This window comes from Halomonas terrestris (genome assembly GCF_049166755.1).
In the GTDB taxonomy this organism is placed as follows: Bacteria; Pseudomonadota; Gammaproteobacteria; order Pseudomonadales; family Halomonadaceae; genus Halomonas.
In genome coordinates this window covers 335,327-447,375 of the sequence record NZ_JBMHFZ010000001.1, presented here as the reverse complement: position 1 = coordinate 447,375, position 112,049 = coordinate 335,327, and the positions used below count along the sequence as shown (strand labels likewise).

Genomic DNA, 112,049 nt, shown 5'->3' with positions numbered 1-112,049 from the left:
GCCCAGCACTACCGGGCGGTGCAGCACTCCGTGGCGGGCATCGACCTGGAGCAGTGGGAGCCGTCGCTGCTGTCGCGCCTCGAGGCAGCCCAGCAGGCGGGAGGACGCTCATGAACGACACGACCAACGACTTCCAATACCGGCACGACACCGTGCTCGACAACATCACCGACAGGGACGAGGGCCAAGGCTCATGTGGAAAGGTTTGAAGTCCGGGCTGAGTCGCTGGATACCCGGCGCCTCACGCGCACAAGGCAACGCCAATCTGGCCAAGGCGCATGGCAACAGGGCCCAGGGGGTCGGCAGACAGGCGAGCAGGCTCTCGGCCCTGCTGTGGTGGCTGCTGCTGGCCGCCCTGGTCGTGGCGATCTGGTGGCTGGGGCCGATGTGGGAGGTTCGCGGCAGCCAGCCGCTGGGGCCCTGGCTCAACCGGCTGCTGGCGACCCTGGCGCTGGTCACCCTGGGGGTGCTGGTATGGGGCATTCGCCTGGCGCGACGGCTGCGCGAGGTGGACGCCGAGCGGCGCCATGCCGAGCGCCTGCAGCTCGACCCGGTCCAGGCCCAGGTCGAACGGCAGGAGGAGAACCTCGACGCCATCCTGAGGGAACTGGACGATAACCTCGGCAGCGGGCCGGGAGTGCGCTACCGGCTGCCCTGGTACCTGGTGATGGGGGTCGAGAACGCCGGCAAGACCAGCCTGATCAACCGCTCCGGCCAGAACTTCGCCCTCACCCATGTGATGAAGGCCTCCGGCCAGGGCCGCAAGGGCCAGTTCGGCTTCGACTGGTGGATCGGCGACAAGGCGGTGCTGATCGATCCGGACGGCGAGCTGCTGACCCAGGGGGCGCTGGAGGGCGGCGAGCCCCAGGAGTCGCAGAGCCGCCTGTGGGATCACTTCGTCGACTGGCTGGAGCGCAATCGCCCCCAGCGGCCGCTCGACGGCGTGGTGCTGGTGCTCGACCTGGCCCGCCTGAGCGATGCCCGGGTGGCGGTGCGCAAGGCCTACGCCTCGCTGCTGCGGGCTCGCCTGCGCGAGCTGATGGAGCGTCACGGCGCGCGGCTGCCGGTCTACGTGACCTTCAGCAAGATGGACCTGCTGCACGGCTTCGACGACTTCTTCCGGCACTACTCCCGGGCCGCGCGGCGTGCCCCCCTGGGCTTCACCTTCAGCCCCGCCAGCCTCGACAGGCCCGATCGGTGGGAGGAGGAGTTCGCCACCGCCTACGACGACATGCTCGAGCGGCTCAACCGCAGCCTGCCGTCGCTGCTCGCCGAGTGCCGCGACCGCGAGGAGCGCGAGTCGGTATTCCGCTTCGTGCGCCAGCTCGCCGGCCTGCGCGACGTGCTGCTCGGGTTCCTGTGCGAGGCGCTCTCCAGCGACCGCTTCTCCACCGCGGCCATGGTGCGCGGTACCTATTTCACCTCGGTCTACCAGCAGGGGGTGCCCGAGGACCCCTTCGTCGACGCCGCCGCGCGCCGCTACGGCATGGCCGACAGCGTGCAGCCGGCGCACCGGGCGGCCCGCAGCGCCCTCTACTTCACCGAGGAGCTGTTCGACAAGGTGATCTACCCCGAGGCGGGGCTCGCCGGCGACAACGCCCGCGCCGCTCGCCGTCGCCGGCGCCTGCGGCGGACCAGCGTGCTGGCCTGCCTGCTCGGGGGCCTGGTACTGGTCGGCGGCTGGAGCCACTTCTACCAGAAGAACGCCGCCGCACTCGCGTCCGTGGAGGAGAAGGCCCGGGACTTCCTGGCCGCCCAGCCGGGGGAGCTGCGCGGCGACGACCCCACCGGCCATGCCCTGCTCGAGCCGCTGGACCGGTTGCGCAGCGCGACCCTCGAGTTCGGCGACTACCGTGAGCAGCTGCCGTGGCTGGCCGACATGGGACTCTACCAGGGGCGCTCGGTGGGTCGCGAGGTGGAAGGCGCCTATCTGGCCATGCTCGAGTACCATTTCCTGCCCGCCTTGATGGTCGGGATCATGGACGACATGAACCGTACCGAAGCGGGCAGCAACGAGAAGCTGGCGCTGCTGCGCATCCTGCGCATGATGTCCGATGCCAGCGGCCGCCAGCCCGAGCGGGTGCACGATTTCATGGCCCGGCGCTGGCAGCGCGAGTTTCCCCAGCGCGGCAGCGTGCAGGAGCGCCTGCTCGACCACCTCGACTACGCCCTGGTCCATACCGACCTGGAGGGACACGCGGCCGCGGGCGACCGACACGCCGAACTGGCCATGACCCCGCTGCGCGGCAGCCTCCAGGCCGCTCAGGAGGAGCTGTCGCGCCAGCCCATGGACGAGCGGGTCTACGCCACGCTCAAGGCGAACAGCGACCGGCGCAGCGGCGCGGTGCTGGACCTTCGCCAGGGGGTGGGGCCGGCCTTCAGCGCGGTGTTCATGGCACGCAACGACGACCCGGACAAGCTGCGCCTGCCCAGCCTGGTGACCCGTGACGGCTTCGAGGGCTATTTCCTCAAGGAGATCGAACAGGCCACCGAGCTGGCCCTGATCGACCTCTGGGTGCTGGGCCGGCGGGACGACATCGCCTTCAGCGAGGCCGACCAGCGTCAGCTGCGCGACGCCCTGCGCGAGCGCTATATCGGCGACTATCACGTGACCTGGCGCCAGGTGCTGGACGACATCGACCTGGTACCGATTCCCGATATCGACCAGGCCGTGGTGGTGGCGGATACCCTGCTCGGCGCCAGCCGGCCACTGGACCGCCTGCTCGGCGAGATCGCCCACCATACCCGCCTGTATCCCGAACTGCCGGTCGACGACGAGGCGGCTCGGCAGGCGCTGGAGCGCTCGCCTCGCTACCGCCTGGCCGGCGAGATCGAGCGGAACTTCGGCGAGCTCAACGGCCTGATCGACGCCCGGGGGGACAACCCGTCCGCTATCGCCGAGATCAAGACGGCCATCGCCGAGCTGCGCGACTATCTGCGTCAGGTGCAGGGGGCCAGCGATCCGGGGCGTGCGGCCTTCGTCAGCGCCCGTGACCGCCTGGCGCTGCGCGGCGGCGACCCCATTCACGACCTGAGGCGCATCGCCGAGGACACCCCCGCCCCGGTGGACCGGATGCTCGAGAGCCTGGCCGACCAGAGCTGGCAACTGCTGATGGCCAGCGCCATTCGGCATCTCGAGCACCAGTGGCTCGACGAGGTGGTGGCGCCGTACCAGGATCGCCTGGCCGGACGCTATCCACTGGCCCGCGAGGCCTCGCGGGAGGTGGCCCTGAGCGACTTCGAGGCCTTCTTCTCCGCCGGTGGCATCCTCGACAGCTTCTACCAGGACAACCTGCGGCCCTTCATCGAGCAAGCGCCGGAGCAACTGCTCGATGCCGAGGGTAATTCGCTGCTGCGTGGCAGCGTGCTCACCGCCATCGAGCGTGCCGAGCACATCCGTCAGGCCTATTTCGGCCGCGACGGCGTGCTCGACGTGGAGTTCTCGCTGGAGCCCCTCAGCCTCAGCCCCGACAAGCGGCGCAGCGTGATCAACGTCGATGGCCAGTTGATCGAGTACGCCCACAGCGCCAGCAACCGGGTCTCGATGATCTGGCCCAATGCCCTGCGGAGCGGCAACGAGAGCCGTGTGACCCTGGTGCCGAGCCAGGTCAACCGCTCGCCGCGCAGCCTGACCCGCGACGGCGCCTGGGCCTGGTTCCGGCTGCTCGACGAGGCCGAGATCACCAGCGCCAGCGAGCGCGACCTGGAGCTGCGCTTCCACGTGGACGGCGGCTCGATGCGCTATCGGCTGCATGCCAATGGCTCGCGCAACCCCTTCACGCGCCCGCTGGTTGCCGGCTACCGGCTGCCCACCGCCCTGTACGCCGAGGGAGGCCTCGATGCTGGCGATAGTTAAGCGACTGCTCCCCGGCAAGCGCAAGGAGGAGGCGCCGAGCGCCCCGGCGACGGGCAGTACCGCGACCGCGGATGGCCTGGAGGCGGCCGGGGAGGAGGATATCGAGCGCTTCCTCGCGGCGGCGAAGCGCGCCGATGCCCGGGGACACTCCCCCTGGGTGCTGCGCGACGAGGCACATCTGGCGACGCTCCGGCGGGCCCTCGAGTTCACCGCCCATCGCGACCTGTGGCTGCAGCGTGATGGCAGCCACGTGGCCCACTGGCAGGGCCGGCTTCTGGTGCTCAAGCACGGCGAGGGGCCGCCGCTGGGCATGCTGCTGGCCTGCCGGCCGGACGACGAGGCGGCCTGGCAGCTGCGCTTCTTCTTCATCGAGCCGGAGTGGCAGGGCAGCGGCCACGGGGCGCGCCTGCTGGTGGCGGCGCGACGCTACCTGAGCGGCACGCCACTCAGGACGCGCTTGCCGCTGGCCTGCGAACCTGCGGTTCGCAGCCTCGAGAACGCCGGCTTCCAGCGCATGCATGTGAACGCCTCGAACGTGGCGAGTTTCGAGGCGCCGGCCGAGTGGGACTAAGGCCGGGCACCCAACAGAGGAGAACGTCAGATGGGACGCAAGCTCGTACTCGTGGGGGACATCGGTACCGACCACGATGGCTTCCCCCCCACGCCGGTGACAGCCGGCAGCCCCACGGTGACGATCGACGGCAAGCCGGTGGCGCGTCAGGGCGACCCCCTGGCGCCCCACGACAAGCCCAAGCACTCGTCACACCCGCGCGCCATTGCCGAGGGCTCGGGAACCATCCTGATCGACGGCAAGCCGGCGGCGCTTACCGGCCACGCGGTGAGCTGCGGCGGGGTGGTGATCGGCTCGGCCACCGGGGAGGGCAGCTGAGATGGCCAACGCAACCGGACTGCAGTTCACCCTGGCGCTCGCCGGGGCCATTGAGCCCGACCTGGCGGTGGTCGACTTCACGCTGACCGAGACCCTCTCGGCACCCTTCGCGCTGGTCGTCAATCTCGCCAGCCGCGACGGCGACCTCTCGCCCGAGACCTTCCTCGACCGCGAGCTGACCCTGACGATCTGGCAGGACGGCACGCCGTTGCGCCGCATCCACGGTATCGCCACCGAGTTCGGCCGCGGCGACCGCGGCCACCGCCGCACCCGCTACACGCTGACCCTCCAGCCGGCGCTGTGGCGCCTCGGCCTGCGCCACAACTCGCGGATCTTCCAGAAGGTCTCGCCGCTGACCATCATCAACACCCTGTGCGAGGAGCACGGCCTGACCAACGTGGCCTTCGCGGTGACCCGCGAACCCGCCGAGCGCGAGTACTGCGTGCAGTACCGCGAGACCGACCTGGCCTTCATCCAGCGCCTGGCCGCCGAGGAGGGGCTGTGCTACTTCCATGAGTTCGAGGACGCGCCGAACGGCGTCCACCGGCTGGTGTTCGCCGACGACCCCCAGGTGCTGGCCGGCCTCGGCGAGCGCCCCTACCACGGCCGTGCCGGCGGCACGCCGCCGTTGCGTCATGTGCGCAAGCTCCGCCAGGTATCGCGGGTCCGGCCCGCCTCGGCGATCCTCAAGGACACCTCCTTCAAGCAGCCCGCGTATTCCCAACGACACGAGCACGCTGCCGAGGGATTGGAGGAGCATGCGCAGAGAGACGACTACGAACACTATGACTACCCCGGCCGCTACAAGGCGGACGCCTCCGGCGAGGCCTTCACCCGCATTCGCCTGGAACGCCTGCGCCACGATGCGCTGACCGCCGAGGCCGAGAGCGACCTGCCCGAGCTCGCCCCCGGCACCCGCTTCACCCTCGCGGGCCACGATGCCGAGAGTCTCAACCGCGACTGGCAGGTGGTGACGGTCGAGCACCACGGCGAGCAGCCCCAGGCGCTGGAAGAGGATGGTGTCACCCAAGGCGATGCGGCCGGGATGACGAAATATGACAACGAGCTCGTCCTCACCCCCGCCGACACCGCCTGGCGCCCCGAGCCCGACCCCAGGCCCCGCGTCGACGGCCCCCAGGTCGCCTTCGTGGTCGGTCCCGAAGGTGAAGAGATCCACTGCGACGAGCACGGTCGGGTCAAGGTGCAGTTCCCCTGGGATCGCTACGCCGCGCCCGACGAAACGGCGAGTGCGTGGCTGAGAGTGAGCCAGGGCTGGGCCGGCGGCGGCTACGGCAGCATCGCGATTCCCAGGATCGGCCACGAGGTGGTCGTGTCATTTCTGGAAGGCGACCCCGATCAGCCGCTGATCACCGGGCGCACCTACCACGCGGTGAACACCCCGCCCTACGCCCTGCCCGAGCACAAGACCCGCACCGTGCTGCGCACCCAGAGCCACCAGGGCGACGGCTTCAACGAGCTGCGCTTCGAGGACCAGGCCGACCGGGAGCAGATCTGGCTGCACGCCCAGAAGGACCTGGAGCTTCTCACCAACCACGACCGCACGGAGGAGATCGGCCACGACAGCCACCTCAAGGTGCACCACGACCGTATCGCCGAAATTGACAGCGACGACCACCTCACCGTGCGCGGCAACCGCCATGAGCAGACCGACGGCAGCCAGCACCTGATCGTGCAGGGCAGCCTGCATGTCCACGCCGGCCAGGCCTGGCTCACCGAGAGCGGCCGCGAGCTGCACATCAAGGCCGGCCACAAGGTCGTGCTGGAGGCCGGCAGCGAGCTGACCCTGAACGCCGGCGGCAGCTTCCTCAAGCTCGACGGTAGCGGCGTGACCCTGGTCGGCCCCAGCGTGCGCATCAACGCCGGCGGCAGCCCCGGCAACGGCTCTGGCCAGGCGGTGGAAGCGCCGCTGCTGCCGGGACGGGCGGTGCCGGAGAGCCATGCGGCGATACCGCCCACCGCCCTGCCCAGGCTCATGGACTACCGGCTTTCCGAGGCGACGCTGATGCCGCTGTGCGGCAAGCTGAGCGATACCCAGTGCAGCCGGGGAGATTGCCCATGCCTGGCTGGCTGACCCGTATCGGCGAGCGCAGCCGGCGCGTCGATGCCGTGGCGGCTGGCTTCGAAGCCCAGCACCCCGTCTATGTGGTACTCGACCAGCGCCGTGACTCCGAGCGCTGCGCCGCGCTCGTGGGCCAACCCGGCTGGCACGACTTCCTGACCCTGTTCGCCGGCACGCCCCTGGCACCGCTCATCGAGGCGAGCCCCTGGTTGCTCGAACTCACGCTCGGCAGCGAAGCCTGGCAGGCCGCCGAGGCCCTGTGCCGCGAGCAGCGCATCGGCTGGGCCTTCCAGCCGACGCAGGGCGCCCGACTCGATGCCCTGGCCGACCATATGCGCCGCCTGTTCGTGCTCGACGATCCTCTCGGCGGTCAATCGCTGGTGAACGTGCAAGACCCAACCGCCTGTACGGCTCTGCTCGCCGCCGGCAGCGACACCGCCTACGCCCACTGCATCGGGCCGCTCGGGCGGGTCTCCACGCCAACGCCCCAGGGGCACTGGCAGGCCTGGCAGCCTGCCGCCCACCAGGGCGACGCCAAGGCGCCTCCGCTGACCCACGAACTGGAACGGGCCCTGAAAGAGATCCAGCGCGCCTGGTGGCTCAGCCAGGCGACCGACCTACCGCTGCAGGAACTGCCAGACGAATGGCTGGAGCGGCTGACACAGCTCGCCGAGGCTGACATCGCAGGCTGGCGGGACAGGAAGCGCCTGCTGCCCCTGGTTCGCCACGCCGATGCTGCAATGTGGCGCCAAGCCCAAGCCATCCTGTTCGATACGAGCCTCACCGTGCGGCAGAAAATCAGCGAACTGGAGCGCCATTCATGACCTCGAACACAGGGCCCGGCAGCCTGCACGCCCCGCTGTTGCTGCCCGAGTTCCAATCCCCCGCTTTCGATGGCGGCCTGGATGTTCCCACGCCGATGGCCTGCGAAGCGGCCCCCTGGGCCGACATCCTCTATCTCACCGGTACCGGCACCTTCTGGCTGCTCACTCAGGAGGTCGCCGACGCCCTGCACGAAGCCGCCGAGGAGCTCGCCGGCTGGGTGAAGGTGGAGGATCCCATCCAGCGCCTGGAGCACCTCTCCAAGGATGCCGGCGTGATGGAGTGCTTCCTGCCGGCGCGGCCGGAATACTTCCTGGATGAGGCCGAGCGCGAGCAGGCAGGCGAGAAGCTGAAGCGCCTGGGCGAACTGATGCAGGAGCGCGGCGACGAGGAGACCGATCCGGCTCAGCGCGTCAGCGCCCATACCCCGCTGAACGAGAACTTCTGGTTCTGGGTCTCTCCCCTTCTTGTCGGCACCCCGCGTCTCTGGGACCGGGCATGGAACGGCGAGGAGACCCGCCTGGTGGAGGAGCTGCATGAACTCTATCGCCGGGGCATGGAGCGTGCCAGGGAGGAAGGCTATGTGATCGAGGGCGGCGGCTACTACGGCCCTTGGGAAGCGGAAATCGAATCGGCGCTGGAATCCTATCGGCAGTGCCGGGCCGCCGTCATTCAGAAGCACGCCTCCGTCGACCAGCCGGGCGCCTTGCTCCCGGTACGCGAGGCGCTGGTGGAATACCAGGCCTTCCTCGCCGACTGCGAATCGATGTCGCCCAGGGACTCGTCGCGCTGCGCCGTCATCGGCGATTTCGTTAGTAGCGAGGCCGACCGACTCGATGCCGACCTGCGAGCCTACTGCGACAGCATTCTCGCGCTTGCCACCCTGGGGGTCGCCACGCCGGAGTGGGCCCTGGCCGCTGCGCCGCTGAGCGGATCCCCCGCCGGGCTGGAGCGCGGCATCGAGGCCTTCGATCACTACAACCGCGTGCTGCAGCAAGCCGCGGACCTGTTCGGCGAGGTGGAAGCGAAACTCGGGCAGTGGGCCACGGCCACCGCGCATCGCTCGGCACTGCCGATTCACCTCTTTCAGGAAGAGCGCGAGGCCTTCAACCGGCTGGTGGCGCAGCTGGATGTGCTCTATCAACTGGCCGAGACGCAGGTGGCCCGCATGCGCCCCCAGCGGGTGCTGTTCTGGCAAGCGGACATCAGCGACCAGCGCCATGCCCTGGGCTACCGCCGCCAGAGCATCGACGTGCTGGTCCGCAAGGACTTCCCGCTGCGCGAATTCAGCTCGCCCCGCGCCGAGCAGGCGTTGAGCCATGTCAGTCTGCGCCACCTGCTGCGCGACGTGCGTGACGGGGAACGCCCGGCGCTGCTGCGCGACCTGGAGCAGGATGGCGTGCTGCCCGCCACGCTCTGGGAGGCCAACGAAACCGCCCTCTCCAACTGGCTGGCACGACGCGGCTGCGAACGCATCGAACGACGCGCCGACTGGTTCGAGGAGCGCCTGGGCTTCTTCGTGCCCGACGCTTTCTTCGACTATCTCGACGCCCAAGGGTATGAGGTGCAGTCTCTCAAGCAAGAAAGCGCCAAGAGCGCCTGGGCGGAGACATTGCAGCGCATCCTGTTCACCGGCCCCAGCCGTGAGCGCCTGCGCCTGTTCGATGCCAGCGCCCAGGCGCAGATGCTGCGCCTGGTGGGCACGCCCCACGCCACGCTGAACGATGCGCTGGGTGTCCACCTTGACGAACCGGTGACCCTGATCGAGCGCGAGGCTTCGCTGCAGCTCTTCGAGTGGGAAGAAAGATCTAAGGCGGAAGGCTCGGCATCGGCGCAAGTGCGGCAGCGTCGCGAAGTCGCCGGAGAACTTAACATCGGCGGCCCTCGCCACGGCCCCTGGCGTGCCACCGAGGGGGCAAGGGGCACGCCGCACCCCAGCGCCGGGGCCAAGTACCAATTGGAGTTGAAAGGCACCTACAGCCTGGCGCGTGGCGAAATCAGCCTGGGCACGCTGCACCTTCCCCACGAACGCGATGCCACGCCATTCGCCGCGGTACTGACGCAACGCGAGAACGAGCTACGCGACCTTGGCTGCTACTCGCTGCAAGTCGCGGCGGTCGCCAAGGGGTTCGCCGGTGCCGCCCTGGCGCTGACGGCCGAAACCGGGCTGGGCTTCGATCACAACGGCGTCAAGCTCACCGGGCTCGAGTGGGCCCAGCGCGAGGCGCAGGGGGCCACGTTCAAGGCCTTCGCCGGTGCCACGGTTGGGGTCAACACGCGCTGCAGCATGCGCTGGCAGCCGCCTGACGATATCACCCGCCAGCTGCCCCAGTTGGCCGATCGCGACTGGCTGACCCTGAGCAACCAGCAGGCCGAACTCACCGCCTGGCGCCCCCTCGGCCATGCCGTGCTGGGGCTGGAAGCCGCCGGCGGGATAGGCGGCGAGCTCGGCCTGCGCCTGGGCATTCACCAGGGCAAGTTCGTGGCCTACTTCAAGGGCAAGGTCGTGGCGGGCAAGGGCGTAGGCGGCCAGATCGCCATGGAGCTCGACCTGCAGCAGCTCAACTTGTGGATGATGATGCTCAGCCAGGCGCTGCGCGACAACGACTACGCCTTCGTCGACTGGGTCGACCGCGACGCCTTCGAGGGCATGAGCCGCCTCGCCTACCTGGCGACCACCACCCTGCTCGACGTGGGCCTGCTCGCCGCCCGGGGCCTGGACGGCATCCAGCGCCTCTACGACCTGATGACGCAAAGCGACCGGGCAGGGGTAATTGCTTATGCGATTGTCGATGCCGTGAGTAACCCTCAACAGGCGCCACAGCTAGCTGCTTGGGTAAGGAACCTGTATCCGGAAGCACTGGGGCCGTTACTGAATACGCTGGCGACCCCACCCGGCTGGCGCGGTTATACCGTCGACGACGAGCACTTCGACCGGAACCAGGCCACCGACCTGCAGCAGATCGCCATCGCCAACTGCCTGGGGTGGCTGGAAGAAGGGTATATTGCCAGCGGCCACTACGACTTTGCCAAGGCCCAGCACCTGTTCGAGCGCGCGGTGGCTCGGATGTCACTGGATGGCACCTACGACGAGGCGCGCGGTTGGGGTGTGGCCTACTGCCATAACCGGTATCGGCTGGACCAATTTATGGAGCAGGTAAGAACTGAGAGCGATCCGGCAAATAGATCCCGTGATAGGTATCGCCTTATCGCTAACCGATTAGGCGCAGAAGTCGATGACCGATGCCAACTACGCACATCGCCCAGAGGGACCTATGCCGTTTATGCAGATATGGACAGTTAATCTTATGCGCAAGACAGTAAAAGCCAGCCTGCTGATGGCAGTGTTGAGCTTACCTATTGCCGCTTGGGCCCTGGAGCCCGAGGTGCAGGCCGCCAAGGACGAGGGGATGCGACTTTATAACATTGGCCACTCGACAGCGGCCCTCTCCTATCTGCAACAAGCAGCGGAAGCAGGCGATGTCGATGCCATGTATTACATGGGAGAGACGGAGCGGCGACAGCATATGATGGGTCTGACCCGAGAAGCCATGGCGTGGTATTTGCGGGCTGCTGAGCATGGCGACCCTTATGCCATGCTGCAATTGTTTAGAGGAGGTGCCTGTATTGCCGGCGATAGATGTCCCGAGGGCAGCGACGGATGGCGTGAGGCAGCGCTAGAGATCACGTTACCCAAAGCCGAGGCCGGCGACCCCGATGCCATGCTGGCGCTGTACCACATCTACGCCCATCTCGACGCCTCTCGATTAACGGGGGTTTACAACATGCTGGGCATTCCCACTCGAGCAGGCAAATGGTTGAAGCGTGCCGCCGGAGCGGGACTACCGGAAGCCCAAGCCCTCTGGGGCCAGCAAATCAGGGGGGGGCGCGGCTGGTACTTTACCAATGGCCGCCGCCTGGCTGCGGCAGAAGAATGGTTTCGTCGAGCGGCTGAGCAAGGGTATGTGCCCGGAATGAGCGGCCTTGCTCATGCACTCATTGCTCAAGAGCGCTATGACGAAGCCTGGGAATGGATGCAAATTGCATCTGAGCATGGTCATGTTGAGCAGCGGTTTGGGGTGGGATGGTGCTATCTAGATCCACAAAGAGATGGCAGGTGTCGAAATGAAGTAGATAAAGTGAAAGGCTGGGCAATTCTATATTCACTCGCAGTCGAGACGCATTATGACTTGTATAAGTGGGCAGTGCGAGATCATCGGGATGAGCTTACTGAGGAAGAAGTCGAAGAAGCTGAGGCATTAGCTGAGGCTGAGTGGATCGGTCGACAACCCCCACTCTCCAACTTCCCACCTCGCTTTGGCTACTGACCCGTCATCCTGACACTGGGGGCCCTTGAGCTGCTGGCCCTGCCCGCCCACGCCTGAGCCCTGGAGCCCTGGAGCCCTGGAGCCCTGGAGCCCTTGGAGCCCAAGACGCAAGCCGCCAGGGACGAGGGCATGCGGCTGCGGGGTATCCCAGAGCGGATCGAGATGCAGCCCCTAGTACCCGGCGTTGATCACCATGCAGTCCATGCCTTCCTGTACCAGGCTGCGGCAGGCGCGGTAGGCCTGGTTCTCGTCGAGGTTGACCAGGCGGGCGCGGAAGATCTTCTGCGGCCCGGCGGTCTCGTCCACGTCGATACGCGCCCCGGTCAGTTCGCTGGTCAGGCGGCTGGCGGCGCGGCTGGCCAGGCTGCGGGCGTTGTCGGCATTGCTGAAGGCCCCTACCTGCACGCCCCAGCCTCCGCTCGGCCCCATCGGCTCGAGGCGGTGCACCACCCGCTCGGGGCCGGTGGAGGTCGGCTGCTCGGAGCGGGCGATCAGCTCGCGAATGGGGTCTTCCGCGGAGCCCTGCTCGGTACCCGAGCGCACGGCCGGGGGCGCCGAGCTGGCCGCCTGGCTATCGATGGTGGAGGTCTCCAGGCTGGCCAGCAGGGTTGATGATGTCTGCCCGCTGGGTGTTGCGGGGGTCTCCGGTGCCTGCATGCCACCGCTGTTGGCCATGAAGTCGCCGGAGAAGTCAGACTGCGCGATCCAGTCGCCACGCCCCAGCAGCGACGCGCGCACGAAGCCGCGGTCAAGCAGGTCGGCCATGTGGGCATCACGGGACTGGGCGGTGAAGCCCCCCATCACCACCGAGAGAATCCGGCGTCCATCGCGTACCGCCGAGGTGGCGACATTGAAGCCGGAGGCGCGAATGAAGCCGGTCTTGAGGCCATCGGCACCGGCATAGTTGCGCACGAGCCGGTTGTGGCTGGTGTGGGTGGTGCCGCGATAGGTGAAGCTCTGGGTGGAGAAGTAGTGGTAGTACTGCGGAAAGTCCTGCATCAGGCGGATCGACAGGGCCGCCATGTCCCGCGCGGTCGTGGTCTGGGCGCTGTCCGGCAGGCCCGAGGCGTTGCGGAACTGGGTGACCGGCATGCCGAGCTCGCGGGCCTTGGCGGTCATCATCTGGCCGAACTGACGTTCGCTGCCCCCCAGCGCCTCGGCGACCACCACGGCCACATCGTTGGCCGAACGTACCACCAGGGCGAGGATGGCATCCTTCACCGCGATGCTGGAGCCGGCCTTGAGCCACAGCTTCGAGGCCGGCATGGCCGCCGCCTGGGCCGACACCGGCAGCTCCTGGTGCAGGCTCATGGAGCCGTTCTCGAGCGCCTCGAACAGCAGGTAGAGCGTCATCATCTTGGTGAGTGACGCCGGATAGCGGGTTTCGTCGGCATTGGCGGCGTGCAGTACCTCGCCGCTCTCGACGTCGACCACGATCGCCGCATAGCGCGGATTGGCCTGGGCCGTCGTGGCGATGGACAGGGCCAGGCACACCAGCAGCACGAATGCCACCATGCCATGGCGCCGTATTGTGGTTATGGTTGCGGTCACCATATGCGTTCCCTCTGAATTCCCCTGCGAGCCCGAAAGGCGGCTTCTCATAGAGCATTATGAACAGGATTTCCGCACTGTACAGGACGCTAACCCCGGAACAGGGACTGTTTTTGCCGGTTTCATTGCGCCATGCGTCGTTGCCGGACCGGGAAACGACCCGGCAGCGCCTTCCAGGCCACCCTTCCGGCAAGCCAGCGGCACCTGCGGAGCGTACCAGTCGAACCCCGGATCGGTCACCATGCAACGGGGCGCGGAACCTCCGGTGGCGACAGGGCCAGCGGGCCGGGAGACTCTCGGCCATTGCCGCCCTCGAACGCCCTCAGGAATCATCCTCGAGCGTCAGCAGCACCTCGTAGCGGTAGTCGCGTTCGAGGCAGCTGAACGCCGAGCGACACGCATGGGGATTGGTGACCAGCAGGTACCAGGTGCCGGCCGCCAGGCGTTTCTCGATCCGGAAGTTGCTGTCGGCGCCGCTGGTCCAGTCGCGTGCCACCAACTGCCCCTCGCTGTCGAGCAGTTGCCCCGCGGGAGACACGAACCCCACATCCGCGGGAAAGGTCAGGCTCTCCAGCACCACCCGGGCGGGCGCCTCCAGGGTGAAGGTGAAATAGCGCTGCCCCGCCATCATCACCTGGTGGGGTCGGCCGGGAACCAGCTCGGTGGCGCCATCCCTCGGATCATGCACGCTGGCACAGCCGGCCAGCAGCATCAGGGAGATGGCCAGCAGGAAAGACGCGAAGCGGCGCATGGCAGGACCCTCCTTCTGCAGGCACGATCCGCGCTGCCGCCTGCGTCCGCTGGCGGAAGCACGGTACCCGGGGAGTCATCTTGCGCCCAGCATGCCGCATCGGGAACCCCCGGCAACGCCCGGGTCGGAGGGAACACGCTCGGCATCACCCCGTCAGCCGCTGCACTCCCAGCCAGATCAGCCGCAGGGCGAGCAGGCTCAGCACCCACTTGAAGATGGCATCGAAGCGGTGATCGCTGAGCCGGTGCAGCAACCGCAGGCCGAGCCAGGTCCCCAGGAAGCCGGCAGCCACCATGGCCAGCATCAGCCCCACCCAGTCGCGAAACACGAAGCCGGCCACGCCGAAGACGAAGGCCTTGGTGAGATGCTGGCTGGTCATGCAGGCCGAAAACGTGGCCACCCGCGGCAGGCGCTGGGTAAGGCCCTGCTTGATGAAGGCCGCCACCAGGGGGCCGCTGGCCCCCACCAGGCTGGAGAGGAAGGTGGTGACGGCTCCCGCCACCAGGGTGCCGGCACGCCCCACGGCTCGCCTGGGCCAGCCCGGGCCCCAGCAGGCATAGAGCACGAAGCCCGCGATGCACAGCTCGAGCACACCCGCCGGCAACCGCACCAGCAGCCAGGCGGCTGCCAGTGCGCCCAGCACCACCCCGGGCAGGAAGGCGGCCAGGATGCCACGGTCGAGGTGGCGCCAGGTGAGCGCCGCCCGGCTGGCATTGGAGCCCAGCTGTACCATGCCGTGCACCGGGATCAGCGCCGCCGCGGGCATCACCTGGGCCATGGTCATGATCAGCAGGGTACCGCCACCGATGCCCGCGGCGGCCGAGATCCCCGAGGTCAGGGCGGAGAGCGCCACCAGCCCCAGGTTGACGGCGCTCGGCAACGGCGACAGTGCGTCAAGGAGCATGACGGCGTCCGGTCACTCGATGCGCCCCTCCTCGACCCCGTGACAGGCCACCTCGCTGCCGTCGTCACGGGCGATCAGCAGAGGCACCTCGCGCCTGCAGCGCTCATTGGCGTGCGGACAGCGCGGGTGGAAGGCGCAGCCGCTGGGCGGGTGCACGGGGTTGGGCACCTCGCCCTCGATCATGGTCCGCTCCTTGCCGGCCCCTTCCAGCGAGGGCACCGCGGCCAGCAGCATCCTGGAGTAGGGGTGGTGCGGCGAGGCGAAGAGCTGATCGGCCGGGGCGATCTCGGCGATGCGCCCCAGGTACATCACCGCGATGCGGTCGGCCATGTGCTTGACCACTGCCATGTCGTGGCTGATGAAGAGGTAGGTGAGGCCATACTCGTCCTGCAGGTCGCGCATCAGGTTGAGGATCTGGGCCTGCACCGAGACATCCAGCGCCGAGGTGGGCTCGTCGCAGATCATGAACTCCGGCTCGTTGGCCAGCGCCCGGGCGATGGAGATGCGCTGGCGCTGGCCGCCGGAGAATTCATGGGGGTAGCGGTTGGCATCCGGCGATGACATCCCCACCTGCTCGAGCAGTTCACCCACGCGGCGGCGGCGGTCCGCACTGCTCATCTCGGGACGGAAGAAGCGCAGCGGCTCGCCGATGATGGTGCCCACCCGCCACAGCGGGTTGAGGCTGGCGTAGGGGTCCTGGAAGATCATCTGGAAACGCTTGCGCAGGCTCGCCGACTGCCGGCCGGTGCGCCCGGCCAGGTCACTGATGTCCTCGCCGTCGAACACCAGCGTGCCGCGGGTGAGCCCGTATAGCCCCACCACCAGGCGTGCCACCGTGGACTTGCCACAGCCGGACTCGCCCACCAGGGCGACGGTCTCGCCGCGGCGGATGGCGAAGCTCACCCCGTCCACCGCCTTGAGCGTCAGCTTCTCGCTGCGCTCGAGCACCCGGTTGAGCCACGGCTTGGAGACATCGAAGTAGCGTGCCAGGTCCCGCACCTCCAGCAGCACGTCGTTGCCTGCCGTTTCCTGTCGCCGGGCAGCCATCTCAGCGCACATGGGCATTCTCCTTCTGGTCGAGCCTGGGCAACGGGTTCGCCGGGTCATGCAGCCAGCAGGCGGCCTGGCTGCCCCCGGCCGGCATCAGCTCGGGGCGCTCACTGCGGCAGCGCTGCTGGGCATGGGGACAGCGCGGGTTGAAGGCACAGCCCGAGGGAATCGCCGCCAGCCGCGGCATGGCCCCCTCGATCTGGTAGAGCCGATCGAGGCTCTTCTCGATTCCGGGGATAGAGGCCATCAACCCCTCGGTGTAGGGGTGCTGGGGGTGGCGAATCACCTCGTCCACCGGCCCGATCTCGATCAGCCGTCCGGCGTACATCACCGCCACCCGGTCGGCGGTCTCGGCGATCACCCCCATGTCGTGGGTGACCAGCATCACGGCGGTGCCGTGTTCGGCACAGAGCCGCTTGAGCAGGGCCAGTATCTGCGCCTGCACCGAGACATCCAGCGCCGTGGTGGGCTCGTCGGCAACGATCAGCTCCGGCTCGGCGGCCAGCGCCAGGGCGATCACCACCCGCTGGCGCATGCCGCCGGAGAACTGGTGGGGGTAGCTGTTCAGCCGCGCTTCGGGGGCAGGAATGCCCACCTCCCGCAGCAGCTCCAGCGCCCGCTCGCGGGCCTGTTTCTCGTTCAACGGCAGGTGCGTGCGTATCGTCTCGATCAGCTGGTCCCCGACCGAGAACAGCGGGTTGAGGCTGGTGAGCGGGTCCTGGAAGATCATGCCGATGTGCCGCCCACGCAGCGGCACGAAGTCGTCCTCGGCCAGGTTGTCGATACGCCGGCCGGCCAGGTGGATCTCGCCGGCGGCGATGCGCCCGGGCGGCTCGATCAGCTGGATCACCGCATTGCCGGTCATCGACTTGCCGGCGCCGGACTCGCCCACCACACCGAGGACCTCCCCCGGCGCGATGTCGAAGGAGACGTCATCCAGCGCCACCAGGGTGGCGTGGCGAGTGGGGAACTCCACCCGCAGGTGGCGAACGCTGAGCACCGGCTCCTGTCCCGCGGCATCCGGCTTGTGGCCGACGGCCGCGGCGGCTTGTTGCCCGCCCGGGCTTCTGTTATCGGAGCTTGGGGTTGAGGACATCACGCAACCAGTCTCCCAGCAGGTTGACGGAAAGCGCCAGCATCAGCAGCGCCGCCCCGGGGAAGAGCAGGATCCACCACTCTCCCGAGAACATGTAGTCCTGGCCGACCCGGATCAGGGTCCCCAGGCTCGGCTGGGTGGCCGGCATGCCGACCCCCAGGAACGACAGCGTGGCCTCGGCGATGATCGCCAGCGCCAGGCCGATGGTGCCGATCACCAGCACCGGACGCATCACGTTGGGCAGGATGTGCTGGAACAGGATCTTTCGCGCCGGCAGGCCGATGACCCGGGCCGCCTGGACGTACTCCTTGCCCTTCTCGACCATGGTGGCGCCGCGCACCGCCCGGGCGTACTGCACCCAGTCGGAGAGGCCGATGGCCACGATCAGCACGATGATCGCCACCTCGGCGTGCATCGAGCGCGGCAGGAAGCCGCGAATCACGCCGAAGATCAGCAGCGCCATCAGGATCGACGGGAAGGTCAGCTGGACGTCGGCGATACGCATGATCAGGGCGTCGCGCCAGCCACCGCGAAAGCCCGCCATCAGGCCCAGGGCGGTGCCCAGCACCAGCGCGAAGAGCACCGCGGCGAACCCCACCAGCAGCGAGATCCGCGAGCCGTAGAGGATCGCCGAGAAGACGTCACGGCCCTGGCTGTCGCTGCCCAGCAGGTAGAAGTTGCCGGTGAACTCCGAGGTGGTCATCGGCGGCGTGAAGGCATCGATCAGGTCGAGCTGACGCGGGTCGAAGGGGTTCTGCGGCGCGATCCACGGGGCGAACAGCGCCGCGGCGAACATGGTCAGGGTCACCAGGGTGGCGAGTATCACCACCGGCTGGCGCTTCCAGGAGTAGACGATATCGCTGTCGAGAAAGCTGCGCAGACGACTCGGCCGGGGCAGCGTCTCTGCGTCAACCTCGGACTGGGTCTCCAGGTCACGGCTCATTTGCCACCTCCCTGCGCGCGCAGCCGCGGATCCACGGCATAGTAGAGCAGGTCCACCACCAGGTTGATGACCACGAACACCAGGGCGATCATCATCAGGTAGGCGGCCATGACCGGCACGTCGACGAAGCGCACCGCGGTGATGAACAGCGCCCCCACGCCCGGCCACTGGAACACCGTCTCGGTGATGATGGCGAAGGCGATGATGGTGCCCAGCTGCAGGCCGATGATGGTGATGACCGGGATCATGGTGTTCTTGAGTGCATGGCGCAGGTTGACCACGCGCTTCGACAGTCCCCGTGCGCGGGCGAACTTGATGTAGTCGGTGCTCAGCACCTCGAGCATCTCGGCGCGCACCAGGCGCATGATCAGGGTGAGCTGGAACAGCCCCAGGGTGATGGCCGGCAGGATCAGCGAGCGCAGGCCGCTCGCCGTCAGCAACCCGGTGTTCCACCAGCCGAGATGTACCACCTCGCCGCGTCCGAAGGCCGGCAGCACGCCCAGCTCCACGGCGAAGAGGTAGATCAGCAGCACGCCGATCAGGAAGGTGGGCAACGACACGCCGATCAGCGAGGCGGTCATGATGAAGTTGGCCAGCCAGCTGCGCCGGCGCAGCGCGGTGTAGATGCCCAGCACGATGCCCATGACCACGGCGAAGATCGCCGAGATGGTGGCCAGCTCCAGGGTCGCGGGCAGCCGCTCCAGGATCAGGTCGGTGACCGGGCGGGCCGAACGATAGGAGATGCCGAACTCGAACTGGGCGGCATTGACGATGAAACTCCAGAACTGCACCACCACCGGCTGGTCGAGCCCCAGCTGGGCACGCAGCGCGGCACGGTCGGCCTCGGTGGCCTCCTGCCCCAGCATGTTGAGCACCGGGTCGCCGACGTAGTGGAACAGCGAGAACGAGATGAGCGCGACCACGAACATCACGAAGATGGCCTGCAGCACGCGCTGGATCAGAAACGCTAGCATGGGATCACCAAATACGACGATGCCCCCGGCCGCTTGTGGCGGCCGGGGGTCGTTTCCGTAGAGACTTACTGATTGAATTTCAGGTACTTGAAGTGCGGCGTGTTCTCGCTCTGGACCTTGAAGTCGATGTCGTCACGCATCGACCAGGTCAGCATCTGGTGATGGATCGGGATGTAGAGGATCTCGTCGTGAACGATCCCCCAGGCTTCCGCGATCATCTCGTTGCGCGCCTCCTCGTTGGTCTCCTGGCCCATGGCCACGGTCAGCTCGTCCACCCGCTCGTCGGAGTAACCGGTGAAGTTCCAGGTGCCGCGGTCCTCCTCCTTGGTGTGGTAGAGGTAGTTGAAGACGTACTCGGAGTCCATGGTGGGCACGCCCCAGCCCAGCATGTAGAAGTCGTACTCACCCCGGGCCAGCTCGGCGAAGTGCAGCGAGCGGGTCTGGGCCACCAGGTCCACGGTGATGCCGATGCGCGCCAGCATGCTGACCACCGCCTGGCAGATCTGCTCGTCGTTGACGTAGCGATCGTTGGGGCACTGCAGGGTGACGCGGAAACCGTCGCCGTAGCCGGCCTCTTCCATCAGCTCCTGGGCGCGAGCGGTATCGGCCTCGAGAACGACATCCATCTCCTCGCTGTAGCCGTTGACGAAGGGCGGCGCGATCATGCCGGCCGGCTGGGAGTTGCCACGCATGACGGCCCGCTGGATGGTGGTGACGTCCACCGCCAGGTTGATCGCCTCGCGAACGCGGCGGTCGGCGAAGGGGTTGTCGTCGGTATCGGCGGTACGCAGCTCGGCCGAGCCCATGTCCATGCCGAGGAAGATGGTGCGGTTTTCCGCGCCCTGCTCGTTCTTGATGCCGTCGGCACTGGCCAGACGCTCGATGTCCTGGACCGGCGTCTCCTGCAGGAAATCGACCTCGCCGGAGAGCAGCGCCGCCACACGGGTGGAAGCCGACTCGATGGGCGTGAACACCAGCCGCGAGATCTCCATCGGGTAGTGGTCGATGCCCCAGTAGTCGTCGTTGCGCACGAAGACGGTGCGTACGTCCGGCTCGCGGCTCTCGACGCGGAACGGGCCGGTGCCGTTGGCGTTACGCACCGCATGGGTCTCTTCGCCGGCCGCATAGTTCTGCGGCTCCTCGACGCCGTTCTCCTCGGCCCATTCACGGCTCATGATGAACAGGTTGGTGAAGTTGTTCGGCAGCAGCGGGTTGGGCTCGTGGGTTTCCACCTCGACGGTGTAGTCGTCCACGGCACGCACCTCGGATATGGAGGTGAGCAGACCGCGCATGTCGGAGTGCTCGTGACGAGCCCGGTCGATGGAGAAGGCCACGTCCTCGGCGGTCAGCGACTGGCCCTCGTGGAAGGTGACGCCCTCGCGGATCTTGAACACCCACACGGTGGGCTCGTCTTCCTTCACGTGCCACTCGGTGGCCAGGCCCGGCTGGTACTCGACGTCCATGTCCTGGTAGACCAGGGTGTCGAAGATCTGATGGTTGACCGAATGGGTCGGCCCCTCGTTCTGGGAGTGGGGATCCATGGTCAGGCTGTCGGCGGAGCGAGTCCAGCGCAGGGTCTCGGCATGGGCGGCGGAGGCCACCATGGCCGCGGCCACGGCGCTGGCCAGAAGGGTCTTCCTGAGCATCTTGTTGTTCCTCTCTCATTCAAGCGTTTGATGGGCGCGCGGCCCTTGTGACTGTTTCTCCCACACCATAGACAAGAATGCTAGTGGCTCCACGTGGAAAGATTCAGCGCTGTGTCGACTGTTGATGGTCGGCTATTCGGTCATCGGGGTGATCCACGACAAATTCGCGGCGTATGGCGTCACCTCCTGCACCACCCGACCAGCGCCGCGACGCCTCGCCGGTTGAACTGCGCGGCCCGAAGCGGAAATACTGGCCCGAAACGGAATACCTGGAGGGGCGACCCTGATGCAGATCCTGGAGACACGGGTGGCCCCGGCGTGGGTCGACTACAACGGCCATATGAACGATGCCGAATACGCCAGGGTCTTCTCCCTGGCGGTGGAGGCGCTGATGGAGCGTATCGGCCTGGACGCCGTCGGCCGCGAGCGCCATGGCTATACGATCTATACCCTGGAGACCCACCTCTGCTACCGCCGCGAAGCCCACGAAGGCCAGCCGCTGCGGGTGGCGGTGACCCTGCTGGATCGCGACGCCAAGCGGCTCCACGCCTTCTTCGAGCTGTACGACGAGGAGGGCAACCTGCTGGCCACCAGCGAGCAGATGCTGATGGGCATGACCCGCGAGAGCGGCCGTCCCGGCGCCTTCCCGGCCCCGGTGGCCGAGGCCATCGCCGCGCTGCCCCACGCCAACCGGGACGACTGGCCGGCGCTCGCCGGGCGCACCATCGGCATCCGGCGTTGAACCGCGTCGACCCGGGCCGGGTTGGCCAAGGGTCATGGGCACGACTAGCCTGATTCAGGCGACCCGGACGCCCCTCCCCGGCAGCGACGCCGGCGGCGAGCGGCCTGGACAGATAAAAGTCGGACAGAACAACAAGGGAGGTGACCATGTACGCCAGCCCATCCTCACTCGGAACACTCCTGCGCACCGGCCTGATGGCAATCGCCTGTGCCGCCCTGGCCCTGTCGGGAACGGCCAAGGCCGATGGCCACGGCGACTGGCCCGAACGCGATATCGACTTCATCATCCCCTTCGGCGCCGGCGGCGGCAGCGACGCCTGGGCCCGCACCCTGTCGACCGGCGCCCGCGATCACTTCGGCGTCGGCTGGAACCTGCAGAATCGTCCCGGCGCCGGTGCCACCCTGGCCTGGGAGTACCTGCTGGACCAGCCGGCCGATGGCTACACCGTGATGCTCTCCAGCCCCACCCCGGTCCTCACGGCGCTGATGGAGGAGAACCCCCTGGTCGATCCCTATGACCTCAAGGTGGCCGGCTACATCTCGGCCTTCCGTTCCCTGATCGTGGCCCCCAACGACAGCCCCCTGGCGGACTGGGAAGGCCTGAAGGCGGAAGCGAGCGAACGCGAGGTGGTCATCGCCGGTACCAACTCCCTGCTCGCCGGGGTGGCCAATATCTTCGATGAGGCGGGCCTGCAGGCCATCTACGTGCCCTACAGCGCGACGGTTTCAACCTGGGCTTCTTCCCGGGCCTGGGCCTCGCCGCCATGCTGGTCACCTCGCTGGCGTTGACCGTGGACAAGTGGCGTCACGCCGTGGCCGAGGAGATGCAGACGGTCGGCTGGCGAGACCTCGCCTGGGCCGTGGCGTTCTGCCTCGCCGCCCTGATCATGTACCGGCTGATGGAGCCCCTGGGCCTGCTGCTGCCCATGACGCTGTTTCTCGCCGTGATGATGCTGTGGCTGGGGCTGCGCCCCTGGTATCTCGCCGTGGCGCTGTCACCGGCCATCGCGTTGATCATCCTGGCGGTCTTCGCGCTCCTGGGGATTCGGCTGCCGGGTGACTTCCTCCCCTTCCTCGTCTGACGCTCTTGTCCCGCCCGAGGCTCGCTGCCTCCCTCATGGAGCCGCACGATGTTTCAACCCGACGCCTTTGTCGAAGCGCTCGCCCTGGTACTCAACTGGAATACCCTGATGTGGTTGACCATCGGCGTCTTCGTCGGCGTCGGCCTGGGTGCCATCCCGGGGCTCACCACCTCCACCGGGGTGGCCCTGATGCTCCCGCTGACCTTCACCCTGGACATCACCGGCGCCCTGGGCCTGGTCATCGGGCTCTACAAGGGGGCACTGTTCGGGGGTTCGATCTCGGCGATCAGCTTCGCCACCCCGGGCGCGCCGGATTCGGCGGCCACCGTCTTCGACGGCTATCGCATGACCCAGCAGGGCAAGGGGCGCAAGGCGCTGCTGACCTCGCTCTACTCGTCGGTGACCGCCGACACCCTCTCCGACCTGCTGGTGATCCTGATTGCCCCGATGATGGCCCTGGCCGCCCTGCAGTTCGGTCCCGCGGAACGCGCCTGGCTGATGGTGGTGGCCATCGCCCTGCTGGGGGCGCTCTCGGGCAAGCACATCGCCAAGGGGCTGATGTCGGCCGCCATCGGCCTCTACATCGGCACCATCGGCACCGACCCCATGGGCGGCGCCTCGCGCAATACCTTCGACCTGGCCTGGCTGCGCGACGGCATCAGCCTGGTGCCCCTGATCATCGGCCTCTTCGCCATGAGCCGCATGCTCGAGCAGGGCGTGGAGCTGCTGCATGAGTCGCGTCTCGGCACCAGGGTCGAGCGCCGGATGCATGACCTCTTCAGTGGCAAGCAGGAGGGGCTGACCTTCCGCGAATACCTCAGCAACTGGCGCGAGATGGGTATCGGCCTCGGGGTGGGCAGCTTCATCGGCATGCTCCCGGGCCTGGGAGCGACCGTCGCCTCCTTCCTCTCCTATGGCATCGCCAAGAAGGTACTGCCCCACAAGCGAATCGGCACCGGCGTGATGGGGGGCGTGGCGGCCGCCGAGGCCGGCAACAACGCCACCGCCGGCCCGACGCTGGTGCCGCTGCTGGCCTTCGGCATCCCCGGCAGCGCCACGGCCGCCCTGATCGGGGGCGCCCTGATGCTGCAGGGCGTCACTCCCAGCCCGCGCATGTTCGAGCTGCATGCCGACGTGGTCTATGCCCTCTTCACCATCCTGATCCTGGCCAACTTCTTCAACCTGGCCATCGGCCGCGGCTTCGCCTTCTTCTATGCCAAGCTGGGCTCGCTGCCCAAGCCGGTGCTGGTCCCCACCATCATGGTGCTGGCCGTGATCGGCAGCTACGCCACCCAGGGCAACCCCTACGACGTGCTGGTCATGCTGTTCTTCGGCTTCTTCGGCTTCGCCATGCGCAAGTTCGGCGTGCCCGAGGCCCCGCTGATCATCACCTTCCTGATCGCCCCCATGCTCGAGGAGAGCATGCGACGGGCCGTGCTGATCAGCGGCGGGGACTGGCTGGGCGGACTGTTCAACAGCCCGCTGAGCCTGACCCTGATGGCGATGGCGGTCGTGGTCCTGGTGCTCTCCTACCGGATGCGTTTCTCCGAACGGCTCGATGCCATGTCCCACGAGCCGGACGCCGAGGCCGACGATGACACTCGCTTCGATCGCTAGACCGTGCCCGCCCTGACGCTGTTGATCGCCGCGGCCGGTGTGCTGGGCTTCACTGTCCTGGGCCTGCCCCTGCCCTGGCTGCTGGGCAGTCTCACCGCGACGCTCCTGGCCGCCCTGCTGGGCTGGCCGCACCGGCCCCCGCCCTGGCTGCGCCAGGCGGCGATGGTCCTGCTGGGGATCCAGGTGGGGAGCACCATCGACGCCACCCTGCTGAACCGGATGGTGCAGTGGCCGCTGACCGTGGCCGGCATGCTGGTCCTGGTGGCGCTCACCACCCTGGTCAATACCCGCTACTTCGAGCGCCGGGCGGGGCTGGACCGCACCACGGCGCTGTTCGCCGCGGTGCCGGGGGCGCAGTCGGTGGTGCTGCTGGTCTGCACCCGCTGCGGCGCCGATGCCCAGCAGGTGCTGCTGGGGCAGATCAGCCGGATCATCACCGTCATCTACCTGGTCCCGCTGCTGGTGATTCACTTCGGCCCGGTCGATGGCGCGACGACCGCGACGGCGAGGTCGGGCTGGGCCCTGCCGGGGGTCGCGCCCGCCACCCTGACGCTGGTCGCCACCGCCGCGGGCTGGTGGCTCGCCCGGCTGGGGCGGTTGCCCCAGCCGCTGCTGCTGGGCCCCATCCTCGGCGTGGGCCTGATACAGGTCCTGCAGTGGCCGGCCATGAGCCCGCCGGACGATTCCCTGCTGGCCGTGCAGTTCTTCCTCGGCGCCTCGCTGGGGGCCTACTTCGTGGGGATGCGGGTGAGGGACACGCTGGGCATGCTGGGACACGGGATCGTTGCCATGCTCATCACCATGCTGCTGGCCGGCGCCATGACGCTGGCCATGGCACTGGTCACCCCCCACGACACCATCGCCCTGTTCCTCGCCTTTGCCCCGGGCGGCCTTACCGAGATCGTGCTGCTGGCCGCCACCCTGGATGTCGACCCGGCCTTCGTGGTGTTCCACCACCTCTTCCGCTTCATCGTCATCGCCACCCTGCTCCCCTGGCTGGCGACACGCACCACCCGGCGCTGATCACCCCGTCATCCGCCCGTCATGTTCATGAAGCGAACGACTTGCACCTCGCCGTCGGTCGAGAAGTGGTGGCGTTCGGGCTTGCTGGCCATGGCGTCGACGATCGCCGCCTTGAGGCGCTCCAGGTCGCCGGGGTGGCGACGCATCAGGCCGCGCAGGTCCAGCGAGTGCTCGTTGCCCAGGCACAGCAGCAGGCGACCCTCGGCGGTGACGCGCACCCGGTTGCAGGCATCGCAGAAGTTGTGGCTATGGGGCGAGATAAAGCCGACTCGCGAGTCACTATCGGCCATGCGAAAGTACCGCGAGGGCCCCAGGGTGCTCTCGGTGGTGGGCACCAGGGGGTGGCGGGACTCGATGGTCGCGCGCACCTCGTCGCTGGAACAGAAGGTCTCGGCGCGGTCGTGGCCGATGGCCTGGCCCAGCGGCATCTCCTCGATGAAGCTGATATCCACCTGCTCATGCCTGGCGAACTCGACCAGGTCGAGGATCTCGTCGTCGTTGCGCCCCTTGAGGATCACGGCGTTGAGCTTGATGCGCGAGAAGCCGGCATCGCGGGCCGCGCGGATGCCGTCGAGCACCCGCGCCAGGTCGCCGGTACGGGTCAGGGCGCGGAAGCGGGCGGGGTCCAGGGTATCCAGGCTGATGTTGAGGCGTGTCAGGCCGCCCGCCCGCAGGGCCGCGGCCTGCTTGCCCAGGCCGGCACCGTTGGTGGTCATGGCGAAGTCGCGCAGGCCCTCCAGGGCACCGACCTCCTCCACCAGGCTCGCCAGGCCCCGACGCACCAGGGGCTCCCCGCCGGTGAGGCGGATCTTCTCCACACCCAGCTCGACGAAGGCGCGGCACAGGCTGGCCATCTCCTCCAGGGTGAGCACCCGGGCACGAGGCAGGAAGGTCATCTGCTCGGCCATGCAGTAGACGCAGCGGAAGTCGCAGCGGTCGGTGACCGAGAGGCGCAGGTAGCGGATGGTGCGGCCGAACCCGTCGACCAGGGCGCTCATGCCCGCCGCTCCGCCGCGGCGGCGTCATGCACCGGGTGCATCGGCAGGCGGGCGATCAGCTCGCCCACCTCGGAGGCGACCTCCTCGACCTCCTCCTCGCCGTACAGCTGGCCGCGACGCTTGCGGAAGCCGCGTTCGTAGAGCTTCACGTGCTCGGTGGGTTCGACGCCGGCTCTTGCCAGGCAATGGCTGGCGCAGTGCAGCCGGCAGCCGTCGATGGCCACGATCGGCCGCCCGGAGCGGGCCACCCGTACCAGGCCGGGCACGCCGCCGCCCACCCCGGCGATGCAGGACATCTCCGCCACGCCGCCGTGGTCGAGGCGCAGGGCCACCTCGTTGGCCAGCTGGGCCACGTCGGAGCAGCCGGAGCAGGAGTAGACCAGGGTACGGGGCTTGTTCGCCTTGCGGGACATCTCGTCTCCCTCGTTCGGATTCAGTCGTCCGTCATCAGGGTCTCGCGCAGCTTCTGCTCGTCGAGCACCACCAGCCGCTGACGGTCGATGTTGATGGCACCGCTGTCGCGCAGCTTGCCCAGCAGCCGCGACAGGGTCTCCGGCGTCATCGCCAGCTGGGCGGCCAGCCAGCGCTTGGGGATGGTCAGCCGCACGACCCTCGGCCCCTTGGCACGGCTGCCGGGCAGCTGGCGCAGGATGTAGCTGACCAGCCGCGCCATGGCATCGGCCTGGGTCAGCAGGGCCATGTCCTCCAGCCGCTCGGTGATCTCCATGGCCAGGCGGCTCATGAACTCGGCGCGGCAGGCCGGGTGGTTGTCCATCAGGGCACGACAGCGTGGCGCGGGAAGGGCCAGCACATGGGTGCGGCGCAGCGCCTCGGCGGAATAGAGGTAGATCCCCTCGCTGGAGACCATGCTCAGCTGCCCCAGCGGGCCGCCACGCTCCACGCAGCGGATGGTCGCCTGGCGACCGTCGATGGTGTTGCGCACCAGCCTGACCACGCCGGTGATCACGATGTAGAGCCAGTGCGCCGGGGCGTCCTGGCGGAACAGCCACTCGCGACTCTTCAGGTTGCGCACCTCGGAGACTTCCAGCAGGGCGTCGACCTCGTCGTCGTCGAGGGTGCTGAGCCAGGGCACGCCGCGCACCAGCTCGCGCAGCTGGCGGGGGCGGAACAGCAGCTCAGTCGAGGAACTGGGCGACGGGACAGAATCCATGGGCATTCCCTTCCTCCACGTGGGTATCGGCATCGATCATCAGGTAGCCATGGGCCTGGCTGGCGGCGCCCAGCATGTGCGACCCCTGCCCTCCCGCGAGGCTCGCGACCGGGGTGCCTCCGGTCCAGTCCAGTACCACCCTGAGGAGTTCACGGCGTCCGCGAGACCCACGCCGCGAGAAACCGGCCTTGACCGGGAAGTGCTGTAGCGGGGCCGGCGTGCGGCCCTGGCGGCCGTGCACGAAGGGCAAGGCGAGATACTGCCAGCCTACCAGCGAAGCCACCGGATTGCCCGGCAGGCCGATCAGCGGCGTGCCGCGCTCGGCACTGGTGCCGAGCCAGCCGAAGGCGAAGGGCTTGCCGGGCTTCATGGCCACGCCGTGGAAATCGATGCCGCCCAGGCGCTCGAGCACCGGGCGGACATGGTCCTCCTCGCCCACCGAGACCCCTCCGGTGCAGATCACCAGGTCGGCGCTGTCGCGGGCGACGATGAACGCCTCGTGCAGGGCCGGAGCGGTATCGTCGACGATGCCCAGGTCGAGCACCCGGCACTGCTGCTGCACCAGCAAGGCACGCAGCATGGCGACGTTGCTGTTGTAGACCTGCCCCGGGACCCGGGGCGAGCCCGGCTCGATCAGCTCGTCGCCGGTGGAGATCAGCGCCACCGTGAGGCGAGGCCGCACCAGGACCTCGGCGATGCCGTGGCTGGCCAGCAGGGCGATGGCCGCCGGGGTCAGTCGCGTACCGGCGGCCAGCACCCGGTCCCCGGTGCCGGCCTCCTCGCCACGACGACGGATATTGGCGCCGGCCGCGACCTCGCCGAGGACATGCACATGCCCGCGGGGGTCGACACGGGTGCGCTCCTGGGGCACCACCGCCTCGGCCCCCAGCGGCACCGGGGCGCCGGTGAAGATCCGTGCGCAGTCCCCCTCCGGCAGCCGCAGCACCCCGGCACCGGCAGGCACGCGCAGCGCCACCGACAGGCCCTCGCCGGCGGCCGCCACGCGCTCGAGGTCGGCCAGCCGCAGGGCGTAGCCGTCCATGGCGCTGTTGTCGACGCCCGGCAGGTCAAGGCGCGCCACGGCATCCTCGGCCAGCACCCGGCCGGCCGCCTCGCCCAGCGCCAGGCGCTGCTGGCCGGACACCGGCTTGGCGGCGGCGATCATCCGGGCCCGGGCATCGAGGAGGTCGAGCAGGCCGGGGGTGACGACATCCGCGCAACCGCAATTCATGCCCCGACTCCCGCGCCGTGCCCCGCCCCCTGGCGGGACCCGCAGCGCTCGGCCTCGGGCAGCACCATGGCGACGAAGTTGCAGGGCCGCGTGCGGGCATCGAGCTGGGCGGCGAGTATCTCGTCCCAGGCCGTGGCGCAGGCCTTCGGCGACCCCGGCATGGCGAAGATCAGGGTGCGGTTGGCCACCCCGGCCACGGCGCGGGACTGGATCGTCGAGCTGCCGATGGTGGCGAAGGAGAGCTGCCGGAACAGCTCGCCGTAGCCATCGATGGCCTTGTCGAACAGCGGCGTCAACGCCTCGGGGGTCCTGTCCCGGGGGGTGAAGCCGGTGCCGCCGTTGACCAGGATCGCCTGGACGTCGTCACGCGCCACCCACTCGGAGACCACCGCACGGATGCGGTAGATGTCGTCGGGCACGATCTGGCGCGCCACCAGCGCATGGCCGGCCTCGGTCAGGCGGCCACTCAGCAGGTCGCCGCTGCCGTCCTCGTCGAAGCCGCGGGTATCGGAGACGGTCAGCACCGCCATGCCCAGTGGCACGAAGGGGGCATCGGCATGAACATGGGCCATCGGGAATCCTCCGTCACTGCATCAATGAGCTGCCGGCATCGTCGTCCAGGGCGATCCCCTCGACCCCGATCTCGGCTTCCAGCGCCAGCAGGTAGTGGCGCAGGGCACGGCGGGTGGCCTGTTCGCGCAGGCTGTGTCGCACGCGGTCGACGACCCGGTCGAAGGGCAGCCGGCGCCCCTCGTGGCGCTCGTCGATGGCGACCAGGTGCCAGCCGTAGCGCGAGGCCAGCGGACGATCGTGCAGGCCCACCGGCAGGTGCTGCAGCGCGCGATCGAGCTCGGCCACGGTCTGCCCCGGGACCAGCCAGCCCAGCTCGCCGCCCTGCTCCTTCGAAGGGCAGGCGGAATGCCGCTGGGCAAACTCGGTGAAGCGCTCGGGCACATCCTTGAGCTCCTCGATCAGCGTCTCGCCCAGGCGGTAGCCGGCATCGCGGGCCTCGGGGGCGTCCGGGGGCGCGGCCAGCAGCACATGGCGCACCTTCAGGCGGGTCGGCTCGCTGAAGCGCTCGGCATGCATCTCGAAGAACCGGCGACAGTCCTCGTCGGAAGGCTCGGGCACCTCGAGCTCCTGCTCCAGCAGCATGGCGATGGCCGCATCGGCCTCGTCGAGGCCTCCGCCATCGCCATCGGCCAGGCCCAGGGCCTCGGCACGCTGGCGCAGCAGCTCGCGCACCACCAGCGCCCGGGCCGCCTTCAGCTGGGCGGTACCGGCGCTGTCCGCCGGGTGGTACTGCATTTCCAGGGCGATCTCGGCCTCCTCGATGGAGGCGTCACCGACCCGGATGGGTGGGGGGCTCGCGCCCCCCGGCAGTTGTTCGACTGCAATCTTTTCCATGGTATTGCTCCCTGTTCCGAATCAGCCGCGGCGACGCACCAACTGGTAGCGCCTGGCGATGTAGCCGAAGGGCACGCTCCACACGTGGACCAGTCGCGAGAAGGGGAACAGCAGGATGATGGTCAGGCCGATGAAGATGTGCAGCTTGTAGATCCAGGACACTTCGGCCATGTACTCGGCCGCACCACCGCTGAAGAACACGATGGACTGCGCCCAGCTGGACAGGGTGAGCATCATCTCGCCGTCCATGTGGCCCAGCGAGAAGATGATGGTGATCATCCCCAGTGCCGCCTGGAAGACGATCAGGCCGAGGATGGCGGTATCCATGCCGCTCGACGACGCCCTGACCCGGGGGTTGGTCAGGCGACGATAGAACAGCATGGCGCCACCCACCACGCACATGGCACCGGCGATGCCGCCCACCACGATGGCGATCAGCTGCTTGGTACCGGCGTGCAGGAAGGCACCGTAGACCCAGTGCGGCGTCAGCATGCCGAACAGGTGACCGAAGAAGATCACGATGATCCCGATATGGAAGAGGTTGCTGGCCAGGCGCATGTTCCTCGACGACAGCATCTGGCTGGAGCCGGTCTTCCAGGTGAACTGGCCGTGGTCGTAGCGCAGCAGGCTGCCGACCAGGAAGACGGTGCCCACCAGGTACGGGTAGTAGCCGTAGATCAGGTGGTTGAAGTAGGTGGCAATGGCGTCAGACATGACTGTTCTCCTGTTAACGACCGGCCACTCGGGGAGCCTGGTCCCCGGGTGACAGGATGCGTACCGGCTGGGTGGCAACACCGTGCTTGCGCTCGGCCAGGCGGCGACCTTCGGCAGACTGGAGGGCGCAGTCCTCGTCGGAGGCCGCGGAAAAGCGCACCGCCTCCTCTTCCCACACCTCGTCCAGCGCCTCGGGGGTATCGTCGCGGGGCTCCCCGACGACCTGCTCGCGATGCTGCGCCACCTCGGCCTCGGCGCCGATCAGTGCCAGCAGCGCCAGGGGCACCAGGGCGTGATCGGCGTGGCGCTCCTCCAGGCGCGCGGTCAGCAGCGCCAGGATGTGGCGGATCTCGCCCAGCCAGCGGGCGATATCGGCCTCCGGTCGGGTCGAGAGATACTCCAGGAAAAGCGGCAGGTAGTCCGGAAGCTCGCGGGCATCCAGCTCGAAGCCGGCGGCCTGGTACTCGGCCATCAGGTCGACCATGGCCTGGCCACGGTCGCGGGACTCGCCGTGCACGTGCTCGAACAGCAGCAGCGAGGTGGCGCGCCCCTTGTCGAACAGCGCCACGTACTCGGCCTGGAGCTCCAGCAGGTCGCCGTCGGCGGTGCGCTGGCACCAGTCCATCAGGGCGGTGCGCAGCGCCGCCGGCAGGCGGCGCTCCCGGTCGATGATCTCGATGAGCTCGCCGGCCGCGGCCTGGAGCGCCGCGGTGGGGTAGTCGAGCAGCCTCGCCAGCACGCGCAGGCTGAGCATCTCCTGCGGTTGAAGGGTGGCATCAGTCATGACGTGCCTCCTCGGCCTTGGCATGGGGGTCGAAGACCTCCACCGGCTTGACCAGGGTGGTGGTCTGGGAACGGCCGTTGAACAGGCTCGGCTTGCTCTCGCCATGGCAGCCGTCGCCGAAGCTGAAGCCGCAGCCGCCGCGCTCCGGGAAGGCCTCGGTGGCCATCTCGCGATGGCTGGTGGGGATCACGAAGCGATCCTCGTAGTTGGCGATGGCCAGGTAGCGGTACATCTGCTCCACCTGGTCCTCGGTGAGGCCGACCTCCTCCAGCACCTCGGCTTCGTTCCTGCCTTCCACGTGCTTGCCGCGCATGTAGACGCGCATGGCCATCAGCCGCTTGAGCGCCAGTACCACGGGGGCCTCTTCCCCGGCGGTGAGCATGTTGGCCAGGTACTTCACCGGGATGCGCAGCGACTCGATCCTGGGCAGCACGCCGTCGTACTCGACCTTGCCGGCCTCGGCGGCGGACTGGATCGGCGACAGCGGCGGCACGTACCAGACCATGGGCAGGGTGCGGTATTCCGGATGCAGCGGCAGCGCCAGGCCCCAGTCGATGGCCATCTTGTAGACCGGCGAGGCCTGGGCGGCGGCGATCACGTTGTCGGTGATGCCGTCCTTCTTCGCCTGGGCGATCACCTCCGGGTCGTGGGGGTCGAGGAAGATTTCGCACTGGCGATGGTAGAGGTCGCGCTCGTCCGGCGAGCTGGCGACTTCCTCGATGCGGTCGGCATCATAGAGCAGCACGCCGAGGTAGCGGATGCGGCCCACGCAGGTCTCGGAACAGACGGTCGGCTGACCGGCCTCGATGCGCGGGTAGCAGAAGATGCACTTCTCGGACTTGCCGGTCTTCCAGTTGTAGTAGATCTTCTTGTACGGGCAGCCGGAGATGCACATCCGCCAGCCGCGGCACTGATCCTGGTCGATCAGCACGATGCCGTCCTCTTCCCGCTTGTAGATCGCGCCGCTCGGGCACGACGCCACGCAGGTCGGGTTGAGGCAGTGCTCGCACAGGCGCGGCAGGTACATCATGAAGGTGTTCTCGAACTGGCCGTAGATATCGGCCTGCACCTTCTCGAAGTTGGCGTCGCGGCGGCGCTTGGCGAACTCGGTACCGAGGATCTCCTCCCAGTTCGGGCCCCACTCGATCTTGTTCATGCGCTCGCCCGAGATCAGCGAACGCGGCCTGGCCACCGGCTGATGCTCACCGAGCTTGGCGGTGTGCAGGTGCTGGTAGTCGAAGTCGAACGGCTCGTAGTAGTCGTCGATCTCGGGCAGGTCGGGGTTGGCGAAGATGTTCGCCAGCACCCGCCACTTGCCGCCGATGCGCGGCTCGATCTTGCCGTCGCGGCGGCGCAGCCAGCCGCCCTTCCACTTCTGCTGGTTCTCCCACTCCTTGGGAAAGCCGATGCCGGGCTTGGTCTCGACGTTGTTGAACCAGGCGTACTCCACGCCCTCGCGGCTGGTCCAGACGTTCTTGCAGGTCACCGAGCAGGTGTGGCAACCGATGCACTTGTCGAGGTTGAGGACCATGCCTACCTGGGAACGAATCTTCATTTCACTGCCTCCTGCACGGTGTCATTGCCCTCACCATCCAGCCAGTCGACGTGCTTCATTTTGCGGACGAGCACGAACTCGTCGCGGTTGGAGCCGACCGTCCCGTAGTAGTTGAAGCTGTAGGAGAGCTGGGCATAACCACCGATCATGTGGGTCGGCTTGGGACAGGCCCGGGTCACCGAGTTGTGGATGCCGCCACGGGTGCCGGTGATCTCGGAGCCCGGCACGTTCACCTGGCGCTCCTGGGCGTGGTACATCATCACCATGCCGGCCTTGACCCGCTGGCTGACCACGGCGCGGGCCGCGATGGAGCCGTTGGCGTTGTAGACCTCGATCCAGTCGTTGTCCTCGATACCGATCTCGGCCGCGTCATCCTCGGAGAGCCACACCACCGGGCCGCCGCGGTTGAGCGTCAGCATCAGCAGGTTGTCGCTGTAGGTGGAGTGGATGCCCCACTTCTGGTGCGGCGTGATGAAGTTCAGCGCCTTGCTCTTGTAGCCGTTGTCCGCCGGCAGCTGGAAGCCCTTGGCCGCCTTGGTGTCGATGGGCGGACGGTAGACCAGCAGGCTCTCGCCGAAGGCGCGCATCCAGGGGTGATCCTGGTAGAACTGCTGGCGACCGCTCACGGTGCGCCACGGGATCAGCTCGTGGACGTTGGTGTAGCCGGCGTTGTAGGAGACGTGCTCGTCCTCGAGGCCGGACCAGGTCGGGCTGGAGATGATCTTGCGCGGCTGGGCGACGATGTCGCGGAAGCGGATCTTCTCCTCCTCCTTGTTGACCGCCAGGTGGGTGTGGTCCCGCCCGGTGATCTTCGACAGCGCGTCCCAGGCCTTCACCGCCACCTGGCCGTTGGTCTCCGGGGCCAGGGTGAGGATCATCTCGGCGGCGTCGACGGCCGACTCGATCTGCGGGCGCCCCTTGTGCGGCCCGTCCAGCTTGCGATGGTTGAGCTTGCCGAGCAGCTCCACCTCGGTCTCGGTCTTCCAGGCAATGCCCTTGCCACCGTTGCCGATGCTCTCCAGCAGCGGCCCGATGGAAGTGAAGCGCTCATAGGTCTCGGGGTAGTTGCGCTTGACCTCGATCAGCGCCGGCATGGTCTTGCCGGGGATCGGCTCGCACTCGCCCTTCTTCCAGTCCTTCACCTCGACCTGGGCCAGCTCAGCGGGGGAATCATGCTGGTGCGGCAGGGTGACCAGGTCGGTCTCCTCGCCCAGGTGTCCCTCGCACACCCGGGAGAAGGCCTTGGCGATGCCCTTGTAGATGTCCCAGTCGCTGCGCGACTCCCACGCCGGGTCGGTGGCCGCGGTCAGCGGGTGGATGAAGGGATGCATGTCGGAGGTGTTGAGATCGTCCTTCTCGTACCAAGTCGCCGTGGGCAGCACGATGTCCGAGTAGAGGCAGGTGGTGGACATGCGGAAGTCCAGGGTCACCAGCAGGTCGAGCTTGCCCTCGGGCGCCTCGTCGTGCCACTTCACCTCCTCGGGCTTCTGGCCGCCGAAGTCGCCCAGGTCCTTGCCCTGGATCCCGTGGCGGGTGCCCAGCAGGTACTTGAGCATGTACTCGTGGCCCTTGCCGGAGCTGCCCAGCAGGTTGGAACGCCAGATGAACATGTTGCGCGGGAAGTTCTGGGGGTTGTCCGGATCCTCCGCGGCGAAGGCCAGCTTGCCCTCCTTGAGCTGCTCGACGGCATAGTCCTTGGTGGACAGGCCGGCGGCCCTGGCGGCCTCGGCCAGGCGCAGCGGGTTGGTGCCCAGCTGCGGCGCCGAGGGCAACCAGCCCATGCGCTCGGAACGCACGTTGAAGTCGATCAGGCTGCCGGAGTAGTCCTCGACCTTGGCCAGCGGCGAGAGGATCTCCTTGATCTCCAGCTTCTCGTAGCGCCACTGGGAGGAGTGGTTGTAGAAGAAGGAGGTGGAGTTCATGTGCCGCGGCGGACGCTGCCAGTCGAGGCCGAAGGCGAGCGGGGTCCAGCCGGTCTGCGGACGCAGCTTCTCCTGGCCCACGTAGTGCGCCCAGCCGCCGCCGCTCTGGCCGATGCAGCCGCACATGACCAGCATGTTGATCAGGCCGCGGTAGTTCATGTCCATGTGGTACCAGTGGTTCATGCCGGCACCGACGATGACCATGGAGCGACCCTGGGTCTTGTCGGCGTTATCGGCGAACTCACGGGCGATGCGGGCGGCCTGCTCGGCGGGCACGCCGGTGATCTTCTCCTGCCAGGCCGGGGTGTAGGGGCGAACCTGGTCATAGGAGGTGGCCCCGTCGTCCTCGCCATCCTTGCCGAAGCCGCGGTCGATGCCGTAGTTGGCGCACATCAGGTCGAAGACGGTCACGGCCAGCACGTCGCTGCCGTCGGCCTTCTTCATGCGCTTGACGGGCAGGCAGTGGAACAGCAGGTCGTCGGCCGCGCCGGCACCCTCGCCCTCCACGTGCTCGAAGTGCTCGTGGGCGATGCCACCGAAGTAGGGGAAGGCGACCTTGGCCACCTCGTCGTGACTGTCGGCCAGGGTCAGCAGCGGCTTGATCTCGGCACCGTCGGCATCCAGCGGCTCGAGGTTCCACTTGCCCTGGTTGCCCACTTCCTCGCCCCAGCGGAAACCGATGGAGCCGCGCGGCACGACCAGCTGGTCGCGGGTCTCGTCCCAGGCCACGGTCTTCCACTCGGGGTTGTTGTCCTGGCCCAGGCTGGCCTCGAAGTCGCTGGCGCGCAGCTGGCGACCCGGCGCGTAGCTGCCGTCCTCGCGGGCCTCGAGCTCGACCAGGAACGGCATGTCGGTGTAGCGCCGCACGTAGTCGGTGAAGTAGGCGCTGGGCCTGTCGAGGTGGAACTCCTTGAGGATGACGTGCCCCATGGCCATGGCCAGGGCGGCATCGGTGCCCTGCTTGGCGGAGAGCCACTCGTCGGTGAGCTTGGAGACCTCGGCGTAGTCCGGGGTGATGGAGACGGTCTTGGTCCCCTTGTAGCGCACCTCGGTGAAGAAGTGGGCGTCCGGCGTGCGGGTCTGGGGGACGTTGGAGCCCCAGGCGATGATGTAGCCGGAGTTGTACCAGTCGGCGGACTCGGGCACGTCGGTCTGTTCGCCCCAGGTCATGGGCGAGGCCGGCGGCAGGTCGCAGTACCAGTCGTAGAAGCTCATGCAGACGCCGCCGATCAGCGACAGGTAACGGCTGCCGGCGGCGTAGCTGACCATGGACATGGCGGGGATCGGCGAGAAGCCGATGATGCGATCCGGGCCGTACTGCTTGGCGGTGTAGACATTGGAGGCGGCGATCAGCTCGTTGAGCTCGTCCCAGTCGGCGCGCACGAAGCCGCCCATGCCGCGGGCACGCTTGTACTGCTTGGTCCTGGCCGGGTCCTCGACGATGTAGGCCCAGGCGTCGACCGGGTCCTTCTTCAGCTCGAGGGCCTCGCGCCACAGCTTGAGCAGCGGCTTGCGAATCATCGGGTACTTGAGGCGGTTGGCGCTGTACATGTACCAGGAGTAGCTGGCCCCCCGCGGGCAGCCGCGCGGCTCGTGGTTGGGCAGGTCGGGCCGGGTGCGCGGGTAGTCGGTCTGCTGGGTCTCCCAGGTGACCAGGCCGTTCTTGACGTAGATCTTCCAGCTGCACGAACCGGTGCAGTTCACCCCATGGGTGGAACGCACGACCTTGTCGTGCTGCCAGCGCTGCCGGTAGCCGTCCTCCCAGCCGCGGGACTCCGTACGCAGCTCGCCGTGGTCGTTGGCGAAGGCATCGCGCTGGGCCTTGCGGAAGAAGTTCAGCCGATCAATGAAGTGACTCATGGTCGATCTCCAGGCTCCTCGAAAAATGTGTGACCGCCCTGGGTCACCTGGCCTGCCGGTCGGCATCATCGTGGGCAAGTGCCGGCCTGCAGGAACCTTGGAATGGATTCTGGGTGATCGATCGGCGAAATACTGCCCGGTTACCTCCATATACATCGCCTCTACCCCCAAGGGGATAGATGGCCATGCAAGGAGGGGATAAACCGATGGCAGCAGTTCCTTCAGGCAGCCGATCGGGGCACCGTCCGGGCATGATCGGCGAGCATCACCAGCATGCAGACCGCCAGCGAACCGTAGAGGAACATGAAGCCGGCGCTGCGGATGCCGACCCACTCGTTGCCGAGCACGAACATCATCGGCAGGAGCGCGGCGAAGAGCCCGCCCAGGGTCAGGGCCAGGCCGCCCACCAGCGCCATGTCGTCGCCATGGTCGCGATGGATCAGCCGCATCAGGCTCCCCTTGCCGATCCCCATGCCCACGCCCATGGGCACCAGCAGGGCCATGAACCACGCGAGCGGGGCGCTGAAATGCAGGACCAGTTCGCCATGCACCCCCTGGATCTGCATGGTGAAGGGGGGGTAGGAGAGCAGGAACAGGCAGACCAGCACGAAGGCGCTGACCCACCAGCGCAGGGCGCGAAAGTCCCGCCAGTCGGCCAGCGCCCCGCCGACGATCTGTCCCAGGCCCACCGCCAGGGGGAAGGGCAAGGCCCAGAATGCGGCTCTCCCCAGCGGGAGCTGGTACTGGGCCATCAGGTAGCTCGGCAACCAGAGTGCCAGCGCCACGAAGGCGCCGAAGAAGAAGCTGTAGACCAGCGCCAGCCGCCACAGCCGCCAGCAGGCCAGGCGAAGCAGGGGGCGCCACATGCCGCCACGCCGGGGAGGCGGGTCCTCCTCGTCGTCCCGCTCGCGACGTGGGGCGTCATCCTCGACCGGGTCGTCGGCAAACAGCCACAGCAGGCCCGCCACCAGCAGCACCGGCAGCAGGTAGAGCTGCGGCGCCAGGCGCCAGCCGTAGGCCTGGCTGATCAGCGGCAGCAACAGGTAGCTCAGCCCGGCGCCGAGCATGCCGGCACCATAGAGGCCGAGGGCCAGGCCGGCATGGTGCCGCGGCCCCTGGGTCGCCACATAGACCAGGCCGGCGGCCAGCGACCCGGCCCCCAGCCCGAGGCCGGCACCGGCCAGCAGGAACTCCGGATAGTGGCTCGCCCGGCTGATCCACCACAGGAAGGGGCAGATCAGCAGCAGGCAACCGAGCATCACCCGGCGGCCACCGACCCGCACCGCCAGGCCGGCCATGGGCAGGCTCGCCAGGCCACCCACCAGCATGGGCACGGCCAGCAATGCCGCGAAGGCGACCTCGCCGAAGCCCAGCGTGGCCTTGAGCTCCAGGCCCAGCACGGCGAACAGCGTCCAGCAGGCGAAGACCAGCGCGAAGGACAGCGGCGAGAGCAGCATCACCACCAGCGAGCGGTAACCGCCCTCGGGGTCGCGGGACGGGCCTTCCCGGAGGGGCGTCATGGGATGGCAGGACTCCGAGACAATGGAAGGAAAGGGTGGGAAAATTCTGGTCAGCCTCGCCCCGCCGGTCAAAAGGGCATGCGAGGTACGCCTTTGAGGGGGCAGGCACTACCTACTAGGGTATAGTGGTATTCTCGCGCCCCCTTCAGCCTGCTCCGATCCCGGAGGACCCGCTCCCCGATGAAACTGCTGCAACGCTCCCTGGTGGCCCGCATCATCGCGTCCCTGCTGGCGATCAGTGCCATGGCCCTGATCAGCATCGTGGTCACCATGACCGTGGCCAGCAGCAGCCGCGGCGACGCTGCCGCCATCAACATGGCGGGCTCGCTGCGCATGAACACCTATCAGATCGTCGCCGCCCTGCAGCGCTACCATCAGCAGCCGGACGCCGAGCATCGCGAGCAGGTGCGCGGCCTCGCGCTGCGCTTCAAGGAGCGCCTGACCAGCACCCAGCTCGTGGACGCCATGCCCGCGGCCGACGACCACGTCCTGCAGGACCAGTACCGACTGCTGCTGGACCGCTGGGACCGGGAGCTCGCCCCGCAGGTCGAGTCGGCCATCGCCGGGGACCGGGTCGAGCCCGCCGAGCTCGGCGCCACCCTGGATGGCCTGGTGGCCGAGATCGACACCCTGGTGACCCTGCTGGAGGAGAACTCCGAATCGAAGATTCGCCTGCTCAGCGCCCTGCAGATCCTCTTCCTGGCGTTGACCGCCGTGGTGGTGGCCATTGCGCTGTACGATATCCGCCACAACCTGGTCGCCCCACTGCGCCAGCTGGTGGTACTGGCCCGGGAGGCCGCGCATCGCAACTTCACGCACCGCTCTCACCTCTCGGGTCACGATGAACTGGCGATGCTGGGGCGCACCCTCGACACCATGGCCCAGGAGCTGGGTACCAGCTATGCCGACCTGGAACAGCGCGTCTCGCGCAAGAAGGCCGAGCTGGAGCGCAGCAACAGGGCCATGCAGGTGATGCACGACGGCAGCCGGCAGCTCTACGGCGGGGGCAATGACCTCTGCGCCAGCGCCGCCCCGATGCTGCGCCGGCTGGAAGAGCTGCTGGAGATCGGCCCCATCCGGCTGTCGCTCCACGATCCCGTCGACGACCGCCAGATCCCCATCCTCGCCACCCACTCGGCCCGGCGCCCGGAGTACTGCCGCGACCACGACTGCCACGCCTGCCTGATCGACCCGCGGCCGCTGCGCCTGGGCGAGACCGAACAGGGCGAGTGCCTGCTGCTGCCGGTGAGCGTCGGTGAGGTGATGCTCGGCACCCTGGAGATCTGGTACCCCAGGGGAACCCCGCTCTCCGACAGCACCCGGCGCCTGCTCAATGCCCTGGCCGATCAGCTGGCCACCGCGGTCTACCTGCAGCGACGCATCGAGGAGCAGCAGCAGGTGTCGCTGATGAACGAACGTACCATCATCGCCCGGGAGCTCCACGACTCCCTGGCCCAGTCGCTCTCCTACCTGAAGATGCAGGTGGCACGGCTCGAGCGCATGCAGGAGAAGCAGGTCCCACGGGAGACCCAGGCCGCGGTGTTCGGCGAACTGCGTACCGGGCTGGACAGCGCCTACCGCCAGCTGCGTGAGCTGCTCACCACCTTCCGCCTCAAGCTCGAGGGGCCGGGACTGCAGAGCGCCCTGAACCAGACCACGGTGGAATTCGCCGAGCGCATGCAGACTCCCGTGGAGCTGGAGTTCGATGTCCCCCCCCACCTGCTCAATCCCAACGAGGAGATCCACGTGCTGCAGGTGGTGCGCGAGGCACTGGCCAACATCCACAAGCACGCCCGGGCCCACTGGGCCGGCGTCAGGGTGCACTTCGCCAACGCCCGCCTCCAGGTGCGGGTCGAGGACGACGGCGTGGGCCTCGAGGACGACAGCTCGCCTCCCATGCACTACGGCCTGGTGATCATGCGTGACCGGGCCGAGACCCTGGGTGGCGAGCTGAGACTGCGCAACCGCCCCGCGGGCGGCACCCTGGTCGAACTCTCCTTCACCCCGATGACTGCCCGACTGATCACCCGGCAGCCGGAGGCCCCCATCCCGGACTCCGCCGGCGCGGGCCCCGACACCCGCCGTGGGGCGGCTTCGGATCGAGCCGGCGGCGATCGCGTCGCGCTCAAACACAACGGCAACAGGGACTAAGTCACGATGACCACGCCAGCCAACGATACCCCCGCCAGCATCCTGATCATCGACGACCATCCACTGCTGCGCCGGGGCGTCTCCCAACTGCTCGAGCTGGAGGACGATCTCGAGCTGATCGGGGAGGCCGGCGAGCCCGAGGAGGGCGTACGCCTCGCCGCCGAACTCGACCCGGACATGATACTGCTCGACCTCAACATGCCGGGCATGAACGGCATCGAGACCCTCAAGCGGCTGCGCGACGCGGACTATGCCGGGCGCATCGTGATGTTCACGGTTTCCGACCACGAGGAGGATGTCGTGGACGCCCTGCAGAGTGGCGCCGACGGCTACCTGCTCAAGGACATGGACCCGGACGAGATGATCCGACAGCTGCGCCAGGTCGCCCTCGGGCGCATGGTGATCAGCGAGAGCCTCACCGCCCTGCTCGCCGAGGCACTGCGCAGCCAGCGCAGCCGCCCGGCGACACCCGACATCCAGAGCCTGACCCAGCGCGAGCGAGAGATCCTGCGCGAGCTGGCCGCCGGGCTCTCCAACAAGCTGATCGCCCGCAAGCTCGACATCACCGAGGGCACCGTCAAGGTCCACGTCAAGCACCTGCTCAAGAAGCTCAACCTGCGTTCGCGGGTCGAGGCCGCGGTGTGGGCCGTCCAGGAAGGCGTCGACCGGTAGCGGCCCCCCGGTTCTCTGTGGATACCTCCAAATAATCCCGGGCCGTGCCAGCGGCCCACCCCTCCCCCCGACCCCGAAAAAAAACCCCTTCCCAATCAATCAGATGGCGACCTACCTCGGCTACCCCTCAAGAGGTATTCCACTGATTTTCCGGCATTTTCAGCCAGTTTCCCCCTTCAAGACCACGGCGTATCTTTCGCCTCAAAGCCTCGCGCGTTGATCCCGGTCAGTCACCGGGAGCCAAGCCGGGGTGATCCGGCATCACTCAAGGGGAAAACATCATGGCTAAGACGACCGCCGACAGCGGCCAGGTGGCGAGGGCCGGCAGGAATGCCGATATCGAGCACTGGGATGTCGAGAACGAGGAGTTCTGGGAGAAGGAGGGCAAGAAGGTTGCCAGCCGCAACCTGTGGATCTCCATTCCCAGCCTGCTGATGGGCTTCGCCGTCTGGCTGATGTGGGGGATGATCACCACCCAGATGCAGAACCTGGGCTTTCCGTTCACGGTGACTCAGCTGTTCACCCTGACGGCACTGGCCGGCCTTTCCGGGGCGACGCTGCGTATCCCCGCCTCGTTCATGATCCGCATCGCCGGCGGACGCAACACCGTCTTTCTCACCACCGCCCTGCTGATGATCCCGGCACTGGGCACCGGCATCGCACTGATGAACCCGGCGACGCCCTTCTGGGTCTTCCAGGCCCTGGCGCTGCTCTCCGGCATCGGCGGCGGCAACTTCGCCTGCTCCATGAGCAACATCTCCACCTTCTTCCCCAGGAAGCAGCAAGGCTATGCCCTGGGGATGAACGCCGGCCTCGGCAACTTCGGCGTCACCACCATGCAGATCCTGATCCCGCTGGTGATGACCGTGGGGATCTTCGGCGCCATCGCCGGCGCCCCCATGGAGCTGCAGAGCGCCAGCGGCACCCTGATCGGCCGCATCGAGGCGGGCACCGACACCTGGATCCAGAATGCCGGCTTCATCTGGCTGGTGTTCCTCATCCCGCTGGCCTTCGCCGGCTGGTTCGGCATGAACAACCTGCGCACCATCACCCCGGACCCGGGCACCCCGGTACAGGCCTTCGGCAAGATCCTCGGCCTCTACGCCGTCGGCCTGATCACCTCGGTCATCGGCATGCTGGCCCTGGTATGGCTGAACATGTGGATCGCCCTGCCGCTGACCATCGTGCTGACCGTGTTCGCGCTGCGCATGATTCCCGGCGACATCAAGCCCAACATCCAGAAGCAGTTCGCGATCTTCTCGAACAAGCACACCTGGTCGATGACGGTCCTGTACATCCTGACCTTCGGCTCCTTCATCGGCTTCTCCGCGGCCCTGCCGCTCTCCATCAACGTCATCTTCGGCAACATGATGGAAGTGGCCGCCGACGGCACCGTGACCCGCGTGGCCAACCCGGACGCGCCCAGCGCCCTGACCTGGGCCTGGATCGGCCCCTTCGTCGGCGCCCTGATCCGCCCGGTCGGCGGCTGGATCTCCGACAAGGTGGGCGGCTCCATCGTCACCCAGATCATCTCGGTGGTCATGGTCGTGGCATCGGCCGTCACCGGCTGGGTCATGATGCAGGCCTACAACTCGGCCGACCCGAACAGCTACTTCGCGATCTTCATGATCCTGTTCGTGATCCTGTTCGCCGCCAGCGGCATCGGCAACGGCTCCACCTTCCGCACCATCGGGGTGATCTTCGACCAGCAGCAGAAGGGCCCGGTACTGGGCTGGACCTCGGCCGTGGCCGCCTACGGCGCCTTCATCGCCCCGCGGGTGATGGGCGAGCAGATCCAGGCCGGCACCCCCGAGCTGGCCATGTACGGCTTCGCGGTCTTCTACGCGCTCTGCCTGGTGATCAACTGGTGGTTCTACCTGCGCCCCAACGCCTACGTGAAGAATCCCTGAAACCGCCCCGGCGCTCGGGCCCGGCCCGGGCGCCCCACCTCTACCCCGAGTGTTGAGGTAACCCATGAAGATCATGCTTGCCTACGACGGTTCGCGGAACGCCAAGCTGGCGCTGGCCCAGACCGTTGCCATGTTCCGCTGCAATGCCCCGACCCTGATTCTCGCCGGCGTGGCCGAGAACCCTCTCGACGCCACCGACGCCAACGAGGCGCTGTTCCAGGAGGAGTACGACGAGCTCAAGGCCGCCCTGCAGGAGGGGATCGACTTCGCCGCCGGCGAGGGCTTCGACGCCGAGCTGGTGATCGCCGAGGGCGACGCCCGCAAGATGCTGCTGCGGGCCACCCAGAAGCACCGGCCCGACCTGCTGGTGATCGCTCGCCACAGCAACAAGCCCGACGGCGGGATCATCGCCCAGTCGCTGAGCTACTTCGTCGACGAGCTCGACTACATGACCTTCGGCAGCGTCAGCTCCTTCCTGGCCCGGCGCGTCGAGTGTCCCCTCCTGATCTTTCCCAGCCCGTGACAGTGCCTACGCCTCCTCCACGCCCGGGAACCAAGGATTAAACGACCATGAAAGTCTCGTCCGTCTTCAAGGTACGTAGTCCGGAGATCAGGGCCCTGCACCTGACCTGGATCGCCTTCTTCATCACCTTCTATGTCTGGTTCAACATGGCGCCGCTGGCGTCGAGCATGCTGAAGAGCGTCGACTGGCTGACCCGTGATGACATCCGGCTGTTCGCCATCACCAACGTGGCCCTGACCATCCCGGCGCGCATCATCGTCGGCATGGCGCTGGACCGCTTCGGCCCGCGCCGGGTGTTCTCGGTGCTGATGGTGACCATGTCGGTCCCGGCCCTGGTGTTCGCCTTCGGCGACACCATGACCCAGCTGCTGGTGTCGCGCCTGGTGCTGAGTTCCATCGGCGCCAGCTTCGTGGTCGGCATCCACATGACCGCGCTGTGGTTCAAGCCCAGGGACATCGGCTTCGCCGAGGGCTTCTATGCCGGCTGGGGCAACTTCGGCTCCGCCGCCGCCGCCATGTCGCTGCCCACCATCGCCCTGACCATGTACGGCGGCGAGGACGGCTGGCGCTGGGCCATCGCCCAGAGCGCCATCGTCATGGCGGCCTACGGCGTCTACTACTGGTTCGCCATCACCGACGGCCCCGACGCCCGCGCGCATCGCAAGCCGCGCAAGGCCGCCGCCATGGAGGTCAGTACCTGGGGCGACATGATCAAGCTGATCCTCTGGACCATCCCACTGGTCGGCTGCCTGGGCATCCTGGTGTGGCGCATCCAGGACATGGGCTACCTCTCCACCACCGGTGCCGTCATCTGCTATCTGGTCATCACCGCCGTGGTGATCTACCAGGTCGTGCAGATCCTGCGGGTCAACATCCCGATCCTGAAGAAGGGCGTGCCCGAGGACGACCGGTACCCGTTCAGCAGTGTCGCCGCCCTGAACAGCACCTACTTCGCCAACTTCGGTGCGGAACTGGCGGTGGTCTCCATGCTGCCGATGTTCTTCGAGGAGACCTGGGGACTGAATGCCGCCACCGCCGGCCTGATCGCGGCCTCCTTCGCCTTCGTCAACCTGGTGGCACGCCCCATGGGCGGCCTGGTCTCCGATCGCATGGGCAACCGCCGCTTCGTGATGCTCAGCTACATGTTCGGCATCGGCATCGGCTTCGTGCTGATGGGCATGCTCAACTCGAGCTGGCCGCTGGTCATCGCCATCGCCATCACCATCTTCACTTCCTTCTTCGTGCAGGGGGCGGAGGGGGCGACCTTCGGCATCATTCCCTCGATCAAGCGCCGCATCACCGGCCAGATCTCCGGCATGGCCGGCGCCTACGGCAACGTGGGGGCGGTGGTCTACCTGACCCTCTTCACCTTCGTCACCCCGACCCAGTTCTTCTACATCATCGCCTCCGGCGCCTTCCTCAGCTGGCTGATCTGCCTGGTCTGGCTGAAGGAGCCCGAGGGGGCCTTCGACGAGGAGTACCACATCTCCTCCGTGGACCGCATGATCGAGGAGCAGGAGGCCCTCAAGGCGCAGCCCGGCAAGGGCTGATCGCCCGCCTCCATGGCCCGCTGGCCGGCTGACCGCCGGCCAGCGGGCGTTCTGACCCGTCCGCCAGCCTCGAACCGGGAGAGCACCATGGCCTCGCAACGCTTCAAGCAGTACTCGGTACTCACCGCCAACACCTTCGCCTTCACCATCTGCTTCATGGTGTGGACCATGTTCGGGGAGATCGGCGTGCCCATCGCCGACGAGCTCGGCCTCAGCGGTACCCAGTTCGGGGTGCTGACCGCCGTGCCGATCCTCACCGGCTCGCTGGTACGCCTGCCGCTGGGGGCGATGACCGACCGTCTCGGCGGACGCCCGGTGTTCATGGCGCTGATGCTGGCCACGGTCCCGGCGATATGGGCCGTGCAGTTCGCCACCCAGTACTGGCAGCTGATCCTCCTCGGTGCGGTGGTCGGCCTGGCCGGCGGCGGCTTCTCGGTGGGCATCACCTACACCGCCAAGTGGTTCGAACGCGATCGTCAGGGGCTGGCCATGGGCATCTTCGGCGCCGGCAATGCCGGGGCCGCGGTGACCAAGTATGTCGCTCCCACGGTGATCGTGGGGCTGAGCTGGCAGGCGGTGCCCAACATCTATGCGGCGATCATGCTGATCACCGCCATCATCTTCTGGTTCTTCACCTTCACCAATCCCGAGCACCGCAATGCGGATCGCCCCTCGCTGCGCGAACAGGTCGCCGTGCTCAACGACCCCAGGGTGTGGAAGTACTGCCAGTACTATTCGGTGGTGTTCGGCGGCTACGTGGGGGTCTCGCTGTGGCTGACCCGCTACTACATGACCGAGTACGGCATGGGCATCCAGCTGGCCGCGCTGGTCGCCACCATCTTCGTGCTCCCCTCGGGGGTGATCCGTGCCTTCGGCGGCTGGCTCTCCGACCGCTTCGGCGCCCATAACGTCACCTGGACCTGCATGTGGGCCAGCCTGCTCGCGCTGTTCATCATGTCCTACCCGGAGACCCGCTATGCCATCCGGACCGTCGACGGTTCCCAGCTGGAGTTCAGCTTCGGCATCCCGCTGTGGCTGTTCACCCTGGCCCTGTTCGTGGTGGGCATCGCCTGGGGTATCGGCAAGGCCTCGGTGTTCAAGTACCTGTCGGACGATTACGACAGGAACCTGGGGCTGGTCTCCGGCATCGTCGGCCTGGCGGGCGGCGTCGGCGGCTTCCTGCTGCCGATCATGTTCGGCGCCCTGGTCGACTTCACCGGCGTGGCCACCAGCGTATGGATGCTCTGCTTCGGCGTGACCCTGGTGTCGATCATCTGGATGTGGTGGACCGAGCGCCGGGTGCCGGTCTTCACCCGGGATGAACGGCACCAGGCCACCGTCATCACCCGCCAGGCCAGGGATTGAGCCCGCGACGGGATGGCCACCCTGCCCCATACTCGACCATCGCGGTCGGGTATTGATCCGGGGCAAGGACATCCTCGCCGGGAAACGCCATAGTGTCGACATGGCGGCGCCCCCCACGACGGGACGCCCCGACTCCAGCCACCCTCACCTCAGGAGGTAACCGATGTCCTCCACTCCCGCTTCCCGCACTCCCGAGGCCGGCCACCGGGACCCGGCGGTCGACCGCCGCGGCAAGGGCCTGGCCGCCACCGTCTATGTGCTCTACCTGGGCAGCATCATGGCCGTGGTCACCGCCCCGCTCGGCGTGCTGCTCGCCCACCTGCGCCGCGGGCGGGTATCCGCTCTGGCCGACAGCCACCTGCAGTTCCAGATCCGCACCTTCTGGCTGGGCGCCCTGGCCGGCGCCGCCGCGCTCGCCGCCTGGAACCTGCTGGGCCTGGTCGGCGCGCCCTCCTGGGCCTCCTGGACGCTGGGCTATACCTTCTTCACCGCCTGCCTGATCTGGACCATCGGCCGCTGCGGCGTGGGCATCCATCGCCTGATGAGCGACCGTGCCATCGAGGCGCCCCGCAGCCTGTTGTTCGGCGGGGCGGCCGTGACACTCGACGACTGACACACCGAGGAGAGCGCCATGCGCACCACGCCCCCGAACAGCGGAACCCCAGGGCATTCGCTCGCCGTCACCGGCCTGGCCTGGGGCTTCATCCTCTTCTCCGCGGCCACTCTCGCCCTGCTGATGCTGCCGTTGGCGCCCGGTGATACCCTCGCCGCCACGCTGGGCGTCCAGGCCGGCAGCGGCGGCCTGACCGGTGGCGTCGCCTGGCTGGCCGAACGCGGCACCCGTGTCGCCGGGCTGCTGATGGTCGGCGCCCTGGCCACCCTGGTCCTGGCCGTGGCCCTGCTGCAGCGCCGCCGCTGGGCCCGCCGGGCTTTCGTCGGCCTGATGGCACTGGGCTTCGTGGGCGTCCTGGGCGGCGCGGCGCTGACCCCGCTGACCTTCGGCCTGCTGCCGGAGAACGCCAGTGTCGAGGCGGTGAATCCGGACGACCCGGTGGCCGGACTGGTGGGCATGCTGGGCCTGTTGATCCTGGTGGCCACCCTGCTGACGGCCCTGTTCGCCTGGGCGGGCTGGAAGCTGACGACCCCGGCGGTTCGGGCCGAGTTCGCCGGCACGCCACCCCAGCCGGAGCGCTGAGATGCCCCGCCACGCGGAGACGCTCACGCGCCCCCTGCCCAACCCGGGCTGGGGTCCCCTCTCGGCGCTACCCGGCAACCCGCTGATGTGGGTGCTGATCCTCAGCGAGATGGTGGTCTTCGCCGCCTTCTTCGGCCTCTTCGCCTGGCTGCGCGCCGGCGAGCGGGAGGTGTTCGACGCCTCGCAGCAGCTGCTCGACCCGGTGGCCGGCGGCCTCAATACCCTGGTGCTGCTGACCAGCGGACTGTTCGCCGCCCTGGCGGTACAGGCCATCGGCCGTGGCGACAAGCAGCGCTGCCGCTGGTGGCTGGCCGGGGCCTTCGCCCTGGGGGTGGTGTTCTGCGTGGTCAAGGTGGTGGAGTATGCCGACAAGCTCGGCGCCGGCCTTGCGCCCGAGACCAACACCTTCTTCACCTTCTACTACCTGCTGACCGGTTTCCATTTCGCCCACGTGCTGTTCGGCCTGGGGCTGATCGCCCTGGTGGCCTGGCGAATCTCCGCGGATAACGTGGAGACCGCCGCGGCCTTCTGGCACATGGTCGACCTGATCTGGATCCTGCTCTACCCGATCATCTACCTGCTGAGGTGAGCCCATGGGCGACATGAAGACCACCGGAGGCGACTCGGCCACCCGCCGGCTGCTGGTCACCTGGGCCGTGCTGATGGGGCTGACGCTGGTTTCCATGGCCTCGGCGCGGCTGGGGAGCGAGGCCCGCCTCGAGGCGCTGCCGCTGTGGTCGGCGGCCCTGCTGCTGGCCACCACCTTCTTCAAGGCCCACCGGGTGCTGATGGTCTACCTGGGTCTGGGGGTTTCCACTCCGGCCTGGCGCGGCGCCTTCACGGGGCTCACCCTGTTCACGCTGCTGCTGGTGGGCGCCGGCTACCTGGTGGCCCAGGCGGCTTAAAGGCTTAGGCGACTTAAAGGCTTAGGAGGCTGTCGAGCTTGACGCGGACCTGCTCCGGCCCAGGGGCACCCTTTGCCGCGGTTCGATCACGCGAGCCTGCCCGTGGCGCCTCCTGGCAGGCCGCGGTACCGAGTCGCCTCTTGCCCTGACTCCCGAGCCAGCGAGAACGTGCCCCGTGCCGGGATGCCTGTTATAAGTGAAAGTGCAGGTGGCAAGCATCCTGCCATTCGGCAAGTGACTCACGCGAACGTGGCTGCTGCGTTGGCTCAAAAGCGTCGCTGGGCGACGAACAGGTATGGCTTCTCAACATCCCGTGGCACCCGGACGCATCGTGGCCATCGGTGGCGCCGAGGACAGGACCTCCGATCTCGAGATCCTGCGACAGGTCTTTGCCCTGACCCCCGAGGGCCATGACGAGGTCGCCGTCATCGCCACGGCAAGCAGCATTCCCGACGAGGTGCTGCCCGACTACGAGGCGGCCTTCTCTCGCCTGGGCGCCAGCCGCGTCCATCTACTGGGGATCCGCGACCGCAAGCAGGCGGCTGAGGATGACACCGTTCGCCTGATCGAGCAGAGCGGCGTCATCTTCTTCACCGGCGGTGATCAGCTGCGCCTGACCAATGTGCTGGGGGGATCCCCGGTGCTGAGTGCCATCCGCGAACGCCTCGAAGAGGGCGCAGTGGTGGCGGGGACCAGTGCCGGTGCGGCGGCCATGCCGGGCACCATGATCTACAACGGCGCCGCCGCCGATGCCCTGCGCAAGGGCGCCGTCAACATGACCTTCGGCCTGGGACTGGTCGATGGCCTCATCATCGACAGCCACTTCCTCGAGCGCGGGCGCTTCACGCGCCTGATGGAGGTCGGGGCCAGCAACCCGGAATACCTCGGGGTGGGCCTGGGCGAGGATGCCGGCGTGATCATCCACCCCAATGGCATCCTCGAGGCCATCGGGCCGGGCCATGTCATCCTCATCGACAGCCGAGACCTGGCGAGCTCGAACATCGCCGACCTCTCCATGGGCGAACCGGTGGCCGTCGAGCACATGATCCTCCATGCGATGGTCAGCGGCCACGGGTTCGACGTCGAGGCGCGGCGCTATCTCGTCCCCCACGAACTCGGCGCCATTCTCGCGGAGCGCCGATGAACATTCTCGAGCACCGGGCACTGCGCGGCCCGAACTACTACAGCCGCTACCCGGCGATCTTCATGCGCCTGGACATCGGCGACCTCGAGGAGAAGCCGAGCGATCTCGTCCCCGGTATCGTCGAGCGGCTTACCGCCCTGCTGCCGACCCTGCAGGAGCACCGCTGCTCGGTCGGCCGGCCCGGCGGCTTCGTGGAGCGTCTGGAGCGAGGCACCTGGGCCGCTCACGTCGTCGAGCATGTGGCGATCGAACTGCAGAACCTGATCGGCTTCTCGGTCGGCTACGGCAAGACCGTCGACAGCTACGAGCCCCGTATCTACAACGTCGTCTATCGCTATCGGGACGAGGCCTGTGGCCTGGCGGCCGGGGTCGAAGCGGTCGAGCTGGTCAAGCGGCTGTTCCATGGCGCCGAGATCGACGTGCCGGCGATCATCGCCCGCCTCCAGGCCGTGCGCGACACCCACATGCTGGGCCCCTCCACCGCCGCGATCATTGCGGCCGCCGAGCGGCGTGGCATTCCCCACCTCCGCCTGAGTGACGAGAACAGCTACATCCAATTGGGTCACGGCCACCGCCAGCAGCGCATCCAGGCGACGGTGACCGGCCATACGGACCTGATCGGCTACGGCATCGCCGACGACAAGGCCTGGACCAAGCAGGTGCTCGGCGATGCCGGCATTCCGGTACCCCAGGGACGGGTGTGCGACTCCCTCGACGAGGCGCTCGAGGCCGTACGCGACATCGGCTATCCCGTCGCGGTGAAGCCGGTCATCGGCAACCATGGCCGCGGCGTGAGCACCAACATCGAGGATGACCAGACCCTGCGCGAGGCCTTTGCCATCGCCTCCCACCGCAATCCCTCGGTGGTCGTCGAGCAGTACATCGAGGGGGAGGACCATCGCCTGCTGGTCATCGACAGCAAGCTGGTGGCCGCCGCCAGGCGGCGGCCGGCCCATGTGATCGGCGATGGGGTCACCACGCTGCAGGCCCTGGTCGACAGGGAGAACCAGGACCCGCGCCGGGGCGTCGGGCACGAGAACCTGCTCACGCAGATACAGCTGGACGAGCAGTCGCAGCGGCTGATCGACCAGCAGAACCTGACCCTGCAGAGCGTGATTCCAAAGGACGAGATCGTCTACCTGAAGTCCACGGCGAACTTGAGCACCGGGGGCACGGCCACGGACGTGACCGACGACGTCCATCCGGAGGTACGCTACGCGGCGGAGCGAATCGCGCGCCTGGTCGGGCTCGATATCATCGGCATCGACCTGCTGGCCGAGACCCTGACCCGGCCACTGGAGGAACAGTCCGCCGCGGTGGTCGAGGTCAATGCCGGGCCCGGCTTTCGCATGCACCTGTCACCCACCCACGGCAACGGCCGCGATGTCGGCCAGCCTGTGATCGACATGCTGTTCCCGGACAGCGAGACCGACGCCCGCATTCCCATCATTGCGGTGACCGGCACCAACGGCAAGACGACCACGGTGCGCCTGCTCTCGCATCTGCTTCGCCAGGCGGGACGCAACGTCGGCATGGCCTGTACCGGCGCCATCGAGATCGACAACCACGTCATCATGCGCGGTGACTACAGTGGCCCCCAGGCGGCGGCCATCGTGCTGCGCGAGCCCACGGTCGAGTATGCCGTGCTCGAGGTCGCCCGCGGCGGCATCATGCGCCGTGGCCTCGGGTTCGACGAGTGCGACGTGGGGGTGCTGCTCAATATCGCCAGCGACCACCTGGGGGAGCATGATATCCACACCCTCGACGAGCTGGCGCGCTGCAAGACCGTGGTGGTCGATGCCGTCCGCCAGGGCGGGACGGCCGTGCTCAACGCCGACGACCCCCGAGTGCTGGCCGGCCAGGAGTGGGCCCGGGGCGATATCATCTTCTTCACCCTGGACCCGGATTCCCGCCCCATCCGCCAGCATGTTCGCGACCACGGGGTCGCCTTCATGGTCCACGAGGAGCGCATCGTGATGCGCCAGGGCCATGTCGAGGCCGAGGTAATACCGGTGGTGGACGTGCCGATCACCTTCGAGGGACACGCCCGCTTCAATGTCGCCAATGCCCTGGCCGCCAGCGCCGCGGCCTATGCCATGGGGCTCTCCATCGCCGACATCCAGATGGGCCTGCGCACCTTTCATCCCACCCCGGGACAGAACCCCGGGCGCACCAACCTCATCGAAGCCGACGGTATCAAGGTCCTCATCGATTACGGGCACAACGTGCCGGCGCTCGAAGCCCTCAGCGCGCTGGTGAGCTGTATCCCGGCGCGACGACGCCTCAGCGTGGCCAGCGCGCCCGGCAATCGCCGCGACGAGGATCTCGTCAGCCTGGGCACGCTGCTCGCCCGGATGCACGATGTGGTCTTCATCTACGAGACCGACGCCCGCGGTCGTGCCATCGGCGAAGCCGCTGGCCTGTTGCGCGACGGTGTTGAGTCGATAGGGGCCTGCCGGGTCGAGATCGTCCTGAAGGAGCACCGGGCCGTCGACCGGGCCTTCGATGAAGCCAGCGAAGGTGACCTGCTGGTGTTATTGATCGATGACGTCGACAGTGCCATCGAGCGCCTGAAGGGCCGCCGCTTCTCGACACTGGCGATCGACCCCAGCGGCGAGGCGCCATGATGCCCCTCGATGCTCGGGACGCCCCCCTGCTGACCCTGCTGCGCGTCGGGCGCATCTTCGCACCGGCGCCCCTCGAGGCCACCGACCTGCTGATCGCGGACGGCCGGATCGCGGCCCTGGGGCGTGATATCGCCATACCGGAAGGGTGGCCCGTGCGACTGGTGGAGGCTCGCCACCTCACCGCCGTGCCCGCCTTCATCGACCAGCACGTGCACGTGACCGGTGGCGGCGGCGAGGGGGGCTGTGGCACCCGCTGCCCGGCGATCACCGCCCGGGAGATCGCCGCCATGGGCATCGGCACCGTGGTGGGGGTGCTGGGTACCGACGGCATCAGCCGCTCGCCGGCGGACCTGCTGGCCAAGGTGCGCGGGCTGCGTGCCGAGGGCATCGCGGCCTATATGTATACGGGGTCGTATCGCGTGCCGCCACCGACCCTCACCGGCGACGTGCAGCGCGACCTGGCCTGGATCCCCGAGGTCATCGGCCTGGGCGAGCTGGCCATCTCGGACCATCGCTCGAGCCAGCCGCGCCAGGACGAGATCGAGCGGCTGGTCAGCGAGGCACGTGTCGGTGCCATGCTGGCCGGCAAGCGCGGCATCTGCCACTTCCACCTCGGCGACGGCAAGCGCGGGCTGGAGCCGCTGCGTCGGCTGCTCACGGAGACCGAGATTCCCGCCGAGCAGGTGATCCCCACCCACGTGAACCGCCACCGCACCCTGCTCGAGGAGGCCGCCGACTATGCGCTGACCTTCGCGGCCAGCGTGGACGTGACCGCCTTCGACGACCCCGGCGAGGAGGGCCTGTCCGGCTTCGATGCGGTGTCACGACTGCTCGCGCGCGGCGTCCCCGTCGAGCGCATCACCATGAGCTCCGACTGCAACGGCAGCCTGCCCGAGTTCGATGCCCAGGGTAACTACATCGGCATGCGGGTCGCGCGCAACACCGCCCTGATTGCGGACTGGCAGCGCCTGGTACGCGAGGGCGTGTTGCCTTTGGAGCAGGCCCTCGGCCTGATCTCGGGCCATGTGGCCCGGGTGCTGGGGCTGCATCAGCGCAAGGGGCGCCTGGCCGTCGGCCATGATGCCGACGTGACTCTGCTCGACGGCGACCTCCAGCCACAACAGACCTTCGTGGCTGGGAAACGAATCTTCGCCGGTGACCCTTGACTACCGACAATCCTCGCGCCCGGATGATGGCGGCGGACCGACGCCGGCCCAGTCCGCCAGCCGGCGACCCAGCCAGACCAGCCCCCAGACGGCGAAGGGCACCACGAACATCACCAGGATGCCCCAGTCGCGGGTGTTGATCAGCCAGGCCAGGGGCGTGATCACCAGCAGCGCGGCCAGCAGGCCGAGGGTCACGGCGATGGCGGGACGATGGTTCGACACGGCGGCATTCCTCATGGGGTGGCGCCTCCTCAGTTCCGGATGATCTGGCGGTAGATGCCCGGCAGCGCCTGCGACAGGTGCTCGGGCCGCTGCACGATGGCGTAGCTGCCACGCCCGAACAGGTGCGACACGTACTGGTGGGCCTCCCGGTCGACGGTCACGCCGAAGACCCGGACCTCCTGCTGCCGCGCCTCGAGCACCGCCCTGCGGGTGTCCTCGATGCCGTAGCGCCCCTCGTAGTAGTCGGTATCGTTGGGCTTGCCGTCGGTGAGCACCAGCAGCAGCCGGTGGCGGTTGGGACGCTTGGCCAGCTCCGCGGTGACGTGGCGGATCGCCGGCCCCATGCGGGTGTAGTGCCCGGGCTTGAGCGCCGAGATGCGCCGGGCGACCCGCTCGCCCATGGGCTCGTCGAAGCCCTTGAGGGTGTTGACCCAGACCCGCTGGCGGCGGTGCGAGGTGAAGCAGTGGATGGCGTAGTCGTCGCCGCAGCCGGCCAGGCCGTGGCCCAGCACCAGCAGGGCCTCCTTCTCCACGTCGAGCACCCGGCGATCCTCCAGCCAGGCATCGGTGGAGAGCGACACATCCACCAGGATGTCCACGGCCAGATCGCGTGCCTGGGCCCGGCTCGCCAGGTAGAGTCGGTCGCTGGACTCGCCGGTGGCGGCCAGGTCGCAGCGCGAGCGGATCACCGCATCCATGTCCAGCTCGCTGCCATCGAGCTGGCCACGCAGGGTCTCCCGCCGCGGCCGCAGCGCCTCGAACTCGCGTCGCACCCGGCGGATACGACGCCGGGTGGCCTCGTCGGGCGCCCACTGCTCGCCCTCCTCGCTCTGCAGGTCGGTGTGCACCAGGCAGTGGTCGGGCAGGTAGGCCTGCTTGCGGTGGTTCCATTCGGGATAGGCGTGCTTGCCGCGCAGGCGTTCGCCCAGCACCTCGTCCGGCGGCAGGTCCAGGTCGACCTTGAGCCGGGTGGCGGCGCGCTGCTTGTGGGGGCTGAGCACGATCTCCTCCATCTGCTCGGCGGCGCGCTTGGCCTCCTCGTCCTCGTTGTCCTCGACCAGGCGATTGAGGTTCACCATCTCGGTCCAGGAGAGCATCTTCTCGAAGCGGTTGGCGATCAGCGGATCGTCGCGCTCGGTCTGGTCCTGACGCTTGCGCTCCGCCTTGCGCTTGCCCTCGCTGACCGACTGGGGGCTGCTCGACTCGCCATCCTGGGGGTCGCTGTCCTCCTCGCGCCCGGCCCCCGTGCCCAGTTCCACTACCTGGCCCCAGAGCGGCACGGGCAGGGGCGGGCGGTAGCCGCGCGGGGCGCGGAAGGGGTCCAGGGGGACCGCCGGATCGGCCACGGCAGCGGCCATGGAGGCGGCCCAGCCTTCCAGCGACGTATCGTCGCCCAGCAGGGCGCGCAGCGTGGCCTCCAGGGCCTGCTCCATGGGCGGCAGCTTGCGCCGGACCGGGCGTACCGCCAGCAGTGCCGCGCAGAGGTCGCGATAACGCCCGGCCAGGCCGGGAAAGCGATCGAGGGCCGCCTCCGTGGCCCGCATCGCCTCACGCAGCCGTGCCAGGTCGTTCTGCAGCGGGTCGGCGTGAATGGCCGGATGCCGGGCCACCGCCAGGTAGGCGGTCAACCAGAAGTAGAGGTCGCGGTTGAGGCGCGCCTCGGGGAAGACGTCCAGCGTCGGCGGCAGCAGCAGGCTCTCCTCGTCGCGTCGCGCCTGGTCGATCGCCTCGTCGTCGAAGCCCAGCTTCTGGCGCAACGAGAGCCGGTGCCGTGAACTGCGTGCGACGATGGCGGCGACCTCGAGACCGCACTCGCCACCGCTGGCGCGAAAGAAGACGCCGAGCACGTGGCGCAGCTCTTCCAGGGCCACGGCGGCCTCGGGATGGCGCCGGTAGCTGGCGGCGCTGGAGGCCCAGCGGTGCCAGTGGCGGCCGACGAACTCCTCGACCTCGAGAAACTGCAGCATGGTCATTCTCCTGACCCGTAAGGCGCCGGCTCGTATCGGCGCCTCTTTGCTCGGGGCTGATTAGGCGGCAGGCCCCTCGCTGTAGAATCCTTCAACCGAAGGTGGCGTTGATGGCTTCCAGCAGGCCTTCCTGGACATCCAGGTCGTCGGTCAGCGGCTCCACCAGGGTGGCGCGGGTGGCCTCGAGGATCGGCATGCCGGTGCCGATCAGGGTGGCGCAGTAGACCAGCAGGCGAGTGGAGACCCCCTCCTCCAGGTCCTGGCCCTTGAGCTGGCGCAGGCGGGTGGCCAGGTTGACCAGGGCGGCGCACTTCTCCCGCGCCAGGCCGCTCTCCCGGGCCACGATGTCGCACTCCTCGCCCGGCGGCGGGAAGTCGAAGGACATGGCCACGAAGCGCTGCCGGGTGCTGGGCTTGAGCGACTTGAGGATGTGCTGGTAGCCGGGGTTGTAGGAGACCACCAGCATGAAGTCGTCCGGCGCCTCGAGCAGTTCGCCGGTGCGCTCGAGCGGCAGCAGGCGGCGGTCGTCGGTGAGCGGGTGCAGCACCACGGTGACGTCCTTGCGTGCCTCGACGACTTCATCGAGATAGCAGATCCCGCCCTCGCGCACCGCGCGGGTCAGGGGGCCGTCGACCCAGCGGGTCTCGCCGCCCTGCAGCAGGTAGCGACCGGTGAGGTCGGCGGCGGTGAGATCGTCGTGGCAGGAGACCGTGAACAGCGGCCGGCCCAGCTTCGCCGCCATGTGACTGACGAAGCGGGTCTTGCCGCAGCCGGTGGGGCCCTTGAGCAGCAGCGGCAAGCGCTGCCGGTAGGCCTGTTCGAAGAGCGTGCACTCCTGTCCGACCGGCTGGTAGTAGGGAAGCTCGCGCCCGGGATCGGGCTGCATGGCGGTGATCGTCATGGGACACTCCAGAGTGTGGGGGCGGGGGCGTGGCCGAGCCACGCCCCCGCCGGGTCGCTCATTCGGTGGCGGTGAGCGGCTTGCTGGTGGCGGGCACCTGCTCGCGCGCCGGGCCGAAGACCGAGTAGAGGAACATCAGGGCGGCGACGCCCACGGCGATGCCGGTCCCGAAGCGCATGACATAGAAGAGGTCGAGCTGGCCCTGCACCTCCATGAAGTTCATGCCCAGCACCCGCTGCAGATGCGTCTGGACGACACCGGCGAAGGTCAGGGTGAAGGTCATGAACCACATGGCGGAGGTCATGATCCAGAAGGCCCACATGTTCAGCACCTGGTTGTAGGGCTGCACGCCCCGGATCTGCGGCATGGCGTAGGTGATGATGCCCAGGATCAGCATCACGTAGGCGCCGTAGAAGGCCAGGTGGCCATGGGCCGCGGTGACCTGGGTGCCGTGGGTGTAGTAGTTGATCCACGACAGGGTGTGCATGAAGCCCCACACGCCGGCGCCGAAGAAGGCCACGGCGGCACAGCCCAGGGTCCACAGCATGGCGGCCTTGTTGGGGTGGTTGCGGCTGCCCTTCCAGAACATGTAGAAGGCGAACACCACCATGGCGAAGAACGGGATCACCTCCAGGGTGGAGAAGATGCTGCCGATCGGCTGCCAGTAGCCGGGGGTGCCGATCCAGTAGTAGTGGTGTCCGGTGCCGAGCAGGCCGGAGAAGAGCGCCAGGCCGACGATCACGTAGAGCCACTTCTCGATGATCTCGCGGTCCACCCCGGTCATCTTGATCAGCAGGTAGCCGAGCAGCGAGGCCATGATCAGCTCCCAGACGCCTTCCACCCAGATGTGGACGATCCACCACCAGTAGAGCTTGTCGAGGGCCAGGTTGGCCGGGTTGTAGAAGGCGAACAGCCAGAACACCGCCGCCAGCCACAGGCCCAGCATCAGCACCATGTTGATGGCGGTCTTGCGCCCCTTGAGCATGGTCAGGCTGGTGTTGAACAAGAACATCAGGAAGGAGATGGTGATCAGGATCTTCGACCAGAGCGGCTGCTCGAGGTAGTGACGCCCCTCATGGATGCCGAACTGGTAGCTGATCAGGGCCCCGGCACCGGCGATGGCGAAGATCGCCAGTTGCAGGTAGGCCAGCTTCGGGCTGTAGATCTCGTTCTCGGCCTCCTCGGGCATCAGGTAGTAGGTGCAGCCCATGAAGCCGATCAACAGCCAGACGATCAGCAGGTTGGTGTGGCTGGTACGGGTGATGTTGAAGGGCATGGCCTCGGACATGAAATGCGGCCACACATAGGCCGCGGCGGCGGCCAGGCCGAAGACGATCTGCAGCGCGAACAGCGCCATCGCCACCATGAAGAAGGGCAAGGCCACCTTCTGAGTTGCATATTTCATCGTTACGACTCTCCTGGGTTGCTGTTATCCGGACGGGTGCGATTCCGGATCAGCCGGACGGGTGCGGCGGCCAGTTCTGGGTATCGATCGCATCGGTCCACTCGAAGAAATCGATCAGCGCGGCCATCTCCTCGTCGTTGATATCGAAGAGGGGCATCTGGCGACGACCCGGTGCACCGGTAGGCTGGATGCGGATCCAGCTCTCCAGCGCCATGCGCGCACCCTCGGGGTTGTCATGACCGCCGTAACGCGTCCAGACGTTGCCGATCTCCGGCGCGAAGTAGGAGCCCTCGCCGAGAATGGTGTGGCAGTTGATGCAGTTGTGCTCTTCCCAGACCTCCTTGCCCAGCACCACCGACTCCGTCATCGGTGGCGTCGAGGTGTTGACGATGTAGAAGTGGCTGTGGGCCGTCAGCGCGGCGAACAGCAGGAAGAAGAACAGCGAGCCCCCGTAGAAGATATTGCGGGCCGCCGCCTTGGTGAGGCCTTCGTTCATGGGCCAGTCCCTCGCTCTTGTGGCTCTCTTGCGTGTCCGGAGCCGCGGGTCGGCTCCGCCCCTTTAACATGCATAGAAAATACATGTTAAAGAGTAGCAGCTGATGGCCCTCCGGGACTTTGACCCCGGTCAATTGGTGATGGACATGACGGTACGGCGGGGGCCTGGCGGCGGGACGGGAAACGCCGGCGGCCGCCCGCCGGCGCATCGGGCATCAGTCGATGAGGTCCTCCATCCAGGTCAGGGCCGCCACCCCGGCGGGCAGGCCGATGGTGGGGATGGCCAGCATGGCCACCTGCTTGAGGGCCTCGGGCTCGACGCCTTCGCGCAGGGCACGGCGCATGTGGGAGTGCACGGCGCCCTCGGAGCCGGCCCCCACTGCCAGCGCCAGCTTGACCAGGCGGCGGGAGCGCGCATCCAGGGGGCCGGCCTCGGCACAGGCCTGACCGAGCGATTCGAAGGCGCTCCAGATCTCGGGGTACTGGTCGGCCAACTTGCCGGCGCCAGAGGGAAGGTCCTGTTGACTCATGGGAAGCTCCTCGTCATCGGGTATCGGGCACACAGCCCCAGTATAGGAATGCCGCGGGCGATACGTCATCGCCGCGGCCCGGACTCACCCCGCCATCCAGGAGAGCGGGTGGTGGTGGATCGCCGCCCCCACCATGTAGAGGAACACCGCCACCGCGGCCAGGCCGGCCAGGGCACGCGCACCGGGCGTCGACCCGCGCTTGATGGCCAGGGTGCCCAGGCCGATATAGACCAGCAGGGCGACCAGCTTGGCGGCCAGCCAGGGGTGGTGCTGGGGCCACATGGAGAGCATCACCATCAGCAGCACGCCAAGCACCAGCAGGGCGGTGTCGATCAGGTGCGGCAACACCTTCACCCAGCGCTGCCCGAGCCGGGGCGACTCGCGCACCGACCACCAGGCCCGCACCACGAACAGCGCCAGGCTGAGCCCGGCCGCCGTCATGTGCAGCTGCTTGATCAGGGCATAGTGTTCCAGCAACTTCCTCTCCTTATCCCCGGTCTGCGGGCTGCGGGCAGCGTCGTGGCTCGTGGCCCGCAGCTGGCGCGAAGCGCCGACTAGCCGTCCTTGCCATCCGTTCGGGGGGTGAACAGGGGGACAGTGTAGTGGAACAGGAAGATCATGAAGGCGAGGCACCAGAAGAGGATGCTGAGGTTGTAGGTCCAGTGGGTGATCTGGGGAAACATCGCCAGCACCGGCGAACGCAGCACGGCACCCGCCAGCATCAGGCCGAGCGCCACGCCGATGCCGGGCAGGGTCCGGATGGGACGTGCCGTATGGCCCAGCGAGACCCGCGACATCATCGCCAGCATCATTGTCCCCATGCCGCCGATGGTCAAGGCGTGTACCGCCAGCTCTGCCCGGAACATGCCCAGCTCCGCCAGGGCCCACATGCCGAGCCCCACGGGGATGAAGGCATAGCTGCCGTGCAGCCCCCATAGCAGCGGCTCGCGCCAGCTGTGGAGCCCGCCCCAGCGCATCAGCCGCACGGCATTGGCCACGGCGGACAGCACCATCAACCCCGCCACCAGGGCGGCGGGCAGCGACACGCCCAGCATCACCAGCAGCTGGGCCACCACCAGCGTCAGGGTACTGCCCAGCGCCAGGGTCTCGAGGGCGGGGACCGGCGCCGGCTTCGGACGCCCCAGGCGGTTGGCAGTGAACATGGCGATCACCCGCCCCCCTACCACCACCATCAGCAGGGTGACCAGCAGCACCGCCAGGTAACCGGCCTCGCGGATCAGCCCGGCATCGCCGTAGATCACCCCCAGGTGCATGGCCAGGTTGGCGATGCTCAGCAGGGTCAGGGCGGGAAGGAAGATCAGGTTGCGCCAGCGCCGGGCCGTGATGACCAGCCTGGCCATGACCAGCGCCACGAGCGGCAGGAAGGCGAGGTCGACCAGTGCCAGCAGCCAGGCCGGCAAGCCCATGGGAAAGGCCATCAGCAACCGGCCTGCCAGCCAGACGCCGACCAGCCCCAGCAGTGGTGCGCCGCGGAGGCTCGGCAGGCCTGTCCAGTTCTGCACGGCGGTGAGCAGGAAGCCCGCCACCACGGCGGCGGCGAAGCCGAACAGCATCTCGTGCTGGTGCCAGAACATCAGCCCGCCGTGGGGGCGCAGCAGGATATCGCCATGCCAGAAGGCGAACCACACCCCCATGGCCAGCACGCTGAACAGGGCCGCCAGCAGGAAGAAGGGCCGGAAGGCCAGGCGCGCCACCGGCAGGCGCGACAGGGTGGAGGAGCGGACGGAAGAGGAGGAAGTCGATTGCATGGCGCCATACCCGACTGAAACGCTTGGATATGGCCATTGTGCGCCAAGCGCGCCGCCGAAACCATGACAGGTATCAAGCATGCTTCTTATCGAGGCTCCCCGGCGTCAGTGACTGGTTCCCTCCTCGTAGCGCGTCTTGTTCCAGACGTTGTACTTGCCCGAGGGCTTGCGCATGGGCATGCGGTCCAGCTCCTCCAGGGTGTTGGCATCGAGCTTCAGCAGGTAGCCGTCGTCGTCCCAGATGCTCAGCAGCAGGGTCTCGCCGCGGCGGTCGAATTCCACGTGGGCGGCGGTCTTGCCGGGTTCGGGAATCAGGGTCTCGACGATCTCCAGGGTCTGCTTGTCGATGACGTGGATGCGGTCATGGTGGGGCCCGAAGAAGACGTCGACCCAGGCGTACGGGGAGTTCTCGTGGCTGCGCATGAAGAAGCCCGGGCCGTCGGTCTCGATATGGGTGACCAGCGACCAGTCGCTCATGTCGAACACCGAGACCTGCCCCTTGTCGATGTGGGGGATCGCCATCACCCGGCGCCCGTCGAGTTCCCAGGTGATGCCGGCGCCCAGGTGCGGCATGCCCTCCAGGGGCAGGTCGGCCACCTTGCGCTCCTCGTCCATGTCGAACACCAGGCCGCCACCGCCTCCGCGGGCCGCCCCCACCAGATAGCGGTACTCCATGTCGAAGAAGAAGTCGTCGAGGTAGTCGGGGGCCTCCATGCGGTGCAGGGCGAAGTCGCCGACCAGCGGCTCGTCCCCCTCGGCGAGATCCTCGGGCCAGCGGATCTCCCATACCTCGGGTATGTCCTTGAGGGCCGCCACGAAGCTGTTGCGCGGCGGCGCGGCATAGACGGCGCTGACCCGCGAGGTGTCGCCGTTCAGGCCCTCCACCGGAATGGTGGCGATGAGCTCGAGGTCCCGGGCGTCGAACAGCACCAGGGTGTGCGGCAGGTAGTTGGCGGCCATCACGTAGCGGCCATCGGCGGAGACGGCGATGTTGCGCATGTTGATGCCGGCCCGCACCTCGGCGGTGACCTCGAGGTTGTAGATGTCGTACTTGGTCACCCAGCCGTCGCGGGAGCCGAAGAACACGTAGCGGCCGTCCGGCGTGTACTTGGGCCCGCCATGCAGCGCATAGCGGCTGGGAAAGCGGCTGATGCGCTCGAAGGTGTCGCCGTCGAGCAGGCTGACGTGGTGATCGCCGATCTCGACCACCAGGAAGAGGTTCTGCAGGTCCTCGACCTCGAACACCGGCGTGTCGGGCAGGCTGCCATGGGGGTGGGCCACCTCGTGGCTGGCCAGGATGTCGGCGTCGTCCCAGGTCGGCTCGTGCTCGGGCGGCGTGAAGATCCACTGCGCCAGCGCCTCCACCTCGGCCTCGTCGAGCAGCTCACGGTAGGCGGGCATCTGGGTGGCGGGGCGGCCGTCGCGAATCACCGAGACCGCCTCGTCGTGCTTCAGCCGCGAGAGGTTGTCCGGCAGCAGCGCCGGTCCTGTGCCTCCCAGTCGGCTCACGCCGTGGCAGATGGCGCAGTGGCGGTTGTAGATCATGTTGGGGTCCGGTGCATCGGCCAGGGCCGGCAGCGCCGGAACCAGCAGCCCCAGCAGGCCGCCGAGCAGCAGTGCGGGTCGTATCACAGGGCGACTCTCCCGGGGATCGGGTGGGGGGAGGCGGCCAGCGCGACATCCGGCGCGCGGGCCAGGCGGGTCATGGCCGGCGCCAGGGTCTTGGCCAGACTGACCACCTCGCCCACCACGATCAGGGTCGGCGGCCGGAACGCCTCGCGCTCGATCACCTCGACCAGGTCCCCCAGGGTGGCCAGCACATGGCGCTGCTCCGGGGTGGTGCCGCGCTCCACCAGGGCGACCGGGGTGGCGGCGGGCATGCCGTGGCGCTGCAGCTCGCGGCGGATCAGCTCGGCGTTGGCCAGGCCCATGTAGAACACCGTGGTGTGGTGGGGCACGGCCAGGGCCGCCCAGTTCAGGTCCAGGTCACGGTCCCCCTTGCAGTGGCCGGTGACGAAGGTGACGCTCTGGGCATGGTCGCGGTGGGTCAGCGGGAAGCCGGCGTAGCTCGAGCAACCCGAGGCGGAGGTGATGCCCGGCACCACCCGGAAGCCGATGCCGTGCTCGATCAGGGCCTCGGCCTCCTCGCCGCCGCGGCCGAAGATATAGGGGTCGCCGCCCTTGAGGCGCAGCACCCGCTCGCCCTCGCCGGCCAGGCGCACCAGCAGGGCGTTGGTCTCCTCCTGGGTCAGGGCGTGGCAGCGCGAGGCCTTGCCCACATAGAAGCGACGCGCCTCGGGCCTGGCCATGGCGAGGATCTCGGCGGAGACCAGGCGATCGAACACCAGGCAGTCGGCCTGCTGCAGCAGCGACAGGGCGCGCAGGGTCAGCAGCCCCGGGTCGCCGGGGCCGGCGCCGACGATGGCCACCTCGCCGCGGCCCAGCGGCGCCTCGTCGAGGTCGAAGCTCAGGTGTTGTGTCTTGCGGAATGCCGTCATGGCTCGCTCTCCCGGGATGTCACGGTCATGGTCGTCGGCCTCGCGCGGCTCAGAGCTCGGTGGCCTGGATGGCCTCATAGGGCGCGGCCACGCGCCGGTCATGGCCCTCGTCGACGCCGATCTCGGCGTTGGTCAGGTAGCAGCCGGGATCCTCCTCCCAGGGATCGCCGGTCACCTTCCAGGCCCGCACGCGGGTATTGCCGTTGCAGATGTCGAGGAAGCGACACTCGGCACAGCGCCCCTTGAGCGGCCGCGGGCGCTGGCGGAAACCGGCCATCAGCGGGTCGGAGGTGTCCCGCCAGATCGCCGAGAAGGGGCGGCTGCGCACGTTGCCCAGGTCGTGGTCCCACCAGAAGGTGTCGGGGTGGACGTTGCCGAGGTTGTCGATGTTGGCGATGTGCTCGCCCGAGGCATTGCCGCCCCAGTTGACCAGGCGCTGCTCCAGGTCGTCGGCCCGGTCGGGGAAGTGCTCACGGGCCCACATCAGCAGGAAGGGGCCGTCGGCGTCGTTGTTGCCGGTGACGTATTCGCGCTCCACGCCACGCGCCAGCTCCGCGCGACAGTGGTCGAACAGCCGGGTCATGGCGTCGCGGGTCATGCGGTACCAGGCGTCCTGCTTGCTGTGGCGCCGGCCGCGGCCGCCATAGTTGAGGTGCGAGAGGTAGAACTTGTCGACGTCGTGCTCGTCGATCAGCGCCAGGATATCGTCGAGCTGCTCGTGGTTCTCGCGGGTCAGGGTGAAGCGCAGGCCCACCTTGATGCCGCGCTCCTTGCACAGCTCCACCGCGTGCATGGACTCCCGGAAGGCGCCCTGGCGCTGGCGGATCACGTCGTGGGTCGCCTCGAGGCCGTCGATGCTGATGCCCACGTAGTCGTAGCCGACGTCGGTGATCTCGTCGATGTTGGACTCGTCGATCAGGGTGCCGTTGGTGGAGAGCCCGGTATAGATGCCCAGTGCCCGCGCCCGCCGCGACAGCTCGAAGATGTCCGGTCGCATCAGCGGCTCGCCGCCGGAAAGGATCAGCGCCGGCACCCGGAAGCCGTGCAGGTCGTCGAGCACCGCATGGGCCTCGGCGGTGGAGAGCTCCCCGGCGAAGTCGATGTCCGCCGAGGTGGTGTAGCAGTGCTTGCAGGTCAGGTTGCAGCGGCGGATCAGATTCCAGATCACCACCGGACCCGGCGGCTTACGGGCCGGCGCGAGCGGCGCCGGTTCCATCAGGGACTTGATGTAGCGGGTGACGCGGAACATGCGAACCTCCTCCTGCGGCGAGCCTCAGCCCGGCCGGTCGGACCGCCCTGCGAGCCGCAGGCCGGTCTTCTTGAGAATGCGTGAGCTGTAGAGGATGCGATGATCCCGGCAGGCCGCACCGATCCGCTGGTGGATCGCCTCGGCCTGGCGCTCGACCTCCTCCCGGCTGTGGCCGTGCAGCATGACGAAGAGGTTGTAGGGCCAGTGGGGGCGGTGACGGGGACGGCGGTAGCAATGGCTGACACCGGGCAGGGTGGCGATCTCATGCCCCAGGCGGTCGATCTCGGCATCCTCGACGTCCCATACCGTCATGCCATTCGCCAGGTAGCCGAGGCAGTAGTGGTTGGGCACCGCGGCAATGCGCCGGATCACCCCGCACTCCAGCATGCGCTGCAGGCGTGCCTTCACCTCGCTGCCGCTCAGCCCGACCGCCTGGCCGACGGCGCGCCAGGGATCGGGCACCAGCGGCAGGCCGTCCTGGGTGGCCAGCACGATGGCCCTGTCACGCTCGTCGAGGCCGGCGGGCGCGGTGCGGGCCCGGTCATCGTGGCGGGCCTCTCCCGGCCGGAGCCGTCTAGACCGGCAGGTGGAGTCGGACATGGAACTCCTCCTCCTTGGGCATGTTGAAGACCGGCAGGCCGGTGGCGATCTCGATCTCGTCGATCACCTCGCCGATACGCCCCGGCGTCTCGGTGGCCAGCACGAACCACATGTTGAGGGTGTGTTCCCGGCGGTAGTTATGGGCCACCTCGGGGAAGGCATTCACCGCCTCGCTGACACGGTCGAATACCGCTTCCGGAACCGACAGGGCGGCCAGGGTCAGGCCACCGCCCAGGCGCTCGGCGTGATACATGGGACCGAAGCGACTCAGCACACCGTCACGCAGCAACAGCTCGAGCCGATAGAGCAGTGCACCCTCGCCGATCGCCAGCTCCCGGGCCACCGCGGCGAAGGGGGCATCCACCAGCGGCAGCCCTTCCTGCAGGCGGTTGATGATCCGGCGATCGACCGCATCCAGGCGGGCGGGATCAGGACAAGAGGCGGTCACGGGGCACGTCCTCCCTGGCATAGCGCCCACCACACTGGCGGTAGGCGCGGGTACTGAAGAGCACGCAGCGGGGCGCGCCCTCCAGTCCCTGACGATCGATGATGGCAGCCAGCTGGCCGAGCACCCGGTCGCGGCGGGTGCCATGGATCATGCAGAAGAGGTTGTAGGGCCAGTCGGGCAGCCGCCGCGGACGCCGGTAGCAGAGGGTCACCGAGGGCTCCCTGGCCAGGCGCCGGCCGATGCGTTCCACCTGGGCGTCGGGCAGGTCCCAGACCACCATGGCGTTCGCGTCGAGGCCCAGCCGGCGATGGCGGACCACCAGCCCCAGGCGCTTGATCAGGCCCTCGGCCTGCCAGCGACGCACCAGGGCCATCACCTCCTCCTCACGCAGCCCGCTGCGCTCGGCCAGCACGCGCCAGGGCCGCGACACCAGCGGCAGCCCCTCCTCGAGCAGGGCGCGCAGTCGACGCGCCGCGTCGGAGTCCGGGGTCGAGCGGGGCAAGGGATCGACGACTCTCATGCGCCCTCCAGCTCGGCCCAGGGAATCGAGAACGCCAGGTCGATATGGTAGCCATCGAGCATCGGCAGGCGCAGCAGCGGACGTCCCAGCTCGCCCTCCAGCGCATCCAGGCGCGCCTCGAGCGTCACCTCGTCCGGCGCGGTCATCACGAACCAGAGGTTGTAGTCGTGCTCGCGGGCATAGTTGTGGTTCACCCCCGGGCGGCGGTTGATGCATTCGGCCCAATGGTCCCGCTCGGCCTCCGGCACCGCCACCGCCGCCAGCAGGCTGGCGCCGGCCCGGGTGTGGTCGAACACCGGCCCCACCCGGCTCAGCACCCCGTACTGCTGGAGTCGCTCGAGTCGCTCGACCACCTCGGCCTCGGTGGTCCCCAGGCGATCGGCCATGGCCGCGAAGGGCCTGGTGCAGACCGGCAGGCCTCGCTGGTAACAGTCGATCAGGCGCCGGTCGAGGGCATCGGGCGGGACCATGGGGGACTCCTCTGCGTTCGGCATCCACGGGTGCCTGCCGGCCCCATCACGGCGAGCAGGGCGGGAGCAGGCCTGTAATCGGCATATTACATGCATCTTCCCGGTTGCAATCGCTGATCCGCCGGGCCATTGACACAAGTCAAAAGAGGTATTTTTTATGCCTCTGGATGGCGACGGCGGGCAGTGATCCGGCCCACCCTTGATGTCCGTCAAGGCAGCTCGACGGCGCCGGAAGGAGACTCGAGAGCAAGCGTGCCGCCCGCCGCACTCCCCATCGAGAGGCCTGCCATGCACCTGCCAGCCATCCTCGCCCTGCTGGGCATCCTGCTGCTGCCGTCGCCGGCCCTGGCCGAGTCCGGGCCGGATGCGGATCGCCGGGCGGCGCTCGAGACCCTGCTCTACCAGGACTGCGGCTCCTGCCACGGCATGACGCTGCGCGGCGGCCTGGGCCCCGCCCTCCCCCGCGACCGCATGCAGGCCCTGAGCCCCGAGGCGCTGGCCCATATCATCCTGCACGGCATTCCCGGCACCGCCATGCCGGGCTGGAAGGCACTGCTCAGCGAGGCGGAGGCCCGCTGGATCGCCGACCACCTGCAGACCGACAGCCGGCTGAAGACGCTGGAACAGGATTGAACCCAGGAGACCCGCCATGCCCCTTGCGAATCCGCTGAAGACCCTGCTTGCCGCCGGCGCCCTGGCGCTGCTGGCCACCGGGCCCGCCCTGGCCGAGAGCACCGCCGAGCTGCGCGGCACCGGCGACCTGGGGGTGGTGATCGAGCGCGCCACCGGCAGCGTGGCGCTGGTCGACACCACCCACAAGGCGGTGCTGCGCCACGTGGAGGGCTTCGGGGACCTCTCCCACGCCTCGGTGAAGTTCACCCGCGACGCCCGCCACGCCTTCGTGTTCGGCCGCGACGGCGGCCTGACCCGGCTCGACCTGCTCACCGGCGAGATCGACGGGCGCATCGTCCAGTCCGGCAACAGCATCGGCGGCGCCATCTCCCAGGACGGCCGCTTCGTGGCGGTGGGCAACTACGAGCCGGGCGGCGTGAAGGTCTTCGACACCGCGACCCTGGAGCTGGTCGTCGACGTGCCGGCCACCTTCGAGAAGCCCGACGGCACCACCGACCGGGCCAAGGTGGTGGGCGTGGTGGACGTGCCAGGCAACATCTTCGTCTTCAGCCTGTTCGAGGCCGGCGAGATCTGGACCCTGGACATGTCCACCGAGGAGCCCGAGGTGACCCGCTATCGCGACGTGGGCAGCCTGCCCTACGACGCCCTGGTCACCGCCAACGGCCGCTACTACATCGCCGGGCTGTTCGGCGAGGACGGCATGGCCCTGCTCGACCTCTGGCACCCGGAGAACGGCGTGCAACGCATCCTGCCCGACTACGGCCGCGGCGAGGAGCGCCTGCCGGTCTACAAGATGCCCCACCTGGAGGGCTGGGCCATGGCCGGCGACCAGGCCTTCTTCCCCGCCGTGGGTCGCCACGAGGTGCTGGTGGCCGACACCCGCGACTGGTCGCTGACCCGGCGCATCGAGGTGCACGGCCAGCCGATCTTCGTGATGAGCCGACCCGACGAGCGGCAGGTCTGGGTCACCTTCGCCCACCCCGACAACGACCGGGTGCAGGTGATCGACACCCGCACGCTGGAGATCATCGAGACCCTCGAGCCCGGCGAGTCGATCCTGCACAAGGAGTTCACCCCTCGGGGCGAGCACATCTGGATCTCCGCCCGGGACAGCGACCAGGTGGTCGTCTACGACACCCGCACCTTCGAGGAGCTGGCCCGCCTGCCGGCCGAATCGCCCAGCGGCATCTTCTTCACCCACCGGGCCCACCGCATCGGGCTGTAGCGCGTCCCGCGACAGGATGCCGCACCCGCGAGGCTTGGTCCCGGGATCGCTCCTCTTTAAGATGCACGCGAAATGCATCTTATAAACCCCTGAGGAACCCCATGCTGACCCCAGACCAGGAACGCCTGATCACCGCCACCGCCCCCGTGGTAGCCGAGCACCTCGACGCCATCACCCGACGCTTCTACCCGCTGATGTTCGCCCGCTATCCCGAGGTCAAGCCGCTGTTCAACGAGGCCCACCAGGTCGACGGCGGCCAGCCCCGGGCCCTGGCCGGCGCCGTGCTGGCCTACGTGGGGCTTCGCCGGGATCCCCAGCAGGCCCGCGGCGCCCTGGCCAGCGTGGTGAGCAAGCACGTCTCGCTGGACATCCGGCCGGAGCAGTACCCCATCGTCGGCGAGTGCCTGATGGCGGCCATCGGCGAGGTGCTGGGCGACGCCGTGACGCCGGAGGTCGCCGCGGCCTGGAGCGGCCTCTACGAGGAGCTGGCGGGGCTGCTGATCGAGCTGGAGGACCATCGTTACCGGGAGTTCGAGCGGCGCCCCGGCGGCTGGCGGGGCACCCGCGAATTCCGCATCGTCGCGACCCGCCAGGAGAGCGCGGTGATCCGCTCCTTCGTGCTGGCCCCCGTGGACGGCGGCAGCGTGGCGGACCACGTCCCCGGTCAGTTCATCGGCGTGCGGCTCACCCTCGACGGCGTGCCGGTCTACCGCCACTACAGCCTCTCCGACGTGCCCAACGGCACCACCTATCGCCTCTCCATCAAGCACGAGCCCGAGGGGCGTGCCAGCCGGCACTTCCATGACACCCTGGGCGTGGGCGATAGCGTCGAGCTGCTGCCGCCCGCCGGCGACCTGATCCTGGAGGGCGGCGACGAGCCGCTGCTGCTGGCCAGCGGCGGCGTCGGCCAGACGCCCATGCTGCCCCTGGCGCGCCAGGCCCTGGCCGAGGGTCGCCGGGTGGTCTACCTGCACGCCGCCCTGGACGCCGAGCACCACGCCTTCCGCGACGAGGTCGCGGCCCTGGCCGAAGCGCACCCGGAACAGCTGCACACGGTGACCGTCCACGAGCGCGGCGACGATGCCGACCACAGCGGCCGGGTCGATCGCGATCTGCTGGCCCGCCACCTGCCCGAGGGCGCGCGCTGCTACTTCGTCGGCCCCCGGGGCTTCATGACCGCCGTCGACCGTGCCCTGGACGACCTCGGCGTGCCGGCCGAGCGCCGCCACTACGAGCACTTCGGCCCCTCACGCCCCCTCCACGCGGCCTGATCGCCTCCCGGGAAACGCACGGGGCCCCGTCCGGGCCCCGTCCGGGCCCCGTGCTCGACGGCTCCGGGTGGGCACAGGGCTCACTGGAACCCGACCACCTCCCCGGCCCGGTCGAAGGCCAGGAACCGATCGATGCTGCCCATCTTCAGCGACTCCACCATGCGCTGCAGGTGCTGCTCGACGAGCGCCGGCCCGCCCTGGTCGGCCATGGCCGCCACGAAGACGATGTCCCACTCGGTGCCGGTCGTGCGTGACTCCGCCACCAGCGCCGCCATGTCGCTGAGTTCGTCGGGCGACTTGTCGACGCAGACGGTCGGCGTCAGCACGCCGCCCTCGCCCTGCTCGAAGCGCCGGCGCTGCTCCTCGCTGGGGTGGTCCGGCAGTTCGGCACGGGCAAAGACGAACAGCAGGCGCTGCGGCTCGGGCTGACGACGCGCCTCCTCGAGCAGGTCGGCAAAACTGGAAATGGCCACGGGGCCTCCTTCGTCACGATGGCAATGGCAAGGAGTGCAGGGTAACGGGCCACCTGCCGAACGGGAAGGGCGAGCGGCGACCGTCACGCCTGGCCCTCGGCGGCGCGCGGTGACCGCCTCGTCCACCCCCAGTCATCGAGCAGCACATAGAGCGCCGGCATGACCAGCAGCACCAGCAGGGTGGAGCTGAGCAGGCCGAACACCACCGAGATCACCAGCGGCTTGATGGCGGCCGCCTGGGTGCTGGTCTCGGCCAGCAGCGGCAGCAGGCCGGCAATGGTGGTGGAAGACGAGATCAGGATGGCGCGCAACCGGTCACGGCTGGCCTGGCCGGCCGCGGCCACCGCGTCGAGGCCCGCCTCGCGGTGCCCCTTGATGAAGTGGATCAGCAGGATGGCGTTGTTGACCACGATGCCGGCCAGCGACGCCGCGCCGATCAGCGAGGGCATCGACAGATAGTAGCCCATGAGCACATGGCCCCAGATCGCGCCGATGAAGGCCAGCGGGATCGCCACCATCACGATCAGCGGTTCGACGTAGCTGCGGAACTGGAAGGAGAGGATCACGAAGATGCCGACCAGCCCGATCAGCAGGCCGCGGCCGATGGAACCGCCGGTCTCGGCGGAACTGGCCACCTGCCCCTCGAAGCTGACCTCGGCCCGGGGATGGCGGGCGCGGAATGCCGCCAGCCAGTCGCCTTGCAGGTCGTCGACGATGGCCTGGCCACTGGAGAGCCGGGCATCGACATTGGCCTCCACGGTCACCGTGCGCCGTCCGTCGATGCGGGTGATGCGGCCCCAGTCGTGTCGCTCGGCCAGGGTCGCCACCACCTCCAGGGGAACGCGGCTGCCATCGGGCAGGGTGATGGTCTGGTCGCTCAGGTCGTCGAGGCTGTCCCGGTCGCCCCCGGCCTGGCGCACCAGGATCTCGATGTCCCGGGCACCGATGCGCTGGGTGTCGGCAACCTCGCCGAGCAGCGCCGCACGCAGCTGGGTGGCCACCTCCTCGGCGGTCAACCCCAGGCCGTGCGCCCCCTCGGCCAGGGCCAGGGTGCGCTGGGGCTTGCCGGGGCGCAGGTCGTCGATGACATTGTAGACGGCCTCGTAGCCCTCGAGATGCTCGGCCAGTTCCCGTGCCGCGGCCTTGAGCGCGGCCAGGTCCTCGCCCTGCAGGCGCACCTCCACCGGGACCCCGGCGGGGCCGAAGCCCGGCTCCTGGATGATCAGGCTCTGCAGGCCGGGGATCTCGCCGATCTCCTCGCGCCACGCCGCGGTCAGCTCGTCGAGGGTGACCCGCCGGCGCTCGGCGGTCAGCAGGTCGACCATCACCGTGGCGACATGGGCCCCCGACTCCCGGGCACTGGCGTTGTGGTTGAAGCGTACCTGGATCGCCTCGACCAGCGACGCGCCACCGGGCTGCCCGGGGGTGAGCCGCTCGTCGAGACGCCGCATCGCCGCCTCGACCCGCTCGGCCACCGCCTCGGTACGCGCCAGGGGAGTGCCCTGGGGCATCAGGATCCGTGCTTCCAGCACGTCACCGTCGATGTCGGGCATCGCCTCACTGCCGATATGGCCACCGGCCATGAAGCCGGCGGAGGCCAGCAGGATCGCCAGCACCGCCCCCAGCACCGCATGGCGAAAGCGAATCGCCCCGTCGGCCAGCCTTCCCACGCCCTCGCGGAAGGCCGCGAAGCGCCGCTCGAAGGCAGCGCGGAAGCGGGAGTCCCGCCCCTCCTGCAGCTTCAAAACGCTGCCCTTGAGGTGGTGGGGCAGGATCCAGAAGGCCTCGACCAGGCTGGCGGCCAGGGCGGCGATGAGCACCACCGGCAGCACCTCCAGCACCGCCCCCAGCTCGCCGGAGAGGAACGAGAGGGGCGCGAACACCGCCACCGTGGTCAGGAACGACGACAGCACGCCGGGCAGCACCTGGCGGGTCCCGGCGACTACCGCCGCCAGCGGCGACGCCTTCTCCAGGGCGTGGGCCGCGATGTTGTCGGTGATCACGATGGCATCGTCCATGACGATGCCGATGGCCATCAGCAGCGCCACCAGGGTGATCATGTTGAGCGACAGGCCGGTCAGGGCCATCACGAAGAAGGCCCCCATGAAGGCGGCCGGCAGCCCCAGCACCGCCCAGAGTGCCAGTCGCGGGCGGAAGAACAGGCTCATCACCAGCACCACCAGCACCAGGCCCATCAGGCCATTGCCCACCAGCATCTGCAGCCGGTCGCGCACGATGCCGGTCATGTCCTGGGTCAGGGCGAGCCGGACCCCGCCATCCCAGCGCGCCCGCTCGGCCTCGACCAGGGCGGCGAGGTCATTCATCACGTCCAGGGCATCGTCACGCAGCGTCTTGCTGACCTCCAGGACCAGGGCGGGCTCGCCGTTGAAGCGCACCTGCTCCTCGGGCTGCTCGCCCACCTCCTCCAGGGTCGCGATCTCGCCCAGGGTCAGCTCCCCGCCCTCGCCGTCGGAGACCACCACCAGGCTGTCCAGCTCGCGCAGCGTGCGGCGCTGGTCGGTGAAGCGCAGCAGGATATCGCGGTCGCGAGTCTCCAGGGTGCCCAGCGGCATGTCGAGGCTCTGGCGTGCCACACGGGCCGCCAGCTCGCGAGCCGAGAGCCCATGCTGGCCGAGCACGTCGCGGGGCACCTCGACCTGCCACTGCCGCTGTGACATGCCCCGGATGGTCACGTCCGCCACCCCGGGCAGGGTCATCAGGCGCTCCTCGAGGACCAGGGCATAGTCCTCCAGCTGGCTCAAGGGCATGTCACCGCTCACCGCCACCGCCGCCACCAGGTCGCTGCGATGCAACTCGCGCACCACGGGGCGTTCGGCGCGGGTGGGCAGGTCGGTCAGGGCGTTGACCTCGGTATCCAGGTCATTGATGAAGCGGATCGGGTCGCCGCCGGCCTCCATGGTCGCCGTGGCACTGGCCAGGTTGTCCTGGGCCACGCAGGCGAATTCGTCGAGGAAGTCGATGCCCTTGACCGCGTCGAACAGGCGCCGGCAGACGGCATCCTCGACGTCGGCGGCGCTGGCCCCCCGATAGACCACCTCGATGCTCGCCTCGACGGGGCGGTAGTCGGGAAAGGTCTCGCGCTTGAGGCCGGGGGCGGCGAACAGCCCCGCCGCGATCAGCAGGAGCAGCAGCAGGTTGGCCGCGGTGGGGTGCCCGGCGAACCAGCGGATCATGGCCGCTCTCCCGCCGCCAGTGCCTGCAGGCGCCGCTCCAGGGCCTCGTCGCGCCGGGGGCTCAGCGCCATGCCGCTGATCGCCGGCTGCAGGTCATCGACGATCACCCGATCGCTCGGCGACAGGCCATCCTCGATGATCGCCAGGTCGTGCTGCTCGAAGGCGACCTCGACCGGGCGGCGCTCCAGGCGGTCGTTCGCGTCGGCGAGGTAGAGCTCGCCCTGGTGCACCGCCGATGCCGGTACCGCCAGACGCGGGGCCGGGGCCTCGGCCGAGAGGCGAACCCGCACGTACATGTCGCGCTGCAGGGGTGGCCGGTCCGGCGGCCGGGCATCGCGATAGGGATGGTCGACCCGCACCACCACCCGGGCGGCACGGGTGGCGGGGTCCAGGCCACTGGCCACCCGAACCACACGCCCCGTCCAGGTCACGCCCTCGGCCCCGACCAGCTCCACCTCGGCACGGATTCCCGAGAGATCCAGCCGCTCGCCGAGATCCAGGGCGCCATCGGGAAGGTCCGGCAGGGCCACGCTACCCAGCAGCCGGCGCAGCTGGGCGAAGGGCACATGCGCCTCGACCTCGGCGGCCGCCAGGTTGTCGGCCTGGAACAGGCGCTGGCCGGCCCCCACGAACTGGTGCATCTCCACCTCCACCTCGCCCAGGCGCAGGTCGTAGGGCGCCACGAAGCGGGTGTCCTCGAGGTCGCGGCGGGCCTGGGCCAGCCGTGTGCCGGCACGCTCGCGCTGGGCGCTCAGGGACTGGCCACGGGCGGGGATCAGGGCCAGCTGGTTCTCGAGCGACGCCACGGCCTGTCGCTGGGCCAGGGTGGCGCGGCGCTGCTCGTCGAGCTGGGCGCGAGCCACCGCCCCGCTGCCGGCCAACCGCTCGATGCGTGCCAGCTCCTGCTCGGCCAGCGCCAGACGCTCCCGCTCGAGCGCCAGCAGGCGGCCGGTATTCTCCTCCTCGACACCGAGCTGGGCCTGCTCGGCGGCCAGGCTGGCCAGTTCGGCCTCGGCCTCGGCGATGGCCAGCTCGTAGCGGGAGGGGTCCAGCGCCACCAGCAGGGTGCCCTCGCGCAGCATCGAGCCGCTCTCCAGGTCCGGATGACGCTCCACCACCCGGCCCGCCACATTGGCCACCGCCTGCCAGGTCTCGGTGGGGCGGGCCACGCCGTGGCCGCGAGCCTCCAGGCGAAGATCCAGCGGTTGCGCCGCTATCACGGTGACGCTCGGCGGCGGTGATGCCGTCTCGCCATGCAGAGGTGTCTGGCGATTCGCCACGAACAGCAGCAGGAGCGCGACACCGGCCGCGAGCCCGACCAGCACCGTGGCCAGCCGACCCAGCCGCCTGAGCAGGCGGCTCATGGGTGCTCCTCCCCGTCGGCGGCGATGCCGTGGCGGTAGATCGCGAAGACCCCCGGCGCCTGGTCGAGGATGCGCCCCACCTCGCCGGCCATCAGCGACTGGATCACCAGCCCCTGGATGGAACCGATGAACTGCAGGGCGGCGGCCTCGAGATCCAGCCCGGCCCTCAGTTGACCGGCCTCGCGGGCCCGCAGCAGCAGGCCCTCGACGCGCTCGCGATAGAGGAACAGCAGCGAGCGCACCATGCGCCGGGCAGGCGTCGGCCGGGCATGCTGCAGCTGCCCCAGCAGCAGGCGCGGCACTCCCGGGTGCTCGGCGATGAACTCGACATGGGCCATGAACATGGCCTCCAGTGCCTCGAGGGGCGCACCGGCACCGGCCGCCGCGGCATCCAGCCGCTGCATCACCCGCTTGCCGACCCAGTCCACCACGGCTTCCCAGATGGCGTCCTTGCTGGGGAAGTGGCGAAACAGCGCCCCCTGGGTGACGCCCATCTGCCTGGCGATCTCGCCGGTGGTGATCGTCGCCGGCTCCTCCTGGCCGCAGAGCTCGATGACCGTCTCCACGGTGCGCTCCCGACGCTGCTCGGCGGTGAGGTGGCGCTTGACTGGCATGGTCGGCCTCGCTGAAAGATAGTAACTGATTACTATCTTATGCCACGACAGCCTTCCTTGCCAACGGCCAGTTCTACCCGCCGCGCCTCCGACGCCTATCGCCCAGGAACACCAGGGCCATCTTCATCCGTTCGTCCTGCTGCAGCTCCGCCAGTCGGGCATACTGCGCGCCGAGCTGCTCGTGGAAGCCATGGATCCAGGCCAGCAGATCCTTCACCTGTCGAAAGGCCATCTCGCACCTCCTGCGTTGGGTATCGCATGACTGCGGTCAGCTGCCGCGCGCCAGCAGCATCGCCTTGATCCGGCCGATGGCACGCATGGGGTTGAGCCCCTTGGGGCAGACCCAGGTGCAGTTGGCGATCTGGCGGCAGCGGAACACGCTGAACGGGTCGTCGAGTTCCGCCAGGCGCTCGTCGGTGGCGGTATCACGGCTGTCGATCAGGAAGCGGTAGGCCTGGATCAGGCCGGCCGGGCCGATGTACTTGTCCGGGTTCCACCACCAGGAGGGACAGGCCGAACTGCAGCAGGCACAGAGGATGCACTCGTAGAGGCCATCGAGTTTCTCGCGATCCGCCGGGTCTTGCAGGCGCTCGATGGCCGAGGGCGGGTCATCGTTGATCAGCCAGGGCCGGACCTTCTCGAACTGCCGGAAGAACAGCGACTGGTCCACCACCAGGTCGCGGATCACCGGCATGCCGGGCAGCGGACGCAGAGTCAGGGTGTTGGCGTCGCCCAGCACCGACTCGACCGAGGTGATGCAGGCCAGGCCGTTCTTGCCGTTGATGTTCATGCCATCGGAGCCGCACACCCCCTCCCGGCAGGAGCGCCGATAGGCCAGGGTGGGATCCCGCTGCTTGAGGTGCTCGAGGACGTCGAGCACCATGGCCTGGCGAAAACGCTCCTCCACGTCCAGGGTTGCCATTCTCGGCAGGTCGTCCTGCTCCGGATGATAGCGATAGAGCTGTACCTTGATCATGGGCGGATCTCCGGCTGGCGTACGGCCGGCCCGGGGAATATCGCGGCGACAGGCCCCGGTTTCATGCCTCGGCTCCTCCCGCCGGCTGTCGCGAACCGTCGGGGTCAGCGCTCGAGCCTTGAACATGCATTGATTTTACTTCTTGCAGGATAGTCGTCCGGTCAGGAGGATCAACTCGCCTCAGCGCGTCCCGCCTCCGCCCTTGAGCCCCAGCCGCCTGGCGAGCTTGTGCAGGTTGCTGGGATCCACCTCCAGCCGCCGGGCGGCCGCCGCCCAGCGCCCGTCGCAGGCGGCCAGCGCCTCGCGGATCGCCCGGCGCTGGGCCTGTTCCACTCGCTCACGCAGCGTCGGTGGCGCCATCACGTCCGCCCCCGGCGGCACCCCCGATGCACCACCGGACTCCTCGGCACGGACGGGAATGTCGAGCCGGGCGGGCTCCAGGGTGATGATCTCGTCGCGTCGCGCGCCCTGGCTCAACGCCTTGATCGCCGCCCGGCTGATCACGTGCTCGAGTTCGCGCACGTTGCCCGGCCAGGCGTAGGCGAGCAGCGCCGCCTCGGCGTCCGGCGAGAGCCGCAGGCTGCGCACCCCGAGCCGGGTACGGTTGATCTCCAGGAAGTGGCCGGCCAGCACCAGCACGTCGCTCCCCCGCTCGCGCAGCGGCGGGATGGCCACCGGGTAGGCCGACAACCGGTGGTAGAGGTCGGCGCGGAAGTGGCCGTCGCGCACGGCGTCGGCCAGGTGGCGATTGGTGGCGGCGATGATCCGCACGTCGACCCGGCGCGGGGTATCCTCGCCCAGGCGCTGCACCTCGCCTTCCTGCAGGGCCCGCAGCAGCTTGGCCTGCACCGGCAGCGACAGCTCACCCACCTCATCGAGGAACAGGGTGCCGCCGTCGGCCGCCTCGAAGCGCCCGGGACGCTCGGCGGTGGCGCCGGAGAAGGCGCCCTTCACGTGGCCGAACAGTTCACTCTCCGCCAGCGACTCGGGCAGTGCCGCGCAGTTCACCTGGACCAGCGGCGCCTCGCGGCGGGTCGAGCGGCGGTGCAGGCGGCGGGCGAAGAGCTCCTTGCCCACCCCGGTCTCCCCGCTGAGCAGTACCGGCAGGTCGGACCCCGCCACCACATCCAGCTCGCGCAGCAGCCGCTGGAGCACCGCACTGTGGCCGAGGATATCGCGTGCCTCGGGGGCCGCTAGGGGCGGGCCGGTCTCCTGCCGGGCCATGCGCAGGGCGCGCAGGTCCCGCTCCAGGCGGCTGACCCGTACCGCCGCCTCGACCAGCAGCGCATAGCGCTCCAGGGTGGCCCGGTCATCGGCATCGAAGGTGCCCGCCTCCAGGGCATCCAGGGTCAGCACGCCCCAGGGCTCGCCCTCCACGTGCAGGCTGATGCCCATGCAGTCGTGGACGTGCAGCGGCTGGCCCGGCTGCTGCTCCACCAGGCCGTCGTAGGGGTCCGGCAGGCTGGCATCCGGCGGGAAGAGGGTGGTGCGTCGACTGGCGAGGATGGTCGCCAGGCGCGGGTGCTGCGCCACCTCGAAGCGCCGCCCCAGCGCCTCGCGCACCAGGCCCTCCACGGCCAGCGGCACCAGGGCATTCTCCTCCAGGTGCAGCAGGCAGACGGCCCCGCAGCGGAATCCCTCGCGCAGGGTGCGCACCAGGCGCTGCAGGCGTACCGCGCTGGGCAGGTCGGCGACCAGGTCCGCCAGAAGGGTGTCGTCAAGCATGGTGATATTCACCGTCAAGGGTTCAATCTACCCTAATCGCTTCGGGTATTTTTCACCACCATGACCTGCAGGCCCCATGGAACGCGCACTTGGGAACTGGCACGCCGCTTGCTAGATGAGAGTACCACTCATCCCTGTCATTCATCCGACCCAGGAGCTCCTGACATGAGCCTGATCGAACAGACCGTCGGTCGCACCGCCCTGACCCTGCCCGGCGCCACCCGGGTGTTCAACGAACACGCCATCGACTTCTGCTGCGGGGGTCGTATCAGCCTGCGCGAGGCCGCCGAGCGCGTCGGCCTGGCCCCCGAATCGCTGGTCGCCGAGCTCGAGGCGCTGCCGCAAGGCGCCAGCGACGAGCGCGACTGGCAGTCGGCCAGCAACGACGAGCTGATCGACCATATCCTGACCCGCTACCACGATGTCCACCGCCAGCAGCTGCCCGAGCTGGTGCGCATGGCCCGTCGCGTCGAACAGGTCCACGGCGAGCGCGACGCCTGCCCCAACGGGCTGGCCGACCTGCTCACCAGGATCCACCAGGAGATGGAGAGCCACATGCAGAAAGAGGAGCAGATCCTCTTCCCGATGCTGCGCCGTGGCCTCGGTGCCCAGGCCCAGGGGCCCATCACGGTGATGCGCCACGAACACGACGACCACGGCGTTCACCTCGAGCAGCTGGCGGCGCTGACCCACGACATCACCCCGCCGAAGGGCGCCTGCACCACCTGGCGCGCCCTCTACACCGGGTTGCACGAGTTCCGCGACGACCTGAGGCAGCACATCCACCTGGAGAACAACCTGCTCTTCGAACGCGCCGGCTGAGCCGGTCGCACACGCGACGGTGCGTCGCCAATCTCGGCGACGCACCGGGGAGGCCACCATGAAAGCCATCATTCTCGAACGCCTGCACGCCGACCACTATCGCTACGAGGCGCTGCTCTGCATCCTCGACCGCCAGCTGCACATCGCGGCCTGCGATGAAACGCCCGATTACCGGCTGCTGGCCAGGCTCTGTCACTACCTGACCCGCCAGCCGGAGGAGTGGCATCACCGGGTGGAGCACACCCTGTTCGAGCGGCTCGCCGCGTGCCATCCCGACAGCCGCGACACCCTCGAGGTGCTGGTCGAGGAGCACCGACGCATCACGACCTACGGTCGCGAGCTCGAGGAGGCGTTTCGCCGCCTGGCAGACGAAGCGCCGGATGCCGAACTGGAAACCCGCCGGCTCGACCTGGCACGCGCCTTCAGCGAGCTCTACCACCATCATCTGCATACCGAGAACCGCCACGTCTTCCCCCTCATCGAGCAGTGCATCCCCGCCGAGGAGCTGGACAGGATGTCGCCCCGGATCTCGCTCTCGAGCCCTGCCGAAGGCAGTCCCGGCTTCCAGCGGCTCTACCGGCAGATTGCCGACAAGCGGACCGGGCTGCGCCTGGGCCACGGCGAACAGGCGGATTTCTGCCCGCTCTGCGACGCCAGGCCAGCCGACGCCTGAACGAGCATCACCGCGTGTCCCCATGGCCATCCGTGGGGGTCTCGCAGGTGACCGGCCACCCGAATCCGCCTCGCCATGACCCGCGTCAAGGGCCTCCGGTGAGTGGTCGACTAGCATGGTCGGGTTTACGAGACAGCGAGGAGAGCGACATGGAGCTCGTCTGCCCGGCCGGCAACCTGCCGGCCCTGAAGCGGGCCGTGGATGAAGGCGCCGATGCCGTCTACTTCGGCTTCCAGAACACCACCAACGCCCGCCAGTTCGCCGGCCTCAACTTCACCGACCGGCGCGCCCGGGAGGGCATCGACTATGCCCATGCCCGCGGCAGGCGGGTCTTCTGCGCCATCAACACCTACCCGCAGCCGGACGGCTGGGCCATGTGGACCCGCGCCGTGGACCAGGCCGCCGAGCTCGGCGTCGACGCCCTGATCCTGGCCGACATGGGCCTGCTCGACTACGCCGCTCGTCGCCACCCGGACCTCGCCCGCCACCTCTCGGTGCAGGGCTCGGCCACCAGCCACGAGGCACTGCGTTTCTACCACGACCAGTTCGGCATCAGGCGCGCCGTGCTGCCGCGGGTGCTGTCGATCACCCAGGTGCGCGACCTGGCGAAAAAGAGCCCGGTGGAGCTCGAGGTGTTCGCCTTCGGCAGCCTGTGCATCATGGCCGAGGGGCGCTGCTACCTCTCGTCGTACCTCACCGGCGAGTCGCCCAACACCCGCGGCGTCTGCTCGCCGGCGGCCCACGTGCGCTGGGAGGAGACCCCCGAGGGGCTCGAGTCGCGTCTCAACGGCGTGCTGATCGACCGCTACGGCGAGGGCGAGAACGCCGGCTACCCCACCCTGTGCAAGGGCCGCTTCGAGGTCGGTGGCGAGACCTACCACGCCATCGAGGAGCCCACCAGCCTCAACACCCTGGAGCTGCTGCCGGAACTCGCCGAGCTCGGCATCAGCGCGGTGAAGATCGAGGGGCGCCAACGCAGCCCGGCCTATGTGTCGAAGGTCGCCGGCATCTGGCGCCAGGCGCTCGATCGTCTCGACCGGACGCCCGGGCACTTCCACCCGGATGCCGCCTGGATGGCCAGTCTCGGCGAGGTCTCGGAAGGCAGCACCACCACCCTGGGCGCCTACGAGCGCCGCTGGAAATAAGAGAGAGCCCATGTCCGCCATCCCCACGCTCCAGCTGTCGCTCGGCCCGGTGCTCTTCTACTGGACCCGCGAGGGCTACGCCGACTTCTATCGCGAGGCCGCCGACTGGCCGGTGGACATCGTCCATCTCGGCGAGTCGGTGTGCTCTCGGCGCCGCGACATGAAGCTCGACGACTGGCTGGGCATCGGCCGCGAGCTGGCCCAGAGCGGCAAGCAGGTGGTGCTCTCGAGCCAGACGCTGATCGAGTCCGAGGCCGACCTGCGCGACCTGCGCAAGCTGTGCGACAACGGCGAGTTCCTGGTCGAGGCCAACGACCAGAGCGCGCTGCAGCGCCTCTCCGCCAATGGGCTGCCCTTCGTCGCCGGGGCGGCGCTCAACCTCTACAACCCGGCGACGCTGGCGGTGCTGGCTCGCGCCGGCATGCAGCGCTGGCAGGCCCCGGTGGAGATGTCCCGTGACGACCTGGCCCGGCTGCTCGCCGACAGCCGCAAAGCGGGGCTCAAGGCCCCCTGCGAGGTGTTCGCCTACGGTCACCTGCCGCTGGCCTGGTCGTCGCGCTGCTTCACCGCGCGGCGCTACCAGAAGCCCAAGGACCGCTGTCGCTTCGTCTGCCAGAAGCACCCGGAGGGCCTCACCCTGCGCTCCCAGGAATCCCGGCAGGTGTTCACCCTCAACGGCATCCAGACCCTCTCCGGCGCCTGCCAGGACCTGCGCCACGAGGTCCCGGCCATGGCGCAGATGGGCGTCGGGATCGCCCGCCTCAGCCCGCGCCCCGAGGGCATGGCCGAGGTGGTGGCCGCCTTCGATGCCGCGCGGCGCGGCGCACTTCCCGCCCCCGACCCGTTGAGCCTGGTGGACGCCGAGATCTGCGACGGCTACTGGCACGGCCGCCCCGGCATGGACAACACCCGAGGAGCGACACTCCCATGAGCCATCCCGCACCAGCCATCGACACCGTGACCCTGCCGACCCCGCACCTGCCCATCGCCGGCTTCGACGCCCGGGACGACCGGGCCTTCCCGGGGCACCGGGCGGCGGTGGTCTACCTGCAGGGCTGCCCGCTGCAGTGCGGCTACTGCGAGACCGCGAGCACCATGGCCGCTCCCCGCCGCGGCACTCCGGGGGAGTGGGAGGCGATCGAGGCGCTGCTCGCCGCACGGATCGGCGAACTGGACGCCGTGGTGTTCAGCGGCGGCGAGCCCACCCTGCACGCCGACCTGCCGGCCGCCGCCGACGCCTGCCGGGCCCTGGGCCTGGCGGTGGGGCTGCATACCGCCGGCACCTATCCCGAGCGTCTGGAACCGCTTCTGCCCCGGCTCGACTGGGTGGCGCTGGATACCAAGGGGCGCGGCGTCGATTTCGACCGCATCGGCGGGCGGCGCGGGATCTGGCAGCGCCATGCCCGCAGCCTGTCGCTGCTGCTGGAGGGCGACATCCCCTTCGAGTGCCGCACCACGGTGCACTGGCGCGACTTCACCCTGGAGGCGCTGGAGCGGCTGGCCATGACCCTGGCCGACTGCGGCGTGCGCCGCTACGTCATCCAGCTCGCCCGACTGGAGCGCTGCCGGGATCCGGCCTACTGCCGGCCGGTGGCCGATGCCCCGCCCCGGGAGGCCCTGGAGACCCTGGTGCGGCGGCTCGGGCGTCACTTCGATCGGGTCGAGTTGCGCGGCTGACACGGAACACCAGGGCGAGTCACCATCATGTATCTGACGCTGGTTGATCTTCTGCTGGCCACCAGCATCATCCAGTCGCTGGGCCTGGCCGCCTTCCTGCTATTGCCTGAGACGTTCCGACTGATCAGCAACCGCCTGCTGGCGGCCAGCGTCCTGACTTTCGCGGCCGGCCTGAGCGAGGTTTTCCTCTATTCCACCGGGATGGCCCTTCAGCACCCGAACCTGGCCTACCTGGGCAGTCTGGTCGGCCTGCTCCAGGCGAGCCTGCTCTATCTCTATGCCCAGTCACTGATGTATCGCGACTTTTGCCTGAGGCCAAGGCATGCCGTGCATACCCTGCTGTTCTGGGTGGTGTCGGCGATCTTCCTGGTGGAGTACTACCTGCAGCCCGGCGAGGTGAAGCTGCAGATCCTGCAGAGTCGCGACCACCCGAGCGTACTCACCTCTCCCCTGCTGGCCGCCGCCATCCACCTGGTCTTCCTGGGCTACCTCTGGGCCACCATTCGAGCGCTCGGCCGCTTCGGCACCACGGTACGCCGACTCTTCTCCAACCTGGAGAACAAGCAGCTGGCCTGGCTGCGCACGCTGCTGATCGGCTACGCCTTCGTCTGGACACTTAGCCTGCTCTACTGCCTCTCCGCTCATGTCTTCAAGAGCAGCGCCAGCGCCCTGTGGGTCTCCACCATCGGCGCCGTCACTGGCTTCCTGTTTATCAACTACCTGATCATCAACGCCCTTCGCCAGCCCGTCATCTTCTCGGGACTGAGTGCCGAGCAGGCACGCCTCGCGCAGGGAGAGGACGACCTGAGCCCACCGGACAGAGAAGTGGATGGCGCACTGCTCCGGCGCCTCGCGAACCACATGGCAGAGACCAGGCCCTATCTGGACGCCAACCTGACGGTGGAGCAGCTGGCCCGGCAGCTTGGCGTGTCCACCCGTGAACTGTCGCGAACCATCAACCAGGGGCTCGAGAAGAACTTCTTCGAATTCGTCAGCGACCATCGCATCGCCGAGGCCTGTCGCCAGCTGAGAGCCGCCGAGGCCGGCACCACCATCCTGCAGGTGATGTACGACTCGGGCTTTAACTCAAAGTCAGTGTTCAACACGGCCTTCAAGAAGGCCACCGGCATGACACCCAGCGCCTACCGCGCCCGCTCGTAGCCACTCGGCACGCTCATCAACCGCCCCCCTCGACGTTCGACTTTCCGAAGCACGAAAAACAACCATCAAGATATTGATATCAAATGCTTTTCAATGAAGTTCGAACGCAGGCTTTCGAACGACCCAGACGTCTCGGCTCCCTAACATGGAGGTACAGTCGGCATGCCGCTCGACTGGCCCATCCACGATTTCGGAGCAAGACACCATGACCCTGCCACTGCGCAAGCACCTGCTGGCCATCGCTGCCACTTCCGCCCTTGCCCTGCCGCTGGCCACCCCGGCGTTCGCCCACTGCGATGCCCTCGACGGCCCCGTCATCACCGAGGCCCGAGCCGCCTTGAACGCAGGGGACATCACGCCGGTTCTCAAGTGGATCCCCGCCGAGGATGAAGCAGAACTCGTGGCCGTGTTCGACAAGACCCTCGAGGTGCGCGCACTAGGTGACAATGCCCGGGAGCTGGCTGACCAGCAGTTCTTCGCCAAGCTGGTAGAAACGCACCGTGCCTATGAAGGCGCGCCTTTCACCGGCATCAAGCCGGCCGGCGAGATTGACCCCGCCGTTCAGCTCGCCGACAGGGCGTTGGAAGAGGGCGAGATCGATGCCTTTCTGGCGCGCATTGTCGAGAAGTTCGAACAGGAGGCCCGATCGGCCTTCGAGGCCACCCTGGCGGCCAGGCAACGCGCCGGCGACGACCCCGAGCTTGGACGAGAGTTCGTCGACCACTATGTGCACTACGTGCACTATATGGAGGATGTACACAATGTGATCGCCGGCAACGCCAGTTCCCACGATCACTGAGCGCCAGTCCCCCGGAAACGCCACCGCCCCGGGCCACTCGCGTGACCCGGGGCGGTGGACTATTGCCGGCTGACGGTCAGCCTGCCCGCGCTCTTGCTTCCCGCACCGTTGTTACCCGCACTTGGACCAGCCGCAGCCGGCGTAGCAGGTGGGGCAGCCGTCCATCATGATCAGTTCGCCGTTGCACTCCGGGCAGTGGCCCACCACGGTGGGGCCGTCGCCCTTGTCGGCGGCCTTGCGCTCGGCCTGCTCGATCTCCTCCGGGGTGGGCGGCTGCCAGGGATGGCCGCTGGCCAGGCGCTGGGCATAGCGGCTGACCAGGTCCTCCACCGGCACCTGGTTGCCGTCCTGGTCGAGGAAGCCGCGGCGGTAGAGGATCTGCTGGATCGACCAGGCGATGGCCGCCACCTCGGAGTCATGGAACATCGGCTTGCCCCAGCGGTTCATGCCGCAGCGCACCAGGCCCTTGTCCCAGGCCACCTTTCGCAGGTCGGCCACCGCCTGGGTGACGTAGCCGCCACGGGCGGCCAGCGACAGGCTGCGCATGGTGGCGGTGATCCACTGGTGCTCGCTGGAGAGCTGGCCGGAGGGGAAGAAGAACTCCACCGGGCGCTCGATCACCACCCGCTTGCCGCCCAGCACGCCCTCCACGGGCATGAACGACACCAGCAGGTAGACCTTCTTGCGCCCCTCGGCGCCGACGTAGGAGATCTTCTCCGACACGGCCTCCAGGGTGCCCTCGGGGCGCGAGGGAATGCGCACCGTGAGCGGGTTCTCCTCGGCCAGCGGCGGCTCTTCCACCGCCTTCTTGACGCTGTAGGAGACGATCTTTGACGAAATCTCGACGGCCATCAGGAGGCTCCTCCGGAAAGTTGTGCGGTGACGCTGGCGTGACGGCCACTGACGACCGTCACGAGCGAAGGCGAGGCAAGGCGCAGGATTTCGAGGAAGCGGAGTTTACGAGCCGTAAATGAGCATTCCGAGAAAGACTGCAACGCCGCCTCGGCGAGCGCAGCAGGTCGTGGCTTACCACTTGCCATAGGTGCCTTCCTTCAGCGCGTCATAGAGGTTCGCCGCGTTGTGCTCCTCGCCGTCGTAGATGACCTTCTCGTCGCCGGCCAGCTCCACGGTCTCGCCGTTCTCCAGCTCGAAGACGTAGGTGGTGTTCTTGAGGTCGTCCTCGCGCACCAGCACGCCCTGGAAGGCCTCCGGGTTGAAGCGGAAGGTGGTGCAGCCCTTGAGCTTGCTCTGGTAGGCGTCGAGGTAGAGGTCCTTGAACGCCTCAAAGGGAAACTCGGTGGGCACGTTCACCGTCTTGGAGATCGCCGAGTCGACCCATGCCTGGGCCGCCGCCTGCACCGCCACGTGCTGCCTGGGGCTCACCGCGTCGGCGGTGATGAAGTAGTCCGGCAGGTCGCTCTCGACCGCATCGGCGGCGATGAAGTGGCGGTAGGCGGCGAGCTCGAAGGAGCACACTTCCACCTGCTCCTTGGTCTTCTTGCCCGCCTGGATGACGTTGCGGAAGTAGCGGTGCGAGAACGACGGCTCGATGCCGTTGGAGGCGTTGTTGCCCAGCGACAGCGAGATGGTGCCGGTGGGTGCGATGGAGCTGTGGTGGGTGAAGCGCGCGCCGTGCTCGGCGAGCGCCGCGACCAGCTCCGGCTCCACCTCGGCGACCTTCTGCATGTAGCGGCTGTAGCGGGCGTGCAGGATGCGACCGGGCACCTTGTCGCCGACCTCGTAGCCATCCTGCTTGAGCTCGGGGCGCTCGCGCATCATCCGCGGGGTGATCTCGTAGTCCTCGGCCAGTGCCGGCGCCACGCCCTTCTCGCGGGAGAGCTCGAGGGCCTGCTTCCAGCCCTCGACGGCCAGGTTGCGGCTCACCTCCTCGGTGAAGGCCAGCGACTCCGGCGACCCGTAGGGGATCTTGAGCATGGTCAGGGTGGAGCCCAGGCCCAGGAAGCCCATGCCGTGGCGGCGCTTGGCCTCGATCTCGCGGCGCTGGCCTTCCAGCGGCAGGCCACTGATCTCCACCACGTTGTCGAGCATGCGGGTGAAGATCGCCACCACCTGGCGGTAGCGCTCCCAGTCGAAGCGCGGCTTCTTGCCGAAGGGGTCGATGACGAAGCGGGTCAGGTTCACCGAGCCGAGCAGGCAGGCGCCCTCCGGCGGCAGCGGCTGCTCGCCGCAGGGGTTGGTGGCGCGGATCTCCTCGCAGAACCAGTTGTTGTTCATGCGGTTGACCTGGTCGATCAGGATGAAGCCCGGCTCGGCGAAGTCGTAGGTGGAACGCATGATGGTGTCCCACAGCTCGCGGGCCTTGATCACCTCGACGATGCGGCAGGCCACGCGACCCTCGGCGTCGACGGTGTAGCCCTCCTCGATCACCGGCCAGTCGCGGTAGATCAGCTCCTCGGCCCCCACGTCCTCCTTCTCGCCGGCGTGGAGCGGGAAGGCCAGCGGCCAGTCGGCGTCGTTCTTCACCGCCTCCATGAACTCGTCGGTGATCAGCAGGCTGAGGTTGAACTGGCGCAGGCGGCCCGCCTCGCGCTTGGCCTCGATGAAGGCGCGTACGTCGGGATGGCCGACGTCGAAGGTGCCCATCTGGGCGCCGCGACGACCGCCCGCCGAAGCCACCGTGAAGCACATCTTGTCGTAGATATCCATGAACGCCAGGGGGCCGTTGGTGCCGGCGCCGGCGCCGAACACGAAGGCGCCCTTGTGGCGCAGGGTGGAGAACTCGTAGCCGATGCCGCAGCCCGCCTTGAGGGTCATGCCGGCATCCACGACGCTGTCGAGGATGTCGTGCATGGAATCGCGGATGGTGCGCGACACCGTGCAGTTGATCAGGCTCACCGCCGGCTTGTAGGCCTCGGCACCGGCGTTGGACATGATCCGCCCGGCGGGGATGGCGCCGTTCTCCAGGGCCCAGCGGAACTTCGGCAGCCACTCGTCGGCCTTGTCGCCTTCCACCGCCGCCAGGGCGCGGGCCACCCGCTCCCAGGTGGCGGAGACGTCCTTGTCCACGGGCCGCCCGTGGCGGTCCTTGAGGCGGTACTTGGCATCCCAGATGTCGCGGGAGGGGGCCTGCAGGGGCACCTCGTTGGATGACTTGACGGCCTTGGTGGAAGTGCTCATTCGGCGGGTCTCCGGAGCTGTGGCAATTATCGGGTTGGGTCAGGTATCGCGGCGAGCCAGCCGCTCCAGGCGGACCAGCAGCTCGCCGAGGGGGCCCTGGGCCAGCCCCTCCTCGCGACCGTCGAGGAGGTTCTTGACCATCAGCCCCAGTTCGGTGTCGCCCTCGATCAGCAGGCGGCGCTGGAAGAACAGCGCGTCGGGGTCCTCGCGGCGGGTGGCCAGGCAGAGGAACTCGCGCCAGCCGCCGCGGATGGTGGCCTCGCCGGGCTCGGCACACACCGTCAGGCGCTCGTCCTCGAGGGTGAGGGTCAGCGCCATGCCCAGGTCCTCGATGGCCAGGGTGATGCGGCGCCCGTCCAGGGCGTCGAACTCCCCCTCGGCCAGGGGCTCGGCGAAGGTGCGGTTGAGCAGCGGCGCCACCAGTCGGCGCTTGACGCCCACCGGTACCCGCGGATCGATGGCACGGATCAGGCGGGCCGGGGACGGGGGGGACGGCAGGGGCAGTGACGGGAAAGGCAAGGACATGCTGATGCTCCTGATGACGATGCGGCCGAGGCCGCTGAACCGCTCATCCTAGGCCTCATGAAAGACATTCGCACTGACATGCGTCAAGCCCCGCCCGGCACGACCGCCCGACACGGCTGCGTACCATATATAGACCATTCGACAGTATCAAGCACAAGATGTCGTGAAATTTGACCATCAACGCTAGGCCGTCTACTCCCTTCCCCGGCGCTCGATGACCCGCTTGCGCAGGTTGCCCGGGACCAGATGCCGCGCGGCGGCAGGCCATTCAACGCTGGCAGCGCCTCCTCCGTCGCGGCGCCTGGATCGAGCAGGTCGAGCGCCGGCGGAATCAGACCGTCCGCGAATAGCGCCCCGGGCCGTGGCTCAGGTAGGCGTCGAAGGCCATGGCGGCGTTGCGCATCATCAGCCGGCCGGCGGGCAGCACCTCGATCTCGCCCTCGCGGATCGCCAGCAGGCCATCCGCGGCCATCTCCTCGAGCGCCTCGAGGGCATCGGCGAAGGTGTCCCGGAAGTCGATGCCGTGGGCGGCCTCGATGGCGGCGAAGTCGATGCGGCCGTGGCACATCAGGGCGTTGATCACGTCACGACGCAGGCGGTCATCGTCGCTGAGCCGGTAGCCCCGGAACACCGGCAGGCGCCCCGCCTCCAGGCGGTGCTGGTACTGGGCGGTCTCCTTGACGTTCTGGCTGTAGGTGTCGCCGACCTTGCCGATGGAGGTGATGCCCAGGCCGATCAAGTCGCAGTCGGCGTGGGTGGAGTAGCCCTGGAAGTTGCGCTGCAGGGTGCCGTTCTCGCGAGCCAGGGAGAGCTCGTCGTCGGGCAGGGCGAAGTGGTCCATGCCGATGTAGACATAGCCCGCCTCGGACAGCCGGCGAATGGTGAGCTCCAGCAGCTCCAGCTTGCGCTCCGGCGGCGGCATGTCCTCGGGGCGGATCAGTCGCTGGGCCTTGAACAGCTCCGGCAGGTGGGCGTAGCTGTAGGCGGCGATACGATCGGGCCGCAGGGCGATGATCTTGTCCAGGGTGGCGTCGAAGCTGGCCACGGTCTGCAGCGGCAGGCCGTAGATCAGGTCGACGCTGACCGACTGGAAGCCGGCCTCGCGGGCCGCCTCGACCAGTGCCACCACCTGCTCCTCGCTCTGGACCCGGTTGACGGCCTGCTGGACATCCTCATCGAAGTCCTGGACGCCGAAGCTCAGGCGATTGAAGCCCAGGTCATGGAGCTCGTGGATCTGCCCGGGCGTCACGGTGCGCGGGTCCACCTCCAGGGAGAACTCGCGCTCGGCGGGTGGGGCGAAGTGAAACGCCTCGTCCAGCGCCGCCATCAGCTCGCCGAGCTGGGCGTTGCTCAGGTAGGTGGGCGTGCCGCCGCCCAGGTGCAGCTGGGTCATGCGGCGGCTCTCGTCGAACAGCGCACCCTGCACGCGGATCTCCTGCTTGAGCCACTCGAGGTACTCGGCGGCCCGCTCGGTATTGTGGGTGATGATCTTGTTGCAGGCGCAGTAGTAGCAGAGGCTCTTGCAGAAGGGGATATGCACGTAGACCGACAGCGGCTTGGGCGTCTCGGCCCGGTTGCTGCGCTCGGCGGCGGCGCGATAATCGTCCTCGGCGAAGGCCGCATGGAACTGGGGCGCCGTGGGATAGGAGGTGTAGCGCGGCCCGGGTCGGTCGTACTTCTCGACCAGGGGGCGATCGAACAGCAGGTCGTCTTGCATGGGGTAACAGCCTCTTGAACCGGGGGGCGACACCGCAGCGCCGCCGTATGGGGCAGAGTATGCCATTCAGGGCCCGGCGCGTCGGTACCCTTCTCGAGGTAGCTGACCTGGATCAAGCCTCCATCACCTGAGATTCACTCGGGGCTGATCCGTCGACAAGCCTGCGAGGAGGCGCTTTGAATACCTCCCTGTACGCTACCGACGCCATCCCTGGCGCAGGACCTCCTCTTAAGCTTGCCCCCGGCGCCCCTCGCTATCGGCCTCTGCACGCGCGTTGCTGCGAGGTACCGTGCGACGGCACCAGTGGAGCAGCCGCCAGGCGGCGAGCCCCCAGGCCAGGCTCCAGGCCAGCGCCGAGGCCCACAGCAGGGCGAGCCAGTGCTGGCCGGCATCGAGCGCCAGCAGGCGCAGCAGCGCGGCCAGGGAGAAGAGCAGCGCCAGGGGCAGCAGCAGCGGCTCCGCCTCGGGGCGTGCCTTGGCGCGCAGGATCGCCTGGCGCAGCATGATGCCGGAGGCCAGGGTGCCGAGCGCCCCGATGGTGAAGGCGTGCAGGGTGGCGCTGGCGTGGGGCTGCTGCCACCAGGCCCGCGCCAGCAGCAGCAGGCCGACGCCCAGCCAGGCGTAGCCCAGCATCAGCCCCAGCAGGTCGGGTCGCTCGCGGCAGGCCCAGGGCCGCCAGCGCCACAGCCGTACCAGCACCAGCAGGCCCGCCACCAGCGCCAGCCCTGCCGCCAGGGGCCGCAGCGGCGACCACAGCATCAGCAGCGGGGTGACGCCCAGCAGCAGGATCAGCGCCGCCTCGAGGCGCGGCTGCACTCCGGCGCCGGCCTGGCGTCGGCTGGCCATCAGGTGGCCGTTCACCGCCGGCGCCAGCACCCGCCCGCCCATGAACACCATCAGCAGCACCAGCCACAGCACGCCCTGGTGCATCAGCGGCGCCGTGGTGGGCAGGCTGCCCGGGTGGCGCCAGGACAGGGTGACGACCGCCAGCAGGCAGAGCAGCCCGAGCAGCGGCGAGAGCACCCGGTTGCGCCACTTTCTGGCGGCGATGAAGCGCGGCACCAGCCACCAGGCCACCAGCAGCGCGAAGCCGGCATCGGCCAGGGTCACCGGCAGGGCGCCCGGCCAGGCCAGGCCGCCCAGGCGCGCCACCAGCCACAGCCCGACCAGCGCCTGCAGCCGGCGCGGCGGTAGCGGTCCCAGCAGGTAGCCGGCGATCACCGCCAGGGCAAAGCCGAACAGCAGCTCGCGTCCATGGGCCGCAGGCGAGGCCAGCAGCGGCAGCGCCTCCAGGTGGTAGAGCGACAGCAGCGAGAGCGGCACCAGCAGGGCCGCATGCAGGGCCGCCAGCGGGAAGAGCCAGCGCCAGGCGGGCACGGTCGAGGCCCGTGGTGGGCCTCCGGCACCAAAGTTCTTTGCGTCGCGCTTTAACATGCATGTAAAATACTACTTAGTGACAACCCCTGACAATCCGGGAGGTCCTGCATGGCACTTCGGTTCTCGCGCCTGGTCTGGAGCGGCCTGGCCTACGGCTGCATCGGCCTGGGCACGGCCGGGCTGGTGGTGCCGCTGCTGCCCACGACGCCCTTCCTGCTGGTCGCGGCCTGGGCCGCCCCCAAGGGCTCGCCGCGCCTGGCCCGCTGGCTGTGGGGGCATCCTCGCCTGGGGCCGACACTGCATGCCTGGCGCGACCGGCGTGCGATTCCCCGGCGCGCCAAGCGCCTGGCGCTGGTGCTGCTGGTGATCAGCTGGCTGATGCTGTGGGCCGGCGGGGCACCGCCGATCGTGCTGGTGCTGACCGCCGTGCTGTTCTGCACCGTGGCAGCCTTCCTGCTGACGCGACCCGATGCCGCAGCCATTCCCATAACCGGCGCAAGGGAAGTGGTAGAATGAAGGCTTGTTAACCAGTCACCATTGACCGATATCAAGTAGACAAGGGCTGGATCCCGCCATGCACCTGACCCGCTTTACCGACTACTCGCTGCGCGTGCTGATCTTCCTGGCCGTCAAGGGCGAGCAGCGCTCCACCATCCAGGAGATCGCCGATCGCTTCGAGGTCTCTCACAACCACCTGATGAAGGTCGTGCAGGAGCTCAGCCACAAGGGGTACATCACCGCCATCCGCGGCAAGAACGGCGGCCTGCTGCTCAAGCGTCCGCCGGAGGAGATCACCATCGGCGGCCTGGTGCGCGACACCGAGCACGACCTGCTGCTGGTGGAGTGCTTCGGTGACCACAACGAGTGCCTGATCACCCCGGCCTGCCGGCTCAAGCCGATCCTGGCCGAGGCGCTGCACGCCTTCCTGGCCGTGCTCGACAAGTACACCCTGGCCGACATGCTCGGGCCGCAGCAGCCGAAGCTCGCCCAGCTGCTGCGCATCGAGCCGGCTCCCTGAGGCCGGCGGCACCACTTGCACACCGCCTTCACCTCGACGAACCTTATGCTGATTCATGTCAGTACCCCCCCATGAACCTGCTGGCACCATGGGGACACCCGGGCCCCGGGGCCATCAGGGCTCCCGGGCCTGCACCACCCAGAAAGATGCATCATGGAGATTGGTTATGAAAAGACTGGCTGCCGCCGCCCTCACCGGCATTGCCGCCCTGACTCTCTCGGCCGCCGTCCAGGCCGAGCCCGACGGCGAGGCGATCTACAACCAGGCCTGCATGGCCTGCCACATGACCGGTGCCGCCGGCGCCCCCATCAAGGGCGACGAGGCCGCCTGGGCCCCGCGCCTGGAGCAGGGCATGGAGACCCTCTATGACCACTCCATCAACGGCTTCCAGGCCATGCCGCCCAAGGGCGGGCACCTGCAGCTCAGCGACGAGGAGGTGAAGGCCGCGGTGGACTTCATGCTCGAACCGGTGCTCTGAGCCCCGGCGGCGACAACCCCAGCGCCCCCGGCAGCCTGGCTGCCGGGGGCGCTGCGCTTGCGGGGCAAGCCCCATCTACATGGCGCGCCGGATATGCGCCCGGGCCAGGTCGTTGAGCACCTGGACGTCGACCTCCTCGTAGGCCAGCAGGCGCCCCTCGTGCTCCGCCATGAAGGCCCGCGCCGCCTCCTCGCTGCCGAAGGAGGCCAGGGTCGGCCCCATGGCGCCCATCAGCGGCTGCTCGGTCACGTAGACCGCCACGTCGGCGGGGATGAAGGCGTCGTCCGACGGCCGCTCCCACTCGGTGGCGCCCATGTCGTGGACATAGGCCCGGCGCAGCTGGGGCACCGAGTCGGGCTGCAGCAGCCAGACGAAGAGGTCCGAGGTGGAGCAGAAGGTCAGCAGTCGACCGTCTCGCAGGCGGGCCTGGGCCTTGGGGCCCGCAAACCCGGCGATGAACATCCCGCACACCGCGCACTCGTCGTCGTCCCGGAAGGGGCGCGGCTCGCAGGCCGCGGCCACCTCCTCCTCGCCGCCGCAGCCGGCCAGCCCCGCCAGGGTCACGCCGCCCAGCACGATGATGAACCTCCTGCGTGTCAGCATTCGTCGGTTTCCTCGTCAGATCTCGCGGCGGCGGAAGATCCACAGCGCCAGGCCCAGCGGCACCGCCACCCAGGCCAGCAGCGTGCCGAGCAGCAGCGCCGGGTGGAAGGCAGCGTCGGCACCGATGGAGGCCAGCCCCGCCTGGGTCCGCGCCGCCTCGAAGAAGGTCAGGTTGACGATGCGGAAGATGTCGGTGGGGTTGAGCAGCAGCAGATAGTGGAAGAGCCCCTCGCTGACCTGGCCGCCGGTACCCACCAGCACGCCCAGCAGCGCCAGGTCGAAGACGATGACGAAGGCGAACCACACCACCAGGGCGATGCCCGCCGCCCGCGACTTCTCCGCCACGCTGACGCTGATCAGGTAGGCGAAGCCGATGAAGGCCCAGCCCAGCAGCATGGCCGAGAGGATGAACAGCGCCAGGGCCGCCACCAGCTCGCCGAGCTGCTCCACCCCCCCCAGCAGCGCGATGACCGCCCCGGCCACCCCGAAGCCCACCAGGGTGGAGACGCCGAGGATCGACGCATGGCCCAGGAACTTGCCGGCGAGGATCTCGACCCGGCTCATGGGGTAGGTGAGCAGCAGCAGCAGGGTGCCCTGCTCGTCCTCGCCGACGATGCTGTCGTAGGCCAGCATCAGGGCGATCAGCGGGATCAGGAACACCGCCAGGCTCGACAGGCTGACGATGGTGGTGGAGACCCGGGTGAAGCCCACCTGGCCCGAGGCCGCGGCACCGAAGTAGGCCAGGCCGATGGCCAGCAGGCCGAACACCAGGGTGATCGCCAGCACCCAGCGGTTGCGCAGGCCGTCGCGGAACTCCTTGCCGGCCACGATGAACAGGTTTCTCATGCGCTCACCCCCTGCTGCGCGTCGATGGCCGTGGCGGGGGCCGGCTCGGCCTCCGCCGGGTCGCGAATGGTGCCGTCGAAGTGGGCGTAGAGCGACTCCAGGGTGGGCGGCTCCAGCTCCAGGTCAGCGGTCTCGGGGTCGGCCATGAGCTCGCGGAGCACCGCCATCTTGGCGCGTACCGGCACCTCCAGCTCGAGGCGGCCGTCACCCGTCTGTCTCGCCAGCACGCCGTGGGGCCACAGCGACTCGGCCAGGCGTTGCGGCGCCCGGCTGGTGCGCAGACGCACCACCAGGGGCAGGTCGGCGGCCTGGCGCAGCTCGTCGATGCTGCCGGAGGCGAGCATGCGTCCCTGGCCGAGGATCGCCGCCCGATCGATATGGCGCTCCACCCCGGGCAGCACGTGGGAGCAGAGGATCACGCTCACCCCGCGGCCGCGCAGTTCGTCGACCATGCCGTAGAAGTCGCGGGTGGCCATGGGATCCAGGCCCACGGTGGGCTCGTCGAGCAGCATCAGGCGCGGCTCGCCGATCAGCGCCTGGGCGAGGCCGAGGCGCTGGCGCATGCCCTTGGAGTAGGTCTTCACCCGGCGGTGCATGGCGTGGCCCAGCCCCACGCGCTCCAGCAGGGGCACAACGACCCCGGAGCCGATGCACTTGAGCCGGGCGAAGTAGTCGAGCACCTCGAAGCCCGAGAGCTGCTCGTAGAACTGCACGTTCTCGGGCAGGTAGCCCAGGCGCAGGCGCAGGTCGTTGGCCGCGCTACCGCCGGGGTCGTGGCCGAACACCCGCAGGGTGCCGCTGGTGGGCCGGATCAGCCCCAGGATCAGCTTCATGGAGGTGGACTTGCCGGCGCCGTTGTGGCCCATCAGGCCCAGCACCTCGCCCTCGCCCAGGGTCAGGCTCACCTCGTCGAGGGCGGTCAGCTTGCCGAAGCGCTTGCCGACCGCGTGCATCTCGATCACCGGTTGGGTCATTGCAGTGTCTCCGCCATCCAGTCGGGAAGGGCCATCAACGGATGGCTGTCGCGAACGCCCGGCGGGCGCAGGATCGGGAACTCGCGCTGCACCCAGCGCAGCACCTGTACCGCCGGGCTGTTCATCAGGATCTTGGCCATGGGATAGGTCCAGAGCAACCGGTCCACCGAGTCGTTGGGCTCGTAGGGGATGTCGCCCAGGCCGTCGCCGCTCAGGTCCCAGCCCAGGTAGTCGCTCCAGTAGTTGCCGCTGCCCTCATGGGACCACTCCTGCTCGCGCAGCGCCACGTACTTCACCTGGGTCTCGTTGGCGACGAAGGCGTTGCCGTGGAAGACGTTGTCCTCGGAGCCCGCGGTCATGTGGATGCCGATCTCGGTGCGGGCGAAGAGGTTGTCGCGGATCTCGTTGAACAGCGAGTTGTAGACGAACAGCGCCTTGCCCTCGGTGCCGCTGATGGCGTGGCCGTCCGGCGCCGCCGAGAGGCTGCCGCGCTGCGCCTCAATGGACACGTTCTCGGCGATCACCGAATCGACGATGAAGTTCATCAGGAAACCGTAGTTCTGGTCGCGCAGGGAGCGATTGCCCACCACCTCGAGCTGGCGCGACTGCATCAGCGCATAGCCCAGCCGGTTGTTGCGGGTCTCGTTGTCTCGCACCTCGTTGGAGTGCGAGAACATGTAGTGCACGCCGTAGCGCTGGTCGCGCAGCAGGTTGCCGATCAGGCGATTGTGGTTGCTGACGTCGATGTAGATGCCGTCGCGGGCCTCCCATACCTCGTTGTCGCGGATCTCGGCACCGGTCACGTTGTAGAGCTGCAGGCCGTTGCCGCGGTCCTGGGAGCGCAGCGCGGTGTCGCCGCTGATGCGGTTGCCGATCACCCGCACGTCGGGGGTGGCATCGAGCCAGATGCCGAAGCCGCGGGCCTCGATGCGGTTGTTCTCGATCCGCGTGCCCGTCGCCTCGCGGGCCACGAAGATGCCGCTGTCCATGGCGTTGATGTCGGCACCGTCCTCGCGGATGTGCAGGTCGCGCACCGTGACGTCCGGCGCGGCGACGGTCAGCACGCTGCCGTGGCGGCGGCCGTCCAGGACGGCGCCGGGCTCGCCGACCAGTTCGAGGGACACGTCGATCGTGAAGTTGCCGACGTGCTCGCCCTCGGCCACCCGCACCGTGTCACCGGGTGCGGCGGCCGCGAGCACCTGCTGAAGCGGGGTCTCGCCGGGTACGGCGCGCCACTCGGCGGCCAGGGCGAGGCCAGGCAGCAGCAGGAAAAGAAAGGGGAGTAACCATCTCGAAGGCATGGCGTTCTCTGGGTGTCATGGGGGGCACCACCGGGCCGACGCGTTCGCCGGCCCGGCAGGGACTGCCGCCGGGGGGTTATGCCGGCTCGACGAGCAGTCGGCCGACCATCTCCATGTGCAGCGCGTGGCAGAACCAGTTGCAGTAGTACCAGAACACCCCGGGCTTGTCGGCCGTGAAGGTGATCGAGGCGGTCTGCTGCGGGCTGATCTCCATGCTGACCCCGTGATCCACCACGCAGAAGCCGTGGGTGAGGTCCTCGACGCGGTCCAGGTTGGTGATGGTCACCGTCACCTCGTCGCCCTGCTTGACGGGAATCTCGGTGACCCCGAAGTTGGGCGCCACGGTGGTCATGTAGACCCGCACCTTGTTGCCGTCGCGGATGATCTCGTTGTCGGACTCCAGGGTGATGCCGTCCTCGCGGGCCATGGCCACGGTGTCGGCGAAGTAGGGGTCGTCGCGCTCCCAGATCTGCTTGGTCTGGATCTGGTCGCGGCGGATGATCACCGCATCGTGAGGCTCGGCGAAGGTCGGGGTGTCGTGGAGCAGCACCATCTCCTCGCCGGAGATGTCGATCATCTGGTCGTTCTCGGGATGCAGCGGGCCCACCGGCAGGTAGCGGTCCTTGGAGAACTTGTTCAACGAGAACAGATACTTGCCATCGGCATCCTTGGACTCCGAGAGGGTCGCGTGGTTGTGGCCCGGCTGGTAGTGGACGTCGATCTTCTGGCGGATGTAGTTGACGTCCTCGCCGTTGTAGTGGCGAACCGCGTCCTCCATGTTCCACTTCACCACCTGGCTGTCGATGAACAGGGTGGTATAGGCATTGCCGCGGCCGTCGTAGGTGGTGTGCAGCGGCCCGAGACCCAGCTCCGGCTCGGCGGCCACCACGTCGCGCTCGTCGCTCAGGTTGCCCTCGAAGAGGTCATCCAGCTTGGCGATGTCGATCATGGTGACGGTGGGCGACAGCTTGCCGGCGGCGATGAAGTACTTGCCGTCGGTGGAGGTGTTGAGGCCGTGGGGGTTCTTCGGCACCGGCACGTAGCGGGTGACGTTGAGGCCGGAGCTCTTGCGGCCGTCCACCACCGGTACCTCGGAGTCGCCGATGGTCATGAAGTCGCCGTTGGCCACCGCCGCCTCGATGCGCTCGATGCTGAAGACGGTCACCCAGTCGCGGTCGGCGCGCATCTTGCCGGCCAGGTCCACGGCGCCCTCGGAGTTGTAGCAGGTGGCGGCGCAATACTTGCCGGTGTAGTCGGCATCCATGTTGTCCAGGTTGCCGTCGACCATCACCTGCCACTTCACCTCCATGGTGTCGGCGTCGATGGCATTCCACAGGGTGTAGTACTTCGACGGGTCGTTGATGTCGCGGCCGTCGTTGGGCTGCGGGATCTGGTACTCGCCGTTGGCGAACACATAGCCGGTGCGCGGCGCCTTCTGCAGCCGCAGGCCGTGGATCGCCTGGACATTGGGCACCGTCACCATGGCGTCGGTCTTGAAGACGTCGAGACGGATCCGCGCCACGCGGGTGTTGGCCTTGTCGTTGATGAACAGGTAGCGGCCGTCGTGGCTGCCGTCGGTGTAGCTGATATGGGGGTGGTGGGCATCGCCGTTGGTGAAGCGGTGGCTGTCACCCATGATGCGCTTGGACTCGTTGGTCATCCCCCAGCCGGAGGCCGAGCAGTGGTTGAACACCGGGATGCGCATGATCTCGCGCATGGAAGGCACGCCGTAGACGCGCACCTCGCCGCTGTGGCCACCGCTCCAGAAACCGTAGTACTCGTCGAGCTCGCCGGGCGGCACATGGATGTCTGCCGCCGAGCCGTGGCTGGCCGCCTGGGCCGGCTGGCTGCGGGTCAGCGCCCCCACGCCCGCCACGCCGGCGGCACCGGCCATGCCGGCCGCACCGACCGCGGCGCTGCCGGCCAGGAAGCGGCGGCGTCCCTCGTTGACGGCCCCGGTGGGCTTGTCGTCCCTCTGCTTGTCGCTCATGACACTGTCTCCGTTTCGTTGTCGAGATGACGTCTCGGCTCGTCGCCGACGCTGCGGCCGGCCTTCTTCTTCCGTCACCGTGTCGCGCCCCGGGGCGCGACGCCGTGAGGGTTCTGTGCCGCGGCGGCCCCATCAGGTGCCATCGGCGGATACCTCGGTGGCGGCGATCCGCCGACTGTCGGCCACCTTGCTGCTCAGCCGGGTGGCCTTCTCGCGCTTCTTGCGCTGCACCACCATGGGCGGGCACTTGCGGTCGTCGTAGTAGGTCACCTGGCAGTCCAGGCAGTAGTGGCACTCGTTGGGGTTGATCCGCCCGTCGGGATGGATCGCCTGGATATGGCACTCGTGGGCGCAGATCTGGCAGGGCTTGCCGCACTCCTTGTGGCGACGCAGCCAGTCGAACAGGCGGATGCGCGCGGGGATCGCCAGGCCGGCGCCCAGCGGGCAGACGTAGCGGCAGAAGAACTTGTGGTTGAAGGCGCTGATCACCAGCAGCACCACGGCATAGAGCACGAAGCCCCACTCGCGCTGGAACTTGAGCAGCACCGCGGTCTTGAAGGGTTCCACCTCGGCGTAGACCTCGGCCTGCCCCAGCGACTGCAGGGAGACGGCGAACAGCCCCAGCAGGATGATGTACTTCAGCGCCCAGAGCCGCTCGTGCACCGCGAAGGGCAGCTCGAACTGCGGCACCCTGAGCTTCAGCGCCACGGCGCTGATCAGCTCCTGCATGGCACCGAAGGGGCAGAGCCAGCCGCAGTAGACGCCGCGGCCCCAGAGCAGCAGCGACACCGCCACGAAGCTCCACAGGAGGAACATCATCGGGTCCATCAGGAAGGTGGACCACTGGAAGTCGGTGAACAGGGCGTTGGTGAAGGTGAGGATGTTGACCACCGAGAGCTGGGCCAGGGCGTACCAGCCGATGAACACCACGGTGTAGACCAGGAAGGCGTAGCGCAGGGGATGCAGCAGCCGCGGGCGCCTGGCCAGCCAGTCCTGGAAGAGCAGGATGAAGGTGAGCACGCCGAGGCCGGCCCCCAGCACGATGATGTGCATCACCCGGTCTTCCCAGACCGAGACCCACAGCGGACGCGCCTCGTCCTCCTCGAGCATGGCGTCGGCAACGGGCTCGGGTATCTCCAGGAAGCGCTCCGGCACTTTCACCTCCGCGGCGAAGCCGGCGAATTCGGTGTCCAGGGCGCCCACCTGGCGGCGCACCAGCAGCTCCAGCTCCCAGGGCTGGCCGGGGTCGAAGCGGGTCTCCTCGCGCAGGATGAAGATGTCGCGTTCCGGCAGGCGCGGCGCCCCCTCGGCCTCGATACCCCACAGGCGGCGCATGTCGGCGTCGTGGAACTGGTCGGTGCGTCCGCCGTGGTGGATCATGATGCGGTCGTAGATGCCGCCACGCACGAAGCCGGAGCCCTTGAAGGAGTAGCGACCGTCGGCCATGATCGCCAGCGCGTGCTCGTCCTCGCCGAGCTCCGCCATCAGCTGCTCGAACTGCCGCTCGCCGAGCAGGTTGCGGCCGATGGTGGGCACGTTGAGGTAGGCGACGTAGAGGTCGATGAAGGTCTCGCCCTCGCGGCCTTCCGGGGCGGCCTCGACCCCTTCGGCGTCGGTGCCGGCGAAGGCCTCGTCCACCTCGCCGCGGGTCAGGTGCAGGTGGCCGAAGGCCCCCTCCTCGAGCAGCGCCTCCCAGCTCGCCTCCTCGAACAGCTCGTCGCGCACCGTCGCCGCCTCGGCGGGCCCGCCGCCGACCAGGATGCCCAGCTCCCGGGCCACGCGGCGCGCGGAACGCATGATCCCCTCGCCCATCACCACCACGGTGACGGTGGCCCCGGAGACCGCGTCGACCTGCTCGTAGCCCTCGCGCTGCTGGCGCGACAGGCCCACGCGCACCTTCTGGCGCACCGACTTGCCGGTATACTGCCCGACGAAGTCATCGAGTACCGTCTCGGGGATGCCCACCAGCATGATCGGCTCGGAGTGCTCGAGCACCTCGACACCAGTGATGCGTCCCTCGAGGTCCATGCCGACGCGCATGTTGACCGGGTGGCCGGAGTAGGCAGGGATCGGTGCGATGTCGTTGGTCTCGAAGACGTAACCCACGGTCTCGCCGTCGCGCAGTACCGGCACCACCGGCGGCTCGTCGATGGGCTCGCCGACGGCGTCCGCCTCGGGGAAGACGACGGGCAGCCACTCGGTTGCCTGGGCCGTGGTCGCCAGGGCGGCAGTCGACAGGACCAGGGCCAGCAGCAGCCCCAGGGTCACCCGCCAGATACGCAGCAAACTTGTCACGAGACGCTCCACCTCTCCGTCAGCTCGACCGGACCAGAACATGCATCCGGATGACCTCTTTAGTGATGTAGGATGGAATAGTTTGCCGCGCCCGACAATGAACCCAGATCAAGGTATTCGCCTTTCAGCCCTGTAGCCCGGGTGCTATGTTGATCCGCACGCCCTTCCCGGCAGGCATCGGCTCGATCTCAGGAGACCTCCGCGCCCATGGACATCCCGGCCAGCATCCGTCACCCCCTGATCCGTCAGCAGCGTTTCCTGGCGACGGAGATGATCTTCCAGCTCGGCGAGATTCCCTCGCCGATCCGCATCCGCTGCTACCGGGAAGCCGGGAGTGAACGCGTCACCTGCGAACAGAGCCACTACCTGCAGACGCCGCTGCAGGCCGAGCCCTCCTTCGAGGGGAGCGACGACCACGCCAGCGTCGAGGCCGCCCTGGCGGCGATCACCGACGAGATGGCGGCGCAGTACCGGCGGGCGGAGGAGGCCGGCTACCGGCCCGGAGACGAGTGGCTGCTGCCGAGCCGCGACTTCGACTGACGCCACGGTCGGCATGGCGCCCGCCCGGTGCTACCATCGGACGCCTGCCATCCAGGAAGCCCGGGCCATGTTCAAGACCCTCCCCGCCGCCACCCTGCCGCTGCTGGCCGGCCTGCTGTGGGCGGCCGATACCGGCGCCACCACCTTCAACACCGCCGACGTCGAGTCGCACGGCCACTGGCACACGCTGACGCTGTCGCTGGGCGAGGAGCGTCACTTCCGGGCCATGGAGGGGTACAGCTACAGCGACTCGCTGCTCAGCTTCAATGTCACGGCGGGAGTATGCGACCTGCCCTGGCTCGAGTTGCGGGTCGAGCTCGACGAACACCAGCCGGAAAGCCGGGCGGTGAACCGGGTGCCCGTCGACCTGCGGGTCGATCACGAGACCATCCACGGGGGGACCGCCGAGTTCGTCACCGAGCGCGGCGACAGCGGCTTCTACGTGCACTTCTACCTGCCGGAACAGTCGCTGCTGATCGAGGAGATGCGCCGCGGCGAGACCCTGCTGCTGCGCCTGATGCGCGGCGAGGATGATCCCTGGTTCATGACCTTCAGCCTGGAGGGGGCCGACGAGGCCATCGCGGGGGCCGAACGCCGCTGCCGCGAGACCCGCCCAGCGGAGTGAGCGCCGCCCCCGGCCCGACGTCAGTGGCCGATCCTCTCCCGCAGTTCGGCCGGCAGCACCAGCTCGGTGTCATCGGGCAGCCGTTCGACCCCCTCGGCGAACCAGCTCATGCCCGTCGTCGCCCGGCCGATCATCCGGAAGGCGACCTTGTCGCCCTCGGCGAGGTCGGGCAACGGCTCCCCCTCCACGAGATGGAGGTTCATGCGCATGGCCATCATCACCTCCGGGATCGCCTCGTGGGCGACGCTGATGCGCCCCTCGGCCGGGTCATGCCCCAGGTAGATCCCGCGCACCTCGTGGGGGCCGGAGGCGTGCCCCGCCCCTCCATGGCCGTGGCCCCGGTCGCCCGCCTGGGCGGCCAGCGGCAGCGAGGCCAGCAGCAGCATCGCCAGCGGGGCAAGTCGTTTCAGCGGCATTGCGGCTCCTCGGGACAGGGACTCATGGGCCGGCAGGGAACAGCCGGGTATCGAGATACTCCACCGACAGGTAGTCATCGAAGGTCCAGAGTCGCACGAAGCGGCTGCGCTGCCCATCGTCCCCGCCCCAGACCTCGAGGCTGTGGGGCGTCTCGGGCATCCCGTCCTTGAGCTGCTCGTACCACCACTCCGCCATTTCGTCCGGCCATGGCTCGCCATGGCTCGCCGCCAGGCGCTGCATCACCTCATCGCGGTCATCCACCTCGGGATGGAAGGCCACCACCAGTGCCAGCCGGTCCTCGCCGCCGGGGAAGACGTAGCGGAGGTCGGTCGCGGGCTCGTCCTCGGCCTGCAGCTGGCCGTCGATGACCAGGTCGCCCTCGGCGCTGCGTTCCTGCGAGACCCGGACGACGCCGTCGCCCTCCAGCCGTGCGCCGACCTCCTCGGCGGACATGCCGAAGGCCGCGCTGCGATAGCCATCGGGGGCCGTGGCGGCCATCGCCGCGCTTGCCGTGGTCAGTACCACGCTGGTCAGCAACCCGCCGAGCAGCGCTGCGGGTCGAGTGGAAATCGTCATGCCGGCACCTCCCATGCCATCCTGTCGATCGTCGCGGCACATCTGCCGGGACGCGTCACTGCGTGTCGTCGGCCGCCACCACCCGGATCACGCCGCGCATGTCGCGGTTCTCGTGGGGACGACAGTGGTATTCGTAGGTGCCCGGGGTGTCGAAGGTGCGTTCCCAGCTCTCCTCGGGGAAGAGCCGCTCCGAGGAGGGCCCCTCCTCCGGGAAGTGGACGTCGTGGCTGGTGCGGCGCTCGGTATTGACCCAGCGCACCGTGGTGCCCACGGGAATCTCCAGTTCCGCCGGGTGGTAGCCGTAGTCTTGCATCTCCACCTCGACGACCGCCTCGTCGGCCAGGCTCACGCCCCCCAGCAAGAGGGTGGCCGTGAGCGCGGCGGTGACAATTCGTCTTCTCATGCTGTTTCCTCCCCTCGTCCTAGCCTCGTCCTAGCGACTGACCCGCGTGGCATTGATCTCCACCATCTCCTCGTCGACCTCCTCGGCGCCGAACATCAGGCCGAACTGCCAGGAGACGTGGTGGAAGCGTGCCGCCGCATGATCGTCGTGCAGCGCGAAGTTGACGTTGTACTTGCCATCGGTGGTGAGCGGCTTGTCGCCCTCGATGCCGGTGCGCAGGGCCCGGGTCAGGTAGGCGGTCCAGACCCCGTCCTGCTCGTCGGCCGAGAACACCACCGCCTCGGAGTCGGCGAAGTGCCGCTGCTCCAGGATATAGCCGGACTCGGTGGCACCGCTGCCGCTCTTGTAGCGGGCCATGTCCAGGTAGACGCCGGCGCCGAACAGCTCGTCGATCTCCGCTTCCTCCTTGAGCTTGTCCCAGCCGCCGCGGGCGGCGCCGCGACGACCGCGCACCTCGATGTCGGTGCGGCTCTCGGAGAGGTACTTGGTCACGCCGTTCATCAACGCCAGCCGCTCGGCGAGCTCCTCGGCCGCCAGCGCCTCCTCCTCGGGGGCATCGGGCATGTCGCGGGAATCATGGTGGCAGCTGGCCCAGCAACCGCCGCGGTCGGCCATGTCGACCCTCTCGTCGGCGAAGCTCACCGTCAGCTTCATGGCGTTGTCCGGGTCCATCATGCCGCCGTCGACGAAAGGCAGCGGCGCATGCTCGCCGGCCTCCCACTGGAAGCGCATGTAGAGGTAGTCATCATCGAAGGCGGCCTGCACGGCCATCGGCACGTGGCCGCGCTTGTCGCCCAGGTCGTAGGTCTCGATCTTCTCGGCGCTGGTGGCCATCTCGCCGATCTGCGCCTCCTCGCCGGCGTGGCACCAGACGCAGCGGTCGCCGAAGCTGAAGGCGCGGCCGCCGCCGTGGGAGCTGCCGTCCTGGATCCACTCGATGGAGGCCTGCCCCGGCAGGAAGAGGGTCACGTCCAGGGCCGGCACGTCATCCCAGGCCAGGGTCGAGGCGATGTCGCCCTCGGCGGCCACCGCCTCGCCCAGCTCCTCGGCTTCCAGCGGCACCTCGGGCTCGCCGCGATCCAGGTCGGCCTCGGTGTCATGGGCGAAGCGGGCGGCCCACACCGGCGACTCGTCCCACTCCTCGGGCAACTCGTGGGCGATGCCCTGGTGGCACTCGATGCAGGTCTGGCCCTGCTCGAAGCCGCGGGCGTGTTCGCGGGCGGCGCGTGTCGCCTGCTGCTCGAGGTCCATGGCCGACCAGTCATGGCAGTTGCGGCACTCGCGGGAGTCGGTGCGCAGCATGGAGCGCCAGACGTTCTCGGCCAGCTCCAGCCGCTTGCCGTCGAACTTCTCCTTGGTGTCCACGGTGCCCAGCATCCAGTGCCATACCTCGCGGCTGGCCTGGATCTTGCGGACCATCTTGGGGCCCCAGGCGTCGGGCACGTGGCAGTCGGAGCATTCGGCGCCCACCCCGGTGGGGTTCTGGTAGTGGGGGCGCTCCTGGTACTCCTCGTAGACCCAGCTCATCTCGTGACAGGCCGAGCTGCAGAACTTCATGTTGTTGGTGGCCTCCATCACGGTGTTGAAGCCACCCCAGAAGATGATGCCGGCCACGAAGAAGATCACGACCGCCCCGAGCGAGGCCCCCATGATCGTGATCCTGCGCCAGTTGCGTAGACGCTCCCCTAGCATGTCAGCCTCCTGAAGGTGTCATGACCCTTGTGCTTCCGATGAGTGGTGCCCGGCATCAGCTTCTTTCCCGACCGCTCTCCCGCCGGGATGCCGGCGAGCATTCGGGAAAGGTGCCGGGACGCCCCCGCAGGGGCGCCTCGGACGCTCACGGCGATCAGCCGATGTGGTTCTTGCGGTTGTAGACGTTGAACTTGCCGGTCGGCGTGTTCAGGTTCTCGATCCGCGCCTTCTCTTCCAGGGTCTCGTCGTCGTAGACCACGATGGCGCCGTCTTCCTGGTGGCCGCGACCGCGGGCCCAGATGGAGACCCACACCTCGGTGCCGGTCTGGTCGTACTCCATGTGCACGGCCACGGCGTCATGCTCGAGCGGCCGGTCGGCGACATGGATCGGGGTCAGCTCGCGGGTCTCCTTGTCCATCACCATGACCCACTGGTTGACGTCGGCCTCGGGATGCATGGCCTGGTCGATCCAGACGTTGCCGGAATCCGGGTGGGTGCGCACGAACAGGCCCGGGCCGTCGGTCTCGACGCTGAAGCAGATCTCCCAGGCCTGGTCCGGATGGCCTTCCGGGTCGTTGCCCCAGGCGGTCATCAGGCCCTCGCCCAGGTGGGTGGTGCCGGCCACCGGACCACACTCCGAGTCGACCCAGTTGGCCCCCGGCCCCGGATGGGGGATCTGGCCGGTCTCCAGCATGCCCACGCGCTTGCGGGTCTCGGTGTCGATGAAGACCATCTTGTTGCTGTAGTTGGCCGCGATCTGGAAGTAACGGCCGGTGGGATCGAAGAAGCCGTCGTGCAGGAACTCGGCGGATGACATCTGCTCGATGCGCAGGTTGTCGATGTCGCTGTAGTCCACCTGCCACACCTGCCCGGTCTCCTTGACGTTGACCAGGAAGGAAGGCGCGTTGGGGGTGTTGTACAGCGCCGCGACCCGGGCCTCGTGGACGTAGTTGCCCTCGGTGTCGTAGCCGCGGGTGGACACCACCTTGAGCGGCTCCATGGTCTCGGCGTCGGCGATCACGAAGTGGGGCGGCCAGTAGGCCCCGCCGATGACGTACTTGTCCTTCCACTCCCCATAGTGGGAGACCGCCACGTCGCGGGCGTCGATGCCGATGAACACCTCGGCGGTCACCTGGGGCGGGTTCATCCACAGGTCGATCTTGGAGAGGCGGCCGTCGCGGCCCTGGACGTACCAGAAGCGGCCATCGGAGCTCTCCTTGGCCACATGCACGGCGTAGCCGGTCTCGGCCTCGGTGATGAGCTCCTTGGTGTCACCGTCGATGATCCCCATGGCGCCGCGGTCACGCAGGATGGTGACCATGAAGTTTTCCCAGTTGAGGTCGTGCTGGGGCTCGGTGGGCCACTCCTCCTCGGGCACCAGGATCTTCCAGGTATCGCGGATATCGGCCAGCGACATCTCCGGCGGCTCCTGGGGCGTCTGCTGGATGTACCTGGAGATCAGCTCGATCTGGTCCTCGTCGAGGATGCCGTCGAAGTTGTTCATGCCGCCTTCGGTACCGAAGGTGATGATGCTCTCCAGGCGACGCTGTCCCAGCTCCTGGGTATTCTCCGGCAGCAGGTTGGGGCCGGTCGCGCCACCGCGCAGCGTACCGTGACAGCCCGCGCAGCGCTGGAAGTAGATCTCGCCGGCCCGCTCCAGCTCCTCTGCCGACATCTCGGGTGCCGCCGCCTGCACGCCGCCCGCCATCATGGCGGCCAGCGGGAAGCTGAAGGCGAAGATCCCCTTGCTCAAAGCTCTCGTGGTCATAACGTGCCTCGCTCTATTTCCCCGTGGGGTGTCGGTTGGCGGCTGTCCAGGTCCAGCCCGTGATCAAGGCCCGCGGGCTCGCTGTCGGCCACCCTCCACCTGGGCCAGTAGTAACAGCTTCACCGCCGGGCTCACTTGACCACCATCAATTGATGCATTTGAGAGTTGACTTAGGTCACGACAGCACGACAAAGCGTGCCTCGACGGCCCGGTCAGACCAGCCGGGAGGGAGCCCCGAAGGCCTTGCCGGCCTGGCAGGCGGGAGCACACCCGCGCGGCCCCGGTGCCGCCCCTTCCGACTCCTCGCCACCGCTCGCGAGGCGCTTCAGGGCCACCACGTCCTCGATCAGCACGCAGTTTCGCTCGCTGTACACGCCGACCTCCCGCAGCCGCGCCAGGGCCCGGGAGAAGCTCTCGGGCTTCATCCCCAGCCGGCCGGCAATCAACAGCTTGTCGCAGGGCAGGCAGACCGTGGCCCGCGCCGCGCCGGACGGGCAGAGGGTGACGAGGAAGGCCGCCAGCCGCTGGTAGGTCGGCTGGGTGGTGAGCTGGTCGAGCTGGCGGATCAGGCCGCGCAGCATGCCCGAGAGGTTGGCCAGCAGGTTGAGCGCCAGCTCGTGGTGGTGCTGCAGCGTGGTCAGGAAGTGCTCGGCGGGGAAGATCAGCAGCCGGGCATCCTCGGCCACCGCGGCATTGACCGGGAAGCCGAGCCGGTCGAACATCGCCGCCTCGGCGAAGGATTCGCCGCGGGTGAACAACCCCACCATGCACTCGTTGCCGTCGTGACTCTCGCGGAACAGCTTGACCCAGCCATCCAGCACCACGTAGAAGCGATCCGCCGGCTCCCCCTCGGAGAACAGCCAGCTACCCCGGCGATAGCCGCGCTCCAGGGCACCGTGAGTGAGCAGCGCCAGGGTCTCGTCCTCCAGCCCGGCGAACAGCGGCACCTGCCGGATGGCTTGCAGGGCGTCACGCCGCAGGGGCGGCTTGACGGCCACCCGCTCGGCCGCGTGGGCCGTCGATCTAGCGTCCAGCATGGCGTTCGGCCTCCGTCAGGTGGTCGCGGACCAGCCCGGCCTCGCGGGACCCGGGCGGCAGCAGGGCGAGGGCCTCGCGAAACGCCCGGGCCGCATCCCGATGCCGGTCGAGGTGGCTCAGGGTGCGACCCAGCAGGATCCAGCCCGACAGGTCCTCGGGATCACGGGCCAGGCGCATCTGCATCTCCCCGGCCAGGGCGCGGAACTGGGCATCGAGGTCCGCCGGAGCGAGCGGTGCCGCGTCGCGGGCGGGCGGCGGGTGCGTGGCAAAGACCTGTTCGGCGTGGCCGACCGAGGCATAGAGCCCCGCCGCCATGAAGGGCACGGCCACCAGCGAGATCACCGCCACCAGCGCCACCCCGCGACCCGGGCCAGGCAGGGGCGACTCGGCGGACGGGTCGAGGCAGCCACTGTCGAGCAGCTCGCGCTCCAGGTCGGCCACCGCGGCGTCGTGTCGCTCCCGGGTCAGGGTGCCCAGCGCCAGGTCCCGCGACAGCTCACGCAGCCGGTCGCGGTGCACCCGCAGGCTGACCTGCCGCGCGGTGAGGTCGTCGCCACCGGGCGGCGAACGCCACAGCGGGTAGAGCAGGCAACCCAGGGCCGCCAGGCACATGGCCAGCGCCAGCAGCAGGAACATGCCGTTCATTCGGAACCCTCCGTCATTCGCTCCCCGCGCCCGAGGCGCTCGAGTGCCGCGCGCTCCTGTGCGGTGAAGGTCGGGCACTCGTCCATGCGGGAACGCCGGCGCACGATCCGCCACCACAGGACCAGCCCGCCCAGCAGCAGCAGCGCGGGACTGGCCCACAGCAGGGCGGTATTGGCCTGCAGGGCGGGCCGGTAGCGCACGTAGTCGCCATAGCGCTGCACCATGAAGTCGATGATCTCCTCCTCGCTGCGGCCCGCCAGGGTCATCTCGCGGACGCGCCGACGCATGTCCGCGGCCAGGGCGGCATTGGACTCGTGGATGGTCTCGCTCTGGCAGACCGTACAGCGCAGCTCACGGGTCAGGGTCTGGTACTGCTGCTGCTGGGCCGGGGTGGGGAACGCCGGCGGCTCGCCGATGGCCGCCGCCCGAACAGCGCCGGCCACCAGCAGCAGGCCCAGCAGCAGGGGCAGGCTCCACGCGGCGCGGCTCATGAGCGGGCCTCCCGACGCAGCCGCTCGACCAGCGGCAGCACCTCGTCGAGCAGCACCTGGCGGGTCAGTGGCCCGGTGCGCTTGTAGCGGATGGTGCCCTCGGCATCGAGCAGGTAGGTCTCGGGCGTGGCGTAGACACCCCAGTCGATGCCGGCATCGCCCTGCGGGTCATGGGCGATGTCGCGATAGGGGTCGTCGCTGATGCGCAGGTAGCGCAACGCCTCGTCGCGCTCGTCACGGTAGTTGAAGCCGTAGATGGGGATACCGCCGTCGGCCAGCTCGAGCAGCAGCGGCTTCTCGGCGCGACAGGTACTGCACCAGGTGGCCCAGACGTTGACCAGCGCCACCTCGCCGATGAAGTCCTGCTCGGTGAGGGTCTGCTCGGCATCGAACAGCGACTCGAGGACGAAGGGAGGCGCCGGCTTGCCGACCAGTGGCGACGGGAGCTCCCGGGCGTTCATGCCCAGCCCGGCGAACAGCAGCCCCAGCAGGGCCGCCACCGCCAGCAGCAACAGCAGGATGCGCGGCTTCATGGGGTGACCACCTCCCCGCGGTTGCTGGCCTCGCGGACCTCCCGCGTGCGCCGGGACGCGAGCCGGTAGCGCCGGTCGAGGGCCGCCATCAGCCCGCCCAGGGCCAGCAGCAGGCCACCGGTCCACATCCAGGCCATGTAGGGCTTGTAGTAGAGCCGCAGGCTCCAGGCATCACCCGCCAGGCGCTCGCCGAGGGAGACATAGATGTCGCGGGTCGGCCGCCGGTCGAGGGAGGCCTGGTGCATGGGATTGGCCGGCTGGGTGTCGTAATAGCGCCGCTGCGGCGTGAGCGTCGTCAGGGGTCGGCCGTCACGGCTGACCGCCACGATCGCCTGGTCGGCCTCGTAGTTGGGCCCGCGGACCTGCTCGATACCCACCAGGGTGAAGTCATGGCCACCGACGGCGGCGCTCTGTCCCGGCTCGAGGCGCACGTCGCGCTCCACCTCGTAGGTGCTGACCATGGTGATGGCGATCACCACCAGCGCCAGGCCCAGGTGGGCGAGGTGCATGCCCATGAACCCCGGACGCATGACCCTGCCGAGCCGCTGCGACCACGGCTGGCGGCCGGATCCCAGGCGCTTGTGGATATCCATGGCCATGGTGACGATGATCCACACCGCCAGCATCAGCGACAGCGCCGGCAGCGGGCGCCAGGCCCCGGCGGTGAGCGGCCAGAGGCCGCCGGCGATGACGCTCGCCAGCAGCGCCCAGCGCAGCTGGTGGAAGGTCTCGACGGGATTGGCACGCTTCCAGGCCACGGCAGGGCCCAGGCCGGTGAGGAACAGCAGGGGCAGCATCAGCGGCGCGAACACCGCATCGAAGTAGGGCGGGCCCACCGAGATCTTGCCGAGCCCCAGGGCATCCAGCGCCAGCGGGTAGAGGGTGCCGACGAGGATCGCCGCACAGGCCACCACCAGCAGGACATTGTTGGCCAGCAGCAGCGACTCCCGCGAGTAGCCGCCGAAGGCACCGCCCAGCCCGACCCGGGGTGCCCGCCAGGCGTAGAGGGCCAGCGAGCCGATCAGGGTCAGCGACAGCATGCCGAGCATGAAGGCTCCGCGGTCCGGGTCGGTGGCGAAGGCGTGCACCGAGGTGATCACCCCGGAGCGCACGATGAAGGCGCCCAGCACCGTCAGCGCGAAGGTGATGATGGCCAGCATCAGGGTCCACACCTTGAAGCCGCCGCGCTTCTCGGTCACCGCCAGGGAGTGGATCAGGGCGGTGGCGGTGAGCCAGGGCAGGAAGGAGGCGTTCTCCACCGGGTCCCAGAACCACCAGCCTCCCCAGCCCAGCTCGTAGTAGGCCCACCAGGCCCCGATGGCGATGCCCAGGGTCAGGAAGACCCAGGCCAGGGTGGTCCAGGGGCGCGTCCAGCGTGCCCAGGCGGCATCCAGCCGACCGCCGAGCAGCGCGGCGATGGCCAGGGCGAAGACCACCGCGGTGCCCACGTAGCCCATGTAGAGCAGCGGCGGGTGCAGGATCATGCCGGGATCCTGCAGCAGCGGATTCATGCCGCGACCGTCCAGCGGCGCAGGGAAGACCCGCACGAAGGGGTTGGAAGTGAACAGGGTGAAGGCGAGAAAGCCCACCGAGACCAGGCCCAGCACGCCCATCACCCGGGCCTGCATCCGCCGGGGCAGCGAGCGGCTGAATGCCGCCACGGCCACGCCCCAGCCGGCCAGGATCAGCACCCACAGCAGCATCGATCCCTCGTGCCCCCCCCACACGCCGGTGACCTTGTAGAGGATCGGCAGGGTCAGGCTCGAGTGGCGCGCCACGTAGTCGACGGTGAAGTCGCTGGCCAGGAAGGCCCAGGTCAGGACGCCGTAGGCGGTGGCGAGGAAGACGAACTGGCCGGCCGCCAGGAAGCGGCCGGTACGCATCAGGCGCGGCTCGCCCAGCGACGCCCCGAGCAGTGGCAGCGCGCCCTGGGCCAGCGCCAGACAGAGCGCCAGGATCAGCGCAAAATTGCCGAGTTCCGCCACCATGGCCTTGTCCCCTCCCCGCGCCGCGCGTCGGCACCCGGGCCGCGGCGGCGCACTGCATCGATGGGGTCGCCAGCACCGTGGCGTCAGCGACCTGCCTGGAGAGGATGGTCGGAGGTTCGCCCCATAAAATCCATAACGGATGCATCTTTTGGTGATCCATGTCAAAGCATCCGTCCGGATCGCCCCCGGCCCGGGAAGTGCGAGCAGGGGGCAGGCCACCCCCCCGGTCGGTCAGGCCGTTTCGGCGAGCTGCAGCTGCTCGGCGGGCAGCGGACGACCGAACAGGTAGCCCTGGAAGGCCCGGCAGCCCTGGTCGGCCAGCCAGCGACGGTGGGCCTCGCTCTCGACACCCTCGGCGATCACCTCGAGCTCCAGGCTGCGGGCCAGGGCGATGATGGTGATGACGATGGTGGCGTCGGTGGGGTCGTCGAGCAGGTCACGCACGAAGGACTGGTCGATCTTCAGCTGGTCCAGCGGCAACCGCTTGAGATAGGCCAGCGACGAGTAGCCGGTACCGAAGTC

The 112,049-nt window shown here is 68.5% G+C and carries 104 protein-coding genes (2 of these 104 running past the window's edge); 41 read left to right on the top strand and 63 right to left on the bottom strand.

What is annotated here, in order from left to right:
- From tssA to ACOMD9_RS02065, 8 genes are all read left to right on the top strand, one after another.
- A protein-coding gene (gene tssA / locus ACOMD9_RS02100; protein WP_421411895.1) for a type VI secretion system protein TssA crosses the window boundary here: on the top strand, positions 1 to 114 show its end. It extends 1,329 nt beyond the left edge of the window; the window shows 114 of its 1,443 coding nt (coding positions 1,330-1,443); its start codon lies beyond the left edge, outside the window; the stop codon is at positions 112 to 114.
- A gap of 79 nt (positions 115 to 193) precedes the next feature.
- Positions 194 to 3,856 (top strand): type VI secretion system membrane subunit TssM, encoded by a 3,663-nt coding sequence (gene tssM, locus ACOMD9_RS02095; protein WP_421411894.1) that lies wholly within the window; start codon positions 194 to 196, stop codon positions 3,854 to 3,856.
- Positions 3,840 to 4,427 (top strand): GNAT family N-acetyltransferase, encoded by a 588-nt coding sequence (locus tag ACOMD9_RS02090; protein ID WP_421411893.1) that lies wholly within the window; start codon positions 3,840 to 3,842, stop codon positions 4,425 to 4,427. Before tssM ends, ACOMD9_RS02090 begins: the two co-directional genes overlap by 17 nt.
- 30 nt (positions 4,428 to 4,457) lie before the next feature.
- A complete protein-coding gene (locus ACOMD9_RS02085) occupies positions 4,458 to 4,745 on the top strand; it encodes a type VI secretion system PAAR protein (RefSeq protein WP_421411892.1) in 288 nt (95 codons plus the stop codon).
- 1 nt (position 4,746) lies between these two features.
- A complete protein-coding gene (locus tag ACOMD9_RS02080; protein ID WP_421411891.1) occupies positions 4,747 to 6,837 on the top strand; it encodes a type VI secretion system Vgr family protein in 2,091 nt (696 codons plus the stop codon).
- Complete coding sequence (locus ACOMD9_RS02075) at positions 6,822 to 7,649, top strand: DUF4123 domain-containing protein (protein ID WP_421411890.1); 828 nt, start codon at positions 6,822 to 6,824, stop codon at positions 7,647 to 7,649. The genes ACOMD9_RS02080 and ACOMD9_RS02075 overlap by 16 nt, the downstream gene beginning before the upstream one ends.
- Entirely contained in the window at positions 7,646 to 10,951 is a 3,306-nt protein-coding gene (locus ACOMD9_RS02070) for a hypothetical protein (protein WP_421411889.1), read from the top strand. Before ACOMD9_RS02075 ends, ACOMD9_RS02070 begins: the two co-directional genes overlap by 4 nt.
- Positions 10,884 to 11,975 carry a tetratricopeptide repeat protein gene (locus tag ACOMD9_RS02065; RefSeq protein ID WP_421411888.1) on the top strand — a complete coding sequence of 364 codons (1,092 nt, stop codon included), beginning with the start codon at positions 10,884 to 10,886 and terminating at the stop codon, positions 11,973 to 11,975. The genes ACOMD9_RS02070 and ACOMD9_RS02065 overlap by 68 nt, the downstream gene beginning before the upstream one ends.
- Before the next feature lie 171 nt (positions 11,976 to 12,146).
- On the opposite strand, the gene ACOMD9_RS02060 is transcribed toward ACOMD9_RS02065, so the two are convergent.
- The 8 genes from ACOMD9_RS02060 to ACOMD9_RS02025 form a co-directional block, all read right to left on the bottom strand.
- On the bottom strand, positions 12,147 to 13,490 hold the full coding sequence (locus ACOMD9_RS02060; protein ID WP_421411887.1) for a serine hydrolase: 1,344 nt from the start codon (positions 13,488 to 13,490) through the stop codon (positions 12,147 to 12,149).
- Positions 13,491 to 13,848: 358 nt separating this feature from the next.
- Positions 13,849 to 14,277 carry a PPC domain-containing protein gene (locus ACOMD9_RS02055; RefSeq protein ID WP_421411886.1) on the bottom strand — a complete coding sequence of 143 codons (429 nt, stop codon included), beginning with the start codon at positions 14,275 to 14,277 and terminating at the stop codon, positions 13,849 to 13,851.
- Positions 14,278 to 14,422: 145 nt separating this feature from the next.
- Positions 14,423 to 15,181, bottom strand: a complete 759-nt coding sequence (locus ACOMD9_RS02050; protein WP_421411885.1) for a sulfite exporter TauE/SafE family protein — start codon at positions 15,179 to 15,181, stop codon at positions 14,423 to 14,425.
- 12 nt (positions 15,182 to 15,193) lie between these two features.
- Positions 15,194 to 16,240 (bottom strand): ABC transporter ATP-binding protein, encoded by a 1,047-nt coding sequence (locus tag ACOMD9_RS02045; protein ID WP_421411884.1) that lies wholly within the window; start codon positions 16,238 to 16,240, stop codon positions 15,194 to 15,196.
- A complete protein-coding gene (locus tag ACOMD9_RS02040; protein WP_421411883.1) occupies positions 16,230 to 17,327 on the bottom strand; it encodes an ABC transporter ATP-binding protein in 1,098 nt (365 codons plus the stop codon). Before ACOMD9_RS02040 ends, ACOMD9_RS02045 begins: the two co-directional genes overlap by 11 nt.
- On the bottom strand, positions 17,302 to 18,270 hold the full coding sequence (locus ACOMD9_RS02035) for an ABC transporter permease (protein ID WP_421411882.1): 969 nt from the start codon (positions 18,268 to 18,270) through the stop codon (positions 17,302 to 17,304). Before ACOMD9_RS02035 ends, ACOMD9_RS02040 begins: the two co-directional genes overlap by 26 nt.
- On the bottom strand, positions 18,267 to 19,244 hold the full coding sequence (locus tag ACOMD9_RS02030; RefSeq protein WP_421411881.1) for an ABC transporter permease: 978 nt from the start codon (positions 19,242 to 19,244) through the stop codon (positions 18,267 to 18,269). Before ACOMD9_RS02030 ends, ACOMD9_RS02035 begins: the two co-directional genes overlap by 4 nt.
- 65 nt (positions 19,245 to 19,309) lie before the next feature.
- Positions 19,310 to 20,890: an ABC transporter substrate-binding protein gene (locus ACOMD9_RS02025; RefSeq protein WP_421411880.1), complete on the bottom strand. Its 1,581-nt coding sequence runs from the start codon at positions 20,888 to 20,890 to the stop codon at positions 19,310 to 19,312.
- A 286-nt stretch (positions 20,891 to 21,176) separates the two neighbouring features.
- Here ACOMD9_RS02025 and ACOMD9_RS02020 point away from each other — a divergent pair, with 286 nt between their 5' ends.
- The 5 genes from ACOMD9_RS02020 to ACOMD9_RS02000 all read left to right on the top strand — a co-directional run bounded on the left by ACOMD9_RS02020 (position 21,177) and on the right by ACOMD9_RS02000 (position 25,353).
- Positions 21,177 to 21,632 carry a thioesterase family protein gene (locus ACOMD9_RS02020; protein ID WP_421411879.1) on the top strand — a complete coding sequence of 152 codons (456 nt, stop codon included), beginning with the start codon at positions 21,177 to 21,179 and terminating at the stop codon, positions 21,630 to 21,632.
- 146 nt (positions 21,633 to 21,778) lie between these two features.
- Positions 21,779 to 22,420, top strand: a complete 642-nt coding sequence (locus tag ACOMD9_RS02015) for a Bug family tripartite tricarboxylate transporter substrate binding protein (protein ID WP_421411878.1) — start codon at positions 21,779 to 21,781, stop codon at positions 22,418 to 22,420.
- Positions 22,396 to 22,713 (top strand): tripartite tricarboxylate transporter TctB family protein, encoded by a 318-nt coding sequence (locus ACOMD9_RS02010; RefSeq protein ID WP_421411877.1) that lies wholly within the window; start codon positions 22,396 to 22,398, stop codon positions 22,711 to 22,713. The genes ACOMD9_RS02015 and ACOMD9_RS02010 overlap by 25 nt, the downstream gene beginning before the upstream one ends.
- 48 nt (positions 22,714 to 22,761) lie before the next feature.
- On the top strand, positions 22,762 to 24,330 hold the full coding sequence (locus tag ACOMD9_RS02005) for a tripartite tricarboxylate transporter permease (RefSeq protein WP_421411876.1): 1,569 nt from the start codon (positions 22,762 to 22,764) through the stop codon (positions 24,328 to 24,330).
- Between the two features lie 3 nt (positions 24,331 to 24,333).
- Positions 24,334 to 25,353 carry an AbrB family transcriptional regulator gene (locus tag ACOMD9_RS02000; protein WP_421411875.1) on the top strand — a complete coding sequence of 340 codons (1,020 nt, stop codon included), beginning with the start codon at positions 24,334 to 24,336 and terminating at the stop codon, positions 25,351 to 25,353.
- 8 nt (positions 25,354 to 25,361) lie between these two features.
- Here the strand turns inward: ACOMD9_RS02000 and moaA are convergent, their stop codons facing one another.
- The 11 genes from moaA to ACOMD9_RS01945 form a co-directional block, all read right to left on the bottom strand.
- Positions 25,362 to 26,351 carry a GTP 3',8-cyclase MoaA gene (moaA, locus tag ACOMD9_RS01995; RefSeq protein WP_421411874.1) on the bottom strand — a complete coding sequence of 330 codons (990 nt, stop codon included), beginning with the start codon at positions 26,349 to 26,351 and terminating at the stop codon, positions 25,362 to 25,364.
- A complete protein-coding gene (locus tag ACOMD9_RS01990) occupies positions 26,348 to 26,764 on the bottom strand; it encodes a putative zinc-binding protein (protein ID WP_421411873.1) in 417 nt (138 codons plus the stop codon). Before ACOMD9_RS01990 ends, moaA begins: the two co-directional genes overlap by 4 nt.
- A gap of 20 nt (positions 26,765 to 26,784) precedes the next feature.
- Entirely contained in the window at positions 26,785 to 27,522 is a 738-nt protein-coding gene (locus tag ACOMD9_RS01985) for a Crp/Fnr family transcriptional regulator (RefSeq protein WP_421411872.1), read from the bottom strand.
- On the bottom strand, positions 27,488 to 28,753 hold the full coding sequence (locus ACOMD9_RS01980; RefSeq protein WP_421411871.1) for a molybdopterin molybdotransferase MoeA: 1,266 nt from the start codon (positions 28,751 to 28,753) through the stop codon (positions 27,488 to 27,490). Before ACOMD9_RS01980 ends, ACOMD9_RS01985 begins: the two co-directional genes overlap by 35 nt.
- A complete protein-coding gene (moaB, locus tag ACOMD9_RS01975; protein WP_421411870.1) occupies positions 28,750 to 29,325 on the bottom strand; it encodes a molybdenum cofactor biosynthesis protein B in 576 nt (191 codons plus the stop codon). The genes ACOMD9_RS01980 and moaB overlap by 4 nt, the downstream gene beginning before the upstream one ends.
- Before the next feature lie 13 nt (positions 29,326 to 29,338).
- On the bottom strand, positions 29,339 to 30,160 hold the full coding sequence (locus ACOMD9_RS01970; RefSeq protein ID WP_421411869.1) for a peptidylprolyl isomerase: 822 nt from the start codon (positions 30,158 to 30,160) through the stop codon (positions 29,339 to 29,341).
- A gap of 21 nt (positions 30,161 to 30,181) precedes the next feature.
- Complete coding sequence (narI, locus tag ACOMD9_RS01965) at positions 30,182 to 30,874, bottom strand: respiratory nitrate reductase subunit gamma (RefSeq protein WP_421411868.1); 693 nt, start codon at positions 30,872 to 30,874, stop codon at positions 30,182 to 30,184.
- A 13-nt stretch (positions 30,875 to 30,887) separates the two neighbouring features.
- On the bottom strand, positions 30,888 to 31,658 hold the full coding sequence (gene narJ, locus ACOMD9_RS01960) for a nitrate reductase molybdenum cofactor assembly chaperone (RefSeq protein ID WP_421411867.1): 771 nt from the start codon (positions 31,656 to 31,658) through the stop codon (positions 30,888 to 30,890).
- A complete protein-coding gene (gene narH / locus ACOMD9_RS01955; RefSeq protein ID WP_421411866.1) occupies positions 31,651 to 33,213 on the bottom strand; it encodes a nitrate reductase subunit beta in 1,563 nt (520 codons plus the stop codon). The genes narJ and narH overlap by 8 nt, the downstream gene beginning before the upstream one ends.
- Entirely contained in the window at positions 33,210 to 36,995 is a 3,786-nt protein-coding gene (locus ACOMD9_RS01950) for a nitrate reductase subunit alpha (RefSeq protein WP_421411865.1), read from the bottom strand. Before ACOMD9_RS01950 ends, narH begins: the two co-directional genes overlap by 4 nt.
- 221 nt (positions 36,996 to 37,216) lie before the next feature.
- Positions 37,217 to 38,515, bottom strand: coding sequence for an MFS transporter (locus ACOMD9_RS01945; RefSeq protein ID WP_421411864.1), 1,299 nt, complete (start codon positions 38,513 to 38,515; stop codon positions 37,217 to 37,219).
- 180 nt (positions 38,516 to 38,695) lie between these two features.
- Between ACOMD9_RS01945 and ACOMD9_RS01940 the strand changes: the two genes are divergently transcribed.
- From ACOMD9_RS01940 to iadA, 13 genes are all read left to right on the top strand, one after another.
- Positions 38,696 to 40,666, top strand: a complete 1,971-nt coding sequence (locus ACOMD9_RS01940; protein WP_421411863.1) for a type IV pili methyl-accepting chemotaxis transducer N-terminal domain-containing protein — start codon at positions 38,696 to 38,698, stop codon at positions 40,664 to 40,666.
- Positions 40,667 to 40,672: 6 nt separating this feature from the next.
- Positions 40,673 to 41,338 carry a two-component system response regulator NarL gene (narL, locus tag ACOMD9_RS01935; protein ID WP_421411862.1) on the top strand — a complete coding sequence of 222 codons (666 nt, stop codon included), beginning with the start codon at positions 40,673 to 40,675 and terminating at the stop codon, positions 41,336 to 41,338.
- 281 nt (positions 41,339 to 41,619) lie between these two features.
- Positions 41,620 to 43,248 (top strand): MFS transporter, encoded by a 1,629-nt coding sequence (locus ACOMD9_RS01930; RefSeq protein ID WP_421411861.1) that lies wholly within the window; start codon positions 41,620 to 41,622, stop codon positions 43,246 to 43,248.
- 64 nt (positions 43,249 to 43,312) lie between these two features.
- Positions 43,313 to 43,771, top strand: coding sequence for a universal stress protein (locus ACOMD9_RS01925; protein WP_421411860.1), 459 nt, complete (start codon positions 43,313 to 43,315; stop codon positions 43,769 to 43,771).
- Positions 43,772 to 43,818: 47 nt separating this feature from the next.
- Positions 43,819 to 45,321: an MFS transporter gene (locus ACOMD9_RS01920; protein WP_421411859.1), complete on the top strand. Its 1,503-nt coding sequence runs from the start codon at positions 43,819 to 43,821 to the stop codon at positions 45,319 to 45,321.
- Between the two features lie 87 nt (positions 45,322 to 45,408).
- Positions 45,409 to 46,686: an MFS transporter gene (locus ACOMD9_RS01915; protein ID WP_421411858.1), complete on the top strand. Its 1,278-nt coding sequence runs from the start codon at positions 45,409 to 45,411 to the stop codon at positions 46,684 to 46,686.
- Positions 46,687 to 46,849: 163 nt separating this feature from the next.
- The gene (locus ACOMD9_RS01910) at positions 46,850 to 47,299 is read left to right on the top strand and encodes a hypothetical protein (RefSeq protein WP_421411857.1); all 450 of its coding nucleotides are present in this window, start codon (positions 46,850 to 46,852) and stop codon (positions 47,297 to 47,299) included.
- Between the two features lie 18 nt (positions 47,300 to 47,317).
- Entirely contained in the window at positions 47,318 to 47,881 is a 564-nt protein-coding gene (locus ACOMD9_RS01905; RefSeq protein WP_421411856.1) for a hypothetical protein, read from the top strand.
- Position 47,882: 1 nt separating this feature from the next.
- On the top strand, positions 47,883 to 48,470 hold the full coding sequence (locus tag ACOMD9_RS01900; protein WP_421411855.1) for a cytochrome c oxidase subunit 3 family protein: 588 nt from the start codon (positions 47,883 to 47,885) through the stop codon (positions 48,468 to 48,470).
- 4 nt (positions 48,471 to 48,474) lie between these two features.
- The gene (locus ACOMD9_RS01895; RefSeq protein ID WP_421411854.1) at positions 48,475 to 48,786 is read left to right on the top strand and encodes a cytochrome C oxidase subunit IV family protein; all 312 of its coding nucleotides are present in this window, start codon (positions 48,475 to 48,477) and stop codon (positions 48,784 to 48,786) included.
- A gap of 295 nt (positions 48,787 to 49,081) precedes the next feature.
- Entirely contained in the window at positions 49,082 to 49,930 is an 849-nt protein-coding gene (locus ACOMD9_RS01890) for a cyanophycinase (RefSeq protein ID WP_421411853.1), read from the top strand.
- A complete protein-coding gene (gene cphA / locus ACOMD9_RS01885) occupies positions 49,927 to 52,557 on the top strand; it encodes a cyanophycin synthetase (protein ID WP_421411852.1) in 2,631 nt (876 codons plus the stop codon). The genes ACOMD9_RS01890 and cphA overlap by 4 nt, the downstream gene beginning before the upstream one ends.
- Positions 52,554 to 53,723, top strand: coding sequence for a beta-aspartyl-peptidase (iadA, locus tag ACOMD9_RS01880; RefSeq protein WP_421411851.1), 1,170 nt, complete (start codon positions 52,554 to 52,556; stop codon positions 53,721 to 53,723). The genes cphA and iadA overlap by 4 nt, the downstream gene beginning before the upstream one ends.
- Here iadA and ACOMD9_RS01875 read toward each other — a convergent pair whose 3' ends face one another.
- From ACOMD9_RS01875 to ACOMD9_RS01805, 15 genes are all read right to left on the bottom strand, one after another.
- Positions 53,724 to 53,960 (bottom strand): hypothetical protein, encoded by a 237-nt coding sequence (locus ACOMD9_RS01875; RefSeq protein WP_421411850.1) that lies wholly within the window; start codon positions 53,958 to 53,960, stop codon positions 53,724 to 53,726.
- Positions 53,961 to 53,974: 14 nt separating this feature from the next.
- On the bottom strand, positions 53,975 to 55,912 hold the full coding sequence (locus ACOMD9_RS01870) for a nitric oxide reductase activation protein NorD (protein ID WP_421411849.1): 1,938 nt from the start codon (positions 55,910 to 55,912) through the stop codon (positions 53,975 to 53,977).
- A gap of 91 nt (positions 55,913 to 56,003) precedes the next feature.
- Positions 56,004 to 56,813: a CbbQ/NirQ/NorQ/GpvN family protein gene (locus tag ACOMD9_RS01865; protein WP_421411848.1), complete on the bottom strand. Its 810-nt coding sequence runs from the start codon at positions 56,811 to 56,813 to the stop codon at positions 56,004 to 56,006.
- Positions 56,814 to 56,871: 58 nt separating this feature from the next.
- A complete protein-coding gene (locus ACOMD9_RS01860) occupies positions 56,872 to 58,218 on the bottom strand; it encodes a cbb3-type cytochrome c oxidase subunit I (RefSeq protein ID WP_421411847.1) in 1,347 nt (448 codons plus the stop codon).
- Between the two features lie 49 nt (positions 58,219 to 58,267).
- On the bottom strand, positions 58,268 to 58,714 hold the full coding sequence (locus tag ACOMD9_RS01855) for a c-type cytochrome (protein WP_421411846.1): 447 nt from the start codon (positions 58,712 to 58,714) through the stop codon (positions 58,268 to 58,270).
- A gap of 214 nt (positions 58,715 to 58,928) precedes the next feature.
- Positions 58,929 to 59,243: a carboxymuconolactone decarboxylase family protein gene (locus ACOMD9_RS01850; RefSeq protein WP_421411845.1), complete on the bottom strand. Its 315-nt coding sequence runs from the start codon at positions 59,241 to 59,243 to the stop codon at positions 58,929 to 58,931.
- A gap of 84 nt (positions 59,244 to 59,327) precedes the next feature.
- The gene (locus tag ACOMD9_RS01845; protein ID WP_421411938.1) at positions 59,328 to 59,717 is read right to left on the bottom strand and encodes a SirB2 family protein; all 390 of its coding nucleotides are present in this window, start codon (positions 59,715 to 59,717) and stop codon (positions 59,328 to 59,330) included.
- An 80-nt stretch (positions 59,718 to 59,797) separates the two neighbouring features.
- Complete coding sequence (locus ACOMD9_RS01840; RefSeq protein ID WP_421411844.1) at positions 59,798 to 61,012, bottom strand: NnrS family protein; 1,215 nt, start codon at positions 61,010 to 61,012, stop codon at positions 59,798 to 59,800.
- Between the two features lie 105 nt (positions 61,013 to 61,117).
- Positions 61,118 to 62,644, bottom strand: coding sequence for a cytochrome D1 domain-containing protein (locus tag ACOMD9_RS01835; protein ID WP_421411843.1), 1,527 nt, complete (start codon positions 62,642 to 62,644; stop codon positions 61,118 to 61,120).
- Positions 62,641 to 63,510, bottom strand: a complete 870-nt coding sequence (gene cobA / locus ACOMD9_RS01830; protein ID WP_421411842.1) for a uroporphyrinogen-III C-methyltransferase — start codon at positions 63,508 to 63,510, stop codon at positions 62,641 to 62,643. Before cobA ends, ACOMD9_RS01835 begins: the two co-directional genes overlap by 4 nt.
- 49 nt (positions 63,511 to 63,559) lie before the next feature.
- Complete coding sequence (gene nirJ / locus ACOMD9_RS01825; RefSeq protein ID WP_421411841.1) at positions 63,560 to 64,759, bottom strand: heme d1 biosynthesis radical SAM protein NirJ; 1,200 nt, start codon at positions 64,757 to 64,759, stop codon at positions 63,560 to 63,562.
- Positions 64,760 to 64,783: 24 nt separating this feature from the next.
- Positions 64,784 to 65,359: a siroheme decarboxylase subunit beta gene (gene ahbB / locus ACOMD9_RS01820; protein WP_421411840.1), complete on the bottom strand. Its 576-nt coding sequence runs from the start codon at positions 65,357 to 65,359 to the stop codon at positions 64,784 to 64,786.
- Positions 65,334 to 65,807, bottom strand: a complete 474-nt coding sequence (locus ACOMD9_RS01815; protein ID WP_421411839.1) for an Lrp/AsnC family transcriptional regulator — start codon at positions 65,805 to 65,807, stop codon at positions 65,334 to 65,336. Before ACOMD9_RS01815 ends, ahbB (ACOMD9_RS01820) begins: the two co-directional genes overlap by 26 nt.
- Positions 65,788 to 66,327 carry a siroheme decarboxylase subunit beta gene (ahbB, locus tag ACOMD9_RS01810; protein WP_421411838.1) on the bottom strand — a complete coding sequence of 180 codons (540 nt, stop codon included), beginning with the start codon at positions 66,325 to 66,327 and terminating at the stop codon, positions 65,788 to 65,790. Before ahbB (ACOMD9_RS01810) ends, ACOMD9_RS01815 begins: the two co-directional genes overlap by 20 nt.
- A complete protein-coding gene (locus ACOMD9_RS01805) occupies positions 66,324 to 66,797 on the bottom strand; it encodes an AsnC family transcriptional regulator (RefSeq protein ID WP_421411837.1) in 474 nt (157 codons plus the stop codon). The genes ahbB (ACOMD9_RS01810) and ACOMD9_RS01805 overlap by 4 nt, the downstream gene beginning before the upstream one ends.
- A gap of 288 nt (positions 66,798 to 67,085) precedes the next feature.
- Between ACOMD9_RS01805 and ACOMD9_RS01800 the strand changes: the two genes are divergently transcribed.
- The 3 genes from ACOMD9_RS01800 to ACOMD9_RS01790 all read left to right on the top strand — a co-directional run bounded on the left by ACOMD9_RS01800 (position 67,086) and on the right by ACOMD9_RS01790 (position 69,926).
- A complete protein-coding gene (locus ACOMD9_RS01800; protein ID WP_421411836.1) occupies positions 67,086 to 67,430 on the top strand; it encodes a c-type cytochrome in 345 nt (114 codons plus the stop codon).
- A 16-nt stretch (positions 67,431 to 67,446) separates the two neighbouring features.
- Positions 67,447 to 68,655, top strand: coding sequence for a cytochrome D1 domain-containing protein (locus ACOMD9_RS01795; RefSeq protein WP_421411835.1), 1,209 nt, complete (start codon positions 67,447 to 67,449; stop codon positions 68,653 to 68,655).
- A 101-nt stretch (positions 68,656 to 68,756) separates the two neighbouring features.
- Positions 68,757 to 69,926, top strand: coding sequence for a globin domain-containing protein (locus tag ACOMD9_RS01790; protein ID WP_421411834.1), 1,170 nt, complete (start codon positions 68,757 to 68,759; stop codon positions 69,924 to 69,926).
- Positions 69,927 to 70,006: 80 nt separating this feature from the next.
- Here ACOMD9_RS01790 and ACOMD9_RS01785 read toward each other — a convergent pair whose 3' ends face one another.
- From ACOMD9_RS01785 to norR, 7 genes are all read right to left on the bottom strand, one after another.
- Entirely contained in the window at positions 70,007 to 70,399 is a 393-nt protein-coding gene (locus ACOMD9_RS01785) for a ribonucleotide reductase subunit alpha (protein WP_421411833.1), read from the bottom strand.
- 83 nt (positions 70,400 to 70,482) lie between these two features.
- A complete protein-coding gene (locus ACOMD9_RS01780) occupies positions 70,483 to 73,593 on the bottom strand; it encodes an efflux RND transporter permease subunit (protein WP_421411832.1) in 3,111 nt (1,036 codons plus the stop codon).
- The gene (locus ACOMD9_RS01775) at positions 73,590 to 74,957 is read right to left on the bottom strand and encodes an efflux RND transporter periplasmic adaptor subunit (RefSeq protein WP_421411831.1); all 1,368 of its coding nucleotides are present in this window, start codon (positions 74,955 to 74,957) and stop codon (positions 73,590 to 73,592) included. Before ACOMD9_RS01775 ends, ACOMD9_RS01780 begins: the two co-directional genes overlap by 4 nt.
- The gene (locus ACOMD9_RS01770) at positions 74,954 to 75,571 is read right to left on the bottom strand and encodes a TetR/AcrR family transcriptional regulator (protein ID WP_421411830.1); all 618 of its coding nucleotides are present in this window, start codon (positions 75,569 to 75,571) and stop codon (positions 74,954 to 74,956) included. The genes ACOMD9_RS01775 and ACOMD9_RS01770 overlap by 4 nt, the downstream gene beginning before the upstream one ends.
- A gap of 73 nt (positions 75,572 to 75,644) precedes the next feature.
- Positions 75,645 to 75,803 carry a hypothetical protein gene (locus ACOMD9_RS01765; RefSeq protein ID WP_421411829.1) on the bottom strand — a complete coding sequence of 53 codons (159 nt, stop codon included), beginning with the start codon at positions 75,801 to 75,803 and terminating at the stop codon, positions 75,645 to 75,647.
- Between the two features lie 36 nt (positions 75,804 to 75,839).
- Positions 75,840 to 76,544 (bottom strand): succinate dehydrogenase iron-sulfur subunit, encoded by a 705-nt coding sequence (locus tag ACOMD9_RS01760; protein ID WP_421411937.1) that lies wholly within the window; start codon positions 76,542 to 76,544, stop codon positions 75,840 to 75,842.
- 183 nt (positions 76,545 to 76,727) lie between these two features.
- The gene (gene norR / locus ACOMD9_RS01755; RefSeq protein WP_421411828.1) at positions 76,728 to 78,272 is read right to left on the bottom strand and encodes a nitric oxide reductase transcriptional regulator NorR; all 1,545 of its coding nucleotides are present in this window, start codon (positions 78,270 to 78,272) and stop codon (positions 76,728 to 76,730) included.
- Between the two features lie 165 nt (positions 78,273 to 78,437).
- Here norR and ytfE point away from each other — a divergent pair, with 165 nt between their 5' ends.
- From ytfE to ACOMD9_RS01720, 7 genes are all read left to right on the top strand, one after another.
- Positions 78,438 to 79,094, top strand: coding sequence for an iron-sulfur cluster repair protein YtfE (gene ytfE / locus ACOMD9_RS01750; protein WP_421411827.1), 657 nt, complete (start codon positions 78,438 to 78,440; stop codon positions 79,092 to 79,094).
- A gap of 58 nt (positions 79,095 to 79,152) precedes the next feature.
- Positions 79,153 to 79,767 (top strand): hemerythrin domain-containing protein, encoded by a 615-nt coding sequence (locus tag ACOMD9_RS01745; RefSeq protein WP_421411826.1) that lies wholly within the window; start codon positions 79,153 to 79,155, stop codon positions 79,765 to 79,767.
- Between the two features lie 149 nt (positions 79,768 to 79,916).
- A complete protein-coding gene (ubiU, locus tag ACOMD9_RS01740; RefSeq protein ID WP_421411825.1) occupies positions 79,917 to 80,912 on the top strand; it encodes a ubiquinone anaerobic biosynthesis protein UbiU in 996 nt (331 codons plus the stop codon).
- 10 nt (positions 80,913 to 80,922) lie between these two features.
- Complete coding sequence (locus ACOMD9_RS01735; protein ID WP_421411824.1) at positions 80,923 to 81,843, top strand: U32 family peptidase; 921 nt, start codon at positions 80,923 to 80,925, stop codon at positions 81,841 to 81,843.
- Positions 81,840 to 82,589, top strand: coding sequence for an anaerobic ribonucleoside-triphosphate reductase activating protein (locus ACOMD9_RS01730; RefSeq protein ID WP_421411823.1), 750 nt, complete (start codon positions 81,840 to 81,842; stop codon positions 82,587 to 82,589). Before ACOMD9_RS01735 ends, ACOMD9_RS01730 begins: the two co-directional genes overlap by 4 nt.
- A 27-nt stretch (positions 82,590 to 82,616) precedes the next feature.
- Positions 82,617 to 83,750, top strand: a complete 1,134-nt coding sequence (locus tag ACOMD9_RS01725; RefSeq protein WP_421411822.1) for an AraC family transcriptional regulator — start codon at positions 82,617 to 82,619, stop codon at positions 83,748 to 83,750.
- Positions 83,751 to 83,955: 205 nt separating this feature from the next.
- A complete protein-coding gene (locus ACOMD9_RS01720; protein WP_421411821.1) occupies positions 83,956 to 84,549 on the top strand; it encodes a DUF6448 family protein in 594 nt (197 codons plus the stop codon).
- A gap of 111 nt (positions 84,550 to 84,660) precedes the next feature.
- Here the strand turns inward: ACOMD9_RS01720 and ACOMD9_RS01715 are convergent, their stop codons facing one another.
- The 5 genes from ACOMD9_RS01715 to ACOMD9_RS01695 all read right to left on the bottom strand — a co-directional run bounded on the left by ACOMD9_RS01715 (position 84,661) and on the right by ACOMD9_RS01695 (position 91,306).
- Positions 84,661 to 85,401, bottom strand: a complete 741-nt coding sequence (locus ACOMD9_RS01715; RefSeq protein WP_421411820.1) for a ribonucleoside-diphosphate reductase — start codon at positions 85,399 to 85,401, stop codon at positions 84,661 to 84,663.
- 174 nt (positions 85,402 to 85,575) lie between these two features.
- On the bottom strand, positions 85,576 to 87,687 hold the full coding sequence (locus ACOMD9_RS01710) for an adenosylcobalamin-dependent ribonucleoside-diphosphate reductase (protein WP_421411819.1): 2,112 nt from the start codon (positions 87,685 to 87,687) through the stop codon (positions 85,576 to 85,578).
- A 39-nt stretch (positions 87,688 to 87,726) separates the two neighbouring features.
- Positions 87,727 to 88,212 (bottom strand): ubiquinone anaerobic biosynthesis accessory factor UbiT, encoded by a 486-nt coding sequence (ubiT, locus tag ACOMD9_RS01705; protein ID WP_421411818.1) that lies wholly within the window; start codon positions 88,210 to 88,212, stop codon positions 87,727 to 87,729.
- A gap of 331 nt (positions 88,213 to 88,543) precedes the next feature.
- Positions 88,544 to 89,929 carry an oxygen-independent coproporphyrinogen III oxidase gene (hemN, locus tag ACOMD9_RS01700; RefSeq protein WP_421411817.1) on the bottom strand — a complete coding sequence of 462 codons (1,386 nt, stop codon included), beginning with the start codon at positions 89,927 to 89,929 and terminating at the stop codon, positions 88,544 to 88,546.
- A 228-nt stretch (positions 89,930 to 90,157) separates the two neighbouring features.
- Positions 90,158 to 91,306 (bottom strand): NnrS family protein, encoded by a 1,149-nt coding sequence (locus ACOMD9_RS01695; protein ID WP_421411816.1) that lies wholly within the window; start codon positions 91,304 to 91,306, stop codon positions 90,158 to 90,160.
- Between the two features lie 108 nt (positions 91,307 to 91,414).
- On the opposite strand from ACOMD9_RS01695, the gene ACOMD9_RS01690 reads away from it, so the two are divergent.
- The 3 genes from ACOMD9_RS01690 (at position 91,415) to ACOMD9_RS01680 (ending at position 92,802) form a co-directional block, all read left to right on the top strand.
- Entirely contained in the window at positions 91,415 to 91,822 is a 408-nt protein-coding gene (locus ACOMD9_RS01690; RefSeq protein ID WP_421411815.1) for a YbaN family protein, read from the top strand.
- A gap of 58 nt (positions 91,823 to 91,880) precedes the next feature.
- Positions 91,881 to 92,324 carry an Rrf2 family transcriptional regulator gene (locus tag ACOMD9_RS01685; protein WP_421411814.1) on the top strand — a complete coding sequence of 148 codons (444 nt, stop codon included), beginning with the start codon at positions 91,881 to 91,883 and terminating at the stop codon, positions 92,322 to 92,324.
- 166 nt (positions 92,325 to 92,490) lie between these two features.
- Positions 92,491 to 92,802, top strand: a complete 312-nt coding sequence (locus ACOMD9_RS01680; protein WP_421411813.1) for a c-type cytochrome — start codon at positions 92,491 to 92,493, stop codon at positions 92,800 to 92,802.
- Positions 92,803 to 92,877: 75 nt separating this feature from the next.
- Here ACOMD9_RS01680 and ACOMD9_RS01675 read toward each other — a convergent pair whose 3' ends face one another.
- From ACOMD9_RS01675 to nosR, 6 genes are all read right to left on the bottom strand, one after another.
- Positions 92,878 to 93,405 carry a nitrous oxide reductase accessory protein NosL gene (locus tag ACOMD9_RS01675; protein ID WP_421411812.1) on the bottom strand — a complete coding sequence of 176 codons (528 nt, stop codon included), beginning with the start codon at positions 93,403 to 93,405 and terminating at the stop codon, positions 92,878 to 92,880.
- A gap of 15 nt (positions 93,406 to 93,420) precedes the next feature.
- A complete protein-coding gene (locus ACOMD9_RS01670) occupies positions 93,421 to 94,251 on the bottom strand; it encodes an ABC transporter permease subunit (RefSeq protein ID WP_421411811.1) in 831 nt (276 codons plus the stop codon).
- Positions 94,248 to 95,225 carry an ABC transporter ATP-binding protein gene (locus ACOMD9_RS01665; protein ID WP_421411810.1) on the bottom strand — a complete coding sequence of 326 codons (978 nt, stop codon included), beginning with the start codon at positions 95,223 to 95,225 and terminating at the stop codon, positions 94,248 to 94,250. The genes ACOMD9_RS01670 and ACOMD9_RS01665 overlap by 4 nt, the downstream gene beginning before the upstream one ends.
- Positions 95,222 to 96,526 (bottom strand): nitrous oxide reductase family maturation protein NosD, encoded by a 1,305-nt coding sequence (locus tag ACOMD9_RS01660; RefSeq protein WP_421411809.1) that lies wholly within the window; start codon positions 96,524 to 96,526, stop codon positions 95,222 to 95,224. The genes ACOMD9_RS01665 and ACOMD9_RS01660 overlap by 4 nt, the downstream gene beginning before the upstream one ends.
- Before the next feature lie 76 nt (positions 96,527 to 96,602).
- Positions 96,603 to 98,516, bottom strand: coding sequence for a TAT-dependent nitrous-oxide reductase (gene nosZ / locus ACOMD9_RS01655; protein ID WP_421411808.1), 1,914 nt, complete (start codon positions 98,514 to 98,516; stop codon positions 96,603 to 96,605).
- Between the two features lie 132 nt (positions 98,517 to 98,648).
- A complete protein-coding gene (nosR, locus tag ACOMD9_RS01650; RefSeq protein ID WP_421411807.1) occupies positions 98,649 to 100,811 on the bottom strand; it encodes a transcriptional regulator NosR in 2,163 nt (720 codons plus the stop codon).
- Positions 100,812 to 101,018: 207 nt separating this feature from the next.
- On the opposite strand from nosR, the gene ACOMD9_RS01645 reads away from it, so the two are divergent.
- Both ACOMD9_RS01645 and ACOMD9_RS01640 read left to right on the top strand, forming a co-directional pair.
- Entirely contained in the window at positions 101,019 to 101,351 is a 333-nt protein-coding gene (locus tag ACOMD9_RS01645; protein ID WP_421411806.1) for a hypothetical protein, read from the top strand.
- Between the two features lie 67 nt (positions 101,352 to 101,418).
- Positions 101,419 to 101,976, top strand: a complete 558-nt coding sequence (locus ACOMD9_RS01640; RefSeq protein ID WP_421411805.1) for a hypothetical protein — start codon at positions 101,419 to 101,421, stop codon at positions 101,974 to 101,976.
- 20 nt (positions 101,977 to 101,996) lie between these two features.
- Here ACOMD9_RS01640 and ACOMD9_RS01635 read toward each other — a convergent pair whose 3' ends face one another.
- The 11 genes from ACOMD9_RS01635 to ACOMD9_RS01585 form a co-directional block, all read right to left on the bottom strand.
- Positions 101,997 to 102,392 carry a copper-binding protein gene (locus tag ACOMD9_RS01635; protein ID WP_421411804.1) on the bottom strand — a complete coding sequence of 132 codons (396 nt, stop codon included), beginning with the start codon at positions 102,390 to 102,392 and terminating at the stop codon, positions 101,997 to 101,999.
- 22 nt (positions 102,393 to 102,414) lie between these two features.
- On the bottom strand, positions 102,415 to 102,969 hold the full coding sequence (locus tag ACOMD9_RS01630) for a hypothetical protein (protein ID WP_421411803.1): 555 nt from the start codon (positions 102,967 to 102,969) through the stop codon (positions 102,415 to 102,417).
- A 55-nt stretch (positions 102,970 to 103,024) separates the two neighbouring features.
- Positions 103,025 to 103,372 (bottom strand): cupredoxin domain-containing protein, encoded by a 348-nt coding sequence (locus ACOMD9_RS01625; protein ID WP_421411802.1) that lies wholly within the window; start codon positions 103,370 to 103,372, stop codon positions 103,025 to 103,027.
- A 30-nt stretch (positions 103,373 to 103,402) separates the two neighbouring features.
- Entirely contained in the window at positions 103,403 to 105,064 is a 1,662-nt protein-coding gene (locus ACOMD9_RS01620; protein ID WP_421411801.1) for a NapC/NirT family cytochrome c, read from the bottom strand.
- A 154-nt stretch (positions 105,065 to 105,218) separates the two neighbouring features.
- Positions 105,219 to 106,832 carry a cytochrome D1 domain-containing protein gene (locus ACOMD9_RS01615; RefSeq protein WP_421411800.1) on the bottom strand — a complete coding sequence of 538 codons (1,614 nt, stop codon included), beginning with the start codon at positions 106,830 to 106,832 and terminating at the stop codon, positions 105,219 to 105,221.
- A gap of 212 nt (positions 106,833 to 107,044) precedes the next feature.
- Positions 107,045 to 107,869 (bottom strand): Crp/Fnr family transcriptional regulator, encoded by an 825-nt coding sequence (locus tag ACOMD9_RS01610; RefSeq protein ID WP_421411799.1) that lies wholly within the window; start codon positions 107,867 to 107,869, stop codon positions 107,045 to 107,047.
- Positions 107,856 to 108,515: a c-type cytochrome biogenesis protein CcmI gene (gene ccmI, locus ACOMD9_RS01605; protein WP_421411798.1), complete on the bottom strand. Its 660-nt coding sequence runs from the start codon at positions 108,513 to 108,515 to the stop codon at positions 107,856 to 107,858. The genes ACOMD9_RS01610 and ccmI overlap by 14 nt, the downstream gene beginning before the upstream one ends.
- The gene (locus ACOMD9_RS01600) at positions 108,512 to 109,006 is read right to left on the bottom strand and encodes a cytochrome c-type biogenesis protein (protein WP_421411797.1); all 495 of its coding nucleotides are present in this window, start codon (positions 109,004 to 109,006) and stop codon (positions 108,512 to 108,514) included. Before ACOMD9_RS01600 ends, ccmI begins: the two co-directional genes overlap by 4 nt.
- Complete coding sequence (locus ACOMD9_RS01595; protein WP_421411796.1) at positions 109,003 to 109,539, bottom strand: DsbE family thiol:disulfide interchange protein; 537 nt, start codon at positions 109,537 to 109,539, stop codon at positions 109,003 to 109,005. The genes ACOMD9_RS01600 and ACOMD9_RS01595 overlap by 4 nt, the downstream gene beginning before the upstream one ends.
- Positions 109,536 to 111,527, bottom strand: a complete 1,992-nt coding sequence (locus tag ACOMD9_RS01590; protein ID WP_421411795.1) for a heme lyase CcmF/NrfE family subunit — start codon at positions 111,525 to 111,527, stop codon at positions 109,536 to 109,538. Before ACOMD9_RS01590 ends, ACOMD9_RS01595 begins: the two co-directional genes overlap by 4 nt.
- 231 nt (positions 111,528 to 111,758) lie before the next feature.
- On the bottom strand, positions 111,759 to 112,049 hold the end of the coding sequence (locus tag ACOMD9_RS01585; RefSeq protein ID WP_421411794.1) for a bifunctional diguanylate cyclase/phosphodiesterase. Its footprint extends 2,463 nt past the window's final position; 291 of the gene's 2,754 nt are visible here — the last part of the coding sequence; its start codon lies off the right edge, out of view; its stop codon occupies positions 111,759 to 111,761.

Coding starts and splice junctions, on each gene's coding strand:
- ACOMD9_RS02025 (WP_421411880.1), bottom strand. CDS start 20,890: ATGCTCAGGAAGACCCTTCTGGCCAGCGCCGTGGCCGCGGCCATGGTG.
- ACOMD9_RS02070 (WP_421411889.1), top strand. CDS start 7,646: ATGACCTCGAACACAGGGCCCGGCAGCCTGCACGCCCCGCTGTTGCTG.
- ahbB (WP_421411838.1), bottom strand. CDS start 66,327: ATGAGAGTCGTCGATCCCTTGCCCCGCTCGACCCCGGACTCCGACGCG.
- ACOMD9_RS01890 (WP_421411853.1), top strand. CDS start 49,082: ATGGCTTCTCAACATCCCGTGGCACCCGGACGCATCGTGGCCATCGGT.
- ACOMD9_RS01800 (WP_421411836.1), top strand. CDS start 67,086: ATGCACCTGCCAGCCATCCTCGCCCTGCTGGGCATCCTGCTGCTGCCG.
- ACOMD9_RS01660 (WP_421411809.1), bottom strand. CDS start 96,526: ATGCCTTCGAGATGGTTACTCCCCTTTCTTTTCCTGCTGCTGCCTGGC.
- ACOMD9_RS01595 (WP_421411796.1), bottom strand. CDS start 109,539: ATGAAGCCGCGCATCCTGCTGTTGCTGCTGGCGGTGGCGGCCCTGCTG.
- ACOMD9_RS02010 (WP_421411877.1), top strand. CDS start 22,396: ATGCTGGTCACCTCGCTGGCGTTGACCGTGGACAAGTGGCGTCACGCC.
- ACOMD9_RS01840 (WP_421411844.1), bottom strand. CDS start 61,012: ATGCAATCGACTTCCTCCTCTTCCGTCCGCTCCTCCACCCTGTCGCGC.
- ACOMD9_RS01805 (WP_421411837.1), bottom strand. CDS start 66,797: ATGGTCCCGCCCGATGCCCTCGACCGGCGCCTGATCGACTGTTACCAG.
- ubiU (WP_421411825.1), top strand. CDS start 79,917: ATGGAGCTCGTCTGCCCGGCCGGCAACCTGCCGGCCCTGAAGCGGGCC.
- narL (WP_421411862.1), top strand. CDS start 40,673: ATGACCACGCCAGCCAACGATACCCCCGCCAGCATCCTGATCATCGAC.
- ACOMD9_RS01730 (WP_421411823.1), top strand. CDS start 81,840: ATGAGCCATCCCGCACCAGCCATCGACACCGTGACCCTGCCGACCCCG.
- ACOMD9_RS02020 (WP_421411879.1), top strand. CDS start 21,177: ATGCAGATCCTGGAGACACGGGTGGCCCCGGCGTGGGTCGACTACAAC.
- ACOMD9_RS01780 (WP_421411832.1), bottom strand. CDS start 73,593: ATGATCCGCTGGTTCGCCGGGCACCCCACCGCGGCCAACCTGCTGCTG.
- ubiT (WP_421411818.1), bottom strand. CDS start 88,212: ATGTCCTTGCCTTTCCCGTCACTGCCCCTGCCGTCCCCCCCGTCCCCG.
- ACOMD9_RS02055 (WP_421411886.1), bottom strand. CDS start 14,277: ATGCGCCGCTTCGCGTCTTTCCTGCTGGCCATCTCCCTGATGCTGCTG.
- ACOMD9_RS01910 (WP_421411857.1), top strand. CDS start 46,850: ATGTCCTCCACTCCCGCTTCCCGCACTCCCGAGGCCGGCCACCGGGAC.
- ACOMD9_RS01625 (WP_421411802.1), bottom strand. CDS start 103,372: ATGAGAAGACGAATTGTCACCGCCGCGCTCACGGCCACCCTCTTGCTG.
- ACOMD9_RS01915 (WP_421411858.1), top strand. CDS start 45,409: ATGGCCTCGCAACGCTTCAAGCAGTACTCGGTACTCACCGCCAACACC.
- ACOMD9_RS01855 (WP_421411846.1), bottom strand. CDS start 58,714: ATGAACGAAGGCCTCACCAAGGCGGCGGCCCGCAATATCTTCTACGGG.
- ACOMD9_RS02060 (WP_421411887.1), bottom strand. CDS start 13,490: ATGGTGGCATTCGTGCTGCTGGTGTGCCTGGCCCTGTCCATCGCCACG.
- ACOMD9_RS02030 (WP_421411881.1), bottom strand. CDS start 19,244: ATGCTAGCGTTTCTGATCCAGCGCGTGCTGCAGGCCATCTTCGTGATG.
- iadA (WP_421411851.1), top strand. CDS start 52,554: ATGATGCCCCTCGATGCTCGGGACGCCCCCCTGCTGACCCTGCTGCGC.
- ACOMD9_RS01795 (WP_421411835.1), top strand. CDS start 67,447: ATGCCCCTTGCGAATCCGCTGAAGACCCTGCTTGCCGCCGGCGCCCTG.
- ACOMD9_RS01630 (WP_421411803.1), bottom strand. CDS start 102,969: ATGACGATTTCCACTCGACCCGCAGCGCTGCTCGGCGGGTTGCTGACC.
- narJ (WP_421411867.1), bottom strand. CDS start 31,658: ATGACTGATGCCACCCTTCAACCGCAGGAGATGCTCAGCCTGCGCGTG.
- ACOMD9_RS02015 (WP_421411878.1), top strand. CDS start 21,779: ATGTACGCCAGCCCATCCTCACTCGGAACACTCCTGCGCACCGGCCTG.
- ACOMD9_RS01990 (WP_421411873.1), bottom strand. CDS start 26,764: ATGTCCCGCAAGGCGAACAAGCCCCGTACCCTGGTCTACTCCTGCTCC.
- ACOMD9_RS01925 (WP_421411860.1), top strand. CDS start 43,313: ATGAAGATCATGCTTGCCTACGACGGTTCGCGGAACGCCAAGCTGGCG.
- ACOMD9_RS01615 (WP_421411800.1), bottom strand. CDS start 106,832: ATGACCACGAGAGCTTTGAGCAAGGGGATCTTCGCCTTCAGCTTCCCG.
- ACOMD9_RS01715 (WP_421411820.1), bottom strand. CDS start 85,401: ATGGCCGTCGAGATTTCGTCAAAGATCGTCTCCTACAGCGTCAAGAAG.
- hemN (WP_421411817.1), bottom strand. CDS start 89,929: ATGCAAGACGACCTGCTGTTCGATCGCCCCCTGGTCGAGAAGTACGAC.
- nirJ (WP_421411841.1), bottom strand. CDS start 64,759: ATGTTCCGCGTCACCCGCTACATCAAGTCCCTGATGGAACCGGCGCCG.
- ACOMD9_RS01735 (WP_421411824.1), top strand. CDS start 80,923: ATGTCCGCCATCCCCACGCTCCAGCTGTCGCTCGGCCCGGTGCTCTTC.
- ACOMD9_RS01680 (WP_421411813.1), top strand. CDS start 92,491: ATGAAAAGACTGGCTGCCGCCGCCCTCACCGGCATTGCCGCCCTGACT.
- ACOMD9_RS01725 (WP_421411822.1), top strand. CDS start 82,617: ATGTATCTGACGCTGGTTGATCTTCTGCTGGCCACCAGCATCATCCAG.
- ACOMD9_RS02045 (WP_421411884.1), bottom strand. CDS start 16,240: ATGTGCGCTGAGATGGCTGCCCGGCGACAGGAAACGGCAGGCAACGAC.
- ACOMD9_RS01895 (WP_421411854.1), top strand. CDS start 48,475: ATGGGCGACATGAAGACCACCGGAGGCGACTCGGCCACCCGCCGGCTG.
- ytfE (WP_421411827.1), top strand. CDS start 78,438: ATGAGCCTGATCGAACAGACCGTCGGTCGCACCGCCCTGACCCTGCCC.
- ACOMD9_RS01850 (WP_421411845.1), bottom strand. CDS start 59,243: ATGAGTCAACAGGACCTTCCCTCTGGCGCCGGCAAGTTGGCCGACCAG.
- ACOMD9_RS01790 (WP_421411834.1), top strand. CDS start 68,757: ATGCTGACCCCAGACCAGGAACGCCTGATCACCGCCACCGCCCCCGTG.
- ACOMD9_RS01620 (WP_421411801.1), bottom strand. CDS start 105,064: ATGCTAGGGGAGCGTCTACGCAACTGGCGCAGGATCACGATCATGGGG.
- ACOMD9_RS01950 (WP_421411865.1), bottom strand. CDS start 36,995: ATGAGTCACTTCATTGATCGGCTGAACTTCTTCCGCAAGGCCCAGCGC.
- ACOMD9_RS02035 (WP_421411882.1), bottom strand. CDS start 18,270: ATGAGCCGTGACCTGGAGACCCAGTCCGAGGTTGACGCAGAGACGCTG.
- ACOMD9_RS02050 (WP_421411885.1), bottom strand. CDS start 15,181: ATGCTCCTTGACGCACTGTCGCCGTTGCCGAGCGCCGTCAACCTGGGG.
- ACOMD9_RS01940 (WP_421411863.1), top strand. CDS start 38,696: ATGAAACTGCTGCAACGCTCCCTGGTGGCCCGCATCATCGCGTCCCTG.
- ACOMD9_RS01980 (WP_421411871.1), bottom strand. CDS start 28,753: ATGAATTGCGGTTGCGCGGATGTCGTCACCCCCGGCCTGCTCGACCTC.
- nosZ (WP_421411808.1), bottom strand. CDS start 98,516: ATGAGCGACAAGCAGAGGGACGACAAGCCCACCGGGGCCGTCAACGAG.
- ACOMD9_RS02005 (WP_421411876.1), top strand. CDS start 22,762: ATGTTTCAACCCGACGCCTTTGTCGAAGCGCTCGCCCTGGTACTCAAC.
- ACOMD9_RS01765 (WP_421411829.1), bottom strand. CDS start 75,803: ATGGCCTTTCGACAGGTGAAGGATCTGCTGGCCTGGATCCATGGCTTC.
- ACOMD9_RS01920 (WP_421411859.1), top strand. CDS start 43,819: ATGAAAGTCTCGTCCGTCTTCAAGGTACGTAGTCCGGAGATCAGGGCC.
- ACOMD9_RS02065 (WP_421411888.1), top strand. CDS start 10,884: ATGACCGATGCCAACTACGCACATCGCCCAGAGGGACCTATGCCGTTT.
- ACOMD9_RS01640 (WP_421411805.1), top strand. CDS start 101,419: ATGTTCAAGACCCTCCCCGCCGCCACCCTGCCGCTGCTGGCCGGCCTG.
- ahbB (WP_421411840.1), bottom strand. CDS start 65,359: ATGTCCGACTCCACCTGCCGGTCTAGACGGCTCCGGCCGGGAGAGGCC.
- ACOMD9_RS01775 (WP_421411831.1), bottom strand. CDS start 74,957: ATGAGCCGCCTGCTCAGGCGGCTGGGTCGGCTGGCCACGGTGCTGGTC.
- ACOMD9_RS02040 (WP_421411883.1), bottom strand. CDS start 17,327: ATGTCCTCAACCCCAAGCTCCGATAACAGAAGCCCGGGCGGGCAACAA.
- moaB (WP_421411870.1), bottom strand. CDS start 29,325: ATGGCCCATGTTCATGCCGATGCCCCCTTCGTGCCACTGGGCATGGCG.
- moaA (WP_421411874.1), bottom strand. CDS start 26,351: ATGAGCGCCCTGGTCGACGGGTTCGGCCGCACCATCCGCTACCTGCGC.
- ccmI (WP_421411798.1), bottom strand. CDS start 108,515: ATGAACGGCATGTTCCTGCTGCTGGCGCTGGCCATGTGCCTGGCGGCC.
- ACOMD9_RS01875 (WP_421411850.1), bottom strand. CDS start 53,960: ATGAGGAATGCCGCCGTGTCGAACCATCGTCCCGCCATCGCCGTGACC.
- ACOMD9_RS02075 (WP_421411890.1), top strand. CDS start 6,822: ATGCCTGGCTGGCTGACCCGTATCGGCGAGCGCAGCCGGCGCGTCGAT.
- ACOMD9_RS01770 (WP_421411830.1), bottom strand. CDS start 75,571: ATGCCAGTCAAGCGCCACCTCACCGCCGAGCAGCGTCGGGAGCGCACC.
- ACOMD9_RS02080 (WP_421411891.1), top strand. CDS start 4,747: ATGGCCAACGCAACCGGACTGCAGTTCACCCTGGCGCTCGCCGGGGCC.
- ACOMD9_RS01675 (WP_421411812.1), bottom strand. CDS start 93,405: ATGCTGACACGCAGGAGGTTCATCATCGTGCTGGGCGGCGTGACCCTG.
- ACOMD9_RS01645 (WP_421411806.1), top strand. CDS start 101,019: ATGGACATCCCGGCCAGCATCCGTCACCCCCTGATCCGTCAGCAGCGT.
- narH (WP_421411866.1), bottom strand. CDS start 33,213: ATGAAGATTCGTTCCCAGGTAGGCATGGTCCTCAACCTCGACAAGTGC.
- ACOMD9_RS01930 (WP_421411861.1), top strand. CDS start 41,620: ATGGCTAAGACGACCGCCGACAGCGGCCAGGTGGCGAGGGCCGGCAGG.
- ACOMD9_RS01860 (WP_421411847.1), bottom strand. CDS start 58,218: ATGAAATATGCAACTCAGAAGGTGGCCTTGCCCTTCTTCATGGTGGCG.
- ACOMD9_RS01610 (WP_421411799.1), bottom strand. CDS start 107,869: ATGCTGGACGCTAGATCGACGGCCCACGCGGCCGAGCGGGTGGCCGTC.
- narI (WP_421411868.1), bottom strand. CDS start 30,874: ATGTCTGACGCCATTGCCACCTACTTCAACCACCTGATCTACGGCTAC.
- ACOMD9_RS01720 (WP_421411821.1), top strand. CDS start 83,956: ATGACCCTGCCACTGCGCAAGCACCTGCTGGCCATCGCTGCCACTTCC.
- ACOMD9_RS01710 (WP_421411819.1), bottom strand. CDS start 87,687: ATGAGCACTTCCACCAAGGCCGTCAAGTCATCCAACGAGGTGCCCCTG.
- ACOMD9_RS01690 (WP_421411815.1), top strand. CDS start 91,415: ATGGCACTTCGGTTCTCGCGCCTGGTCTGGAGCGGCCTGGCCTACGGC.
- ACOMD9_RS01945 (WP_421411864.1), bottom strand. CDS start 38,515: ATGACGCCCCTCCGGGAAGGCCCGTCCCGCGACCCCGAGGGCGGTTAC.
- ACOMD9_RS01970 (WP_421411869.1), bottom strand. CDS start 30,160: ATGGAAAAGATTGCAGTCGAACAACTGCCGGGGGGCGCGAGCCCCCCA.
- ACOMD9_RS01685 (WP_421411814.1), top strand. CDS start 91,881: ATGCACCTGACCCGCTTTACCGACTACTCGCTGCGCGTGCTGATCTTC.
- ACOMD9_RS01985 (WP_421411872.1), bottom strand. CDS start 27,522: ATGGATTCTGTCCCGTCGCCCAGTTCCTCGACTGAGCTGCTGTTCCGC.
- ACOMD9_RS01665 (WP_421411810.1), bottom strand. CDS start 95,225: ATGACCCAACCGGTGATCGAGATGCACGCGGTCGGCAAGCGCTTCGGC.
- tssM (WP_421411894.1), top strand. CDS start 194: ATGTGGAAAGGTTTGAAGTCCGGGCTGAGTCGCTGGATACCCGGCGCC.
- ACOMD9_RS02085 (WP_421411892.1), top strand. CDS start 4,458: ATGGGACGCAAGCTCGTACTCGTGGGGGACATCGGTACCGACCACGAT.
- norR (WP_421411828.1), bottom strand. CDS start 78,272: ATGCTTGACGACACCCTTCTGGCGGACCTGGTCGCCGACCTGCCCAGC.
- ACOMD9_RS01635 (WP_421411804.1), bottom strand. CDS start 102,392: ATGCCGCTGAAACGACTTGCCCCGCTGGCGATGCTGCTGCTGGCCTCG.
- ACOMD9_RS01670 (WP_421411811.1), bottom strand. CDS start 94,251: ATGAGAAACCTGTTCATCGTGGCCGGCAAGGAGTTCCGCGACGGCCTG.
- ACOMD9_RS01900 (WP_421411855.1), top strand. CDS start 47,883: ATGCCCCGCCACGCGGAGACGCTCACGCGCCCCCTGCCCAACCCGGGC.
- ACOMD9_RS01600 (WP_421411797.1), bottom strand. CDS start 109,006: ATGAGCCGCGCCGCGTGGAGCCTGCCCCTGCTGCTGGGCCTGCTGCTG.
- ACOMD9_RS01870 (WP_421411849.1), bottom strand. CDS start 55,912: ATGCTGCAGTTTCTCGAGGTCGAGGAGTTCGTCGGCCGCCACTGGCAC.
- ACOMD9_RS01905 (WP_421411856.1), top strand. CDS start 47,318: ATGCGCACCACGCCCCCGAACAGCGGAACCCCAGGGCATTCGCTCGCC.
- ACOMD9_RS01745 (WP_421411826.1), top strand. CDS start 79,153: ATGAAAGCCATCATTCTCGAACGCCTGCACGCCGACCACTATCGCTAC.
- ACOMD9_RS01590 (WP_421411795.1), bottom strand. CDS start 111,527: ATGGTGGCGGAACTCGGCAATTTTGCGCTGATCCTGGCGCTCTGTCTG.
- cobA (WP_421411842.1), bottom strand. CDS start 63,510: ATGACGGCATTCCGCAAGACACAACACCTGAGCTTCGACCTCGACGAG.
- ACOMD9_RS02090 (WP_421411893.1), top strand. CDS start 3,840: ATGCTGGCGATAGTTAAGCGACTGCTCCCCGGCAAGCGCAAGGAGGAG.
- cphA (WP_421411852.1), top strand. CDS start 49,927: ATGAACATTCTCGAGCACCGGGCACTGCGCGGCCCGAACTACTACAGC.
- ACOMD9_RS01865 (WP_421411848.1), bottom strand. CDS start 56,813: ATGACGATCACCGCCATGCAGCCCGATCCCGGGCGCGAGCTTCCCTAC.